The sequence below is a fragment of the Micromonospora cynarisoli genome (assembly GCF_030518815.1).
Lineage (GTDB): Bacteria > Actinomycetota > Actinomycetes > Mycobacteriales > Micromonosporaceae > Micromonospora > Micromonospora wenchangensis.
In genome coordinates this window covers 6462857-6578199 of record NZ_CP130426.1, presented here as the reverse complement: position 1 = coordinate 6578199, position 115343 = coordinate 6462857, and the positions used below count along the sequence as shown (strand labels likewise).

Below are 115343 nucleotides of genomic sequence, written 5' to 3'. Positions count from 1 at the left end.
TCAAGAACTCATGATCAAACCCCCCGAACGGAGAGAGTTGACAACGTCACCCAGTGGTGATCCGAGTCCAGACACGGCGTCACAAAAACCCCCAAGGATTCCCGGCGGTGGGGCCGGGCCCGGTCGGGTCAGCGGGCACCCAGTGCGCGGGCGCAACCCGCCAGGGCGGCGTTGTCGGGGGCCGGTGCGCCGTCCGGCAGGTACAGGGTGTCCTCCAGGCCGATCCGGGTGTCCAGCCCCCGGCGGACCGCCTCGAAGAGCACCGGCCAGGTGGCCCGCCCCTCGCCGTGCAGCAACACCGGAGGATCACCGGGAGTGAGGAGGGCGAGCATGTCGGCGGCGTCGGCCAGCGCCCGGTCCGGCTCGTCGGCCAGGCACTCGACCAGGACCCGACCGGCAGGCACCCGCCACCCCCGCCAGGCGCGGACCGCGTCCACCGTCCACAGGCCGGCCTCGACCAGCACGCCCCGCTCGTGCAGGGCCGCCGCGACCGCCTCGGCGCCGTCCTCGTGGGCGTTGACCGAGGCGAAATCAGGCAGCACCGACCAGGCGCGGACGGCGGCCACCCGGTCGGCCGGGTCGGGTGCGATCCACGCGCCGGTGCTCACCCCCACCGACAGCCCCGGCCGGGCGGCGCGGATCGCGGTCACCGCCTCGGCGATCACCGCCGGGGACAGCGACTCGGCACCGTCGGCGTCCCGGGGATGGACGTGCACCGCCGCCACCCCCAGCGTGGCACAGCGCACCGCGTCGGCGGCCAACTCGGCCGGGGTCAGCGGCACGGCGGGGTGCTCGTCACGCCGCCGGGCACCGTTGAGGCACGCCTTCCACACGGTCAGCCCCGCTCGCCCTCGGCGTCGGCCAGCGCGTCGGCGTCGATCTGCTCGGCGAACTCGGCCGCCTCGGCGCTCTGCGCGGCCAGGGCGTCCTTCACCGCCCGGATCGCCACCCCGGGCGGGTAACCCTTGCGGGCGAGCATGCCGACCAGCCGGCGGAACACCGCGTCGGGCTCGCCCCGGGCGGTCCGCAGCTTCCGGTCGACCAGGGCGCGGGCGGTCTGCGCCTCGGTCTCCTCGTCCAACTCGCCGAGCGCCTCGCTGGCCACCTCGCCGTCCACACCCCGTTGGCGCAGCTCGTTGGCCAGCGCCCGGCGGGCCAGCCCGCGACCGTTGTGCCGGCTGGAGACCCAGGCGCGGGCGAAGGCCGCGTCGTCGATGATGCCGACCTCGTCGTAACGGTCGAGCACCTGGGCGGACACCTCGTCGGAGACGCCCTTCTTCGCCAGTGCCCCGGCCAGCTCGGCCCGGGTACGCGGGCGCACCGCGAGCTGCCGCAGGCAGATCTCCCGGGCCAGCTCGCCCTCGTCCCGGGGCGGCGGCTCGACCGGCCCCGACCCGTCCTCGGCGGACCGCCCCCGGCGACCCCGACGGGGGCGGTCGCCACCGGTCCGGGTCGGGTCGTCGGCACGGGAGGGGTCGTCGGCACCCGCGCGGGGTGGGGAGGCGTCCCACCCCCGCCCCGTGCGGGCGCGTCGTCCTGCCATCGGGACGCGACCCGTCAGAAGTCGACAGGCGGCAGCTCAGGACCACCGGCGGCGTCACCCGCGCCGACCCCGACCCCGAGCTTCTCCAGGATCTTCTTCTCGATCTCGGCGGCCACGTCCGGGTTCTCCTTCATGAACTCCCGGGCCTTCTCCTTGCCCTGGCCGAGCTGGTCACCGTCGTAGGTGTACCAGGCGCCGGACTTGCGGATGATCGCCTGCTCCACGCCGACGTCGATCAGCGAGCCCTCGCGGGAGATGCCCTTGCCGTACATGATGTCGAACTCGGCCTGCTTGAACGGCGCGGCGACCTTGTTCTTGACGACCTTGACCCGGGTGCGGTTACCGACCACGTCGGTGCCGTCCTTGAGGCTCTCGATGCGGCGCACGTCGAGCCGGACCGAGGCGTAGAACTTCAGCGCCCGACCACCGGTGGTCGTCTCGGGCGAGCCGAACATGACGCCGATCTTCTCGCGGAGCTGGTTGATGAAGATCGCCGTGGTGCCCGTGTTGTTGAGCACGCCGGTGATCTTCCGCAGCGCCTGGCTCATCAGCCGGGCCTGGAGACCGACGTGGCTGTCGCCCATCTCGCCCTCGATCTCGGCGCGCGGCACCAGGGCCGCCACCGAGTCGATCACGATGATGTCGATCGCGCCGGAGCGGACCAGCATGTCGGTGATCTCCAGCGCCTGCTCGCCGGTGTCCGGCTGGGAGACCAGCAGGGCGTCGGTGTCGACACCGAGCGCCTTGGCGTAGTCGGGGTCGAGCGCGTGCTCGGCGTCGACGAAGGCGGCGATGCCGCCGGCCCGCTGGGCGTTGGCCACCGCGTGCAGGGCGACCGTGGTCTTACCGCTGGACTCGGGGCCGTAGATCTCGACGACCCGGCCCCGGGGCAGGCCACCCACGCCGAGCGCCACGTCGAGCGCGATGGAACCGGTCGGGATGACCGAGGTCTGGACGACCGGGCGCTCGCCCAGCCGCATCACCGACCCCTTGCCGAACTGCTTGTCGATCTGAGCGAGAGCAAGGTCGAGTGCCTTCTCCCGGTCGGGCCCTGCGGCCATGTTTGCCACTCCTGCCTTCGCCGGCGTCTTTCCTGAGCTTCGCGTCACGCGGACACGCTAGGCGCTGGGTCCGACAGAAAACCAGCCGACGGGCCGCGAGCTGTGGACGAGCACCCCGCTGTGGACAATAGCCGAACAGGTGTACGAGCCGGCAAGCGACACGCGGACGGGGTCCGACGGCAGCTCAGCGTAGTCGCGCGGGCACCCGGTCGGGGTACGCGGCGACCACCGCCCGCCACACCACGTGGGTCTGCTCGCCGGCCGCGAGGGCCTGCTCGATGGTCCGCCCGTCGAGTTGGGAGAGCACCTGGTCGCTGGCGATGCTGGCCGCGTAGCCCGACCCGAACGCCTCGTCCAACCGGGTCCAGAAGTCGGTCAGCCGCACGTGATCACTCCTCCTCGTCGGGTGCCGTCGGTGGCACCCGCCGCAACGCTAGCGCCACCAGCGGCACCACCGCGATCGCCGCCAGCAGGGTCAGGGTCGGATAACCCGCCACCCGCATGACAAACCCGCTGGCCGCCGCCGCGCCCGCCCCGGCCAGCCCCATCGTCAGGTCGGAGAGCCCCTGCACGCTGGGGCGCACCCGGGACGGCACCGCCTCGGACAGCAGCGTCGAGCCGGCCACCATGGTCGCCGACCAGCCCAGCCCGAGCAGGGCCAGGCCGACCGAGAGTCGCGGCGTGTGATGCCCGGCGGTGCCGGCGACCGCGCACGCCGCAAGCAGGGTGCCCACGCCGACGAGGATCACCGCGCGCCGGCCCCACCGGTCGGTGAGCCAACCCACCACCGGCGAGAACGCGTACATGCCGGCGATGTGCACGCTCAGCACGATGCCGACGACCCGCAGCACGGCCGCGTCGGAGTGCGACTCGCCGAGGCGTACCGGGGTCATCGCCATCACCGCGACCATCACCAGGTGGCCGACCGCGACGGCGGCGATGCCCAGCCGGGCCGCCGGTCGGCCGCGCACCACCCGCCAGGCCGCCCGCATGCCGGCCCGCCGCGCGCCCGACGCGGTCGCCGCCTGGGTGTCGGCCCCGGGCAGCGTCCCCGCCCCGGCCGCCGCGAGCCGCCGCGCGGTGAGCAGCGGGTCGGGCCGCAGCAACAGCAGCAGTACGACCGCGGCCAGGCCGAACGCGACGGCGCTGAACGCGAACGGGCCGGCCAGTGACGGCAGCCCCCGGGACCGGGTGACCCGGTCGGCGAGCGCGGCGAAGTTGGGGGCCGCCACCGAGCCGATGGTGGTGGCCCAGACGACCAGGGAGAGCTGCCGGCCCCGGCGGGCCGGTTCGGCGAGGTCCACCGCCGTGTAGCGGGCCTGGAGGTTGGCTGCCGTGCCGCCGCCGAACAGCAGCATCCCGAGGAAGAGCAGCGGAACCCCGCCGGTGACCGTGGCGAGCACCACCAGCAGCGCCCCGACCGCCCCGGTCAGGTAGGCCACCACCAGTCCCGGCCGCCGCCCGTGCCCGTTCATGATCCGGGTGACCGGTACGGCGAGCAGCGCCGCGCCGACCACCCCGCAGCTCTGCGCCAGCCCGGCCACGGCGGTGCCGGCGACCCGGGCCGCCAGCAGCGCCCCGACGGAGATCCCGATCGCCACCCCGACCCCACCGACGATCTGGGTGGCGAAGAGCAGCCGCAACGTACGCCGCTGGATCGGGGCGACGTCGGGCCGGGCGGGCACGCGCAGGTCGACGGTCATCGCAGCTCCTGGTCCGGGGAGGCCATCCTCGCGCAGCCGGGCCGCCGCCGGCACCGGGGTTCCCGGACGCGTGGCCCGGCGGTCAGCCGGCCAGGGCGCGGGCGGCCACCGTGAGGTCGTCCACCAGCCCCCGGTAGGCGACGTCCTGGTTGTCGGCGCGCAGCACCGCCGACGGGTGGACGGTGGCGAGCACCCGGGCGGCGGGCGCGTCGGCAACCCGGCCGGCGCGGTCCACCGGGACCTGGGTGAAGTCCTCCGGGTGCTCGGCGGCGGCCGGCCAGGGCAGCAGTTCGCCACGCTGCCGGGTGACCCGGAACGTCGGGCCGAGCAGGGCCTTCGCCGCCGTCGCGCCGAGCACCACCACCAGGTCGGGGCGGAGCCGGGCGAACTCGGCGACCAGCCACGGCCGACAGGCGACGATGTGCACCCGGTCCGGGGTCTGGTGGATGCGCCGCCGACCGCGCAGTTCGTGCCGGAAGTGCTTCACCGCGTTGGTGATGTAGAGGTGGGCCGGGTCGAGGCCGGCGTCGTCGACCGCCCGACGCAGCAGCCGGCCGGCCGGACCGACGAAGGGCAGCCCGTGCTGGTCCTCCAGGTCACCTGGCTGCTCGCCGACGAAGACCACCCGGGCGCTCTCGTCGCCCCGGCCGAAGACGGTCTGGGTGGCGTCCCGGTACAGCTCGCAGCCCCGGCAACCGGCGGCTGCGGCCCGCAGCTCGGCAAGTGTGCCGGCCTGCGGCGGGATGAACTGCTGGGCACCGGGTGCGTCGGTCTGCTCGGCCATGGCGACTGTTCTACCCGGTCGCGTCGGGAGTCCACGAGGGACCCGCCGGACGTCCCGTCGACCCGGGTTCCCTACGCTTCCTCGTCGCTGTCGAGCAGGTGTGGGACGCTTCTCGGCGATCCACGCCTCCACGTCGGACGTGAGCCAGATCCGACCCACCTTGACGGCTGGCGGAAAGCGGGAACCGCAACGCCTGCTCCCGGTGCCGGGCAGCCGGGCGGGAGCAGGACGACGGCGTGGGTCAGGCGGTGAACCCGACCGGGCCGGCGGGGCGGACCGCCGCCGCCACCGCGTCGGCCAGCGGTACGAAGTCGGCGTCGTCGAGCGCGCTGACCGTGATCCGGACGGCGGGCGGACTGCCGAGCCGGGAGAGGCCGCCGGGCGCGACCGACCAGCCGGCGTCGCGCAGCGCGGTGACCGTGGCGGTCTCGTCGGGCACCGGCAGCCAGACGTTGATGCCGCTGCGGCCGTGCCCCGCCATGCCCCGGTCGGCGAGCGCGGCGAGCAGCCCGCGGCGACGGCGTTCGTAGGCGTCGGCGGCCCGGTCGACCAGGGCGGTGGTGGCCGGATCGCGCCAGAGCGACAGGACTAGTCGTTGCAGGACGGTGGAGACCCAGCCGGCCCCCACCCGGGCCCGACCGGCCACCCGGGACACCGTCACCTCGTCGCCGGCCAGCACCGCCAGCCGCAGGTCGGGCCCGTAGGGCTTGCTCACCGAGCGGACGAACGCCCAGGCCGGGGTGGCACCGGCCAGCGGGTGCACCGGCAACCGGGACAGCTCGGCGGCATGGTCGTCCTCGATCAGCAGCAGGTCGGGGCGGCCGGCGAGCAGGGCCCGCAACTCCCCGGCCCGGCCGGCGGAGACGGCGGCCCCTGTCGGATTCTGCGCCCGACTGGTCACCACCAGCGCCCGCACCCCGAGGGCGACGGCGTCGCGCACCCCGGCCACGACGGGCCCCTCGTCGTCGACCGGGAAGCCGACCGGCCGCAACCCGAGCGCGGCGACCAGGTCGAGCAGATTGGCCCAGCCCGGGTCCTCCAGGCCCACCGCGTCACCGGGGCGCAGGTGGGTGGCGAGCAGCCGTTCGATGCCGTCGAGCGCGCCACCGGTCACGGTCAACTCGTCGGCGGGCACCCCGTCGGCGGCCAGCCGGGAGCGGGCGGCCTCGGCCAGGGCGGGGTGCACGCCGGTCGTGGCGTACCCGACGGGTGGGCCGACCGTGACGGCGAGCGCGGCCAGGTGTGGGCCGAGCGGCGGCAGGAGCCGGGGGTCGGGTTGCCCGTGGGAAACATCCCTGGTGTTGGGGGCGGGGGCCGGGGGTCGCACGGCACGGCGGGGGGCGACCGGCGGACGGGGCCGCACCCGGGTGCCGTGCCGGCCGGCGGTGACCACCAGACCCCGCTGGCGCAGCTCCTGGTAGGCGCGGGCGACGGTGGCCGGGCTGACCGCCAGCGCGGTGGCGAGGGCGCGGACGGGCGGCAACGCGTCACCGGCGGCGAGCGCGCCGCTGCGGATGCCGGTTTCCACGCTCGCCGAAATCGCGGCGGACGTGGACCCGAGGATCTGATAATGTGCTGCCACAGTTCCAGGATCGTACTAGAACAAAGGAGGGATGTCACATGTACGCGCCGACCGCACGCACCACCGCCAGCCGCAGCCGGGACCGGATGAGCTACGACCGGGCCGCCGCCCACGCGGTGCTCGACGAGGCCTACCACTGCGTGCTGGGGTTCGTGGTCGACGGTGAGCCGCGACTGCTGCCCACCCTGCACGTCCGCGTCGGTGACACCCTCTACCTGCACGGCTCCACCGGCAGCCGGCCGCTGCTCGCCGCCCGGGGCGACGCCGGGCTGCCGGTCTGTGTCACGGTGACCCTGCTCGACGGGCTGGTCTACGGCCGTTCCCAGTTCCACCACAGCGCCAACTACCGCTCGGTCGTCGCCCACGGCACCGCCCACCTGGTGACCAGCGAGGACGACAAGCGCACGGTGCTGACCGCCCTGGTGGAGAAGGCCGCCGCCGGGCGGGCCGCGGACAGCCGCCCACCGAGCCGCCGGGAGCTTGCCGAGACGGCCGTCCTGGCCCTGCCGCTGCGCGAGGTGTCGGTCCGGGCCCGCACCGGCGGGGTGCGCGACGACCCCGCCGACCTCGTCCTGCCGTACTGGGCCGGGGTGGTGCCGCTGCGGCAGGTCGCCGGCCCGCCGGAGCCCGATGCCGGGGTGACCGCCCCGCTGCCGGCCTACCTGTCCGGCACCGGCGCTCCCGTGCGGGAGCAGGACGGACCGGCCCGCCCCGGCCCGGCGCACGTCACCGGCCCGCCCGACACCGCCGGGCTGGCCAGGTCGGGAGCGCAGACCATCGAGCCGGGAACACAGGCCCCCGCGTCGCCTGCGCCGGATGCCGCCGCGTCGCCGTGGTACGAGCCGGTGCCGCTGCGCGGCGCGCACGTGCTGCTGGAACCGCTCACCACGGCGCACGCCGACGACCTCTTCACCGCCACCGCCGAGCCGGAGGTCTGGGCCCACCTGAGCCACCCGACGCCCACCGACCCGGCCGCGATGCGGGCCGTCGTCACCACCGCGCTGGACGCCAGGCGACGCGGCGAACGGGTGCCGTGGGTGCAGCGCTGCGCCCGCACCGGCACGGTCATCGGGTCGACCTCCTACTACGACCTCGACCCGGCGCGGCGCTGCGTCGCCATCGGGTACACCTGGCTCGGCCGGCCCTGGTGGGGCAGCGCCGTCAACACCGAGGCCAAGCTGTTGCTGCTCGGTCGGGCGTTCGACGAACTGGGGGCGGTGCGGGTGGTCTGGCAGACCGACATCCGCAACACCCGCTCGCAGGCCGCGATCGCCAGGCTCGGCGCGACCCGGGAGGGCGTGCTGCGGATGCACCGGCAGCGCCCGGACGGCTCCTGGCGGGACACCGTGCAGTACGCCATGACCGTCGACGAGTGGCCGAACGCACAGGCCAGGCTGCGGGAATGGCTTCGCCGTACGGCACCGGCGGAGCGAGGATGACGGGCGTGCTGGGCATCACCGACATCTGGACGTACGTGTTGGGCACCGTGGCGATCATTCTGCTGCCGGGGCCGAACTCCCTCTTCGTGCTCTCCACCGCCGCCAAGCGCGGCGTGGCGACCGGCTACCGGGCGGCGGGCGGGGTCTTCCTCGGCGACTCGGTGCTGATGATCCTCTCCGCCGCCGGGGTGGCGTCGCTGCTCAAGGCGTACCCGCCGCTCTTCCTCGTGATCAAGTACGCCGGCGCGGCCTATCTGGGCTACGTCGGGCTGACCATGCTGCGGGGGGCCTGGCGGCGGTGGCGTGACCGCAACGACCCCGCGACACCCCGGCTGATCGACGCCGCCGAGCCGGAGGCGCTGCGCAGCCCGTTCCGCAAGGCGCTGGTGATCAGCCTGCTCAACCCGAAGGCGATCCTCTTCTTCATCTCGTTCTTCATCCAGTTCGTCGACCCCGGCTACGCCTGGCCGGCGCTGTCGTTCCTGCTGCTCGGGCTGATCGCCCAGGTGACCAGCGCGCTCTACCTGACCGCGCTGATCTTCGCGGGCACCTTCCTGGCCGCCCAGTTCCGGCAGCGTCGCCGGTTGGCCGCCGGGGCCACCACCGGCGTCGGCATGCTCTTCCTGGGCTTCGGCATCAAGCTCGCCACCGCCTCGGTCTGACCCGCCCCGTCCCTGACGGGCACCCGGCACCTGGCCCACCGACGCCCGCCGGGTCAGGTGCCGTCGCCACCCCCGCCGCCGATTCCCCCACCACCGGCGGTGCCACCCAACCCGAAGCCCGGTCGCACCGGTTCGTCAGGCGGGCGGCTGACGTGGGCCGACTCGGTGATCCGGGCCGACCAGTGCGCGTCCGAGGCCGCCGCCGCGTGCCGGTCGACCGCCGTGCGCAACCAGCCGTCCACCACCGTGACCCAGTCCTGCTGGTCGGCACCGGTGTGCCAGATCCGGAACCGGCTGATGCTCTGGTGACTGATCCCGGTCAACGACAGCCGCCGGTCCAGCCAGAGCAGCACCTCCAGACCGGCGGAGTTGGTCACGAAGATCAGCTCCAGTTCGGTGATCGGACCGGCGTAGAGCGGGGCGACCCAGTAACCGAGCCGCTGGTGCACCGGCAGGGTCTGCGCGACCCCCGGCAACCGGCTCGACACCAGACCCGCCTGCCGCAGGACGAAACCCAGCGTGTCCAGCGCGGCGAGAACGTGCTGCTGGGTGGGCAGCGGATGGACGAAGATCGGCACCATCGCGCCCTGCTCCAGCTCGGGGTCCACCGACACCTCGGTACGCAGCCCGGTGCGCAGGCTCATCAACGGCACCCCGCCGAAGATCGTCACCGGGGTCTCCCACGGCAGCGGTACGGCGAAGTCGATGGCCCGTCGCCGCCCCGCCGGTACGACGAACCGTCCCCCCACCGGCACCTGGTGGTACTGCACGAGGCGACGGGGCGAACGCGGGTCCTCCGGTTCGGCGGTCGCCACCAGCCCCAGCCGTACGTGCCGGATCGGCACGTCCTGCGACCCGGCGCTGAGGGTCACCCGCCCCGGCAGCCGCAGCCCGGGACGGGTGCTCGGATTGGTGAGCGTGGTGCTCACCGACAACCCGGTCACACCGGACTCCGGGGACACACCTGTCAACCGCATGACCGTGCGGGTTCCCGCTCACCGGCCTGGCACTCCTGCACCCGAACACCGGAAGGGTGGGGCGCGCAGCCCCGTTGATCGACGCGATGGGGGCGATGTAGCGGTGTCAACCCACTGCGACACCACTACCTCGCCCCCGTTGCATCGATCCGGCAGAACGCCGGGCGCGACCGTCAGCGCATGCGGCGACCCCGCGGGATCGGGTCGGTTTCGTCGTCGAACTCGCCGATGACCTCTTCGAGGAGGTCCTCCAGCGCCACGAAACCGATCGGCCGGGTCGGGCCGCCACCGTTGCGGACCAGCGCCAACTGGGCCTGGTCGGCGCGCATCGCGGCGACCGCCTCGGTGACCGAGGAGGTGGCCGGCAGGGTGAACGACCGGGTCATCAGCTCGGCGGCGGTGGCCGCCCGGCTGGTGGTGACGGCCCGGACGGCCTCCCGTACGTGCACCAGCCCGCACACCTCGCCGCCGTCGTCGAGGACGGCGAGCCGGGACCGGCCGCTGTCCCGGCTGACCTGCTCGATCCGCTCGGCGGTGTCGTTGCGGTGGACCGTGACGATCTGGTCGAAGGGTTCCATCACCTGGGCGACGGTGGTGCCCTGCAACTCCAGCATGCTGGTCAGCATCTGGTGCTGTTCGGCGCCGAGCAGCCCGTGCTCGCGGGACTGTTCGAGCAGGATGCGCAGCTCGTCCGGGCCGTGGACCTGGGCCAACTGGTCCTGCTGCTGCACCCCGACCAGCCGCAGCATCGCGTTGGCCAGGGCGTTGAGCACGGACAGCACCGGGCGGGCGACCCGGGCGAAGGCCCGGAACGGCAGCGCCAGCAGCGTCGCCGAGCGCTCGGCGTCGGTGATCGCCCACGACTTCGGGGCCATCTCGCCGACCACCAGGTGCAGGAACGTCACCAGCCCCAACGCGAAGATCAACGCGACGACGTGGCTGGCCGCCTCCGGCAGGCCGACGGTGTGCAGCAGCGGGCTGATCAGGTGTTCGATCGCCGGTTCGGCCAGCGCACCCAGCCCCAGGGTGCACAGGGTGATGCCGAGCTGCGCGCCGGCCAGCATCAGGGAGAGTTCCCGTACCCCGTCCAGGGCGGCGCGGGCGGCCCGGCTGCCGGTGGCGGCGGTCTGTTCCAACCGGTAGCGCTTGGCCGCCACCAGGGCGAACTCGGCGGCCACGAAGAAGCCGTTGAGGGCGAGCAGCAGCACCGACACCAGCAGTGCGACGGTGGGGCTCACGACCGCTCCTGCCGACCCTGGGTGACGCGCGCGTCGGCACCGCCGGTGGCACGGGCGTTCGCGCCACCGCGTCGGTCGCCCCCGCCCCCGGTGGCCCGGACGTTCGCGGCGCGGCGTCGGTCACCCCCGCCGCCGGTGGCCCGGGGTTCCCCGTCGGCGTCCTGGTCGCCGGCCAGGGTGAGCCGGACGGAGTCGGCCACGTGCCGGTCCACGGCGAGCACCTCGACCAGGGCCGTCGGCCGTTCCGCCGGCTCGTCGTGGTCGACCGGCAGGCTGATCTCCAGCCGGTCGCCCACCTCGGGCACCCGGCCCAGCTCCCGCATGACCAGCCCGGAGAGGGTGTCGTACTCGGGGGCCTCGGGCAGGGCGATGCCGGTGCTGTCGGCGACCTCGTCGATCCGCCAGCGGGCCGGCACCACCCAGGACCCGTCGTCCTGCCGGATCGGGGCCGGCTCGGGCGGGTCGTCCTCGTCGCGGATCGGTCCGACGAGTTCCTCGGCGATGTCCTCCAGCGTGATCACACCGGCGAAGCCGCCGTACTCGTCGACCACGCAGGCGAGCTGCCGGTGCCCGGACCGCAGCCGGTCCAGCACCGTGGGCAGCGGCAACGTCTCCGGCACCAGCAGCGGCGGTACGGCCACCGCGCTGATCGGGGTGGTGGCGCGCTCGGCCGGCGGCACCCCCAGCACGTCGGCGATGCCGACCACGCCGACGAGGTCGTCGACGCCGTCGGCACCGCGTACGGGAAACCGGGAGTGACCGGTGTCGAGCAGCTCGACCACCCGGCTGACCGGTTCGTGCGACCGGATGGTGTGCACGTCGACCCGGGGCACCATGGCCTCCCCGGCGGTCAGCTCCCGGAAGTCGAGACCCCGGTCGAGCAGGTCGGACATCTCGGCGTCGAGGTGCCCCTCCTCCCGGGACTCGGCGATGATCTGCTCCAGGTCGGCCGGGGTGGCGCCGCTGGGCAGTTCCTCGATCGGCTCGATGCCGACCCGGCGCAGCAGCCGGACGGCGGCCCGGTCGAAGAGCGTGATCAGCGGCCCGGCGATCTTCAGGTAGATCAGGGTGGACCGGCTCAGCGCCCGCGCCAACGCCTCGGGGCGGGCGATGGCCAGGTTCTTGGGGGCGAGTTCACCGAGGACCATCTGCACGACGGTGGCGATGACCAGCGCCAACGCCACCGACAGCGGCAGGCTGACACTGGTGGAGACGCCCACGCCACCGAGCAGTTCGGCCAGCCCGGCACCGAGGTACGGCTCGGCGGCGTAACCGACCAGCAGGGCGGTCACGGTGATGCCGAGCTGCGCCCCGGAGAGCATGAACGACAGCCGTCCGGTGACCTCCAGGGCGCGGGCGGCCTTGGCGTCGCCGTCGTCGGCGAGCTGCTTGAGCTTGCCCCGGTCCACGGCGACGTAGCCGAACTCCTGGGCTACGAAGTAGCCGGTGGCGGCGGTGAGAACGATGATGAGCACGAGGCCGACGACGATCAACACGGGTCGCTCAGGGCTCCCGTGGACGTCGGGGCGGGGGATTGCCGGGCACGACCCGGCTGGCTACTGCTGCCCTCCTGGGCAGAGGAGTCGATCATGCCGTAATTCTATCGGCGGTTGCTGGACGCCCGCTGAGGGTGGGGGCAAAGTTCCTGCTCGTCCCGCTATTCACCGGTCCGGGGCGGGTCCCCGGCCAGTTCGTCGACGTCGAGCAGGCTGCGGTCGACCCGGCCGGACCGGTAGGCGGCCCGGCCGATCATCTGGGCGGCCACCGGGGCGGTGGCCAGCTGGAAGACCCCGACCAGCATGATCATGCCCAGGTCGGCGGCGGTACGCAGCCGCAGCGCCAGCCCCAGCAGCAACAGCAGCACCCCGAGCACCTGGGGTTTGGTGGCGGCGTGCATCCGGTCCAGCACGTCCGGGAAGCGCAGCACGCCGATCCCGGCGGCGAGGCTGAGCAGCGCCCCGCAGACCAGGGCGACGGCGGCCAGCCAGTCGATCACCGTACCCACGCTCACGGCCGACCTCCCCCGGCCGGAACCGACGCGACCCGGCCGTGGCCCCCGGGCCGGGGGTGACCCGGGACGGGCCGGGTCACGATTCCTCCCGGGCGGCGAAGCGGACCAGGGCGACCGAGCCGACGAAGCCGAGTAGGGAGAGCACTACCAGCACCGGCAGCGTGGTGGCGTGCCGGTTCACCGCCGCCTCCGCGCCGACCGCGCCGAGCATGGTGGCGAGCAGCAGGTCGGCGGCGATGACCCGGTCCAGCAGCGACGGGCCTCGGTAGATCCGGGCCAGCGCCAGCAGGGCGGTGGTCGACAGCAGCACGGTCAGGACGACGGCGAGGACGACGGTCACGGTGCCTCCGTGGGTTCGGTGGTGAGCGTGTGCAGCTCGGCGGCGGAGCCGACGGCCCGCACGATCCGTTCCTCGACGGCGAGGATGCGGTCCCGGCTGCCGGTCAGGTCGGCCGGGGACCGCACGTCGAGCACGTGCACGTAGAGGACGCCGGCGTCCCGGTCGACCTCGACGATCAGGGTGCCCGGCACGAGGGAGAGCAGCTCGGCGGTGAGCGCCAGGTTCAGGTCGGTGCGGACCCGCAGCCGCACCCCGATGATCGCGCCACGCGGACGGAAGCCGGGGCGTACGGCGATGGCGGCGACGTGGATGCTGGCGCTGACCAGTTCGACGACGAAGACCCCGGCGAGCCGGAGCAGTGCCCGGGGCCGCAGGTGACCGCCGAAGGAGACCGGCGGGAGCGGGAAGAACAGCAGCACCGCCCCGCCGACCAGCAGGCCGGTGAGCAGGTTGGCCGGGGAGAGACGCCCCCAGAGCAGGTTCCAGACCGCGACCAGCCAGCCGAGGGCGATGAGCTGGTCCCGGCGGCGTCCGGTGCGCGGCGGCGACGTCCTGGTGGGCCGGGGGGAGCCGGTCACGACGGGCCGCCGGGCAGGACGGCCCGCACGTACGGGGTACGCAGCCGCAGGTCGGCGGCGGCGTCGGCGGTGACCTGGAACAGCGGGCCGGCGGCGACGGTGAGCACCAGCCCCAGCACCACCAGGGCGGCGGTGGCCCCGACCATCAGCGCGGGCAGCCGGGGCACCGGGTCGGCGGTGACGAGCCGCGGGGACCGCCAGAACGCGATGTTCCACACCCGGGAGGCGGCGTAGAGGGTGAGCAGGCTGGTCAGCGTGCCGGCGACGACCAGCACCCAGGGCAGCGCGCCGCCGTGCGCCACCCCGGCCTGGAGCAGGCCGACCTTGCCGAGGAAGCCGGAGAAGGGGGGGATGCCGGCCAGGTTCATCGCCGGAACGAAGTAGAGCACCGCCAGCAGCGGGGCGACCCGGGCCAGCCCGCCGATCCGGCGCAGGTCGGTGCTGCCGGCCCGCTCCTCGACCAGGCCGGCGACCAGGAACAGGGTGGTCTGGATGGTGATGTGGTGCACCACGTAGAAGATCGCGCCGGAGAGCGCGGCGGTGGTGCCCAACGCCACCCCGAAGATCATGTAGCCGATGTGGCTGACCAGGGTGAACGAGAAGAGCCGCTTCATGTCCGACTGGGCGACCGCACCGAGCACGCCGACCACCATGGTCAGTCCGGCCCCGACCATCAGCAGGGTGGACGCCGCGCCGTCGGGGAAGAGCAGCGTCTCGGTCCGGATGATCGCGTAGACGCCGACCTTGGTGAGCAGGCCGGCGAAGACGGCGGTGACCGGTGCCGGGGCGGTCGGGTAGCTGTCCGGCAGCCAGGCGGACAGCGGGAAGAGCGCCGCCTTGATGCCGAAGGCGAGCAGCAGCATCAACTGCAACGCCAGCCGTACGCCGCCGGGCAGGGCGTCGAGCCGGCCGGCGAGCTGCGCCAGGTTGAGGGTGCCGGTGGCCGCGTACACCAGGCCCACGGCAGCCAGGAAGATCATCGAGGAGAGGATGCTGACCACCACGTACGTCGAGCCGGTGCGGATACGGGTCTCGGTGCCGCCCAGGGTGATCAGCACGAAGCTCGCCGCGAGCAGGATCTCGAACCCGACGAAGAGGTTGAACAGGTCACCGGCGAGGAACGCGTTGGTGATCCCGGCGGTGAGCACCAGGTAGGTGGGGTGGTAGATGCTCACCGGCGCGGACTCGCTGGTCTCGGCCCGGCCCTGGCCGATGGAGTAGAACAGCACGCAGAGCGTGACCGCCGACGAGACCACCAGCATCAACGCGGCGAGCTGGTCGGCGACCAGCACGATGCCGACCGGCGCGGGCCAGCCGCCCACCTCGGTCACCACCGGCCCGTCCCGGTGGGCCCGCACCAGCAGCAGCACCGCGACCACCAGGTTGGTGGCGAGGGCGACCACGCTGACGGTGCGTTGCAACCGGGGCCGGCTGACCAGGATCAGGGTGAGGGCGGCCCCGAGCAGCGGCACCACCACCGGCAGCGGCACGAGGCGGTTCACCGCGTGCCGCCCGGTCGGCGGGGCGGTTCCGGGTCCACCTGTTCGGGGTCGTCGCCGGGCCCCTCACCGCCGAGGTCGGTGTTGGCCACCTCGTTGCGGGCGGCGAGCGCGACGATCTGCTGGTCCTCCACGTCGTCCTGGACCTCGTCGTCGCCGCCGAGATACCAGCTCCGGTACGCCACGGCGGCGAGGAAGGCGGTCAGCCCGAAGGTGATCACGATGGCGGTGAGCACCATCGCCTGCGGCAGCGCGTCGCTCATCTCGTCGTCCGGGCCGGTGCCCACCACCGGCGCCTCGCCGGAGCCGCCACCGAGCAGGATGAGCAGGTTCACCCCGTTGCCGAGCAGGATGACGCCGAGCAGGATGCGGGTGAGGCTGCGTTCCAGCAGCAGGGTCACCCCGGTGGCGGCGAGCACGCCCACGGCGATCACCAGCACCAGCGTCGGGCCCGCCCCGCCGTCCCTCACCGCCGGTCCCCCTCGTGGTCGACGACGAGCCCCCGGTCGGACTTGCCGGCCGCCTCGATGTGCCTGTCGATCTCGGCGCCGAGACTGCGCAGGATGTCAAGCATCAGCCCCACCACGATCAGGTAGACGCCGACGTCGAAGAAGAGCGAGGTGACCAGGTACGGCCCGCCGAGGCCGGGCAGCGGCAGGTCGACCCGGGTGCTCGCCAGCACGGTGCCGGTGGTCAGCAGGGAGACCACACCCCCGCCGACGGAGATCGCCAGGCCGGCGCCGAGCACCGTGCCCGCCCCGACGGGGGCCGCCTCGGCCAGTTCGTACCGGCCACCGGCGAGGTAGCGCACGGCCAGCGCCAGGCTCGCCACCAGGCCACCGGAGAAGCCGCCGCCTGGCGCGTTGTGACCGGAGAAGAGCAGGAACAGCGAGAAGAGCACGATCGTGTGGAACAGCAGCCGGGTCACCACCTCGAAGACGATGGACCGGCGGCGCTCGTGCAGGGTGGCTCCGCCGCGTAGCCAGACCGGCCGGTCATCGTGGCCGGCGGCGGGTTCCACCCGACGTGGTCGCGGCCCGGTACGGGACCGCTCGAAGATCAGGCTGGCCACGCCGGTGGCGGCCACCACCAGCACCGAGATCTCGCCCATGGTGTCCCAGGCCCGGATGTCCACCAGGGTCACGTTGACCACGTTGCGGCCGTGCCCCTCGGCGACGGCGAGCGCCGGGAAGGCGGTGGAGATGGACACGGCGGTCCGGGCTCCGGAGGCGATCAGCGCCAGCCCGGCCAGCACCACGCCCACGGCGACGCCGAGCACCCGGCGGGCCCACCGGCTGCGGCGCAGCGGACGGGCCGAGAACCGTTCCGGCAACCGGCGCAGCACCAGCACGAACACGGCGATGGTGGCGGTCTCCACCAGGAACTGGGTCAGCGCCAGGTCGGGTGCCCCGTAGAGCACGAACAGCATCGCGGTGCCGTAGCCGGTCACCCCGACCAGCAGCATCGCGGTCAGCCGCCGTCGGGCGTTGACCGCGAAGAGCGCCGCGACCCCGATCACCAGCCCCACCACCAGTTGCAGCGGGCTGTCCCACAACGCGATCCGGGTCCGCCACGGGCCGGTGCCGAGCAGGGCCGCACCCGGGACCAGCACCAGGGCCAGCAGGACGGTGCCCAGGTAGAGCGGCAGCGAGCCACGCTGGGTGGCCCCGGTGACCTCGATGGCGAGCCGGTCGAACCGGTGGGTGACCCACTCGTACCCCTGGTTGCCGGTGAACGGCAGCTTCCACCGGGCCAGCGTCGGGGCGAGCGGGCCGCGTACCTGGTGCAGCGCGACCCCGCCGGCCAGCGCCAGCGCGGACAGGCCGAGGGCGGGGGTCAGGCCGTGCCAGAGGGCGAGCGTGTCGTGCGGTGGGCCGAAGAGTTCCGCGTACGGGCCGAGGAGGCCGTCGAGCGCGGCGGCGGCCGGGCCGGCGACCAGCCCGGCGACCGCGAGCAGGGCGGGCGGGGCGAGCATCGGCAGCGGCACCGGTTCCGGTTCGGTCTCGGCGGTGCCGGGGCGGGTGGCGAAGGCGCCCCAGAGGAAACGGATGCTGTAGGCGACCGTGAGCACGGTGCCCAGGACCACCCCGGCGAGCACCACCGGGCGGGTGGCCAGGGCGGCGAAGACCGCCTCCTTGGCGACGAAGCCGAGCAGCGGCGGCACGCCCGCCATCGAGGCGGCGGCGAGCGTGGCGACCACCGCGAGCGCCGGGGCCCGGCGGCCGAGGCCGGAGAGTTCCCGCAGGTCGCGGGTGCCGACGTCGTGGTCGATGATGCCGACCACGAGGAACAGGGCCGCCTTGAACAGGCCGTGGGCGAGCAGCATCGCCACCCCGGCGAGCGCGGCGTCCGCGCTGCCGGTGCCGATCGTCACGGTCAGCAGGCCGAGCTGGCTGACCGTGCCGTAGGCCAGCAGCAGTTTCAGGTCGCACTGGCGCAGCGCCGCCCAGCCGCCGACGAGCATGGTGACCAGGCCGAGGGTGAGCAGCACCGGCCGCCACGGGCCGGTGCCGGCGAGCACCGGGGCGAGCAGGCCGATCAGGTAGACGCCGGCCTTGACCATCGCCGCCGCGTGCAGGTAGGCGCTGACCGGGGTGGGTGCGGCCATCGCCACCGGCAGCCAGCCGTTGAACGGCACGATCGCCGATTTGGCCAGCGCGCCGGTCAGGATCAGCAGCACCGCCGCGACCAGCGTCCCGCCGCCGGGCAGCGGCGCGGCGGCGATCTCCGACCAGCGGTAGCTGCCGGCGTGCCCGCCGAGGATCAGGAAACCGAGCAGCATGGCCAGCCCGCCGAGGGTGGTGACGGTGAGCGCCTGGGCCGCCGCCCAGCGGCTGGAGCGGCGCTCGGTGTTGTGCCCGATGAGCAGGTAGGAGAAGACGGTGGTGAGTTCCCAGAAGACGTAGAGCAGCAGCAGGTCGTCGGAGAGGACCAGGCCGAGCATGGCCCCGGCGAAGGCGACGAGCACCGCGACGAACCGGGGCAGGCCCGCCGCGCCGGGGGCGAAGTAGCTGCCGCAGTAGACCAGGACGAGCGCGCCGACCCCGCCGACCAGGAGGGTCATCAGCCAGGACAGCGTCGTCATCCGCAACGCCACATCGAGGTCCAGTTGGCCGATCCAGTGGTACGTCTCGACGACCGCGCCGCCGTCGCGGACCTTCGGGGTGCGGGTCAGGGCCCAGCCGAGGGCGGCGGCGGGCACCAGCGCGAGGGGGTAACAGGCGCGCGGACCCCACCAGCGGACCAGCAGCGGCGCGAGGAGCGCCGCCGCCAGATGGAGGAGCAGCAGTACGAGCACGCGTCCTCCCCGTCGAACTGGCGGCGCGCGCCGGGCGAGTTGTCCGGCCAGCACCGATCACACGCCAGTTCCACCCGCTATGGGGCTTTTTCGGGGAAATCGTGCGGTCAGCCGGGCGGGGTGTCACCACCGGGGAGCGCGGACGTCAGGGCGCGTCGGGGCTCGACGAGCAGGTCGGGGCGGCCGAGCTGGAGGGCGACCTTGTCGACCACCCGTTGGGCGACGGCCAGCGACCGCACCGGCAACAGCGCGCCGCGGCTCTCCCGCCGGAGCACGAAATAGTGCACGGCGACCCGCACCTGCCCCCGGTCGGCCGCGCTGGACTGGGCGGTGGAGACGACCAGTTCCCGCAGGCTGTCGGCGAGACGCTCGGCGAGCGCCAGCTCGGGGCCGCGCAGACTGGTCCGCAGGGCGGTGAGGTGACCTTCGACCTTGCGGATGAGCACGTCGGTGCCGGGCGTCGGGCCACGCTCCTCGACGAACATCCGATTCCTTTCACCTGGTGCGGCGTTCCGGGAGAAGTTACTTTATGTTGTGGGTCACAAGCAAGCAGTTAAGTAAGACTTAAAACGCAAAACGTACAATCGGCGTGCAATTTTCTCTTAGCCGGGCAGAACGTCAGCGGTTCCGGCGCAATGTCACACCACCGGGGCAGGATGGGGGCGTGACGGGGCGGCGGGGCGCGACGGGACCGGAGGGCGGGGCGGCGCCGGAGGGCGGGGCGGAGGTCCCGGCCGGGTTCGGTCCGGCCACCCGGGAGTGGTTCACCGCCGCCTTCGCCGCTCCCACCGCCGCCCAGACCGGCGCCTGGCAGTCGATCGCCGCCGGCCGCAACGCCCTGGTGGTCGCGCCCACCGGCTCGGGCAAGACCCTCGCGGCGTTCCTCTGGTCGCTCGACCGGCTGGCCGACGCGCCACCCCCGACCGACGCCCGGCACCGCTGCCGGGTGCTCTACGTCAGCCCGCTCAAGGCGCTGGCGGTCGACGTCGAACGCAACCTCCGCGCCCCGCTCGCCGGCATCCGGCAGGCGGCCACCCGGCTCGGCGTGACCCCGCCGGACATCACCGTCGGCATGCGTACCGGCGACACCCCCGCCGACGAGCGGCGGGCCTTCGCCCGCACCCCGCCGGACATCCTCATCACCACCCCCGAGTCGTTGTTCCTGCTGCTCACCTCCGCCGCCCGGGAATCGCTGCGCGGCGTCGAGACGGTCATCGTCGACGAGGTGCACGCCGTCGCCGGCACCAAGCGCGGCGCCCACCTGGCGCTCTCCCTGGAACGCCTCGACGGGCTGCTGGCCCGGCCCGCCCAGCGGATCGGCCTGTCGGCCACCGTCCGGCCGATCGACGCCTGCGCCCGCTTCCTCGGCGGCGCCCGCCCGGTCGACGTGGTCCAGCCGGCCACCCCCAAGACGATCGAGGTGAGCGTCCAGGTCCCGGTGGAGGACATGACCCGGCTCGACGAGACCGAGCAGCCGCCGCAGGACGCTCTCGGCGGCCCCGGCCCCCGCCGGGCGTCCATCTGGCCGGCCGTCGAGGAACGGGTCTTCGCGCTGATCCGGGCGCACCGCTCGACGATCGTGTTCACCAACTCGCGGCGCAGCGCCGAGCGGCTCTGCGCCCGGCTCAACGAGCTGGCCACCGAGGAACGGGAAGCCGCCGCCGGCCCGCCGGCCGACCCGGACGGCGACCCGGGTGGGACGCAGCGGTGGGGCGGCCCGGTGGGACCGCCGCGCACGCCCCGCCCCCCGGCCGAGGCGATGGCCCAGTCGGGCACGGCGGCCGGCGCGGAGGCGGTGATCGCCCGCGCCCACCACGGCAGCGTCTCCCGGGAGGAACGCAAGCAGATCGAGGAGGCGCTCAAGTCCGGCCGGCTGCCCGCCGTGGTGGCCACCTCCAGCCTGGAGCTGGGCATCGACATGGGCGCGGTCGACCTGGTGGTGCAGATCGAGGCCCCGCCGAGCGTCGCGGCCGGCCTGCAACGGGTCGGCCGGGCCGGGCACCAGGTGGGCGCGGTGTCCCGGGGCGTCGTCTTCCCCAAGCACCGGGGCGACCTGCTCTCCTGCACCGTGGTCGCCGAACGGATGGCGGCCGGCGCGATCGAGGAGCTGCACTACCCGCGTAACCCCCTCGACGTGCTCGCCCAGCAGATCGTCGCCATGGTCGCCCTCGAACCCTGGTCGCTCGGCGACCTGGCGGTGCTGGTCCGCCGGGCCGCGCCCTTCGCCGAGCTGCCCGACTCGGCGTTGCACGCGGTGCTCGACATGCTCTCCGGCCGCTACCCGTCGACCGCCTTCGCCGAGCTGCGCCCCCGGCTGGTCTGGGACCGCGCCACCGACCTGCTCACCGGCCGGCCGGGGGCCCAGCGCCTCGCCGTCACCAGCGGCGGCACCATCCCCGACCGGGGCCTGTTCGGGGTCTTCCTGGCCGGGGCGGAACGCGCCGCCCGGGTCGGCGAGCTGGACGAGGAGATGGTCTACGAGTCCCGGGTCGGCGACGTCTTCCTGCTCGGCTCGTCGTCCTGGCGGATCGAGGAGATCACCCCCGACCGGGTGCTGGTCTCCCCCGCCCCCGGCCAGGCCGCCCGGATGCCGTTCTGGAAGGGCGACCAGTTGGGCCGCCCGGTCGAGCTGGGCCGGGCCATCGGCAGCCGGGTCCGGGCGTTGCTGCGCCAGGACGACGCCACCGCCCGCACCGCGTTGCGCGCCGGTGGCCTGGACGACTGGGCGGCCGACAACCTGATGGCCTACCTGCGGGAGCAGCAGGCCGCCACCCACGCGCTGCCCGACGACCGCACGGTGCTGGTGGAGCGGTTCCGCGACGAGCTGGGCGACTGGCGGCTCGCCGTGCACAGCGTCCTCGGGGCCCGGGTCAACGGCCCGTGGGCGTTGGCGATCGGCCGTCGGCTGGCCGAACGCTACGGGGTGGACGCCCAGGTCATGCCGTCCGACGACGGAATCGTGGTGCGGCTGCCGGACACCGCCGACGAGCCGCCCGGCGCCGACGTGGTGGTCTTCGCCCCCGACGAGATCGCCCAGCTGGTCGAGGATGCGGTGGGCACCTCAGCGCTCTTCGCCGCCCGGTTCCGCGAGTGCGCCGCCCGGTCGCTGCTGCTGCCCCGGCGTGACCCGCGCCGCCGGCAACCGCTGTGGCAGCAACGCCAACGCGCCGCCCAACTCCTCGACGTGGCCCGCGAGTACGCCGACTTCCCGGTCACCCTGGAGGCCGCCCGGGAGTGCCTGCAGGACGTCTTCGACCAGCCCGCCCTGGCCGAGCTGATGCGCGACCTGGCCAGCCGGAAGGTCCGCCTGGTCGAGGTGGAGAGCGAGCGCCCCTCGCCGTTCGCCCGGTCGCTGCTCTTCGGCTACGTCGGCGCGTTCCTCTACGAGGGGGACGCCCCGCTGGCCGAGCGCCGGGCCGCCGCGCTGGCGCTGGACTCGGCGCTGCTCGGGGAGTTGCTCGGCCGGGTCGACCTGCGCGAGCTGCTCGATCCGGCGGTGCTCGCCGAGACCGGGCGGCAGTTGCGCTGGCGCACCGAGCAACGTCGCCCCCGCGACGCCGAGGACGTGGTCGAGCTGCTCCGGGTCGTCGGCGACCTGACCGGGGCGGAGCTGGCCGAGCGGGGCGTACCGCAGGGGTGGCTGACCGACCTCGCGGCGGCCCGCCGGGTGCTGCGGGTCCGGATCGCCGGCGAGGACCGTTGGGTGGGCATCGAGGACGCGGCCCGGCTGCGCGACGCGCTCGGGGTGGCGCTGCCGGTGGGGGTGGCCGAGGCGTACCTGACGCCGGTGGCCGACCCGCTCGGCGACCTGGTCGCCCGGTACGCCCGTACCCACGCGCCGTTCTCCGCCGCGACCTGCGCCGCCCGGTTCGGGCTCGGGGTGTTCGTGGTGGAGCAGGCGTTGCGGCGGCTCGCCGCGACCGGGCGGGTGGTCTCCGGCGAGTTCGTCCCGGACAGCGTCGGCACCCAGTGGTGCGACGCCGAGGTGCTGCGGCTGCTGCGCCGCCGGTCGCTCGCCGCGCTGCGCCGGGAGATCGAGCCGGTGCCGCCCCGGGTGCTGGCCGGTTTCCTGCCCCGCTGGCAGCAGATCGGCTCGTCCGCGCGCGGGGTGGAGGCGGTGGCCGCCGCCGTGGAGCAGTTGCAGGGCACGGCGGTGCCGGCGTCGGCGTGGGAGCGGCTGGTGCTGCCCGCCCGGGTCGCCGACTACTCCCCCGCCCAGCTCGACGAGCTGTGCGCCGGTGGGGAGGTGGTCTGGGCCGGCTCGGGGGCGATCTCCGGCGGCGACGGTTGGCTCACCCTGGCGTACGCGGACGTCGCGCCGCTGCTGCTCCCCCCGCCTGACGACGGCTTCGCCGGCACCCCGCTGCACGACGCCGTGCTGGACGCGCTCGCCGACGGTCAGGCGCTGTTCTTCCGTGCGCTGGCCGACCGGGTGGGCTCCACCGACGACGCCGCCCTGACCGCGGTGATCTGGGATCTGGTCTGGGCGGGGCGGCTCACCAACGACACCCTGGCCCCGCTGCGGGCAGCGCTCGGCGCGGGCGGGGCGCACCGGTCCCGCCCGGCGGCCCCCCGGACCCGCTACCGCCGCCCCGGTCGGATGGCGCTGCCCAGCCGGGGCGGCCCGCCCACAGTGGCCGGGCGCTGGTCGCGGCTGCCGGAGCGGGACACCGACCCGACCCGGCGGGCCGCCGCCCTGGCCGACCTGCTGCTCGACCGGCACGGGGTGGTGACCCGGGGTGCGGTGGTGGCCGAGCAGGTGGTCGGGGGGTTCGCCGCCGTCTACCCGGTGCTCGCCGCGCTGGAGGAACGGGGCGCGGCCCGGCGCGGCTACTTCGTGGAGGGGCTGGGGGCGGCACAGTTCGCGGTGCCCGGGGCGGTGGACCGGTTGCGGGCGTTGGCCGAGCCGGCCGACCGGGGGCGGGGCGACGGGCCGGCCACGGTGCTCGCCGCCACCGACCCGGCCAACCCGTACGGCGCGGCGCTGCCCTGGCCGGAGCGGGCCGTCGACTCCGGTGACGGCACCGCCCCGGGCAGCGGGCACCGGGCCGGGCGCAAGGCCGGGGCGGTGGTGGTGCTGGTCGGCGGTGAACTGGCCCTCTACGTCGAGCGGGGTGGCCGGACGATCCTCTCCTTCACCGACGACGCCGACGCGTTGGCCGCCGCCGGCAAGGCGCTCGCCGACGCGGTGCACTCCGGGGCGTTGGGGGCGATGTCGGTGGAGCGCGCCGACGGTGAGGCGGTGCACTCCTCGCCGCTGCGCGACGCGCTCACCGCCGCCGGGTTCCGGGCCACCCCCCGGGGCCTGCGGCTGCGCGGCTGACGGGGGCGGATCACCGCGCCCGCGCCGCCGGACCGGGTCACCCCCGCCGCCGGTCCGGCAGGCGGACCCGACCGGCGGCGGCCGGAAGCCGGGCGGGTCAGCCGAGCTTCGCCAGGACGTCGTTGTAGCGCTTCTGCTCGGCGGCGCTGGTCCGGGTGCCCAGATAGTTGAGCACCACCGCACCGGCCCGGTACGCCTTGGCGCCCCACACGTCGGTCTGGTTGGTGGCGCTCGCCTCGTCGGGGAAGACGTACACGGCGACGGCGTCGGTGACGAGCAGTTGGGCGCAGCCGACACCCGTACCGTTGGGGCCGCAGTCCCTGGAGCGGTCACGCGGGTCCGTCACCTTGAGGCCGGCGGCCTTGAACGCGTCGACCACCTTGCGGGCGGCGGGGGCGCTGGTCTCCTTGGTCGGCCGCACGAACGGCGGGGTGGAGGGGCTCTCCCGGGGGGTGCTGCCCGGCTTCGCGGCCTTCGGCGCACCCTCCGCCGGGGGCGCCTCGCTGGTGGCCGGGGGCTTCGACCGGCCGTCGGCCCACGCCCCGCCGTCCCGCTCGTCGCCGGGGTCGTCGCCGCACCCGGCGAGGGCCAGCGCGAGCAGGACGATGGTGGTCACGGGCAGGAGGCGGAGGCGTTTCGTCACCCCGGCAGTCTGCCGAACCGGGTGCGCGCCCGGCACCGGCCGGTCGGTCGATCGGGGTGTCCGGTCAGTGGTAGGGCGGTCACCGCACTAGCCTGCCGGCATGACCCCGACCCCCTGGATCTCGCTGACCACCGACTACGGGCTCACCGACGGGTTCGTCGCCGTCTGCCACGGCGTGATCGGCCGGATCGCCCCGGCCGCGCGGGTGATCGACGTGACCCACCTGGTGCCGGCGGGCGACGTCCGGCGCGGGGCGGCGGTGCTCGCCCAGGCGGTGCCGTACCTGCCGTACGGGGTGCACGTGGCGGTAGTGGACCCGGGGGTGGGCACCGCCCGGCGCGGGGTGGCGCTGGTGACACCGGGCGGGCTGCTGGTCGGGCCGGACAACGGGCTGCTGCCGGCGGCGGCGCAGGCGTTGGGCGGGGTCACCGCGGCTGTCGAGTTGACCTCGCCGGGCTGGGTGGCGGCGGAGGTGTCGGGCACCTTCCACGGCCGGGACGTGTTCGCCCCGGTGGCGGCCCGGCTGGCGCTCGGCGACCCGCCGGCCGACGCGGGCCCGCCCGTCGATCCGGCCGACCTGGTGACCCTGCCCGCGCCGGTGCTGCGCCGGGAGGCCGACGGGTTCACCGCCGAGGTGCTCACCGTCGACCACTTCGGCACCGTGCAGCTCGCCGCCGGGGCCGACCTGCTGGCGGCGTTGCCCGGCACGGTAGGGGTCGACGGCCACCCGGCGGTGCGGGGCGGGACGTTCGGGGACGTGCCGCCCGGTGACCTGGTCGTGCTCGTCGACTCGGCCGGCCTGGTGGCGGTGGCCCGCAACGGCGGCCGGGCGGTGGACCTGCTCGGGGTCGCCCCGGGTGCCACGGTGACGGTGCGGGGACGGCCCGGAGGGTGAGCTGCGCTCCCTGTCGGGCGTCCGGTGTGGAATGCTGCTGCGGTGGGTGAAGTGTGGGTTCCGGTGGGCTGTCCCTGTTGTGCGTCCCGGACGGGTGGGGGCACCTGTCCGGTCTGTTTCTGGACCGATGACGGCCAGGGCGACGCCGATGCCGACGTGGTGCGGGGCGGCCCCAACGGTGACCTGAGCCTCACCCATGCCCGGCTGAACTTCGCCGTCTACGGTGCCAGCCACCCCCGCTACCAGGACATGGTCCGCCCGCCCCGCCCGGACGAGCGGCCCTGAGCCGGCCCGTCCCCCGGCCCGGCGGGGTCGGGGGACGGATCGGTCAGCAGTGGGACACGGTGCCGCCGTACACCGTGGACACGTACGCGTGGCTGACGTACTGGCCACCGGCCAGCCGGTTCCACCGGTTGGTGGTCCGGTACGTCCCGGTGACCGTCTGCCCGGTGACGTAGCACTGGACGGGCACGTCGGCGTGCGTGGCGGCGAGCCCCCGCACCGGGTACGAGGTGCCGGGGCCGGTACGGATGTTGAGCGGCCCGGAGCCGATCACGCCGCGCGGGCCGCTGCCGGTCCACAGGTACGCCACGTCGACCCAGGCGTTGTCGGTGAGCAGCAGGCCGTCCCAGAAGGTGCCGTCGGCGAGGTCGATGCCGGCGGGGTTCAGCACCGTACGCCCGAACTGGTCCTTGCCGCCGTTGTAGCCGTACTGGTAGGCGGCCTGTGCCTCGGGTCGCCCCTGCGGCAGGTCCTTCCAGTTCTCCCGGACGGCGGCGGGGTTCCAGTAGTCGTCGCGGGTGTTCCACGGGCCGACGTCCCAGACGGGGGCGTACTCGCAGCGGCTGCCGCTGGTGGTGCAGACCCGCACGGTGTAGTCCCCGGTGTCGATCGGGGACAGTCCGCGTCGGGACGGCAGGGCGACGAAGTGGTCCCGGGGTTGGATGGTGCGCCCGTTGGCGGTGACCCCGCCGACCTCGCCCTCCCGGGTGGCGAACACCCGGTAGCTGCGCACGGCGGTGGGGGCCGGGGTGGCGGCGGCGGTGGTGGTGGTGGTGGTGTCGGCGGTGAGCCGCACCGCGCGTACCGATGCGGCGGCGCGTGCGTCGCGGGTGGCGAGCAGGACCCGGGCCTGGACCCGGGTGACCGGGCGGTCGAAGACGGCCGGCCCGACGCCGGCCTCCCGCCACTCGGTCCAGCCGGTGGCCCGCCAGCCGCGCACCTGGACGCCGACGGTGGCGCCGGTGGCCGCCTCGGCGGTGAGGTCGACGCGGACCCGGTTGGCCGGGCCGGCGAGGCTGCGCGCGGGGGCGAGCAGCACCCCCTCGGCGATCGGCGTACCCAGGGCGGCGGGCCGGGTGCGCCGGGTCGGGTGCGGGTCGGCGAGGCGCAGCCGGCCGGTGCCGAAGCGGACGTTGACGTCGTCGCCGCCGGCTACGGTGAGGTCGACGGTCCAGTGCTCCCCGGCGGGGGCGGGGGTGCCGCGCGACGCGACCGGGGCGGGGCCGGGGGTGGTGTGGGGTGCGGCGGTGGCGGCGGTCGGGACGAGACCACCGGCCAGGGTCAGGGTCAGCAGACCGACCAACAGGGACGACGGGGTACGACAAGGGCCAAAGGCCATAATATTCTCCTCAAGACCTCCCTATAATGCATTTTTTCCTAGATCGATAGGAAGCACGCTACAAATAGCGATACATGCGAATACTGCTCGGACGAGGGAGAATACCGGGGTGCCCGAGGGAGACACCGTCTGGAACACCGCCCGCGTCCTGCACCGCGCGCTCGCCAGCGCCCGGCTCACTGGCAGCGACTTCCGGGTGCCCGCGCTGGCCACCACCGACCTGACCGGCTGGACGGTGGTCGAGGCGGCCAGCCGGGGCAAGCACCTCCTGCTGCGGCTGACCGCACCGGCCCCGGTGACCTCGACCACCGCCTGGACGCTCCACTCCCACCTGCGGATGGACGGCGTCTGGCGGGCGTACGCCCCGGGGGAACGCTGGGCCGCCCGGCCGGCCCACCTGATCCGGGCGGTGCTGCGCAGCGCGGAGGCGGTGGCGGTCGGCTACCACCTGCACGAGCTGGCCCTGCTGCCCACCGCCGAGGAGGATCGCCTGCTCGGGCATCTCGGCCCCGACCTGCTCGGCGCGGACTGGGACCCGGCCGAGGCGGTCCGCCGGCTGGCCGCCGCACCCGGGGTGACCATCGGCGAGGCGCTGCTCGACCAGCGCAACCTGGCCGGGGTGGGCAACCTCTACAAGTGCGAGCTGCTGTTCCTGCGTGGAATCTCGCCGTGGACGCCGGTCGGCGCGGTGCCCGACCTGCCCGGCACGGTGGCCCTGGCCCAGCGGCTGCTGGCCGCCAACCGGGGCCGGTGGACCCAGAGCACCACCGGTTCGCTGCACCGGGGCCAGACCAGCTACGTCTACGGCCGGCGGGCCCAGCCGTGCCGCCGCTGCGGCACCGCCATCGCCAAGGAGGACCTGGGCGACCGGGTCACCTACTGGTGCCCCACCTGTCAGCCGGCACCACCGCCGGCCGACCCGGCGACACCTCCCGCCTGACGGGGCAACCCGCAGATACGGACGAATGGGTAATTCCTATCCGGCCGCCGACGTCGCATGCTGCGGTGGAGTGCTCACCGTTCGTGACCATCGGACGCGACCGCCACCACGCCGGGGTGGGGGCGGCGGGTCCCCGTGCCCGGGGAGAGCCATGGCCCTGTTCCGCAGACTGCGACCACACTGGACGACCCGGGTCGTCCGCCTCCACCGGCCCGACCGGCCCACCGTGCCGGCCGCCCGCACCGGCGAACCCGACCCCACCCCGGCGACCCTCGACCCGGCCGCCGTGCCGCGCTGCTTCGGCCCGGTGCCCAACTTCGCCGGCAGCCCGCTGCCCGTACGCGACGCCCAGGGCCGGGTGGTCACCGGCACCGGCCTGCGCAAGTTCGTCGACGCGCTGCCGCTGCCCGGCCCGGCCGGTCGCACCGAGTTGGGCGGGTACCTGCCGGTCGCCACCCCGGACACGGTGAGCTGGCCGGGCTGCGACTACTACGAGATCGGGTTGGCCGAGTACACCCAGCGGCTGCACCGGGACCTGCCAACCACCCGGCTGCGCGGCTACCGCCAGCTCAACCTGGGCACCGACCCGGACGGCCACAACACCGTCGTCCCACCCGGGCGGCCCTACCACCTCGGGCCGCTGATCATGGCACGGCGGGACCGGCCGGTCCGGATCAAGTTCATCAACCAGCTCCCCACCGGCCCGGCCGGGGACCTCTTCCTACCGGTCGACGCCAGCCTTGCGGGGGCCGGGGCGGGGCCGCTGGAGGGGCCGGCGCCCTACCCGCAGAACCGGGCCGTGCCGCACCTGTCCGGCGCGCACACCGGATGGACCAGCGCCGGCAACCCGTGGCAGTGGGTGACCCCGGCCGGGGAGATCACCCCGTACCCGACCGGGCCGGGCCTGACCCACGTGCCGGACATGCCGCCGCCCGGAGCGGGAGCGACCACGCTCTACTACCCGAACGCGCAGAGCGGCCGGCTGATGTGCCTGCACGACAACACCCTCGGCCTGTCCCGGCTGACCGTCCTGTCCGGTCAGTTCGCCCTCTACCTGCTCACCGACCCGGTCGAGGAGCAGTTGACGGCCGACGGGGTGCTCCCCGCCGACCAGGTACCCCTGGTGATCCAGGACCGGACCTTCGTCCCCGACGACGCCCAACTCGCCGCCGAGGACCCCACCTGGGACCGGGACCGCTGGGGTGCCCGGGGCAACCTGTGGCATCCGCACGTCTACCAGCCCCGGCAGGACCCGTACCGGGACGGCGGGCGCAACCCCACCGGCCGCTGGGACTACGGCCCGTGGCTGCCAGGCGTGGACGGTGGGGACGGGCCCCGGGTCGGCCCGGTGGACAACCCGCACCACGATCCGGTGGCCGCCCCGCAGGAGCCGCCGCAGGCCCCCGGGGTGCCGCACCCCAGCGCCGTGCCCGAGGCGTACGGGGACACCATGCTGGTCAACGGGGTCGCCTACCCGTACCTGCGGGTGCGGCCGACGGCGTACCGGTTCCGGATCGTCAACGGCTGCGCCGACCGGTCCCTCAATCTCCAGCTCTACCGGGCCCGCTCCGACGGGCCCATGTGGCAGGCCGACGGGAGCCTCGCCGACGCCGACGCCGGTGAGGTGCCGATGGTGGACGCGGTCCGCGCTCCCGGCCGGCCGGCCGACTGGCCCACCGACGGACGCGACGGCGGGGTGCCCGACCCGGCCGCCGCCGGCCCACCCATGATCCAGATCGGCAACGAGTGCGGGCTGCTCCCCGCTCCGGTGGTGCTGCCCAACCGGCCGGTCGGCTACCGCTACGACCGCCGCGACCCGACGGTGCTCAACGTGGACTCGGCCGCGCTGCTGCTCGCCCCCGGCGAACGGGCCGACGTGATCGTCGACTTCTCCACCCTGCCGCCCGGCGCGACGGTGCTGCTCTACAACGACTGTCCGGCCCCGCTGCCCGGCTTCGACCCCCGCTACGACCGGCACACCGCCGCCGGGGACCACCGCGCCGAGGGCGGCGGCCCCGGCACCCTGCCCGGGTACGGCCCCAACACCCGTACCGTGCTCCAGTTCCGGGTGGCCGGCACCCCCGGTTGCCGGTACGACGTGGACCGGCTGGCCGAGCGGCTGCCCGCCGCGTACGCCGCCGCCCAGCGACCGCCGGTGGTGCCGCACCCCGTGTACGACCGGGCGTTCGGCACCACCACCGGGCGGGCGACGGTCGCCTCCGCCCAGGCCACCTCGCTCACCTTCACCCCGCCGGGCGGCACCATGCCGGTCACCCTGCCGATCCAGGTCAAGACCGTGGGGACCGTCTTCGAGCCGGAGTACGGGCGGCGGGTTGGCCGGCTCGGCGTACCCCACCCGGGCGCCGGCCCGCTGGGGCCGGTGACCCTGCCGCTCGGCCCGACCGACCCGGCGACCGAGATCCTCGTCGCCGCCGACCCGACGGTGGGGCCGGCCGACCCGGCCGACGGCATCCAGGTGTGGCGGATCGGCGGGACCGGCCGGCAGACCCACCCGGTCCGCTTCGACGGCTGCGACGTGCAGGTGGTCAACCGGATCGGCGGGGACGGCACGGTCCGCGCCCCCGACGGCGGTGAGCGGGGCTGGAAGCAGACCGTCCGGGTCAACCCGGCCGAGGACGTGGTGGTGGCGCTGCGGCCCGAGGTGCCGCCGCTGCCGTTCAAGGTCGCCGACAGCCTGCGGCTGCTCGACCCGACCCGACCCGCCGGGGTACGCCTCGACGCCACCCCGGTCAGCCCCTGCGACGGCCGACCGACGATCGTGGTCAACCAACAGGTCAACCTGGGCTGGGAGTTCCGCTGGTCCAGCGGCGCGGCGGGGCTGCGGGACCTGGGCATGAGCCGGCCGCTGGTGCTACGGGTCTCGCCCCGCGCGCCGACCGGGCTGACCGCGACCCCGGTGCCCGGCTCGGCGACCGCGCTCCCGGCGATCGCGCTGGCCTGGACGGGCAACGGCAGCCGGCCGGCGGCCACCGGGCACCTGCTCCAACGGGCCACCGACGCCGGCTTCACCGCCGGCCTGACCACCATCACCGTGGCGGCGACCGCGACCCGGTACACCGACGCCAGCATCACCCCAGGCGTGACCTACCACTACCGCATCCGGGCCGAGAACGCGGCCGGCTGCTCGGCCTGGTCGAACAGCAGCCCGGCGTCGGTGCGCCTGCCCGCGCCGGGCGGGCTGGCCGCGACGGTGCCACCGGCGGCCCCGCTGCGGGTGGCCCTGCGCTGGGTCAACCGCTCCTTCGCCACCGGACTCGACGTGCAGCGGGCCACCAACCCGACCTTCACCAGCGGTCCAGGTACCACCGCCGTGCCGGTGGCCGACCACCACCTCGATCCGGCGGTCGCCGCGGACACCACGTACTACTACCGGGTCCGGAGCACCTACCTCGGTGCGGCGTCACCGTGGTCGACGGTGGCGACGGTGACCACCCCGCCGGTGCCGGAGCTGCCGACCAGGGTCGTCGCGACGGTGGGCGTCCCCGCGCCGGACACGGCGACGGTGTCGTTGAGCTGGGCGACGAGCGTCCCGACCGGTCCGGGGGCCGGGTTCGTGGTGCAGCGTTCGGTGGACCCGGCGTTCGACCGGGAGGTGGTCAGCTTCACCGTCACCGGCCGCAGCTTCACCAACACCGGCCTGGCCCGGGGGGTCACCTACCACTACCGGGTCCGCGCGTTCAACGTGGTCGGCACCTCACCGTGGACCGGCCCGCTGCCGGTCCGCACACCCGACTGAGGTCTCCCGGCGGGTCGGTCGGGACCGGTGGCCGCTCCGGCGCGGCAGGCCCGGGCCGGCCTGCCGCGCGGGGCCTCAACGGGTGGGCGTGCGCTGGGGCTCGCCGACGGCACGCAGCTCGGCCAGCGCGGAGGCGACGCCGTGCAGCAGGTCCGTGGCCTCCATCAGCCGGGCGGCGGACGGGTCCGCGACGACCTCCGGGTGGGCGTCCTCGGCGACGTAGCCGGCCGCGGCGGCGACCAGCCCCTCGTAGGCCGTCGCCCCGGCGGCCAACTGGTCGAGCAGCGCCCGGTGGGCCTCTTCGAGCCGGGGCCGGGCCTCGGGTGGGGCGAGCCGCAGGGCACGCTCCACCCCGGCAGTGCGGTCGGCCAGGTCACGCAGCGAACGGTCGGCGGCGGCGGCCTCCAGCACGGCCGGCTCGGCGAGGCCGGTCAGCCGGGGCGCGATGCCGGCGAGGGTGAGCGCGGCGCGGTCCAGCCGGGCCCACGACTCGGCGGCGGAGGTGCCGCGCAGCGCGAACCGGGAGCGGAACCGGCGGGCCTCGGCCAGCACACCGGGGCCGACCGGGAGGCGTTCGACGGCGGCGACCAGCCGGGCCCGGGAACGGGCGGCGGCCTCGGCCGGGTCGAGGGCGGGGGGCACCGGACGGGCCGCGAACGCCCGCAGGTCGATCCAGCGCCAGGCGGCCAGCGCGACGGCGCTGCCCGCGGCGCCGGCCCAGGCCGCGTCGGGCAGCCCCAGCCCGGCGTACGGGGTCAACACCGCCGCCGCGCCGGTGAGCCCACCGGCCAGGACGCTCCACCGGCGGGCGGAGCGCCGCAGTCGGCCCAGTCGACGGAAGTGTCGCGTTCGCTCGTCGGCCACCCGTACCTCCTCGTGCCGGCGGTCAGCCGGCGGTGGTGTCCCCCACGCCGCGGTCGCGGCTCATGCTGGCCCGGATCTCGTCCAGCCGGGCGGCGGCGGCCGGGTCGGCCGTCGGGGCGGCCGGCTGGGCCTGCTGCTGCACCGAGGGCTGCTCCTGCCGGCTGCCGAGCTGTTCGCCGGCCATGCTGGCCCGGATCTGCTCCAGCCGGGACGACCCGGCGCTGTCCAGCGTCGACTTCTGGATCTCCAGCATCCGCCCCTCGACCGAGTTGCCGGCCAGCTCGGCGCGGCCCATCGCGTTGGCGTAGCGGCGCTCGATGCGGTCCCGCACCTCGTCCAGCGAGGGGGTGTTGGCCGGCGCGGTCATCGACGACATCGACTCCAGCGACCGGGCCACGCTCTCCTGCATCTTGGCCTGTTCGAGCTGGCTGAGCAGCTTGGTGCGCTCGGCAAGCTTCTGCTGGAGGATCATGGAGTTGTTCTCGACCGCGCGGCGGGCCTGCGCGGCGGCCCCGATCGCCTGGTCGTGCAGGGTCTTGAGGTCCTCGGTGGCCTGCTCGGCGGAGACGAGCTGGGTGGCGAGCACCTGGGCGGACTGTTCGTAGCGGCCGGCCTCGGCCTCGTCGCCCTTGGCGCGGGCCTGGTCGGCGAGGACCAGCGCCTGCCGGGCGTTGCCCTGGAGCCGCTCGACCTCGGTCATCTGCCGGGAGAGCTTCATCTCCAGCTGCCGCTGGTTGCCGATCACCGCCGCCGCCTGTTGCACCAGCGCCTGGTGCTGACGCTGCGCGTCCTCGATGGCCTGCTGGATCTGCACCTTCGGATCGGCGTGCTCGTCGATCTTGGCACCGAACAGCGCCATCAGGTACTTCCAACCCTTGACGAACGGGTTCGCCATCTCCGCGGTATCCCCTCAGTAGCGTCGCTGCGCCCCGGCCACACCCGGGGCCGGACGGGCCGCACGGCGCTCCCCCATCGTCGCAGGCGGACGCCAGCAGGGCCGTTCGTACCGCGGGGAGTGCTCCGGCGGCCTGCGATCAAGACTACGCGGCGTCGGCCAGCCCGGCCACGGGACGGACTGCGGGTCAGGCGGCGCAGACCACGTCGCGGTCGCTCGGGCGGACCCGGGCGCTGCGCAGGGTGGCCTTGAGCGGGGAGTCCTGGCGGACCGAGACGGCGACCGCACCGTCGGTGGTCACCTGGCGCACGCCCCGACCGGTGGCCTTGCGCACCCCGGCGGGACCGGCGGCGGCCGGCTCGTCCTGCACCGGCATGAGCACGCCCGGCAACTGTTCGGCAAGTGCCACGGTGTCGCTCACCTCACGCAGCAACTCGGACAGGCGGGCACCGAGCGCGTCGCAGATGGCGGCGAGCAGCTCGCTGGAGGGTTCCTTGTGGCCGCGTTCGATCTCGGACAGGTAACCGAGGCTCACGTTGGCGGCGGTGGAGACCTCGCGCAGGGTGCGGTGCTGACCCTGGCGGCGCGCCCGAAGTGCGTCACCGATCACCCGGCGTAGTAGGACCATCGCACCTCCCCCTGACGGGATTTCACGCTCCGGGCGGATGATCGCCCGCGCCGGACGCGGTGGACCGCGCCGCCGCCGACGCCGTACGCCGGAGCCTTCCCGCAACCGTACCCGTTGGTCGGCCCGGCGACATCCCACCCCGCCTGTCGGATCTGGACAACGCCGGTCACCGCCGGCCCGCGCCGGCCGGGGGCACCCCCGCCGCCGGCCCGCGGCGCGGGCCCGGCCCCGGCTCCGGAAAGGCCCTGTGGATACGCGTCGCGAGCAGGCGTAACGCCTCGATCACCGCCGCCGCGCGGATGTGGTCGCGGCCCCCGTCGAGGTCGAGCCGGCGGACCACCGGGCCGCCCGGTCCGGCCACCGCGACATAGACCAGACCGACCGGGTTGCCGTCCTGCGGCTCGGGACCGGCCACCCCGGTGGTGGCCAGGCCCCAGTCGGCGGCGCAGCGCCGCCGGCCCCCCTCGGCCAGGGCGATGGCCACGTCCGGATCGACCGGCCCGCGTTCGGCCAGCAGATCCTCGGGTACGTCGGCCAGCCGCGCCTTGAGTTCCGTGGCGTAGGTCACCAATCCGCCCCGGTAGACGGCGCTCACCCCGGCGATCTCCACGATCGCGGCGGCCAGCAGCCCGCCGGTCAGGGACTCGACGGTGGCCAGGGTCTGCTGCCGCTCGTGCAGGCTGTGCACCACGCCCGCCGCCGGGCTGCCTGCGGGTCGCTCGTGCTGCGCATCGGTCCCCATGCCGTCCTCCTTCCCCGAGGTCATCCTGCTACTCATCCCGGCCCGGCCGATCGTCGTGTCCGCTCCCGCCGCCGGTGGGGCGGGCGTCCCGGGCGGGCATCGCCGGGTCCGCCCCCGTTGCCCTGCCCGGCTCCGGGCCCGTGCCGAGACCCGGCCGCCCCGTCGGGCCGGGGCGGGGTCAGCCGGTGAGTCCGGCGTCCCGGGCGAGCAGGGCGGCCTGGACCCGGTCGGCGACACCGAGCTTGGCGAAGACCGCCGACAGCTGGTTGCGGACCGTCTTCTCGCTGAGCCCGAAGTGACGGGCGATCCGGGCGTTGGTGTCGCCGCCGGCCAGCCGGCGCAGGATGTCCCGCTCGCGTGGGGTGAGCCGGTCGAACGGGGGCGGCAGCTCGACCGGCTGGCGGCGCAGGCTGGTCAGCACCTGCGGGCCGACCCGGGGGCCGAGGACGAGCCCGCCGCCGGCCACCGTCCGCAGCGCGTCGACGATCACGTCCGGGTCGGTGTCCTTGAGCACGTAGCCCCGGGCGCCGGCCCGCAGCGCGCGGCCGACCACGTCCTCGTCGTCGGTCATGGTCACCATCAGCACCCGGATCTCCGGCCGGCCCTGCACGATCCGCCGGGTCGCGGTCACGCCGTCGCCGTCCGGCAGCGCCACGTCCATCGCGACCACCCCGACGGGCTCGGTCGAGGCGATGGCGACCGCCTCGGCGCAGGTGGCGGCCTCCAGCACGCCGTCGACCCAGGGCTCGCCCTCCAGCATGGTCCGCAGGCCCCGGCGGACCACCGGGTGGTCGTCCACGATCAGCACCCGGACCGCCCCGCCACGGGTCCCCGCTGCCGTCACTGCCCTCCCCCTCCCACAGCGCCTTCCGCCACCCGCCCCCCACCCGCCCCGCCCGCCGCCGGGTCCCGGGAACCCCCGGTGATCAAGAGGTTCGGGTCATCCTCCGGACGGATTCTGACGCAATCCTCTTGATCACCGGAAGCAGGCGAGGTGGGGGCGGAGGCGGACGGCGCGGGAGCGGGGGCGGACGGGGCGGGGGGTAGGGGCAGGCGGACCCGGATCAGGGTGCCGTGCGGGTCCCGGTCGACGATGTCGCTGCCGCCGCCCAACTCGGCGGCCCGCTCCCGGATCGAGTCCAGGCCGACACCGCCGGGCCGGCGGGCGACGATGCCGGTGCCGTCGTCGGACACCTCCACGACCAGCGCCCGGCCCCGGCGCACCACCACGTCGCAGCAGGTCGCCCCGGCGTGCCGGGCCGTGTTGGCCAGCGCCTCGCCGACGATCCGGTACGCTGCCACCTCCACCGCCGCCGGCAGCCCGTGCAGCGGGTCCGTCACGCTCAGCCGCACGGTCAGGGTCGGGCCGTCGAAGCGCTGGCACTCGGCCCGCAGCGCCGACTCCAACCCCCGGTCGAGGGCCGCAGGGCGGAGCTGGTCGACCAGTTGGCGCACCTCGCCGGTGCAGGTGAGCAGGTCGTCGGCGAGCCCGTCGAGGATGCGGGCCAGCCGGGCCTGGTCGACGGCGGCGAGCTTGCGGGCCGCGCGTACCTGCATCGACATGCCGGCCAGGGTCGGGCCGAGCCCGTCGTGCAGGTCCCGGCGCAGCCGGCGGCGTTCCTCCTCCCGGGCGGTGACCAGGCGCTCCCGGGAGTCGCGCAGGTCGCGGATCAGCCTGGCGGTCGCGGCGGCCACCGAGGCGTGCAGCGCGACGTCGCTGAGCAGCCGCCGTTCGACCGGGGTGAACCGGGTGCCCGGTGCCCGCCGGGCCACCACCAGCCGCCCCACCCACTCCCCGTGGGTCACCATGTCGAAGCGTTCCAGCGCGGTGGTGGCCCGGCCGTGCGCGGCGTGCACCCGGGCGGGCCGCCCGTCGTCGGCGCGGTCCCCGCCGAGTTCCACCGCCACGTACGGCACCTGGAGCGATCGGGCGATGGTGCCGGTCAGCAGCGGCAGCACCGCCTCCGGCTGGACCGTCCGCTCCAGCAGGTCGCCGAGGCGGGCCAGCACCGCGTACGGCTCGTCGCGGTCGCCGTAGAGCAGCCGGTTGACCCCGCGCTGCACCCGCCGTCGCAGCGGTTCGAAGGTCACCGCGATCAGCCCGGTGGCCACCAGTGACGCGTTCGAGGTGTCCCCGCGCAGCACGAGGTCCCGCAGCAGGGCGACCACCCCCACGAACGCGGCGATCACCAGAAGGCTCATCACCAGCCAGACCAGCGTCCGGTTGATCACCTGTTCCAGGCCGTAGAGCCGGTAGCGGAGCACCGCCAGCGTCATCGCGCCCGGGATCGCGATCACCATCAGCACCCACGCGCCGGACAGGTTGAGCCAGTCCAGCAGGAAGCCGAGCAGGAACAGCACCCCGGCGGCCAGCAGGCAGGCGAGCTGCTGGCGGGCCTCGCCGACGGCCCGCCGAAAGCGTCGGGCGAGCGCCACCAGCACGGCGACCACCAGCAGCAGTTCCACCCCCACGGTCAGCAGGGCGACCCGGACCAGCAGCCGCGCGGTCGGGTCGGCGGCCGTCGTCGCGGACAGCAGCAGGCCCCGGGGATCGCTGGTCGCGGCCACCGCCAGCGCCACGGCCACCACCGCCGTGGTGACCACCAGCCCGACCGCGACCGGCCGGAAGCCCCGGCCCGGCAGCCGGCCGTCCGGGAAGACCAGCAGGGCCAGGAAGATCAGCCCGTACGGCGGCCACCAGAGCCACTGGCCCAGCCAGGCCAGCGGGGTGACCGCGGGCCAGCTCAACGCCAGCACCGCCGTCCCGGCGACGAGACCGGCGGCCAGCATCAGCCGGCCGACCGGGTGACCGGGCAGCCCGGCGAGCACCAGCGCGCCGAGCGCGGTGAACGCGACCGCGATCGTGCCGGTCAGCGCCGCCGGGCCGAGGGCGGCCGGCTGCGGGAACCACCACTGCCCGGCCAGGACGAGCCCGGCGACGACCAGGCCCGCCCCGGCCAGGACCCGGCGGGACGGGGACAGCGCGGCTATCGGCGACGGCACGGCAGGCCCTCCGGGGGTGTCGGTCGGTGGTGGGATCGGGTGGGTCAGTCGGCCCAGCCGGCGGCGTGCATCGCGTTGTGCAGCCAGTTGCCGGTGTCGTGTTCGAGGTGGTCGGGCAGGGTGCCGATCTCGTGCGGCAGGTCCGGGCCGTCCAGCCGGGGCAGTTGGGCCAGCGCCTGCTCCAGCGTGATCCGGGAGCGGGTGAGCACGTCCGGATGGCTGCGGACGTACTGCGCCACGTGGGCGAGCACCGCGGTCAACCGCTGCCGGACGGCCTCGGGTTGCGCCGGGGCGGTGCCGGCGTCGAGGGCCTCCAGCCGCCAGTCGGCGGAGAAGACCGGGTGCAGCCGTCGGCCGGTGACGTCGAAGAACTCGACGGCCCCGGCGAGCTTCTCGCCGTGGTCGGCGGTCGACAGCAGGTCGGACAGGTCCTGGTAGACGTGGCAGAACGTGTCGTCGGCCGCGATCAGCACGATCCGTCGGTCGTCGCCAGCGGTCAGGGTCATGATCACTCCTCGGGTGCCGTACGCGGACGGCGGGGCCGGTCCCCCGGCACCCGTCCGCCGCAGCGTAGGTGGTCGACCGTCCACAGTGGCACCGCCGGGCGGGCCGGCGGGGTGGACGGTCGAGCCATCGTCACCCGCCGGCTGTCCCGCCGACCCGGGTCGGATGTCCCGGCCCGGCGGGACCGATCGGAGGGTGGCCCCGGCGCCCGGAGAGCGCGGGAAGGGTCCCGGCCCGCGACGGGGGAAGGGCCCCGGCCGGCCCGGCGGGCGGGGGAAGGGTCCCACCCGCTCGGGCCGACGGGGCCCTTCCCGGTCGGCGCGTCCGGCGGCGGTCAGCCCGCCGGGTGCACGCTCACCGTGGTCGCCCGGGTCATGTCGGTGGCCGCGGTGACCTCCGGCAGCCCTTCGGTGTGCCCGCCGGAACGCACCCGGGACGACCAGTGGTCGTACCGCTGGCCGAGCTGCCCGACCCGGACGAACGCCGCACTGGCCAGGCAGGCGCTCAGCGGGTCACGCGGCTTGTCCGGCACGCTGGCCTGGACGCAGCCGGCGCCGTACTGACCCTGGTCACGCAGCGGGTCGAAGCCCGACCGGTCACCGTCGCACGGGTTCCAGTCGAACGTCTGGACGCAGTCGGCGTAGTTGTCCACCGCCTGCGCCATCGCGTTGCGCAGGTGCTGGTGGGCCGACTGGTCGCCGTCGCTGCGCGGGCGGGTGTAGTCGGCGGGCAACCCCTGGCCGCCGAAGAGCAGGCCGGCGAGGCTGTCGTCGAGTTCCAGCGCGGTGCCCCACCCCAGTTCGGTGTACGCCTGCAACAGCCGCAGCGCGTCCGCGACCGCCTTGCCCTTCTGCCAGAGCACCCGGGACACCTCCCAGGTGTCGCTGCTCGGCGGGTTCGGCCCGGTGCCGGCCCGCATCACCCGGTAGAAGTACTTCTGCCGGCCGGACAGCATCGCGGCGGCCCTGGTGCGGGCGGACGCCGCCTGGGTGGCGACGACCGGGATCGCCGCCGACTCGAACGCCGGCTTGTACGTCCCCGGCCACCGCTCGGTGAGGTACTTGTTCTCGTCGTAGCAGTAGCCCTGCGGGATCGGGGAACGGACGTCCCACGAGCAGAACGTGCCGATGGGGAACACGCGGGTGGCGGTCTGCACCTCCTGCCAGTCCCCGCCGGCCCACTTCACCCGCGACCGCAGGGTGATCTGGAGGTCGCCGGTGGTGGTCTGGAACCGGGGCCCGTCGTTCTGCTCCACGTTGACGAAGTTCGCGTCGTAGCAGGTGGAGAACGTCGGGGCGTGCCCCGGCGGCATGGCGTGGTGGGCCAGGTGGAACGCGTTGGGCAGGTTGCTGCGGCGTACCGTCGACGGGATCGGCCGGCTGACCCGGCTCGCGCCGCACCCGCCGATCGACTCGGTCTCGGGAATCCGGTTCGCCGCCGGGAGTTCCTGGTCCGGGCTGCCCCACATGTCGTGCACCGGCAGGGTGTCGCTGCCGTTCCAGACCACCGCCTTGCGGACGTTCTCCACCTGGGCGTTCCAGCCGGCGACCGCGGTGCGGTAGTCGGCCATCAGCGCGGTGAACAACGGGTTGGTGCCGCCGTCGGCGGTCGGCTGGCTGAACTGCCGGACCCGCTCGTTGATGGTCCGTCCGGCCTCGGCGACGGCGTCGCCCCGCCCGGCGGCCACCTGCGCGGCGAACTGCGGGTTCTCCAGTTGCAGGATGTTGTAGACCCGGGCGGCGGTGGACCAGGCGGCGGCGTTGGCGACCGGGCCGACGGTCCAGGTGCCGCCGACCCGGTTACGCGCCCACTGGCCGAGGTAGTTGATCGAGCCGGCGGGCAGGTGGGTGTCGAGCACGCTGACCGGGTCGGCGAGGCTGGTGCCGGCCGGCGCGGTGAAGGTGCCCTCGTCGGCGGCGTTGACGGTGGCGAAGGTGAAGGTCGGCGACTCGGCCTTCGGGAAATAGGTGCCCAGGTAGTCCGGGATCGGCTGCCCGGTGATCTCCCTGTGGTGCACGTACGTGGTGATCACCTGGTTGAGCTGGCTCTTGGCGATGTTCTCCAGGGCCACGTGGGTGGCGAGCGCCATCGAGTCCACCTTGCGTTCGATGGTCTGCAACTGGGTGGCGATCCGGCCCAGGTTGGCGCGTACCTCGTCGAGGCCCTTGGTGAGCGCGTCGAGCTGGGCGACCAGCCCGGCGTACATCTCCTTGAGCGCCGACTCGATCCGGTCGAACCGCTTGTCGATCCCCTTGGCCAGCCGGTCGATCTGCTGGCGCAGCTTGCCGATCTCCGCCTGGATCGCGGCGTTCGGGTCACCGCCACCGGCGAACAGGCCGATCAGGCTCACCGCCGCGCCGAGCAGGTTGCCGGTCAGCACCGCCGTGCCCATCGCCGTCGCGGCCATGGTCAGCCCCTGCCCGAGCACCGTCGTCACGTACGTGTTGATCGCGGTCACCGAGGTCACCACGGCCTTGCCGATGGTCTCCAGCTGCTTGCCGAACTTCTTGTCGACGAAACCGACCAGGGTGGACAGCACCGTGACGGTGGACCCGAGGCCCTCGAAGATCTTGCGGTTCGACTCGGTCTTCGCCTTCTCCGCGTCGATGACCGCCTGGCTCGGCTTCGGGTCCTGGTTCAGCGGGTACGTGTTGGCGTAGCCGACCACCTCGGTGATCCGGTTGTTGCCGTCGGTGTCGAGCACCTTCAGCGTCGCGTACGCCCGCTCCTGCACCAGCGCCTTGAAGGCGGTCGCGTCACCGCGGACGTCGCGGATGGCGGACAGCGGCACGTAGTAGCCGAGGGTGCCGGTGTTGCCGTCGGCGCGCGGCTCGTGGATGCGGGCGGCCAGCAACCCGTCGACCGGGGTACGCACCCCGGTGCCGGTGCGCCCGGCGAACGCGCTGTCCCAGCCGGTGGCCAGCGCGTCGTCCGTGGCGGCCCGGCGGTGCAGCTCCCGCCAGGTGTCCTGGACCAGGTCCCGGGAACGGGCGTTCCACGCCGCGTCCTGGTAACCGCCCCGGACCAGGTTCAACGCGTCCGGCACCACGTTCGCGCCCTCCGCGCCGACCGTGCTGGCCAGGAAGGCCCGCACCGCCGGGCCGGTGGTCACCGCGCCGCTGGACTCGCCGAGCCGGGCCAGCACCGCCATCGCCACGGCGAACCGGGACCGGTCCTCGGCCCGCGCGTCGCCGACCGCCGCGTCGGCGACCGCCCGGGTGGTCGCCACGTGCCCCGCCACCTGCGTCGCGTCGGCACCCGGCTGGCCGGTACGCCAGTCCAGCAGCTCGGCCGTGAGCAGGGCGTCCTTCAGCCCGGCCGCCCCGGCGTCGCGCAGCTGCACCACCGCCCCGAACAGCGCCCCGTGCACCGCCTGCTCGTCGAACGGCACCGGGTCGGCGGCACGGGCCGGAGTCTGGTGCATGGTGACCGCCAGCACCGCCGTCAGGCCGGCCGCCCACAGCCGGCGGCTGCGCCACCCGCCGCCCGGGGACCGCCCCCGGGCATGTCTCGTCGCTGTCCCCACCGCTGCTCCTCCCGCCTGCGGGCGCAACCCCGCCCGCCGTCACCAGGACGTCGACCCGGCCGGACCGACGCCGCACCGGGCCGCAGGGCCGGTGTGGTGACGACTCTGCGGGGCGGGGCGTCCCGACCGGCAGGGACGGCAGTCCCGCCGCACCGGGATTCCGGTACGGCGGCTCAGCGGGGATGGTGCGGGCCGGTCAGGGCCGGGGACGGCGCAGGCGCAGGGCCTGGGCGACGTAGTCGAAGCCGGTGACCACGGTGACCAGCACGGCGGCGGCCATGATCCAGGGCCCGACGGCCGCGAGGGCCGCCGGCATCGGCCACAGGTACCAGGCGATGGCCAGGATCTGCAACGCCGTCTTGAGCTTGCCGCCCCGACTGGCGGCGATCACGCCGTGCCGGATCACCCAGAACCGCAGCCCGGTGATGCCCAGCTCGCGGACGAGGATCAGCACCGTCACCCACCAGGGCAGCAGGTCGTAGACGGAGAGCAGCACCAGGGCGGCACCGGTGAGCGCCTTGTCGGCGATCGGGTCGGCCACCTTGCCGACCGAGGTGACCAGGCCGAAGCGGCGGGCGATCCAGCCGTCGACCAGGTCGGTCATCGAGGCGAACGCGAAGATCAGACAGGCGGCGATCCGCCACCCGGTGTGGGTCATGCCGGAGGCGACCACCGACGCGGCGAAGACCGGCACCAGCACCAGCCGCAGCAGGGTCAGGCCGTTGGCCGCGTTGAGCACCGGCACCCGGGCCACCGGCGGCGCGGACTCCGCCGCCCCGGTCACCGCCGCGCCCCGCTCCGGCCCACCTGGCACCGCCCCACCTGGCTCCCCCGCTCCGTCCGGGCCCACCGTCACCGTTCCGCGCCGGGCGCCGCCGAGATCATCTCATCCGGCACGGCCACCAGGTCGACGCCCTCGGTCGCGGTGACCGTGGCCCGGACGAGGTCGCCGGGGCGCAACGCGGCCAGGTCGACCCCGCCGCCGACCGGGGCGACCAGGGTGGTCGAGCCGTCGACCTCGGGGGCCTGGTGCGCCGCCCGGCCCTCCACCACGCCGTCGTCGACCGTGTCGACAAGCACCTCGACGGTGCTGCCGAGTCGTTCCTCGGCCCGCTGCGAGCACAACTCGTCGGCGAGCGCGGCGAGCCGGTCGTAGCGGCGCTTGACGGTGGCGGCGGAGAGCTTGCCGGGCAGCCCGGCGGCCTCGGTGCCGTCCTCGTCGCTGTAGTCGAACACGCCGATCGCATCGAGCCGCGCCTCGGTCAGGAAGCGGGTCAGCTCGGCCACGTCCTGCCGGGTCTCGCCGGGGAAACCGACGATGAAGTTGCTCCGCGCGCCCGCCTCCGGGGCGAGGGCGCGGGCGCTCGCCAACAGCTCCAGGAACCGGTCGGTGGAGCCGAACCGGCGCATCCGACGCAGCACCGGCTCGCTGGAGTGCTGGAACGACAGGTCGAAGTAGGGGGCCACGCCGGGGGTGGTGGCGATCGCCTCGACCAGGCCGGGCCGGGTCTCGGCAGGCTGGAGGTAGCTGGCCCGCACCCGGACGATCCCGTCGATCGCGGCGAGCTGCGGCAGCAGCTTCTCCAGCGCCCGCGGGTCGCCCAGGTCCTTGCCGTACGAGGTCGAGTTCTCGCTGACCAGCACCAGCTCGCGGACGCCGGTCTTGGCCAGCCACTCCGCCTCGGCGAGCAGCTCGTCGGGGGTACGCGAGACGAACGCGCCCCGGAACGCGGGGATCGCGCAGAACGCGCACCGCCTGTCGCAGCCGCTGGCCAGCTTCAGCGAGGCCACCGGGCCGGTGTCGAGCCGACGGCGCAGCACCTGCCGCAGGTGCGCCGGGGTGTGCTCGTCGGCCTCCGGCGCGACCCGGGTCGGGGTGCCGTGGCCGGGCAGCGACACCGCCGACTCCCGCCGGTTGACCGGGGTCAGCGGCAGCAGCTCGCGGCGGTCCCGAGGGGTGTGCGCGCCGATCGCCTCGCCGGCCAGCACCGAGTCGAGCCGGGCGGCGATGTCGGGGTAGTCGTCGAAGCTGAGCACCGCCTGCGCCTCGGGGAGGCTGTCGGCCAGTTCCCGGCCGTACCGCTCGGCCATGCAGCCGGCGGCGACCACCTTCGCCCCGGTGTCGGCGGCCGCGAGCAGGGTCTGGATCGAGTCCTGCTTGGCCTTCTCCACGAACCCGCAGGTGTTGACGACCACCACGTCGGCGCCCTCGCCGTCGGTGGTGACCTGCCAGCCGTCGGCGTGCAGCCGGGCGGCCAACTCCTCCGAGTCGACCTCGTTGCGGGCGCAGCCCAGGGTCAGCAGGGCGACCCGGCGGCCGTCGGCGGGCGACGGCTCCGGTGCGGGCCGCGACGGGCCGGCGTTGTCAGGCGTGGGGGTGGCGGACACCATCCGAGGGTACCGGGCGACGTCGCGGGCCCGACCGACGGCGGCGTGCGGTGTCGGCCGGTTCACCCTCCCCCGCTGACCCGGTCGGCGGTCAGACCGTCGTCGCTCCCACCCGGACCAGCCGGTCCAGCAGGGCGACCTCGGTGCCGGCCAGGCCGGTGGAGCAGAACACCGACACCTGGTCCGCGCCGGTCCGGCCGGGGACCGTCCCGGCCAGCACCGCCCCCAGGTCGCGCAGCCTGCCCGGGTACGGCCCGACGGCGGTCAGCATCGGGGGGTCGTACGCCGCCGCCTGGGCCGGCGAGTCGGTGACCAGCACGTCGGCGGCGTCGAGCAGGTCGGTGCCGAACTCGTGCCGGTGCACCTGCTTGAAGCCGACGGTGTTGACGTGGGTGCCCGGGGCGAGATCGGCGGCGGCCAGCACCGGGGTGACGCTGGTGGTGGCGAGCACCACCACGTCCCGGTCGCGGACCGCCTCGGCGGCCGAGCCGACGGCGCGGGCGGGTGTCCCCAGCTCGGCGCGGACCCGGGCGGCGAACGCCTCGCGGCGGGCCGCCGAGCGGCTGTGCACGGTCACCTCGCGCAGGGACCGGACGGCGGCGGTCGCCCAGACCTGCGTCCACGCCTGCCCGCCCGAGCCGATCACGCCCAGGGTGGCGGCGTCCGGGCGGGCCAGGGCGTCGACCGCCACCGCGCCCAGTCCCCCGGTACGCCGGGAGCCCAGCTCCGCGCCGACGGCGATGGCCCGTACCGCACCCGTCCGGGCGTCGTGCAGCACCACCAGTTGCTCGCCGGCCGGGTGGCCGAGGGTGTCGTAGGAGCGGAAGCCGTACCACTCGTCGGTGAGCTGCCCGGCGGTGAGCACCATCCGCCCGCCGGTCAGCGGTGCGGACGCCCGGGGTGGCGCGACGAGCCGGCCGGCGTGGGCGGCCAGCAGGGCGTCCCGCATCGCCGCGACGGTGGTCGGCGCGTCCAGGGTGGCGGCGACCTGCCGGTCGTCGAAGAGCAGCGTCATGTTCCCATGCTGCAACCTCAAGCTGACTTCAGCTCAAGGTCTGGTGGGGAGGATCACCCCACCAGGCCGGCCGGCGGTGCTAGCGTCGCTCGTGGTGGCCCGCGCGGCCACCCCGGACGAGTCGCGGGCGTACCCGGTCAGGCCAAGACGCCCCGTGCCGAACCGACTCGTCCCCGGCCGACGGCCCGGGACCCGCACCCCCGAGGTGACGCCCGATGGCCTGGATGGTGCTGGTGCTCTCCGGACTCCTGGAGACCGCGTGGGCGGTCTCCCTCGACCGCAGCGCCGGGTTCAGCCGGCCACTACCCTCGGCCGTCTTCGCGGTCACCCTGGTCGCCAGCATGGCCGGCCTGGCGTACGCGCTGCGCGACATCCCCGTCGGCACCGGCTACGCGGTCTGGGTCGGTATCGGGGCGGTCGGCACCGCCGTGGTCGGCATGGTCGCCCTCGGCGAGTCGACGAGCCTGCCCCGGCTGCTCAGCCTGCTGCTGGTGGTGGCCGGCGTGGTCGGCCTCAAGCTCTTCCACTGAGCTGACCCGTGCCCCTGGTCGAGGCCCGGTGCGTAGTTTCCGTCAGGTGTGGGTAGTGATCGATCAGCACAGCACTCAGGCTCCCGACCACGGAGGACGTCATGGCCGACATCCACGCCCCCGCCCGCCCGCGTACCAACGCCGCCCGCATCTGCACCATCCTGGCGTTCGTCTTCGCCGTCGTCGCGCTGCTGATCGCGCCGGTCATCTTCGGCATCATCGGCCTGGCGCTCGGCATCGTCGGCGCGGTGCTCGGCGACAAGCCGCTGGGCTGGTACGCCGCCGCCGCGAACGTGGCCGCCATCGTCCTGAGCCTGGTGCTGATCAGCGCCATGACGAACAGCTGACCCACCTGCGCGAACGGGCCCGCCGGAGATCCGGCGGGCCCGTCGCACGTCCCGGGTCAGTCCACGTCGCCGCGCAGGCCGACCAGCACCTCTTCCAGCTCGTCCGGCTTGACCAGCACGTCGCGGGCCTTGGAACCCTCGGACGGGCCGACCACCCCCCGGGTCTCCATCAGGTCCATCAACCGGCCCGCCTTGGCGAAACCGACCCGCAGCTTGCGCTGGAGCATCGACGTCGACCCGAACTGCGAGGTCACCACCAGCTCCACCGCCTGCACCAGCAGGTCCAGGTCGTCGCCGATGTCCTCGTCGATCTTCTTCTTGCTGTCCTGCGCCGGGGCCAGCACGTCGGAGCGGAACTCCGGCTCGCGCTGGTCCTTGCAGAACTTCACCACGTCGGCGATCTCACGCTCGGTCACCCAGGCGCCCTGGATGCGGACCGGCTTCGACGCGCCCATCGGCAGGAACAGCCCGTCGCCCCGGCCGAGCAGCTTCTCCGCGCCCGGCTGGTCGAGGATGACCCGGGAGTCGGCAAGCGACGAGGTGGCGAACGCCAGCCGGGACGGCACGTTCGCCTTGATCAGGCCGGTCACCACGTCGACGCTCGGCCGCTGGGTGGCCAGCACCAGGTGGATGCCGGCGGCGCGGGCCAGCTGGGTGATCCGGACGACCGAGTCCTCCACGTCGCGCGGGGCGACCATCATCAGGTCGGCCAGCTCGTCCACGATCACCAGCAGGTACGGGTACGGCCGCATCTCCCGCTCGCTGCCCGGCGGGGCCTTGATCTCGCCGTTGCGCACCTTGCGGTTGAAGTCGTCGATGTGCCGGACCCCGTTGGCGGCGAGGTCGTCGTAGCGCATGTCCATCTCGCGGACGACCCACTCCAGCGAGTCGGCCGCCTTCTTGGCGTTGGTCACGATCGGGGTGACCAGGTGCGGGATGCCCTCGTACCCGGTCATCTCGACCCGCTTGGGGTCGATCAGCAGCAGCCGCACCTCGTCCGGCGTGGCCCGGGTCAGGATGGACACCAGCAGGGTGTTGAGGCAGCTCGACTTGCCCGCGCCGGTGGCCCCGGCGATCAGGATGTGCGGCATCTTCGCGAGGTTGGCGACCACGAAGCCGCCCTCGATGTCCTTGCCGAGGGCCACCACCATCGGATGGTGGTCGCTGGTGGCCGCCCGGGACCGCAGCACGTCACCGAGGGCGACGTTCTCCGGGTCGGTGTTGGGGATCTCCACCCCGACCGCGCTCTTGCCCGGGATGGGGCTGAGGATGCGTACGTCGGGCGACTTCACCGCGTACGCGATGTTGCGGGAGAGCTGGGTGATCCGCTCGACCTTGACCCCGTGCCCCAGTTCGACCTCGTAGCGGGTGACGGTCGGGCCCCGGGTGAAACCGGTGACCTCGGCGTCCACCCCGAACTGGTCGAAGACGCCGGTCAGCGCGGCGATCACCTCGTCGTTGGCCTTGCTGCGGGTCTTCGGGGCCGCGCCACCGGTGAGCATGTTGGCCGGCGGCAGCACGTAGTCGCCGGCCAGCCCGGTCAGCGCGAGCTGCTCGGCGCGGGTGGGCGGGGCGGAGTGCTCCGGCGGCTCCACCGGCTTGCGGCGGGCCGGCACCCGGCTCGCCGGCCGGCGGGGCAGCACGATCGTCTCCTGGAGGTCGACCTCGGGGCCGACGTCGTCGAAGTCGTCGGGGTCGGGCGGCGGGGGCGCGGCCTTACGGGCGGGTCGTCTACGGGCCGGCTTCGCGGCGGACTCCGTCGGCTCCGCGTCCTCCTCGGCCGGAGCCTCGGGCGGGGCGACCAGCGTGCCGGCGAGCAGACCGAGCCGCTCCGGGATCTTGTTGATCGGGGTGGCGGTCACCACCAGCAGGCCGAAGACGAGCAGCAGGATCAGCAGCGGCAGCGCCACCCAGGCGGTCACCGCCCGCTCCAGCAGGTCGCCGATGCCGGCGCCGACGAGGCCACCGGCGTAGTCACGCTGCACCGGGTCGACGGGATTCTGTCCGATGTGCAGCATCGCCGCCGTGGCGACCAGCATGGAACCCCAGCCGACCAGGCCACGCCCCCGGTGCTCCGGGTCCACCGGGGTACGCATCAGCCGCCAGGCGCCGATCATCAGCAGCACCGGCACCACCACCGCGATCGCGCCCAGGAACAGGCGCACGGTGTCGGCCAGGCGCGCGCCGAACGGGCCGGCGCCGGAGAACCAGATCGCCACCGCGCTGAGGATGGCCAGCCCGAACAGCAGCAGGCCGGCGCCGTCGCGGCGGTGCTCCGGGTCCAACTCCCGGGCGGAGGCGGCCTGCCGGCCGGCGGCCCGGAAGCCCCACCCGACCCCGTGCGCCAGGCCCATCCACAGTGCCCCGATGGCCCGGCCCACGTAGGCCGCCGGAGCGGGCCTGGGTGCCGGCCGCCGCCGGGCCGCCGCCCGGGTGGTCTTCTTCGCCGGCTGACGGGCACGACTGTTCGTGGTGCCGCGCGGCGACGCGCCGCGTCGCCGGCTCGCCTGAGAGGTACGGCCCGCCATAGAGTCACCGTAACGGCGTTACCCGGAAGATCGCCGCTTTTCCGGGTCGTGTCCGCGCGTCGCAGCACGGACCACGCCCGTAGACGTGTTATTCGCCTCAGAAGGGATGCCCGATGGCGTCGCCTGCTTTCGCGGACCGTCCCGACCCCCTCGCGGGTCACCCGCAGGCCCTGCGTCCGCTGACCACCGACCTGGTCGCCGCCGTGCTGGGCACCCGGGGGTACGTCGTCGTCACCGACGGCGACGGGGACCTCGTGGGCCGCTGGGACGACAGCCTGATCTGGTTCCTGCGTCAGGGCGTCCACGGCGAGCTGCTCCAGGTCCGCACCCTGGCGGCGGCGACCTTCGGCATCGACCACGTGCCGGCGCTCTACGCCTTCTGCAACGCGTGGAACCACGAGCGGTTCTGGCCGAAGGCGTTCGTGCACGTCGACGACGACGGCCGGGCCCAGGTCTGCGGCGAGGTGATCACCGACCTGGAACGCGGGGTCACCCCGCACCAGCTCGACCGGTTGCTCGACTGCGGCATCACCGCCGGCTGCCAGCTCGCCGCCGCCGTCGGCCGGCTACCCGGCCGGACGCCCGGATGACCGGCGGGTTCCGTCCCGGGGCGGACGGGCCGCCCGCGCCGCGCGACCCGGGCCTGGCCGCCGCGTTCGCCGACGCCGGGGACCTGCCCGACGGGGAGGCCCGGCTGGCCGAACTCGACCGCATCGCCGCCCGCGCCGACGCGCTGGGCGACCCGCACTCCGCCCTGGACGCCCGGTTCGCACTGGTGGCGGCGTACCTGCGGCACGGTGGACGGTGGCGGATCATCGAGCCGGTACGCCGCCTGCTGGCCGCCGTTGACCGGTCCCCCGAACTGCTCGACGCCCGCCCCGGCGACGCGGAACTGCTGCGCCGGCACCTGCGCCAGGCGGTGGAGGCCGCGATCGGCACCCCCCGGATCGGGCTGGACCAGGCGTACGCCCTCCTCGACGCGCTGGCCCGCCGGGTCGGCGCGGAGGCCGGCGTGGTCGCCCAGCTGCGGTGCCGGCTCGCCGACCACACAGGTGACGAGCCCACCGCCCGCCGGTGGTACGACAGGTGGAGGGCCGCCGCGCCGGACCCGGAGACCGGCTGCGCCGCCTGCCTGGCGGTACGCCGCGCCGAACTGCTCGCCGGCTGGGGGGACGACCGGGCCGCGTTGGCGGCGCTGCGCCCCGCGCTCGACGCCGGGGTCGACTGCACCGACCAGCCGGAACGGGCCCTCGCGGTGGGGCTGCTGCCGTGGCTGCGTACCGGGGCGGCCGGCCAGGCCGCGACGGCGCACCTGCGGGCGTACCGGCGGCACCGGCGGGAACGCGCGGCGTTGCCGTACCTGGCCGCGCAGTTGCGGTTCTGCGCGCTGGCCGGACACCCGGACCGGGCGCTTGACCTCCTCGCCGAGCAGTTGCCCCGGCTGGACCACCCCTACGACGACCTGTCGGCGATGGAGTTCGCCGCCGCCGGGGCGCTGGTCTGCGCGCTCGCCGCCGATTCCGGCCACGACGGTCGACGGATACGCCGCCCCGGCCACGCCGACCGGCCCACCGCCGAACCGGACGTGGCGACCCTCGGCACCGACCTGCTGGCCGAGGCGACCCGGCTGGCGGGCAGCTTCGACGCGCGCAACGGCACCGGGCACCACGCCGGCCGGATCGCCGCCTGGCTGGCCGAACGGCCGACCGGCGACCCGGTGCCCCTGCCGGAGCCGGAGAGCGTCGACGGCCCGGCCGACGAACCGTTCCTGCCCTCGGCCGAGGAGCCGGCCCCGCTGAGCCTGGCGCAGCTCGCCGCCGTGCTGGACACCCGGGGCGACGTGTACGCCGTCGACGCCGCAGGCGTGGTGGTCGGCCGCTGGGACGAGGCGGTCGTGCAGTTCCGCCTGCTCGGCCGGCACGGGGAGATCCTGCACGCCCGGGTGGTGGCGGCCCGGCGGCTGGCGGCGGGACGGCTGACCGAGGCGTACGAGTTCTGCAACGCGTGGAACCACGACCGGCTGCTGCCGAAGGCGTACGTCCACGAGTTGCCCGGCGGTGAGCTGGTGCTGGCCGGCGACGTCACCACCGACCTGGCGCACGGGGTGGCCCCGGCGCAGCTCGGCATCCTGGTCGACGCGGCGGTGAGCACCGGCGTCGCGTACGCCGACGCGGTCGCCGCCCTGCCCTGACCGCCGCCGCCCCGGACGCGGAAGCGGCCCCCGACCTGCGGGCGGTGGAGGTCGGGGGCCGCGGTACCGGGGTGGTCAGCGGCCGCGTCGCGTCGCCTGCTGGCCGCCGTCCGCGGTGACCAGGGTCAGGTTGTTGCGCTGGAGGATCTCGTTGACCGGCTGGAAGAACGTGACGCCGCCGACCGTGCAGTCGCCGGAGCCGCCGGAGGTGACCCCCTGCGCCTGGTCGCCGGCGATCCACGAGCCGCCGGAGTCGCCCGGTTCGGCGCAGACGTCGGTCCGGGTCAGGCCGGTCACCGTCCCCTCCGGATAGTTGACGGTGGCGTTGCGGGCCTGGACGACGCCGCACCGGGCCCCGGTGGTGGAGCCGGAACGGCAGATCGACGCGCCGGGCGGCACCTCGGCGGAGCCGTTGACCGGCACCGTGCCGCCGTTGAAGTCACTGACCACCCCCTGCGGGGTCCACTGGCCGTTGGTGCGCACGAACGCCCAGTCGTCGCGCGGGAACGACGACGCCGCGAACACCCCCTGCCGGGCCTGGTTGAACCCGGTGGTGCGGTCGCCGACCCGGCCGCAGTGCCCGGCGGTGACGAACCCGCCCACCACCGCGAAGCCGATCGAGCAGCGGCCGATGTCGTTGATGAAGAACGGGTCACCGCCGACCAGGTCGAACAGCGGTCGCGGCTGCTCCCGGGAGGTGGTCACCCGCACCGCGTCCGCCGGGGCCCCGCTGCCCGCCGCCCACCGGCGGGCCCGCGCCTCGGCACCCGGTTGGGCGAGCACCACCACGGAGTTGGTGGCGACGTCGACGTACCAGCCGGTGATGGCCGGGGACGCCTGCCCGCCCACCGCGTCGAGCCGGGTCTTCGCCGCGTCCAACTCGCCGACGGCCCGGTCGACCGGCTTGGGCACCGCGCCGGCGGCCCGGACCCGGTCGGCCTGGGCGGGGTCGGCGACCGCCACGTTCAGGGTGGACCCGTCGCCGCTGAGCCAGGCTCCGCCGTAGTCGTTGCCGAGCGCGGCGCGCAGCCCGGTCAACCGGGCGGCGGCCTGCTGCTCGGCGGTCAACCGCCGGACCGCCTGGTCCCGGCTGATCCGCAGGTCGCGGCTGAGCGCGTCCACCACCTCGGGGGCCGGCCCGCCGACCGCACGGGCGTCGGTCCCCCCGGCGCGTGGCGTGCCCTGGTCACCGGCGAACGACGGCAGGGTCACCGCCGCCGTCAGTCCCGTCGCCGCCAGCACGACGCCGATCGCTGTCATCCGTCTGCGGTCCATCCGTCATGCTCCTCCCGGCCGACGCGGGGTACGCCCGCCGGACGGAGGTACGCAGCCGGCCACCGTCCGGATGAGCCGATCCGCAGTTATCGACGGAACGTGCCCGCCTGATCACCCGGAGAGACCCCGGTCGGCCGCGGCGTCGCGCCGATGTCGACGCGACGCCGGTCGGCCCCGGTCAGACCTCGACGACGGTCGGGACGATCATCGGGCGGCGGCGGTACGCGTCGTTGACCCAGCGCCCCACGGTGCGCCTGACGATCTGCTGGAGCTGGTGCGGATCGGTGACGCCGTCCGCGGCGGCCCGGTTCAGCGCCTCGGTGACCAGCGGGATCACCGGGTTGAACGCGGCCGGGTCCTCGGAGAAGCCCTTCGCCGACAGGGTCGGGCCGGCGACCACCTTGCCGGTGACCGAGTCGACGACCACGGTGGTGGCGATGAAACCGCCGTCGCCGAGGATCCGCCGCTCGGTGAGCAGCGACTCGCTGACGTCCCCCACGGCCAGGCCGTCGACGTAGACGTAGCGGCTCTTCACGTGCCCGACCACGCTGGCCCGGCCCTCGACCAGGTCGACGACGTCGCCGTCCTCGCAGATCACGACCCGGTCCGGGGCGACGCCGGACTCGACGCCGAGCCGGGCGTGCGCCCGCAGGTGCCGCCACTCGCCGTGCACCGGCATCAGGTTGCTCGGGCGCACCACGTTGAGCAGGTAGAGCAGCTCACCGGCCGGGGCGTGCCCGGAGACGTGCACCTTGGCGACGTCCTTGTGCACCACCACCGCGCCGGCCCGGGCCAGCCGGTTGATCACCCGGTAGACCGAGGTCTCGTTGCCGGGCACCAGCGACGAGGCGAGCACGACCGTGTCGCCGGGGGCGATGGTGATGTGCCTGTGGTCGCCGCTGGCCATCCGACCCAGCGCGCTCATCGGCTCGCCCTGCGAACCGGTGGACATCAGCACGATCTGGTCGGGTGGCAGCGTGGTGGCCTCCTCGATGCCGATCACCAGACCGGCCGGGATGTTGAGCAGGCCGAGGTCCCGGGCGATGCCCATGTTGCGGACCATCGACCTGCCGATCAGCGCCACCTTGCGGCCGTGCTCCAGCGCCGAGTCGAAGACCTGCTGCACCCGGTGCACGTGCGAGGCGAACGAGGCGACGATGATCCGCCCCTTCGCCTTGGCGAAGATCGAGTCGAGCACCGGCCCGATCTCCCGCTCCGGGGTGACGAAACCGGGGATCTCGGCGTTGGTGGAGTCCGACAGCAGCAGGTCGACGCCCTCCGCGCCGAGCCGGGCGAAACCGGCCAGGTCGGTGATCCGGCCGTCCAGCGGGAGCTGGTCCATCTTGAAGTCACCTGTGTGCAGCACCAGGCCGGCCGGGGTACGCACGGCCACCGCGAGGGCGTCCGGGATCGAGTGGTTGACCGCGAAGAACTCGCACTCGAACGGGCCCAGCCGCTCCCGCCCGCCCTCGCGGACGGTGAGCGTGTAGGGCTGGATGCGCCGCTCGGCCAGCTTCGCCTCGACCAGGGCGAGGGTGAACTGGGAGCCGACCAGGGGAATGTCAGGCTTGTGGGCGAGCAGGTACGGCACCGCGCCGATGTGGTCCTCGTGACCGTGGGTCAGCACGATCGCCTGCACGTCGGCCAGCCGGTCCAGGATCGGCCCGAAGTCGGGCAGGATCAGGTCCACGCCGGGCTGCTCCACGTCGGGGAAGAGCACCCCGCAGTCGATGATCAGCAGCTTGCCGTCGTACTCGAAGACTGTCATGTTCCGGCCGATGGCACCGAGTCCGCCGAGCGGGATGATCCGCAGCCCGCCCTCGGGCAGCGGCGGGGGCAGTTCACCCTCGAATTGCGCCTCGGTCACGCGTCCACCTCATTCTGCGACGCCGTAACCCGGCGTCCGTCGTGTCGTTCGATCATTCGGGCAGGTCCAGGCCCGCCGCCGCGCAGTCCGCGCGCAGCAGGGCCAGTTCATCGTCGGTGGCGTCCACCAGCGGCGGACGCACCGGGCCGGCGGGCAGGCCCAGCACGTTCAGGCCCGCCTTCACCAGGATGGTGCCCGGGCTGCGGAAGATCCCGGTGAACAGCGGCAGCAGCCGCCGGTGCAGGGCCAGCGCCGTGCCGGTGTCACCCGCGTCGTACGCCTCGATCATCTGCTTGGCGAGCGCGCCGGTGAAGTGGGTCGACGTGCCGACCAGCCCGACCCCGCCGACCGCCAGGGTGGGCAGGGTGAGCGAGTCCTCGCCGCTGTAGAAGGCGAGGTCGGTGCGGCTGGTCACCCAGCCGGTGGCGGTCAGGTCGCCCTTGGCGTCCTTGACCGCGACGATCCGCTCGTGCGCGGCGAGCCGCACCAGCGTCTCGGTCTCGATCGGCACCCCGGCGCGGTGCGGGATGTCGTACATCATGATCGGCAGGCCGGTGCCGTCGGCGACGGCGGTGAAGTGCGCCACCAGCCCCCGCTGCGGCGGCCTGCTGTAGTACGGGGTCACCACCAGCAGGCCGTGCGCGCCGGCCTTCTCGGCCGCGGCGGCCAGCTCGATGGTGTGCCGGGTGTCGTTGGTGCCGACACCGGCCACGATCTGCGCCCGGTCACCGATCGCCTCGACCACCGCGCGGATCAGCGTCTCCTTCTCCGCGTCCGAGGTGGTCGGCGACTCGCCGGTGGTGCCGTTGAGCACCAGCGCGTCGTTGCCCTGCTCGTCGACGAGGTAGGTCGCCAGCCGGACGGCCCCGTCGAGATCGAGGGAGCCGTCGGCGGTGAACGGGGTCGCCATCGCGGTGAGCAGCCGCCCGAACGGGCGCGACACGCCCCGGTCGGGGGCGGCAGGGTGGTCGTGCGTCATGCTCACAACCTAGCGGACGAGCACCGGACAGCCGGTGGGGAAGGGCTCAGGACAGCTGTGCGTGCGGGCTGGTCGCCACCTCGGTGCCGTCGGGCAGGGTCGAGACGACGAAGTCGGCGAAGACGTTCGGGGCGACCCGCTGGAGCTGCCGCAGGCACTCCACGGCCAGCTCACGGATCTCGACGTCGGCGTGCTCGGTGGCCCGCATCCCGATGAAGTGCCGCCAGGCGCGGTAGTTGCCGGTGACCACGATCCGGGTCTCGGTGGCGTTGGGCAGCACCGCCCGCGCCGCCTGGCGGGCCTGCTTGCGGCGCAGCGTCGGGTTGGGCTCGTCGGCGAACCGCTGCTCCAGCCCCTCCAGCAGTTCGGTGTACGCCCGCACGCTCGCCTCGGCGGCCTCGACGAACCGCTTGTGCAGCTCCGGGTCGTCGGCGATCACCGCCGGCTCGACCATCGCCGCGTCCCGCTCCGGCACGTAGCGCTGGGAGAGCTGGGAGTAGGAGAAGTGCCGGTGCCGGATCAGCTCGTGGGTGAACGAGCGGGACACCCCGGTGAAGTAGAACGTCACACTGCCGTGCTCCAGCACCGACAGGTGCCCGACCTCCAGGATGTGCGCCAGGTAGCCGGCGTTGGTGGCGGTCGCCGGGTTCGGCTTCTTCCAGCTCTGGTAGCAGGCCCGGCCGGCGAACTCGGCGAGCGCCTGGCCGCCCTCGGCGTCGGTCGACCACGGCACGCCGTCGGGGGCCTGGAACTGGGTCCACGCGATCAACTGCACCTGGGGCTGCACCATCTCCGGCATTCCTGCGACTGTAGTGGCCAGGTGGGCTGCGGGGAAACTCGGGCCACCGCGCTGACCAGCGAGATCACGGACCGTTCCGGCCGGGGGCGGCGGCGGGTGGCCAACGTCTCCCACCCGGCCCGCCGCCCGGCTCAGGCCGGTCAGACGTACAGGGCGGTGAACGGCGCCCAGGGCAGGTTGCGCAGCACCGAGAAGGCCATCCAGACGGCCAGGAACCCGCCGATCACCGGGGAGCTGAGCCGCAGCTCGGGCAGCCGCCACCCGAACGCCTGCCGACCGGCCCAGGCGACGAAGAGGTACGCCAGGAAGGGCACCGCGAAGACGAACACGGCGTGGTGGCGGGCGGCGGCCGGCAGGTCGGCGTGCAGGAGGTACCACAGCGCGCGGGTGCCCCCGCAGCCCGGACAGTCCAGCCCGGTGGTCAGCTTGAGCAGGCAGCTCGGCGCGGCGTCGGGGTCGCTGGTGGTCGGCTCGCTGACCAGCGCGTATCCCATCCCGGCGGTGACGCAGCCGAGCGCGGCCAGCGGGGCCGCCCAGCGCGGCGAACGGGCGTGCAACCGGAGCACGAAGCGGGTGAGCCGGTCCGGCTCCGGTGGCTGCCACACCACCGGCGGCCCCGCCGACCAGGACCCGGGCGGCAGCCCGTCGACGCCCGTGCCCGCCGCCGGGTGGGGGTGCGGCCCGGCCGGCGTGCCGACGGGGGGCGGGTCGCTCAGCGGATGGGTGACGCCGGCCGGTGCGGCACCGGTCGACGTCGGATCGGTGCCCTGCCCCGACCGGGTCGGCCCGGTCGGCCCGTCAACGCTCGTCACGGCCTCACGGTACACCGGTGAGGCTGCGCAACGCGGCGGTCAGCGGGGCGGCCAGGTCACCGGCCGCCGGTGGGGCGACCGCGTCCAGGCCGAGCCAGCCGGCGAGCCGGTGCAGCTCGGCGGCGAGCGCGACGGCGGTCTCCCCCGGGTCGACGCCGGGCTCCTGCCAGGCCGCCGGCACCAGCAGCACCCCGGCCCTGCGGTCGGCCTTGAGGTCGACCCGGGCCGTGAACCGCTCCCCCTGTAGGAACGGCAGCACGTAGTAGCCGTGCACCCGCTGCGCGGCCGGCACGTAGATCTCGATCCGGTAGCCGAAGCCGAACAGCCGCTCCGTGCGGGCCCGCTCCCAGACCAGCGGGTCGAACGGGCTGACCAGGGTGTTGCCCCGGACCCAGCGGGGCAGCCGGGCGTCGACGTGCCGCCAGGCCGGCTGCCGCCACCCCTGCACCGTCACCGGCACCAGCACGCCGGCCTCGACCAGGTCGGCGACCGCCTGCCGGGCACCGGCCAGCGGGAGCCGGAAGTAGTCCCGCAGCTCCGGCTCGGCGGCCACCCCCAGCGACCGGGCGGCCACCGCGACCAGGGTGCGGTACGCCTGCGCGTCGGTCGGCGTGTGGGCGTCGAGCACGGCCGCCGGCAGCACCCGTTCGGGCAGGTCGTAGCGGCGGGCGAAGGAGGGTGTCCGGTCGGCGGCGGTGACCTCGCCGGCCCAGAACAGGAACTCCAGCGCCCGCTTCACCGCCGACCAGTTCCAGCCCCAGTGGCCGGTCTCCCGGGGCGCGTCGTGTTCGATCTCGGCGGCGGTCAGCGGGCCCCGGGCGGCCACCTCGTCGCGCACCCAGGCGACCAGTTCGGGCTGCTCGGCGGCGATCCGGCGCATCCCGCCCCAGGCGTCGTCGCGGGCCTTGGCCATCCGCCAGCGCAGCGCGGCGTGCAGCCCCACCGGCACCAGGGACGCCTCGTGCCCCCAGTATTCGAACAGCTCGCGGGGGCGGCGGTAGGCGGCGGTGTCGAGCAGGCTGGTCGGGTAGGGCCCGAGCCGGCTGTAGAGCGGCAGGTAGTGCGCCCGTTGCAGCACGTTGACCGAATCCATCTGGATCAGCCCGACCCGGTCGAGCACCCGGCGCAGGTGCCGGCGGGTGGGCACCCCGGCGGGCGCAGGGTCGGCGAAACCCTGGGCGGCGAGCGTCATCCGCCGGGCCTGGGCGAGCGAGAGCGATTCCGGTGCGACCATCGCCGACGACCCTAGACCAGCGGTACGACACCGGAGCGGACGCTGGACCGACCGCCCGTCGGGGCATAGAACGGACGCATGCTCACCATCCGCCGCGAGGAGCCCGACGACGCCGAGGCGATCGCCCGGGTGCACATCCACGGCTGGCAGGCCGGGTACGCCGGCATCATGCCCGCCGAGGTGCTGGCCCGACTCAACCCGGTGGCCTGGGCGCAACGCCGGCGGGACGTGGGCACGGCCGACCCGGAGCACCCGTTCACCACCCTGCTCGCCGAGGTCGACGGGCTGCCGGCCGGGTTCGCCACCTTCGGGCCGTACCGCAACAACCAGGACCGGGGCGACCTGGACCCGGCGTACGGCGAGGTGCTGGCGATGTACGTGGAGCCGGCGCACTGGGGCGACGGCACCGCGCGGCACCTGTTCGCCGCCGCCCGCGACGCTCTGGCGGCACGCGGCTGGCGGGAGTACCGGGTGTGGGTGCTCGCCGACAACGCCCGCGCCCGCCGGTTCTACGAGCGGGCCGGCCTGTCAGTCGACGGCGAGCGGTCCCGTTACCCGGTGCCGCTGGCCGGTGGCGGTCCCCCGGTGTACCTCGACGAACTGCGCTACACCGGCCGGTTGCCCGACTGAGCCGGCCGGAGGCCGCCCGACGCCGGGGTCGACAGGTCCCGCCGGGTCGCCGGGTCGGCCGCCGACCGGAGCCGCCCAGCCACGGATCGGCAGCAGCACCAGCAACGCGAGGCTGATCCAGACGTAGGTGTTGCTGCCCAGGAAGCCGCCGATCCCGGTGAAGTCCTTCTCCCAGGCCCAGACGATCCGGCTGCACAGCAGCGCGTAGCCGACCACCGCGCCGGCCAGCAGCGCGCGTCGCCGCAGGCTGCCGGCGGGCGCGGCGACCGCGTTGTCGACAAGCAGGATCAGCGCCGGGATCAACCAGACCAGGTGGTGCACCCAGGTGACCGGGCTGACCAGGCACATCAGCGCGCCGGTCAGGGCCAGCCCGGTGGCCTCGTCGCCGACCGCCACGGCGGCCCGGCAGCGCCACGCCCAGACGGCCAGGGTGACCAGCACCAGCGCCAGCCAGGCCAGGGTGCTCGGGTGCTCCGGGTCGAGCCGGGCCACCACGCCGCGCAGCGACTGGTTGGACACGAACGCCAACTCGCCCACCCGGTCGGTGTTCCACAGCGCCGACGTCCAGAACTCCCGGGCGGCGTCGGGGAAGACGGCGGCGGCGAGCAGGGTCGCGGCGGCAGCGGCGGCGACGGCGGTGCCGGCGGCCCGGAACCGCCTGGTGATCAGCAGGTAGACGATGAAGACGCCCGGGGTCAGCTTGATCGCGGTGGCCAGCCCGATGCCGACCCCGGCCCACCGGTTGCCGGCCGGCAGCAGCCGCAGCAGGTCCACCGCCACCAGGAACAGCAGCAGCATGTTGACCTGGCCGAAGTTGACGGTCTCCCGCATCGGTTCGAACGCGGCGGCCAGGCAGAGCGCCACCGCCAGGACGAACCACCGGGTCCAGCCGGCCCGCCCGGCGACCGGGGCGAGCAGCCACCAGACCAGCACCGCGCTGACCAGCACCGTGGCCGCCACGCTGACGGTGATCGCGGCCGGCCACGGCAGGTACGCCATCGGCAGCATCACCAGGGCGGCGAACGGCGGGTAGGTGAAGCCGTACTGGGTGCCGGGCTTGAGGTAGTCGTAGATCTCGCCGTGGTCGTGCACCCAGAAGTGCAGCGCGCCGTAGTAGACCTTCAGGTCGAAGAAGCCGTGCCGGACGGCCGCCACGGAGAGGAACGCGGCCACCGCGGCGGCGAGCACCACCACCGCGACGACCTGCCCGGCCGTCCGCCTGGCCCCCTGCGCCACCGTCGTCTCCCTCGCTGTGGCCTAGGCTTTCGTGCCATGGCTCTGGGGTACGTCCGCCCGGCGCGTCCCGAGGACGCCGCCGAGATCGCCCGTGTGCAGCTCGCGACCTGGCGGGTCGCGTACCGTCGGCTGCTGCCCCGGCACGTGCTCGACAACCTGGACGAGGCGTGGCTCGCCCGGCGGTGGAGCGCGGCGGTGCAGGAGCCGCCCTCGGCTGCGCACCGGGTGCTCGTCGCCGTGGAACAGGCCGAGCAATCCTATCTGGTGGGTTTCGCGGCTTCCGGGCCGGCGGACGCGGAAGCGCTCGCCCCGGGCGAGCCGGAGACGGCGCTGGGTGCCGGGGTGGTCGCGGTGACCGACCTGCTGGTCGAGCCGCGCTGGGGCCGGCGCGGGCACGGCAGCCGGCTGCTCGCCGCCGCCGTGGACGCCTGGCGTGCCGACGGGTTCACCCACGCGGTCGCCTGGACGTTCGACGGCGACGAGGCGATCCGTAGGTTCCTCACCAGCACCGGCTGGGAGCCGGACGGCGCGGCCCGCGCGCTGGACGTCGACGACATGCTCGTCCCCCAGGTACGGCTGCACGTCGCGGTCCCCGCCGAGCCGGACGACACGCCCTGACGACCCGCCCCGATTCTGTCGGCCCACCCTGGTAGACCGGAGGCGGGAGTGCGCCACCGACGGTGAGGGAGACGGGCATGTTCCGGGAGACGAAGGCGTTCAGCGGGTTCTCGGCCGACGACACGGACCGGGCCCGGGAGTTCTACGCCGGCACCCTCGACCTGCGGGTGTCGCAGCTGGGCGGCCCGGGCGGGCTGCTGATGCTGCACCTGGCCGGCGACCGGGACGTGGTGGTCTATCCCAAGGCCGACCACGTGCCGGCGACGTTCACCGTGCTCAACTTCCCGGTGGCCGACGTCGACCGGGCGGTCGACGAGCTGACCGACCGGGGGGTGCGGTTCACGCACTACCCGGGGTTGCCGCAGGACGACCGGGGGATCATGCGCGACAACGGGCCGACGATCGCCTGGTTCACCGACCCGGCCGGCAACATCCTGTCCGTCATCGAGCAGGAGTGACACCGCGCCGGGGTCAGCGGCGCAGCTCGACGACCAGTTCGTCGTCCTCCGTCGCCCCGGTCGGGGCGAAGCCCAGCGAGGCGTAGAGCCGGGCGGCGGCCGTGTTGTCCGGGTGGTACGACAACCGGACGGGACGCCCGCCGTCCGGCCCGCCCAGCCAGGCGGCGAGGGTGCGTACGGCGGCCCGGCCCACCCCCCGGCCCTGCTCGGCGGCGTCGATCAGCATCCCGCCGATCCACCGGGACCCGTCGTCGTCGACGCCCCACATGACGTGGCCGGCCACGGTCTCGTCGGCGTACACCGCCAGCGACGTCCAGACCTCGGAACGCGAGGTCAGCACCAGGTAACGCGCCGCCAGCGCGGGCACCCACCGCCGCTGGTCGTCGCGGGGGGCCAGGTCGGCCACCGCCCGCCAGTTGTCGTCGTCCACCGGACGCAGGGTGACCCGCCGCCCGGCCCGATCGGTGTGTCCGGAATCCAGCACCGGGGCAGCCTAGGGGCGCACGACGGTCCACCACCAAACGAATTCGCCCCCACCGCCCGCACCGGCTCCGGCGTGACACGGACGCCGGCCCGGCCGGGTCTAGTCGAGCAGGGGGTCCAGGCCGACGGTCAGGCCCGGCCGCCGCCGGACCGTCCGCACCGCCAGCAGCACCCCGGGCATGAACGACACCCGGTCGTACGAGTCGTGCCGGATGGTCAACGTCTCGCCGAGGGTGCCGAACAGCACCTCCTGGTGGGCGAGCAGGCCGGTGGCGCGGACCGCGTGCACGCGTACCCCGTCGATGTCGGCGCCCCGCGCGCCGGGCACCTCGTCCTTGGTGGCGTCGGGGGCCGGGTCGAGGCCGGCCTCGGCGCGGGCCTGCGCGATCAGCCGGGCGGTGTGGGTGGCGGTGCCGCTCGGCGCGTCGAGCTTGCGCGGATGGTGCTGCTCGATGATCTCCACGGACTCGAAGTGCCGGGCCGCGCGGGCGGCGAACTGCATCATCAGCACCGCGCCGATGCCGAAGTTGGGGGCGATCACCACCCCGACGTCGGGCCGGTCGGCGAGCCAGCCGCGCACCTGCTCCAGCCGCTGCCCGGTGAAGCCGGTGGTGCCGACCACCGCGTGCACGCCCTGGTCGATGCACCAGCGCAGGTTGTCCATGACCACGTCCGGGGTGGTGAAGTCGACGACCACCTCGGCGGCGGAGGCGGCGGACAACTCGTCGCCCTGGTCGACGGCGGCCACCAGCGCCAGGTCGTCGGCCCCGTCGACCGCCCGGCACACCTCGGCGCCCATCCGGCCCCGGGCACCCAGCACGCCGACCCGGACCGCCCCTGCCGGGCCCTTCTCCTGCTCGTCAGTCACGCGGCACAACCTATCCCAATCGGGACGCGGGCCACCGCCGGACCACCACCGTCCCACCGGCCGGTCCCGGTACGCACTCCGGACCCGACCGCGAGTCGCCGCCCACCCCGGACACCGGCGGGTCGGACCGCCGCCGGGACGACCCGGCGGCGGGTGGCGGGTGGCGGACTCAGCCGGCGAAGTCGTGCTCGCCGAACGGGCCGACCACCGCCAGCGACATCGGCCGGCCCAGCAGCTCGGCGGCGAGGGTGTTCACGTCGGCCACGGTCACCGCGTCCACCCGGGCCAGCAGCTCGTCCACCGGCATCAGGTCGCCGTAGAGCAGCTCACCCTTGGCCAGCCGGCTCATCCGGGAGCCGGTGTCCTCCAGGCCCAGCACGAACGAGCCCTTGCTCATCCCCTTGCCCCGGGCCACCTCCGCCTCGGTCAGCCCGTCGGCGGCCACCCTGGCCAACTCGGCGCGGGTCAACTGGAGCACCTCGTCGACCTTGCCCGGCGCGCAGCCGGCGTAGACGGCGAACAGGCCGCTGTCGGCGTACTGGCTGGCGTAGGAGTAGACCGAGTAGGCCAGGCCACGCCGCTCGCGGATCTCCTGGAACAGCCGGCTGGACATGCCGCCGCCGAGGACGTTGTTGAGCACCCCGAGGGCGAACCGCCGCTCGTCGACCCGGTCGATGCCGGGGCAGCCGAGGATGACGTGCGCCTGCTCGGTCTCCTTCGGCTCGACCAGGACGGTGGCCGGACTGGTGCGTACCGCCGGGGTGTTCGGCCGGGGCGTGCCCGGCGCGGCCGGGTCGGTGTCCAGCGGGGTGCCGCGCAGCGCCTGGCGGACCAGCCGGACCACGGTGGTGTGGTCGAGGTTGCCGGCGGCGGCGATCACGATCTGCGGCGCGGTGTACCTGCGGCGGTAGAAGCTCTGGATCTGCCTGCGGGTCATCGGGGTGACCGTCTCCTCGGTGCCGGAGATCAACCGGCCGAGGGGGTGGTCGCCGTAGACGGCGCGGGCGAACAGGTCGTGCACCTCGTCGCCCGGCTCGTCGTCGTGCATGGCGATCTCTTCGAGGATGACCCCGCGTTCGGTCTCCACGTCGGCCGGTTCCAGCAGCGAGTCGGCGACCGCGTCGCACATCACGTCGATGGCCAGCGGCAGGTCCTCGTCGAGCACCCGCGCGTAGTAGCAGGTGTACTCCTTGGTGGTGAAGGCGTTGGTCTCACCACCTACCGCCTCGATCTCGGCGGAGATCTCCAGCGCGGTGCGCTTCTGGGTGCCCTTGAACAGCAGGTGTTCCAGGAAGTGCGCGGCACCGGCCTGCGGGCCCGTCTCGTCCCGCGAGCCGACCGTGACCCAGATGCCGAACGAGACGCTGCGCATCGTCGGGATCGCCTCGGTGAGCACCCGCAACCCGCTCGGCAGCACGGTCCGCCGTACGGTGCCGCCCAGCGGGTCGTCACTGATCGTGCGGGTGACCGCCCGGGACGGAGCCCCGGCGCGGCTGGGCTGCCCTGCGACGGCGTGCCGGACGGGCGACGCCGCCGGCCACCGGCCCGGGGGGAACGACGAACGCTGGGCGCGGCTCACGCAGACCTGCTTCCCGTGCGACGAGGGGTGGAGGGAACACACCGGCCGGGTGACGACCTCGTCGTCACCCGGCCGGTCACTGCTCAGCTGTGCCGGGTACGCCGACGCGGACGCTCGCCGCCGTCGCCACCCTCGCCGCCACCCGGGCCACGCTCGCCGCGCTCCGGCGCCCGGCCACCCCGGTCGCCGCCCCGGTCACCGCGGTCACGCGGACCCCGGTCACCGCCCCGGCCGGCCGGCCGGTCGCCACCGGCAGCCTCACCGGCGGCCGGTGCCTCGGCACCCTCCGGCCGGACCTTGTCCAGGTAGATCTTGCCGCGGGCGTCGATGTCCGCGATCTCCACCTCGACCTTGTCGCCGACGTTGAGGAAGTCCTCGACCCGCTCGACCCGCTTGCCGTCGCCCACCTTGGAGATGTGCAGCAGGCCGTCGCGGCCGGGCAGCAGCGAGATGAACGCGCCGAACGCGGCGGTCTTGACCACCGTGCCGAGGAACCGCTCGCCGGCCTTGGGCAGGGTCGGGTTGGCGATCCCGTTGATCCGGTCCACGGCGGCCTGCGCCGCCGGGCCGTTGGTCGCGCCGACGTAGATCGTGCCGTCGTCCTCGATGGAGATCTCGGCGCCGGTCTCGTCCTGGATGGCGTTGATGGTCTGCCCCTTCGGGCCGATCACCATGCCGATCTTGTCCACCGGGATCTTGACGGTGGTGACCCGGGGCGCGTAGTCCGACATCTCGGCCGGGGCCTCGATCGCCGCCTGCATCACCCCGAGGATGGTCTGCCGGGCCTCGTTCGCCTGCTGGAGCGCGGCGGCGAGCACGTCCGACGGGATGCCGTTGAGCTTGGTGTCGAGCTGGAGCGCGGTGACGAACTCCGGCGTGCCGGCGACCTTGAAGTCCATGTCACCGAACGCGTCCTCGGCACCGAGGATGTCGGTCAGCGTCACGTACTGGGTCTTGCCGTCGACCTCGTCGGAGATCAGGCCCATCGCGATGCCGGCCACCGGCGCCTTGAGCGGCACACCGGCCGACAGCAGCGCCAGCGTCGAGGCGCAGACCGACCCCATCGAGGTCGAGCCGTTGGAGCCGAGCGCCTCGGAGACCTGCCGGATGGCGTACGGGAACTCCTCGCGCGACGGCAGCACCGGCAGCAGCGCCCGCTCGGCCAGCGCGCCGTGGCCGATCTCCCGCCGCTTCGGCGAGCCGACCCGGCCGGTCTCCCCGGTCGAGTACGGCGGGAAGTTGTAGTTGTGCATGTAGCGCTTGCGGTTCTCCGGGGAGAGGGTGTCCACCATCTGCTCCATGCGCAGCATGTTCAGCGTGGTGACGCCGAGGATCTGGGTCTCGCCCCGCTCGAACAGCGCGGAACCGTGCACCCGGGGCAGCACGCCGACCTCGGCGGTGAGCGGCCGGATGTCGCGCGGGCCCCGGCCGTCGATGCGGACCTGCTCGCGCAGCACCCGGTTGCGGACCTCGGACTTGGTCAGCGAACGGAAGGCGGCGGAGAGTTCCTTCTCCCGGCCCTCGAACCGACCGGTCAGCTCCTCGGCGACCTTGGCCTTGACCCGGTCCAGGGCCTCCTCGCGGTCGGCCTTGCCGGCGATCTGGAGCGCCTCGGCCACCTCGGCGCGGACCAGCTCGGCCACCGCCTGGTAGACGTCGTCCTGGTAATCGAGGAAGACCGGGAACTCGGTGACCGGCTTCGCGGCCACCTCGGCCAGCTCGCTCTGCGCGCGGCACAGCTCGCGGATCGCCGGCTTGGCGGCCTCCAGGCCGCTGGCGACGATCTCCTCGGTCGGGGCGGTCGCGCCGCCGGCGATCAGGGTCACCGCGTGCGGGGTCGCCTCGGCCTCGACCATCATGATCGCGACGTCGCCGTCGTCGAGGGCGCGGCCGGCCACCACCATGTCGAAGGTGGCCCGGGACAGCTCCTCCAGGGTCGGGAACGCCACCCACTGACCCTCGACGTGGGCCACCCGGGTCGCCCCGATCGGGCCGGAGAACGGCAGGCCGGACAGCTTCGTCGACATCGAGGCCGCGTTGATGGCGACCACGTCGTACGGGTGCTGCGGGTCGAGCGCGAGGACGGTCTCGACGACCTGGACCTCGTTGCGCAGGCCCTTGACGAACGACGGGCGCAGCGGCCTGTCGATCAGCCGGCAGGTGAGGATCGCGTCCTCGCTGGGCCGGCCCTCGCGGCGGAAGAACGAGCCGGGGATGCGGCCCGCGGCGTACATCCGCTCCTCGACGTCGACGGTCAGCGGGAAGAAGTCGAACTGCTCCTTCGGGTGCTTACCGGCGGTGGTAGCGGAGAGGACGACCGTCTCGCCGAGCTGGGCGATGACGGAGCCGGCGGCCTGGCGGGCCAGCCGGCCGGTGGAGAAGGTGATCTCACGGGTGCCGAACGACCCGTTGTCGATCACGGCGGTGCGGGATTCGGTGCCGAGGTTGGTCTCGGTCATGTGCGGCGGTACTCCTTCGCGTCGTGGGCCCACGACACCGGAGCTGCTCAGACGGCCGGTCTTCGATCGAAGCGCCCGGGTGGCCGGCATGGTGCCGGGATGCCCGGGGGCCACTACCGGAGACCGGTACGCTGACCGGCTCCCTCTCGGGTGGTCGCGCGGCCCTCTTCTTCTGGTGGTGCGCGGAACGGGGGAGCGGCCCGGTGGCCACTCCCCCGTCACGTCATCGGCGCAGGCCGAGTCGCTCGATCAGCGACCGGTAGCGGTTGATGTCCTTCTTCTGGACGTAGTTGAGCAGCCGACGGCGCCGACCGACCAGCAGCAGCAGCCCACGGCGGCTGTGGTGGTCGTGCTTGTGCACCTTCAGGTGCTCGGTCAGCTCCGCGATCCGCTTGGTGAGGACCGCGACCTGCACCTCCGGCGAACCGGTGTCGCCCTCGGCGGTCGCGTACTCCGAGCGGATCTTGGCCTTGGCTTCCTGGTCGAGCGCCATGTTCTCCCTGTTTCGGTGGGTTGACAACTGGTGTCCGTGGTTCGGGTCCGCGTGGACCGGAGACGGACGAACCTCGCACCCGCGGCGTCGTGCAGGCACGCGAGGCCCCGCGTCGGTCATCCGACGTCACCGCCACACTACCAGCCCGTCGCGGAACCGCCCGGTCAAGGCCCACGCGGCGGGCGTCGGCGGCCCGCCGCCCCCACCCGCCGGGCCGGTCAGGCGACCGCCAGTCGGGTCTTCGCGACGTCCTCGGCCATCTGCGCCAGCAGCGGCTCGATCGCGTCGTACCGGATCTGGCCGCGCAGGTGGGTGGCGAAGTCGAGGGCGACGTGCTCGCCGTACAGGTCGCCTGCGAAGTCCAGCACGTGCGCCTCGACCCGGCGCTCCCGGCCGGCGAACGTCGGGTTGGTGCCGATCGAGATGGCCGCCGGCAGCCGCTCGATGCCCCCACGCACCAGCCAGCCGGCGTACACCCCGTCGGCGGGCACCGCCGTGTGCGGCGGGCAGCGCAGGTTGGCGGTGGGAAAACCCAGCTCCCGGCCGCGCTGGTCGCCCAACACCACCACCCCTTCGAGCCGGTGCGGCCGGCCGAGCACGGCGGCCGCCACCGCCACGTCGCCCGCCTCGATCCGGGCCCGGATGTACGTCGAGGAGAAGACCGTGCCGTCGGCAACGACCAGCGGGGCGTTCTCCACCCCGAAGCCGTGGGTGCGGCCGAGCTGTTCGAGCAGCGCCACGTTCCCCGCTGCCCGGTGCCCGAACCGGAAGTTGTCCCCCACCACGACCAGCGCGGCGTGCAGGTGTTCGACCAGGATGTCGTGCACGAACGCCTCGGCCGGCAGCCGGGACAGCTCGGCGGTGAACGGCACCACGCACAGCACGTCGACCCCGAGCGCCCCGATCAGCTCCGCCTTGCGGGCGGGCTCGGTGAGCACGGCCGGGTGCGCGCCGGGGCGGACCACCTCGGCCGGGTGCGGGTCGAAGGTCACCACCACCGACCGTACGCCCAGCTCACGGGCGCGCGCCACGGCGTGCCCGATGGTCGCCTGGTGCCCCCGGTGCACGCCGTCGAAGACGCCGATGGTGACGACCGACCGCCCCCAGTCACCGGGTGCCGCCTCGTACCCCCGCCACCGCTGCATGCCGCTCCTTCCCTGCTCCGCCGCTGCCGGCTCACACCCGTACCACCGCCGCCGGTCGTCCCGGCCGTCGTCCCCGCGCCCGTCGTCCCCGCCGCGCCGTCCGGCCGTCCGGCCGGCGGCCCGGTCAGGCCGGGGCGAGCACGATCTCCGCGCGGGCCCGGCCGTCCCGCTCGCTGACGATAGCGATCAGGCCACCGTCCGGTCCGAAGACGGCGTACGGTCCGGCGATGCCCACCGGGTCCAGCGGGCCACCGTGGGAGAGCAACCTCGCCTCGTCGGCGCTGGCCTGACGACGGGAGAAGTACCTGTCGGCGGCGGTGTCGAGGGGCAGGGTGACCACCTCCGGCGCACGCTGCTCAAGCGTCGCGAGGGTCGCCGACTCGGCCAGGGTGAAACTGCCCACAGCGGTACGCCGCAGCGCCGTGAGGTGCCCGCCGACGCCGAGCGCCAGGCCCGCGTCCCGGGCCAGCGCCCGGACGTACGTCCCGGACGAGCAGTCGACGTCGATGTCCACGTCGACCACGTCGGGGGTGTCCCGGCGGATCGCCGACACGTCGAGCCGGGCGACGGTGACCCGCCGGGCGGGCAGCTCGACCTGCTCGCCGTCCCGGACCCGCTTGTACGCCCGCTCTCCGTTGATCTTGATGGCACTCACCGCACTGGGCACCTGGTCGATCTCACCGGTCAACGGCACGAACGCGGCCCGGATCGCGGCGTCGGTCAGCGCACCGGCCGGCGTGGCGGCGACCACGTCACCCTCGGCGTCGTCGGTGACCGTGGACTGCCCGAGCCGGACCGTCGCGGTGTAGCTCTTGCCCGCCCCGATCACGTACGTCAGCAGCCGGGTGGCCCGGCCGACCCCGATCACCAGCACCCCGGTCGCCATCGGGTCGAGGGTGCCGCCGTGCCCGACCCGGCGGGTACGGGCCAACCGGCGGATGCGCGCCACCACGTCGTGCGACGTCATGCCGCCAGGCTTGTCGACCACGATCAGACCGTCACCGTTCACGACCGCCAAGCCTGCCAGACGGGTCCACCCCGCCCGCCACCGCACGGCACAATGCCGTCGCAGCACGAAACCCCCCGTCACCCGTCAGGAGCAGCATGACCACGCCACCCCCGCCCGAGCACCGTGCCCGGGTCGAACTCCCCGAGTGGATGCGTCACCCGGAGCCGCCCCGTCGTACCCCCGGCCGGCGGTTGTCCGAGCTGGTCGAGGCCGTGCCGACGCTCCGCCGGGCACGCCTGTCGCTCTGGCGGTGGCGCGACCGCAGCCGGTTCAGCGAACGTCACCCGGTGGTCGCCGGGATCGTCTCGTTCGTGTTGGTGGCGACGCTGGCCAGCCTGCTGGTCGGCGGCGCGCTCTACCTGTTCGCCCGGATGCGCGCCGGCACCCTCTGAGCCCGTGGCCCCCCGCCCCGGACCGGTCCTCGTCCGTGACCCCGGCCGGGACAGCGCCGGGACGGCCCGGGTGCGAGGATCATGCGCCCCTCCCATCCGACCCGGGGAACGCCGCGTTACCCACGGCCCGACACCGGCTGATCCACCCCCCGCCGACGACACACCGCCGCCGGCAGGCCCACCCGTAGCTCCACCACCGGTCACCGACGTACCGGCAGCTGCCGATCCGGTGTCGCCCGCCGCTGCCCGGTCATCCCCCGACGAAGCGGCGGTCGCCGCTGCGGACGAGCCGGTCCGGATTCCGTCCTGGATGCGGGAACCCGAGGTGGAGCACGAGTTGACCCGCTCGGAACGGCTCCGGCTGCGCTGGGGTCGGTACGGCGGCACGCTGCTCGGCGCGGTGGGCGTCCTGCTGGTGCTGGTGCTGGTTGGTGGGCTCGCCCTGGGTGGGTTCCGTTTCGTCCAACGGGCGCACGACGGTGCGCCGCTGCTCCCCCGTCGGGGCGGCACGTCGCCGCCCGCCCCCCCGGCCGACCGACCGACGCCAGCGGCAACAGTCTCGGCCCGTTCGTCGCCACCCCGGCCGAGGCGTACGCCGAGGGCGCGGCGGCCATCGTGCCGCCCGCCGCCCACCGGACCGGGCCGTTCACCGCCGAGCAGGTCACCGACGGGCTGGCGAGGGTTCGTCGGGCACTGGTCGAGGGGCGGGTGGAACCCCGGATGCTGGACGGCGATCCGGACGGGTTCATCGCCGTGCTCGCCCCGCAGAACCGCGACTCCGTCCGTCGGGACCTTGCCTCCGACCTCAGCCTCGGCTTCGCCAGCCGGATCGCCGACCGCGCCGACCCGGGGCTGGACCGCGACGAGAAGGTGCGTGGCCGGGGCACCATGACGTACCGGTCCACCACCGCTGCCAACGGGGTACGGGTGTTGGAGGTCACCACCCGGTTCGTCTGGGCCTACCCGTTCGACCTGTGGCGTCCCCAGGCGTACCGGCCGGGCGCGGAGCTGGTCACCCTGCGCGACGAGGTGGTGTGGCTGGTGCCGTACCCGGACGACGTCAGCCCGGCCGGGCGTGGCCTCTGGCTCGACTCGGCCCGGGTCACCCTGCAGAACGCCAGCTGCCCGGCGATGCGGCGGGGCTTCCTGGCGCTGGCCGAGGCCGAACCGCTGCGTCGTCGGACCGCGCCGGCCCCGACGGGCGACGTCTACGACGAGAGCTGGCGGGCCGGCGACGGCGAGGAGTGCTGACCGACGATCACCGCGCTCGCGGCCCAAGAACGTCGCAGCACACCCGTCAGCGCACCGCGCCGACCACCGCCCACCTGCCGGACCGCAGCCGCAGCAGCACGCCCACGAGCCGGATCACCACGAGCAGGGTGAGGCCCGCCCAGATGCCACCCAGACCCAGATCGAACGCGTGGGAGAGCCAGATCGCCGGCAGGAAGCCGCCGACCGCCGCGACCACGGTCAGGTTGCGCAGGTAGCGGATGTCGCCGGCACCGATGAGCACACCGTCGAGGGCGAACACCACCCCGGCGAACGGTTGCATCGCCACGAACCAGGGCCACGCCACCATCGCCTGTTCGCGTACCTCGGGATCGGAGCTGAACAGGGACGGTACGACGCCGGCCCCGGCGGCGATGAGCACCGCGAAGGCCACCCCGCACACCCCGCCGAGCAGCGCGAACCGGCGGGCCAGGGCGCGCGCCCCGACGGCGTCGCCCGCGCCCAGTGTCGCGCCGATCAACGCCTGCGCGGCGATCGCCAACGCGTCGAGCAGCAGCGCGGTGAAGAACCACAGTTGCAGCGCGATCTGGTGGGCCCCCACGGCGGCGGCACCGAACCGGGCGGCGACGGCGGTGGCGGACAGGAAGCTGGCCTGGAAGGCGAGCCCCCGGATGAGCAGGTCCCGGCTGAGCACCAACTGCTGGCGGATCAGGGCCGGCCGGGGCCGCAGGCCCACCCGTTCCCGCAGCAACGCCCCCACGAAGAGGGCACCCGAGACGGTCTGGGCGATCGCGTTGGCCACCGCCGAGCCGGTCACCCCGAGCCCGACGGGGTAGACCAGCAGGGGGCAGAGCAGCGCGGAGAGCAGGTTCGGCCCGAGCACGAACAGCAGTGGGCGGCGGGTGTCCTGGATTCCGCGCAGCCAGCCGTTGCCGGCGGCGGCCAGCAGCAGGCCGGGCGCGCCGAGGGCCGCGATCCGCAGCCACTGCCCGGCGGTGTCGGCCACCTCGCCACCACCGCCGGCGAGGGTACGCGCCAGCGCGTCACCGCCGAACTGCATGCCGAACGCCACCAGTACGCCCACCCCGAACGCCAGCCAGGACGCCTGGACGCCCTCGGCCAGCGCCGCAGCCCGGTCACCGGCACCGAACCGGCGGGCCGCCCGCCCCGTGATGCCGTACGCCAGCACGGTGCCGAGCCAGGCGGTGAGCGTCAGCACCGTGCCGCCGACGGCGAGCGCGGCCAGCGGAACGCGGCCCAGGTGCCCGACGACGGCGGTGTCGACCAGCACGTAGAGCGGTTCGGCCGCGAGCACCACCAGGGCGGGCAGGGCGAGCGCGGCGATCCGGCGCGGCGAGGCGAGCGCGGTGGCGGCGGTGGCGGTGGCGGTGGCGGTGGCGGTGGGCTGGATCATCGCCGCCGATCCTGGCATGCCTGCCGTAAGGAACGCAAGCCTTGGCATCACTTACCGGACGATGATCGACGGAACCGGCCGGACGACGCACGCGTTCGTAGGGGCCGGGTCGCGGTGGCGGAGTTGGGTGAGGCGGGTGCTTCGGCCTGGCCGGCCGGGCGGGTTCAGCGGGGCGGGTTTGCAGAGCCCGGCCCGGTTTGCAGAGCCCGGCCCGGCCCGAACGGGCGGGTTCCGCCCGGCGCGGTCGAGGCAGGCCGGCCAGTCAGGCAGACTCGGGCCGAGCCAGCCTTACTGAGGCCGGCCGGGCTGACTGAGGCGGGCCACGCCGGGCTGAGGCGGGCCGGGCTGAGGCGGGCCGGGCTGAGGCGGGCCGGGCTGAGGCGGGCCGGGGTGGCCTGCTTTCGCTCTGCCTACGGCTGGGTTCGCTGCGCCGGACCGGGCAAACGGCCTGTTCCCGTACGACATGGCGGGGCGGCTCTGGGGCGCGGCTTGGCGGGGTGACACCCGGGCGCGGCCCGCCGGGCCGGCTCTGGACACGGCCTGAGCGGGCCCGGCTCGTGGGTATCGTCCCGGCCGCCGCAGGTTGGACACGACGTGGCCGAGCGACCTCGGGACACCACCCTGACCAGGCCGGTCGGACACGGCTGAAGCCGGGCTGTCTCTGGACACGGCACGGCGGAGCCGGTTGAACCCGGCTCGAAGCGGGCGCCCCTGGACACCGCCCGGCCGGATGAACACGGCAGGGCCCCGGCCGCGCTGATCGCGGCCGGAGCCGGGGCCTGGCCAGGGTAGACGGGCAGGGGAAAGCTGAGCGCAGCCTGTGCCGGACCGGGCCGAACCCGGCCGACGCCGGGACGATCCGGAGCAGCCACTACGGCCGAGGCGGGCTGCACCTGGGCCAGGACCGACCCGGTCCAGCGCCGGAACCCCGGCCCGGGGGCCGAGCCGTACAGGCGAGCGACAACGAGCCGGGGGAAGCGAGCACGACCGCCGGAGCCGGGCCGGGTCGGAACTCAGCCGGGCGCCGGGGTCACCGCCGGCGCGGCAGGCTCACTGGCGGGTGTCCATCGAGGTCTGCAACGCGCGGCGCATCTGCTCACGGGCCTCGTCGCTGGTCTCGGTCTTCGGCTTGGTCGCCATGGCGGTGTCCTTCCAGGGTGCGGACCACCGAACAGGTGGCCCGGACGGGCGGTCCTGCTGAGCGCCGGGAAGGCAGTCCGGGATCACCGGAGCGGCTCGCCTGGCAGCGTGAGCCCGGGTCGGTCAGACCCTGGAGGGAGGCGGCACCGGGTGTGGCACCACCGCCCGCGACCTGCGTCGCGTCACGACGTCGGCCCCTCCCAAGTTAACGTTTACTTTCCACATGCTGCCCACTCTTCCCGTCATCTGGACGGGCCTGGCAAGCACGCCGAGAACACCCCGAACCGACCTGCACGGCACGAACGCCCACACCGCAACCACCCGGGCCCCGCCGGAGTGCCGGTGACACGTCCGATCGAGCGGGCCACACGCCGGCCACGAGACGGCACCGCCGAACCGGCCGGCCCTGGCACAGAACCGGGTCGGAGCGGCCGAACCAGCACGAGGTGCGGAGACCGCAGCGGCCCGGACCCGGCACGAAGGATCTGGGCAGACGGCACCCGCACGGGGTGGGAGGAATCGGCCCGGACCAGCTACCGAGCACCGGGCCGAACGTGCCGGACCAGACCGCCCAGCAGAACAGGCCGGACCATGCGCGGGCCACCCGCCGGGCGAGCAGGACCAGGCACGGAACACCAGGCCGGGCGGGCTGAGCCGGGACGCGCCAGACGGGCAGCGCCAGGCACGGGCCCGCGCGGGCCAGGTATCGGTGCGGGGGCGGGCAGGGTCGGGTGGCTCACCGAAGTGGCACAACTGGACAGGTCAGCGTCGCGCTCCCGACCGGCCCGCCGGTGCAGACGATCAGCGGGCCAGGAAGTGCCAGCCCAGCCACCACCAGAACCCGAACACGCCGATCCGGCCGACCGGCACCGGACCGACCTCGTACCGCATGACGTAGGCGCAGACGTCGCCCAGTGACGGAATCCGGGAACCTTCCCGGCGGGCGGCCCACTCCACTGCCGCGAAGAGCACCAGCGATGCGAGGAAGCCGCTGATGGCGAGGGTGCGCATCATCGCCGTACCAGCCCCCAGAACGCGGCCAGCCAGGCGAACCAGGCGGCCGAGCGGACCAGTTCGTCCTCCAGCAGCGGATCGGCCAGGCGGGAGAAGGTGGGGAACTCGTCACCGACCGCCATGACGAAGGTGGCCCCTTCGAGCACCCCGAACAGCGCCGCCGGGAGCAGCCACCACACGGCACCCCGACCCAGCCGGCGCGGTGCCGACCGACGTTGCACCCGGTTGCCGAGGCCGAGCCAGATCAGCGCGCCGCCGGTGCCCAGCGTCCAGATGTTGGCCTGCGCCGAGAACGACGGGAACTGCCCGCCGACCAGGGAGAGACAGGCCAGAACCGGCACGGTGACCACCGGCCTGTCCCAGGCGCGGGAGACGTCCATGGCGATCTCGTGCGGCTGCTCCATCGTCCGATTCTCCCCGGGGTCAGCGTGTGCGGGAAGGCCGACACCCGCCGACATCGACGGGGCCGCCGGTCAACGCACCGGCCAACTCCGCCCTGATCAGGGCGATGACCTGCGCGGCGTCGCCCGATCCGGTGAAGCCTGCGGCGAAGCGGTGACCTCCGCCACCCAACGCCACCGCCACCGCGCTGACGTCGACGGCACCCTTGCTGCGCATCGACACCGCCCACTCGACCGGCCCCACCTGCTTGAGTACGCACGCGACGTCCGCCTCGGCGGTGCAGCGGACCGAATCGATCAGCGACTCCAGCACGTACGGCTGCTGGTCGTGCCGGGCCAGGTCGTCGAGGGTGGCGTCGGTCCAGACCAGGCCGTGACCGGCGGCGGCCTCCGGTTCGAGCCGGGCCCGGCCCAGCACCTCACCGAAGAGCCGGACCGCGCCGAACGGCCGGGTGTCGAAGACCTGGCGGGAGATGTCGCCGGGGTGCAGGCCGGTGGCGAGCAGCCGGGCGGCGAGCCGGTGCACCTCGGGGGTGGTCGCCGCGAACCGGAACGAGCCGGTGTCGGTGGTCAGCGCGACGTAGAGGCCCGTCGCGATCTCGGCGTCCAGCGGCACGTCGAGCCGGGAGAGCAACTGCTCGGCGACGACCGAGGTCGCTGCCGCCGCCGGGTCGACCAGGCGTACCGCGCCGAAGCCGGTGTTCGAGGCGTGGTGGTCGAGGACGACCGAGGTGCCGGCGGTGTCGAGCCGGTCGGCGAGGTCACCGAGCCGCGACTCGCTCGCGGCGTCGAAGCAGACCACCAGATCCGGGTCCGGGTACGCCTCGCTCGCCGGTACCAGCAGGTCGAGCCCCGGCAGCCAGCGGAACGGCTCCGGCACCTCGGGGGGCCCCGGGAAGGTGGCCTGCAACAGGTGGATGCCGAGCCGGCGCAGTCCCAGCCCGAAGCCGAGCATGCTGCCCAGCGCGTCGCCGTCCGGGTTGACGTGACAGATCAGCAGCACCCGGGCGTCGGCCGGCAGGCCACGTACCGCCGCGACGGCCGCAGCCCAGTCGTCCTCGCCGGGCCCGGCGGACGGCGACCCGGTACGGAGTTCGTCGGCCGTGCCCGGGGCGGCCGTCACCGCCGGTCCGTCGCTGACGTGTCGGTGGTGGTGTCGTCGTCCGCCTCGTCGTCCTCGTCGTCGACCCGGTACGGCTGGGCGTCGCCCGCGTACTTGGCCTGGGCGGCCAGCCGCTGCACCTCGGCGTCGGCGTGCCGGGCCTGGGCGAGCAGGTCGTCGATCTGCTTGACCTGGTCCTGCACGTCGTCGAGGACGAAGGTCAGGGAGGGCGAGTGACGCAGCCCGAGGGCCTTGCCGACGGTGCTGCGCAGCATGCCCTTGGCGCTCTCCAGCGCGGCGGCGGTGCTGGCCTGGGCCGTCGCGTCACCGAGGACGGTGTAGAAGACCGTGGCGTCGCGCAGGTCGGCGGTGATCCGGGCGTCGGTGATGGTGATCATCCCGAGCCGGGGGTCCTTGATCTGGCTCCGCACCACCGAGGCGACCAGTTCGCGAATCCGCTCGGCGTGCCGGCGAACCTTGGCCGGATCAGTCATGTCCCCCACCTCCAGGGCGTTCCTTCCGCGGCCGGAGCGGCGACGCGGGCGTCACCGGAACCAACCACCCAACATCTCGAACACTACCCGCGCGCCACCCCCACCCGCCCGCCCCCACCCCGCCCCACCCACCCCTCGCTCCCCGCCTCTCCCACCCCCCCATCCCACTCCCCGCCCCGGCCCGGTGATCAAGAGGTTTGCGTCGAGTGATCAAGAGGTTCGCGTCAACCTGAAGATCGAAGCTGACGCAAACCTCTTGATCACCGAGAACGGGCGGGGCGGGACGGCGGGGCGCGTGGGGGGGGAGGGGGGAGGGGGGTCAGTCTTCGGGGGTGTGGAGGTGGCGGCGGACGGAGAGGAGGTCGACCTCCGGGCGGGCGGCTACCAGGCGTTCGCAGGAGTCGAGCACGTCGCGGACGTGGGACGCCTCGGCGGCCACCACGGCCACCCCGATCTCGGCCCGACCGTGCAGGTCGAGCGCGCCCACCTCGGCGGCCGACACCTCGAACCGGCGCAGCGCCGCCACGATGGGCCGGACGTAGGAGCGCTTCGCCTTGAGCGAACGGGAGTCGCCCGGCAGGAGCAGGTCGAAGAGTGCGGTCCCGGTATACATCGCCACGGACGTTACGGAACCGGTCCGGACATGCTCAAGGGGTTTACGCCGACCGGCGTAAACCCCTTGGGCACTGTCGTCAGCCTCGGATCAGGCGCGCGGCTTCTCCCGCATCTCGAAGGTCTCGATGGTGTCGCCGACCTGGACGTTGTTGAAACCGCCCAGAGTCAGACCACACTCGAAGCCTTCGCGGACCTCCGTCGCGTCGTCCTTGAACCGCTTGAGCGAGCTGATCGTGAGATTGTCCGCCACGACCGCCCCGTCCCGCAGCAGCCGCGCCTTGGCGTTGCGGCGGATGATGCCGGACCGGACGATGCAACCGGAGATGTTGCCGATCTTGGACGAGCGGAAGACGTCGCGGATCTCCGCGGTGCCCAGCTCGACCTCCTCGTACTCCGGCTTGAGCAGCCCCTTGAGCGCGGCGTCGATCTCCTCGATGGCCTGGTAGATGACCGTGTAGTACCGGATCTCCACGCCCTCGCGGTCGGCGATCTCGCGGACCTTGTTGGCGGCCCGCACGTTGAAGCCGATGATCGTGACCGCCTCGGACGAGGCGCTCGCGAGCATGACGTCGCTCTCGGTGATCGCACCCACACCCCGGTGGATGATCCTGAGCTGGACCTCCTCGGGGATGTCGAGGTTGAACAGCGCGTCCTCGAGGGCCTCCACGGAACCGGAGACGTCGCCCTTGAGCACCAGGTTGAGCGAGGTCTTCTCGCCCTCCTTGAGCTGCTCCATGAGCGTTTCGAGGGTGGCCCGGCCACGGGAGTTGGCGAAGGACGCCGCCCGCCGCCGTGCCTGCCGCTGCTCGGCGATCTGCCGCACCGTGCGGTCGTCCTCGGCGGCCAGGAAGGTGTCACCCGCACCCGGCACCGCGGTCAGACCGAGCACCAGGACCGGACGGGCCGGACCGGCCTCGGCGACCTGGTTGCCGTTCTCGTCGAGCATGGCGCGGACCCGGCCGTGGGCCCCACCGGCGACGATCGAGTCGCCCGCCCGCAGGGTGCCCTTCTGCACCAGCACCGTCGCCACCGCACCGCGACCCTTGTCCAGGTGTGCCTCGATGGCCACACCCTGCGCCGGCCCGTCGATCGGAGCGGTCAGCTCCAGCGACGCGTCGGCGGTCAGCAGGACCGCCTCCAGCAGCTCGTCGATACCGATGCCCGGCTTGGCCGCCACGTTGACGAACATGGTGTCGCCGCCGTACTCCTCGGCGACCAGGCCGTACTCGGTCAGCTGCTGGCGGACCTTGTCGGGGTTCGCCTCCGGCTTGTCGACCTTGTTGACCGCGACCACGATCGGCACGTCGGCCGCCTTGGCGTGGTTGAGCGCCTCGATCGTCTGCGGCATGACGCCGTCGTCGGCCGCCACCACAAGCACCACGATGTCGGTGACCTGGGCACCACGGGCACGCATGGCGGTGAACGCCTCGTGGCCCGGGGTGTCGATGAAGGTCACCGCGCGGTCCTCGCCCTCGTGCGGGACGTGGACCTGGTACGCGCCGATGTGCTGGGTGATGCCACCCGCCTCGCCGGCCACCACGTTCGCCTTGCGGATCGCGTCGAGCAGCTTGGTCTTACCGTGGTCGACGTGACCCATGACGGTCACCACCGGCGCACGGCTGACCAGGCGGTCCTCCGCGACCTCGGCGTCGAGGTCGATGTTGAACTGCGCGAGCAGCTCGCGGTCCTCGTCCTCGGGGCTGACGATCTGCACGTCGAAACCGAGGTGCTCACCGAGCAGCAGCAGGGTCTCGTCGGAGCAGGACTGGGTCGCGGTGACCATCTCGCCCAGGTTGAACATCTCCTGGACCAGCGAACCCGGGTTGGCGTTGATCTTGTCGGCGAAGTCCGACAGCGAGGCGCCACGGGAGAGCCGGACGACCTGACCCTGACCCCGGGGCGCGCCCGAGCTCATGGTCGGGGCCGACAGGTTGTCGAACTCCTGTCTGCGCTGCTTCTTGGACTTGCGACCACGGGTCGGCCGGCCGCCCGGACGCCCGAAGGCACCCGCGGCACCGCCGCCACGGCCACGACCGCCGCCACCGGGACGACCACCGCCACCGGCCGGGGCACCCGGACGGAACCCACCGCCGGGAGCGCCACCGCCGCCACCGGGGCCGCCACGGTAGCCACCGCCGCCGGCACCACCGCCGCCACCAGGGCCGCCACGGAAGCCGCCGCCACCGCCGCCACCGGGACGGAAGCCACCGCCACCGCCACCAGGACGACCGGCACCGCCGCCGGGCCCACCACGACCGCCACCGGGGCCGCCGGGGCGACCCGTGGTGGGCCGCTGGCTCGGCATCGAGGCCGGGCTGGGCCGCGGCGGCATCGAGGCCGGGCTGGGCCGCGGCGGCATGCCGGCCGGGCTCGGCCGGGGACCGCCGCCACCGGCCGCCGGGGGCCGCTGCTGCTGGCCACCCTGGATGCCGAACGGGTTGTTACCGGCGCCGCGCGCCGGGGGACGACCACCGGGCCGGGCACCCGGGCCCGCCGGGGGACCACCGGGCCGGCCGGCGGCCGGGGTGCCCGGACGCGGCGGGACCGCGTTCGGGCCGGGACGCGGACCCGGACGCGGGCCACCCTCGGTGGGCGGCTCCCGCCGGACGTTGTCCCGCTGCTGCTGCCGGGCGGCCTGGGCGGCCTTGACCGCCGCCTCCTGCTCGGCCTTCAACGCGGCGGCACGCGCCTCGGCGGCGGCCACCTCGATGTCGTGTGCGCTCGCCGGCTTGGCGACCGGAGTCACCGGCTGCGGCGGGCCGGGGACCGGGCCCTTGGGCTTCGGTCCAGGGGTCGGCGCGGCCGGCCGCCGGGGCGGCATCGGTCGGGCCGAGACCCGGGGGGCACCCGGGGTCGGGGGCGGCGTCGGGGTCGGTGCCGGGCTCGGGGCCGCCGCCGGAGCGGACGGCGCCGACGAACCACCGGCGGACGCGACGAATGCGCCACGCAGCCGTCGGGCGACGGGCGCCTCGACGGTGCTGGACGCGGACTTAACGAACTCGCCCATTTCCTTCAGCTTGGCGAGCACTGTCTTGCTTTCGACCCCGAGCTCCTTAGCAAGCTCGTGTACGCGGGCCTTACCTGCCACTGCACTCCTCACTCCGAGGTCGTGCGGGCAGCACCCGCAGCGACCTCACTCGTGCACTTGAAGCCTGGTCATTTCAGGGACTTCATCGTGTGCTCATGTCGGTCGTCCTACCTTGCTAGCGACCCTCGCCCGATCGGGTTGACCGGACGTAGTGGTTGGCGCATCGACGTGCTCCGCGACGGCACCGTGATCAGGGACCCCGGTGAGTCGCAGCGCCCGCCCGAAGGCGCGGCGCCGCACCGCCAGCGCGAAGCAGGCCGGATCCGGGTGCATGTTCGCTCCCCGACCCGGCAGACTGCGGCTCGGATCAGGCCGGAGACTGTGACCATCCTCGTCACCGACCGCGACGATCCGCAGCAGTTCGCTGGCCGGCGCACGTTTCCGGCAACCCACACAGGTGCGCTCCGGATGCGCGCGTCGTACCACTGGAAGAAGTCTACCCCTAGCCGCCCGAGATCGCTCCGCCCGGCTCCCGGACGGACTCGGCACCGCCCCGGCTGCCGGTGCCCGGCTGCTCCGCGTCGGACCGGATGTCGATCCGCCAACCGGTCAACCGGGCGGCAAGCCGGGCATTCTGCCCCTCCCGTCCGATCGCCAGGGAGAGCTGGAAGTCGGGGACGGTCACCCGGGCCGTACGGGTGGCCAGGTCGACCACCTCGACCCGCAGCGCCTTGGCCGGCGAGAGCGCGTTGCCGACGAAGGTCGCCGGGTCGTCCGACCAGTCGATGATGTCGATCTTCTCGCCGTGCAGCTCGCTCATCACCGCGCGGACCCGCTGGCCCATCGGCCCGATGCAGGCACCCTTGGCGTTCACGCCCTGCACGGTTGACCGTACGGCGATCTTGGTACGGTGACCTGCCTCACGGGCGATCGCCCCGATCTCCACGGTGCCGTCGGCGATCTCCGGCACCTCCAGCGCGAAGAGCTTCTTCACCAGCGCCGGGTGCGAGCGGGACAGGGTGATCTGCGGCCCACGCATCCCCTTGGTCACGTGCACCACCACGCAACGGATCCGTTCGCCGTGGGTGTACCGCTCGCCGGGCACCTGCTCGGACTGCGGCAGCACGCCCTCCAGCTTGCCCAGGTCGACGCTGACGATGCCCTTCTCGCTGCGCGCCTCGTGCGCCTGCACCACGCCGGTGACCAGGTCGCCGTCGCGGCCGACGTACTCGCCGAAGTGCACCTCGTCGGTGGCCTCCCGCAGCCGCTGGAGGATCACCTGCTTGGCGGTCATCGCCGCGATCCGGCCGAAGTCGTGCGGGGTGTCGTCCCACTCCCGCACCACGCTGCCGTCGTCGTCCAGCTCCTGGGCGTAGACCAGGGCGGCCCCGTTCTTGCGGTCGATCTCCACCCGGGCGTGCGACTCGGCGCCGTCGGTGTGCCGGTAGGCGGTCAGCAACGCGGTCTCGATCGCCGCGAGGATCGTGTCGAACGGGATCTCCCGCTCGCGCTCCAGTGCGCGCAGCGCCGCGAGGTCGATGTTCACCTCTCCTCGTCCTCCACATCATCGTCGTCATCTTCGTCGGTGTCGTCGCCGACCTCGTCCGCCTCGTCGATCTCGTCGAGGCGGTGGAACTCGACCTGCACCCGGCCGGGGCCCAGCTCGGCGTAGCGGTGCTCCACCGGACCGGACTCGGTCTCCAGCACCACGCGCTCGTCGTCGGCCGCCGCCACCCGCCCGGTGACCTGCCGGTCCACGGCGGGCGCCCCGGCCCGTACGGTCACCTTCACCAGCCGGCCGGCGTTGCGCCGCCAGTGCCGGGGCAGGGTCAGCGGGCGGTCCACCCCCGGGGAGCTGACCTCCAGCTGGTACTCCCCCGCCACGATGTCCCCGCCGGACTCCTCGGCCGCGTCGAGCGCCGCCGAGACCGACCGGGAGACGACCGCGACCGCGTCCAGGTTGATCCCGCCGTCGGCGTCCACGATCACCCGGACCACGTGCCGACGCCCGGCCCGGGAGACCGAGACGTCCTCCAGGTCGTAGCCCGCCCCGGTGACCACCGGCTCGATCACCGCGCGCAACCTGTCGCGACGGGCGGTCAGGTCACCCCGGGACGCGCCGGCACGGTCGCCGCCCCGGGGGCCGCCGGTCTGACGGGGGCGTCCCGTCGGCGCCGTCGGCCTGGTGGCACGGCCACGCTGCGTCATCTGGGCACCCTTCTCCTGGTCGGCGGCGGTCGTCGGACCGGCACGCCGGGACGCCACCGGGGCGGCAGCGCCGGTGGCTGTGCAGAGCGTAACGCGCCGTCGGGACGGCGGCCCCGGCGGCGCACCGACGGCGGTCGCCCGGCGGACGGCGGGCATGGTGTTGACTTGTCCGGTGGCCACGGGCAGAACAACGACGCACCACGACGGAACGGGGCAGTCCCGGCGTACCGTGCTGCGGGCCGGCGCGCTCCTGGCGGTCGGCGTCGCCGCCGTACCGCTGACCGGGTGCGGTCTCCTCGACCGCGACGACCCCGCCCCGCCGCCCGACCCGCTGGAACCCCTCGCGGCCGAGGCGCGGTCGCTGGCCGACAGGCACCGGGCCGCGATCGCCGCCGACGCGGGCCTGGCCGGCCGGCTCACCCCGATCGCCGAGGCGCACGCCGCGCACGCCGACGAGCTGCGCCGGGTGATCGGCCGCCCCGAACCCTCCGCCGCGGCCTCGCCCGGCCCGTCCGCCGCCGGAGGTGACCGCGCCGCCGTGCTGGCCGCGCTGCGCTCGGCCGAACAGAGCGGCCGGGACAACGCGGCGAAGGCGTGCGCCGACGCGCCGGCCGACCGGGCCGCGCTGCTCGGCGCGATCGCCGCCGCCCGGGCCACCCACCTGGAGGCGCTGAGGTGAGCCGCTCCACCGCCCCCGCCACGCCGGGCGACGCGCTCGCCGACGCGTTGGCCGCCGAGTACGCCGCGATCTACGCCTACGGCCCGATCGGGGTGCACCTCACCGACGCCGACCGGCGGGCCGCCCGCGCCGCCGAGGCGGCCCACCGGTCCCGGCGCGACGCGCTGGTGCTCCAGCTCAGCTCCGCCGGCGGGACGGTCCCGGCCGACCAGGCCGGCTACGCCCTGCCGTTCCCGGTCACCGACCGGGCCGCCGCGCTGCGGCTGGCGGTACAGGTGGAGGAGCGCACCGGGGCGTTCTGGCGGGCGGCGCTGCCGGTCACCACCGGCGCGGACCGCACCCGGGCGCTCAACGCGCTGACCGACTGCGCGGTACGGGCCACCCGCTGGCGGCGCAGCGCCGGCATCATCCCGCTGACCGTCCCGTTCCCCGGCAGCCCCATCTGACCCACCGCCCGTACCCTGCGGTTGCGGTCCACATACGGGGTATGCATACTCCGTCGCATGTCCATCCGTCACGGCCTGCTCGCCCTGCTGGAGCGCGGCCAGATGTACGGCTACCAGCTCCGGGCCGCGTTCGAGGAGTCGACCGGCTCGACCTGGCCGCTGAACATCGGTCAGGTCTACACCACCCTCAACCGGCTGGAACGCGACGGCCTGGTCCGTTCGCTGCCCGAGCACGAGGGTGGGCAGCGGCCGTACGAGATCACCGATGCCGGACGGGCGGACCTGGCGCTGTGGTTCGTCACCCCGATCAGCCGCAACGACCGTCCCCGCGACGAACTGTCCATCAAGCTGGCCCTGGCGTTGACCACCCCCGGGGTGGACGTGCGGGCGGTGGTGCAGACCCAACGTGGCGCGACCATGCGCACGTTGCAGGAGCTGACCCGGCTCAAGTACACCAGTGACCGGCCGGAGGACCTGCCCTGGCGCCTGGTGCTGGACGCGATGATGTTCCAGGCCGAGGCGGAGATCCGCTGGCTCGACCACTGCGAGACCAGCCTGGTCCGGCACCGGCCGGCGGCCCCCACCGCACGCAGCGGGTCACCGCCGGAGGTGGTGGAGCGGGCCGACGAAGAGGCACACCGTTGACCGGCCCCGACGGCGCGGTGCTCGAACTGCGCGACGTGCACCGCACCCACGGGGGCGGGGAGGCCGCCGTGCACGCGCTGCGCGGGGTGAGCCTCGCCGTACGACCGGGCGAACTGGTGGCCGTGATGGGTCCCTCCGGCTCGGGCAAGTCGACCCTGCTCACCCTGGCCGGTGGGCTGGACCGGCCGACCGCCGGGGAGGTGCTGGTCGAGGGGGAGACGCTCGGCACGCTCGACGGGCGGCGGCTGGCCAGGCTGCGCCGTCGCCGGATCGGCTACGTCTTCCAGGATCTGAACCTGCTCGGCAGCCTCACCGCCGCGGAGAACGTGGCCCTCCCGCTGGAACTCGACGGGGTCGGCGTACGGCAGGCCCGGCGGGCGGCCCTGGCGGCGCTGGAGGAGGTGGGCCTGGGCGGGCTCGGCGGCCGCTTCCCCGACCAGATGTCCGGGGGCCAGCAGCAGCGGGTGGCGATCGCGCGGGCGCTGGTCGGCGAGCGGCGGCTGGTGCTGGCCGACGAGCCGACGGGGGCGCTGGACTCGCAGACCGGGGAGGCCGTGCTGCACCTGCTGCGCCGCCGGGTCGACGCGGGCGCGGCGGGGGTGCTGGTGACCCACGAGGCCCGGCACGCCGGCTGGGCCGACCGGGTGGTGTTCCTCCGCGACGGCGTCATGGTCGACTCCACCGCGCCGCTGGCCGGGGTCGAGCACCTGCTCTCCGGAATCGGCCGGTGAGCGCCCCGCCCCCAACGGCGGCGCGGCCCGAGGCGAGGGACCGGGTGGGACTGCCCGGTCGGCTCGCCGGGACGGTCGGGTCCTGGCGGGCGGCGCTGCGGATCGCCCGGCGGGAGGCGCGGCGGGCGCGGGGGCGTACCGCGCTGGTGCTGACGATGATCGCGCTGCCGGTGCTGGTGCTGAGCTTCGTCGCGGTCACCTACGACATGGCCGACCTCACCCGGGCAGAGAGTTTCGCCCAGCGGGCCGGCACCGCCGACGCCGAGCTGCGCTGGGTGGCGGAGAACCCGCTCCACCAGGACTCCTGGGGGGAGGTGAACTGGGCCCGCACGGGTGAGCAGGTGACCCGGGAGCGGCCGGTGGGCCGGGCGGAGATCGAGGCGCTGCTGCCGGCCGGCAGCCGGGCCAGCCGGATCAGCTGGTGGGTGCCGTTCGAGGTGCGGATCGGCGAGCGGACGAGGACCCTCGACGGGCGCGCGCTGGACCTGACGGACCCGGTGGCCCGCTCGACGGTGCGGCTACGGTCCGGGCGGGTCCCCACCGCACCCGACGAGGTCGCGGTCAGCGCGCAGGCCGCCGCCCGGATGGGCGTGCGGGTGGGTGGTTCGGTCGACGCGGCCGACGGCACCGGCCGGTGGCGGGTGGTCGGCGTGGTCGAGTTCCCCGACCAACTCGGGGAGATCGTCGCCCTGACCCCGGCCGGATTGTCCCGGGACGGGCGGAGCTACGACGAGAGCTGGCTGGTCGACCTCCCCGGCCCGTTGGACGCCGCGCTGGTGGAGCGGCTCAACACGCACGGCGTCCTGGTCAGTGCCGGTACCCCGGTGCCGGGTGCCCGGTCCCCCGACGGATCGACGCTCAGCCTGCCCGATCCGGTGCTGGCGAGCAACGCGGTGCTGGTCGGCGGTCTCGGTCTGCTGGAGGTCGTCCTGCTGGTCGGGCCGGCCTTCGCGGTCGGGGTCCGGCGGCGGCGGCGGGACCTGGCGCTGGTCGCGGTGGCCGGCGGCGATCCGGTGCACCTGCGGCGGATCGTGCTCGCCGACGGGGTGGTCCTCGGCGGGCTCGGGGCCGCGTGCGGGCTGCTGCTCGGGGTCACCGCCGCGCTCGCCGGCAGGTCGCTGGTCGAGGAGCATCTGCTGGGGGCGCGCAGCGGGGGCTACCGGGTCTTCCCGGCGGCGCTCGCCGCGATCGCGGCGGTCGCCGTGCTGGCCGGGGTGCTGGCCGCGCTCGCCCCGGCGCTGACCGCCGCCCGGCAGGACGTGGTGGCCGGGTTGGCCGGTCGCCGGGCCGCACCGCCGCACCGCCGCCGCTGGCTGCTCATCGGGGTGGCGCTGACCGTGCTGGGCAGCGGGGCCGCCGCCCTGGGCGCCGGCCGGGGCGACACCCCGGTGATCCTCACCGGGCTGATCCTGGGTGAGCTGGGACTGGTCTTCTGCACGCCCACGCTGATCGGGCAGCTGGCCCGGCTCGGCCGGCTGCTGCCGCCCGCGCCCCGGATCGCGCTGCGCGACGCCAGCCGCAACCGCTCGTCGGCCGTCCCGGCCATCTCCGCGGTGATGGCCGCCGTCGCCGGCAGCGTCGCCCTGGGCGTCTACGTGGCCAGCGACGACGCCCGTAACCGGGACGAGTGGCAGCCGGGGATGCCGCCGGGCCGGGTGCTGCTGCTGCGCGGCGACCGGGACGGCACCGGCCCGCTGCCCCCGCTGCCGCTGATCACCGAGCGCGTCCGGGCCGAGCTGGGCACCGACGCGGTGCTGCCGGTGGCGGTGCCCGGCTGCACCGACCCGCGGCACCCGAGCGGCTACTGCACCGTCGCGCCGGTGCTGCCCGCCGGCCGTGCCTGCCCGTACGACACGGAGTCGCTCCGGACGGCCGAGGCCCGCCGCGCGGCGCTGGCCGACCCGCGCTGCGTCCCGCCGGTCCGTATCGTCAGCGGCTTCTACCTGCCCGCCATGGTCGACGACGGTGCCGCGCTGGGGATGCTCAGCGGTGCGCCGGCGACCGAGGTGGCGGCCGCGACCGCCGTGCTGCGGGCCGGTGGCGTGGTGGTGACCGATCCCCGCTACGTGGTCGACGGCCGGGTGTCGGTCCGGGTCGACCGGTCGGTCGACGGCTTCCGCCCTCCGGTGGCGACCACCGTCACGCTCCCCGGGCACCTGCTGCGCGACGGGCTGCCGGTGGACCGGCTGGTGCTCTCCCCCGCCGCCGCCGCCCGGGTCGGCCTGCGCACGGAGCCTGTCGGTTTCGCCGTCGACACCGGGTCGGCGCCGACGACCGCGCAACTCGACCGGGTGGTCACCGCGCTTCGGCCGTTGCTGCCGGTGTCGGTGGAGATCGAACGGGTTCCGCCCCGCTCGGAGCAGCGGTCGGTGCTGCTCCTGCTGGCGGCCGGCTCCGGGGTGATCACCCTGGGCGCGGCCGGGGTGGCCACCGGGCTCGCCGCGGCGGAGGGCCGCCGGGATCTCTCCACGCTCGCGGCGGTGGGGGCCAGTCCCCGGGTACGCCGGGTGCTCTCGCTCTGCCAGGCGGGGGTGATCGCCGTGGTGGGCTCGGTGCTCGGCATCGCGGCCGGGTTGGGCTCCGCCCTGATCATCCTGACCTCGATGAACCGCCAGTACGCGCAGACCTGGCCGGTCCAGACGCCGTACCCGGTGGTGGTGCCCTGGCAGACCCTCGGTGTGCTGGTGGTGGTGCCGCTGGTGGCGATGCTCGGTGCCGGCCTGTTCACCAGGTCCCGCCTCGCGGTCGAACGCCGGCTGGACTGAGCGGCCCGCCGGGAGGCGGTGGGTGCGGACACCGCGTCGACCGGGCAGACTGACCGGGTGCCCGTACTCGGAACCCTCACCCGCCGGCTCGGTCACCACGAGTGGTTCGGTGCCACCATGCGCCTGCTGGTCCCCGTCGACCGGATGGTGGGGCGGCTCACCCGGGGGCGGGTGGTCGCGCTGGGGCTGGTTCCCTCGCTGATCATCACGACCACCGGACACCGCTCCGGCCTGCCGCGCAGCAACCCCCTGCTGTACGTGCCGGACGGCGACGGGTTCGTGGTGATCGGTTCCAACTGGGGTCAGCGGCACCAGCCCGGCTGGGTGCTGAACCTGCTCGCCCGGCCGCAGGCGGAGGTCGCCGTCAAGGGTCGCCGGCTCGCCGTCCGCGCCGACCTGGCGACCGGGGCCGAGCGGGAACGGCTCTGGCAGTTGCTGGTCACCGAGTGGCCGGCGTACCGGACGTACGTGCAGCGGGCCGGCGGCCGGGAGATCCACATCTTCCGGCTGGCCCCGACCGGTCCCGACCTGCCGTGACCGTACCGGAGCCGGCGGCCGGGGTGGACCTGGACGATCCGCGCTGGCAGGTCGCCGGGCGGACGGCCGACGCGGCGCGGCGACGCTTCCCGGCGGACATCCTGGCGGTGGCCGTGCACGGTCCGCTGGCGCACGGCGACGACGACGGTGGCGGGGACGCCGAGGTCGGTCTGCTGCTGGTCACCTACCGGGCGGGCGGCGGGCCGGCCCCGTCGACCCGGCGGGTGGACGGGGTGCTGGTCGGGCTGACCGTGGCCGACGCCGACGGCTACCTGCGGCGGGCCCGGACGCTGACCCAGGCCTGGCCGCTGACCGCCGACCGGTACGTCACCACCGTCGCGCTGTACGACCCGACCGGCTGGCTGCGCACCCTGCGCGACGAGCACCTGGGCCGGCTGGCCCGGGCCCGGCCGGCCGAATTCAGCGCCGCCGCCCGGGACGCCTGGTACCGGGGCTGGGCGGCGCACGCCCGCGCGGCCCGGCTCGCCGCGTGGTACGAGACCGACCAGGCGCTGGTGATGCTGGGTGAGGCGCGGCTGGCGGCGGCCACGGTCAGCGGCCTGCTCAGCCGCACCTACTTCCGTGACCCGGGCGACGCGGTACGGCGTACCGGGCTGGCCGGCGCGGACATGACCGAGGTGGGACGGGTGCTGACCGGGCAGGCCGAGGAGTTGGCCGCCCGGGGCCGCCCGGTCGACGGCACGGTGGACGACCTGCTCACCGGCTGAGCCGAAGCTCAGCCGGGGCCGACCGCGACGACCGGCCGGGCCGGCCGCGACGGTCTAGCCGAGGCCGCCCTGCACCCCGATGAACATCCCGATCAGGTAGGTCGCGCCGGCCGCCGCCGCGCCGAGCAGCAGCTGACGCAGGCCGCCGGCCCACCACGGGCGGTGGGTGTACCGGGCCACGACCGCCCCGGCCGCGAAGAGCCCCACCCCGCCGACGGCGAGCGCCAGCGCCAGGCTGGTGGAGCCGAGCAGGTAGCTCAGCAGCGGGATCAGCGCGCCGACGGAGAAGCAGAGGAACGACGAGATCGCCGCCGCCCAGGGGCTCGGTTGTTCGTCGGGGTCGACACCCAGTTCCTCCCGGACGTGCACCCGCAGCGCCTCCTCCGGGTTGCGGCGTACCGCCTCGGCGACCTGGTTGGCCAGGTCACGGGGCAGACCCCGGGCCACCCAGGCGTCGGACAGCTCCCGGGCCTCGGCCTCCGGGTGGCGTTCCAGCTCGCGGCGTTCCTTGGCCACCTCGGCGGCGACCTGCTCGTTGGCCGACCGGACGCTGGTGTACTCGCCCAGCCCCATCGAGATGGCGCCGGCGACCAGGCCGGCGGTGCCGGTGAGCACGATGCTGTGCGCCGACACGCCGCCGCCGCCGACCCCGGCGATCAGGGCGATGTTGGTGACCAGGCCGTCCATCGCGCCGAAGACGGCGGGCCGCAGCCAGCCGCCGGACACGTCCGCGTGGTGCGCCTCGCGCAGCGCCGCCGGGGTGTCGGTCACGGCAGGGTGAGGATCTCGAAGCCGTCGTCGGTGACGACGATGGTGTGCTCGAACTGGGCCGTCCACTTGCGGTCCTTGGTGACGACCGTCCAGCCGTCGTCCCACATGTCGTACTGGTAGGTGCCGAGGGTGATCATCGGCTCGACGGTGAAGGTCATGCCCGGTTCCATGATGTCCGTCGGCCGGGGGCTGTCGTAGTGCGGCACGTACAGGCCGCTGTGGAAGGCCTCGCCGATGCCGTGGCCGGTGAAGTCGCGGACCACCCCGTACCCGAACCGTTTGGCGTACGACTCGATGACCCGGCCGATCACGTTGATCTGCCGGCCGGGGCGCACCGCCCGGATGCCGCGCATCATCGCCTCGTGGGTGCGCTCGACCAGCAGCCGGGCCTCCTCGCTCACCTCGCCCACGCAGAAGGTGGCGTCGGTGTCGCCGTGCACCCCGTCGAGGTACGCGGTGACGTCGACGTTGACGATGTCACCGTCGGCGAGCACGGTCGAGTCGGGGATGCCGTGGCAGATGACCTCGTTGATGCTGGTGCAGCAGGACTTGGGGAACCCCCGGTAGCCCAGCGTCGACGGGTAGGCGCCGTGGTCGACGAGGAACTCGTGCACCACCCGGTCGATCTCGTCGGTGGTGACCCCGGGCTTGCAGTGCGCGCCCGCGAGCTGGGTGGCCTGCGCCGCCAACCGGCCGGCGACCCGCATCTTCTCGATGGTCTGCGGGGTCTGCACGTGCGAGCCGCGCCACTGCTGGGGTTGCTTCCTGCCCACGTACTCCGGGCGGGCGATGTGGTCGGGGACCGCTCGCCACGGGGAGAGTGTGCCGGGGGTGAGCGGGGCACGGACGGTCATGACGACAGCCTATCTCCGTGGGGCGGGGGGCCTCCGGCACGGCCCGGCGGTTGTTGCCGTCACCACCTGGCTGTGCAATGGTGGCTGGGTGGATCTAGGGGGCGCACCGCCCGTGTTCTCCGCGCGCGCGGAGGTCACCGGGGAGCACGTCCGCGTCACGGTGACCGGCGAGGTCGACATGGCCACCGCCGACACCATGGTCCAGACCACCCTCCGTGAGCCGGCCCGGCAGGTCACCCTCGATCTGCGCGCGGTCACCTTCTTCGACTCCGCCGCCATCCACGCGGTGGTCCAGCTCGCCAGGCGGTTCCCCGGCGCGCTGACCGTGTTCCCGTCCCGGCAGGTCAGCCGGGTGTTGGAGATCTCCGGCCTCGGCGGCCAGGAGTGGCTGCGCCCGCTCTGACCCGGGCCGCGCCGGCCCGGCTCAGTCGGCCAGCCGGCGGCGCAGCGACACCTCGGTCCCCTCGTCGGTACGGCGTACCGTCAGCTCGCCCAGCGCCTCGATCAGCGCGAGCCCCCGGCCCCGGAACCCGGCCCCGGTCGACTCCCGCCACCGGCCGCTGTCGCGCACCGTCGCCACCACCGTCCGGTCGACGATCGACACCTCGACCCTGATCGTCGGCTCCACCGGCGCGACCGGATGCTCGATGGCGTTGGCGGCGGCCTCGGACACGGCGACGATCAGGTCGAACAGGTCGTTCTCGCCGACGGAGTGCGCGACCAGGAAGTCCTCCAGCCGCTTGCGCAGCACGCTGAGCCGGGTCGGGTCGGCGGGCAACCGCAACGCGAACCGGTTCAGCTCGGCGGCCTCCAACGCCAGCACCGCGACATCGTCGTGCCGGTCGCGCCCGTCGACCCGCTCCACCACGGCGTCCACCAGGTCGGCGACGTGCCCGCCACCGGCCCCCGCGGCGGCGTCCGCCCGGAGTTGGGCCAGCGCCGCGTCGATGCCGGCCTGCCGGTCCTCGATCAGTCCGTCGGTGTAGAGCAGCAGCCGCCCGCCGGGAGCGAGTCCACCCTCGACGGTGCGGTAGTCGGTGCCGGTGATCGCGCCGATGGGCGGCCCGAGGGCCCGCTCGTGCAGGAAGGCCACGTCGTCTCCTCGGATCAGCAGGGGGGACGGATGACCGGCGCTGGCATACCGCAGCCGGCCGGTGCGCGGGGTGAAGGAGAGGCAGAACACGGTCGCGAACGACTGCCGCTCGGTCGAGCCGACCAGCCGGTTGAGCCGGGTCAACGCCTGCCCCGGGTCGTAGCCCTCCAGCAGGTAGGCCCGCAGGCCGTTGCGGAGCTGACCCATCGCGGCGGCGGCCCGGACGCCCTTGCCGACCACGTCGCCGATGACCAGCACCACCTCGTCGTCGCCGGTGCCGATCACGTCGTACCAGTCGCCGCCGACCTCGACGTCGGTGCTGCCGGGCAGGTAGCGGCTGGCCACCACCGCGCCGGGCAGCTGGGGCAGCGAACGCGGCAGCAGGCTGTGCTGCAGCGTGGTGGCGATCCGGTGCTCGGCCTCGTAGAGCTGGGCGTTCTCCAGTCGTACGCCGACCAGGCGGGCCAGTTCGGTGAGGGCGGCGTGCTCGGTGCCGTCGCCCTCCCGACGCCAGACCCGCAGCTCGCCGAGTTGCCCACCGGTGCTGCCGGTCAGCGGCAGCACCTGGGACGGCTGGTCGGTGCTGACGCCGCCGCCGTCGGCCTCGTGCCGCGCGCCGGTGACCGTGGTGACCGACACCCGGGCCGCCTCGGCGAGGTGCAGGGCGTGCCGGGCGGCGACCCGGACCACGTCGGCGGTCGACTTCGCGGTGTTGACCGCCACGGCGGCGTCGGCGAGCGCCCGGAGCCGGCGGATGATCTGCCCACGCAACTGGCCCAGCTCGACGTTGGCCCGGACCCGGGCGATCAGCTCCGCGCCGGAGAACGGCTTGGTGAGGTAGTCGTCGGCCCCCACCGAGAGACCGGCGACCGCCTCGGCGGAACCGGCCCGCGCGGAGAGCAGCACGATCGGCACGTGCCGGGTGGCCGGGTTGGCGCGCAGCGCGGTGACCAGGCCGAAGCCGTCCAGCCGGGGCATCATCACGTCGGTGAGCACCAGGTCGAACGGGCCCGCGGTGGCCTCCCGCAGGGCCACCGCGCCGTCCGGCACGGCCACCACCTCGTACTCGGGGCTGAGCAGCCGGGTGACGTGTTCACGCAGGTCGGCGTTGTCGTCGGCGAGCAGGACCCGGCCGGCCCGGCCGGGGTCGCCGGTGGCCGGGGTGGGCCGCCCGTGGCCGGCCGGATCGGGCCGGTCGGTCCACAGGGCGGTCTCCGCGACGTAGAGGGACGCCTGCGCCGACTCGGCGGTGGGCGGCGGCGCGGTGACGGCGACCCGGTCGGGCGGCAGGTGGGCGGAGCCGAACGGGACGGTCACCGTGACCGTGGTGCCGTGGTCGACCCGGCTGGTGGCGGCGACCGTGCCGCCGTGCATGTCGACAAGTTCGCGGACCAGGGCCAGGCCGATCCCGGTGCCCTCGTGGGTACGCGAGCGGACCCCGGGCACCCGGTGGAACCGCTCGAAGACGTGCGGGACCTCCTCGGCGGCGATGCCGACCCCGGTGTCGGTCACCTCCAGCCGTGCCGCGCCGTCGACCGCGGCCACCCGGACCCGGATCTCGCCGTCGAAGGTGAACTTCAGCGCGTTGGAGAGCAGATTGAAGACGATCTTCTCCCACATGTCGCGGTCCAGGAGGACCGGCGCGGGCAGCGGCTGGCAGTCGACCACGAGCCGCAGCCCGGCCCGCTCGGTGGCGGAGCGGAACGTGCTGGCCAGCCGGGAGGTGTACGCGGCCAGGTCGGTGGGCTGATAGTGGGCGGCCAGCCGGCCGGATTCCAGCCGGGAGAAGTCGAGCACCGTGTTGACCAGCCTGAGCAGGCGCAGCGCGTTGCGGTGCATCACGGTCAGCCGGTCGAGGTGCGCGGCGGGCAGCGTCGGGTCGGCCAGCATGTCCTCCAGCGGACCGAGGACGAGGGTCAGCGGGGTACGGAACTCGTGGCTGACGTTGGCGAAGAAGTTGGTCTTGGCACGGTCCAGCGCGGCCAGCTCGGCGGCGCGGGCCCGCTCCTGCTCGTACACCCGCTGCTGGCCGACCACCCGGGACACCTGCGCGGCGATCAGGCCGAGGAAGTCGTGGTACTCGTCGGTGAACGGCAGCCGGGCGGACCGGCCGACCACCAGCGCCCCGGCGGGCTCGCTGGTGGCGGTGAGCGGCAGCACCAGGGCGCGCGCGGCGACGTCGCCCGGCACCGGGCCGAGCAGCTCGGCCACCTCGATCTCGGCGGCGGCCCCGTCGGCGGCGACCCGGGCCAACTCGGCCGGCGGCTCGGCCGGCACCCGGGCGGGGTCGATGCCGCTGACCCCCGCCGGCACCGGCCGGCCGGTCTCGTCGTTCAGGTAGACCAGGGCGAACGGGACGTCGGCCCGGTGCCCGTCGAGGACGGCCGCCGTGGCCCGTCCCAGCTCGGCCATGCTGCCGGCCGCGCCGAGCCGGGAGCCGAGTTCGGCCAGCGCCCGCAGCCGGCGTTCCCCGACGACCCGGCCGGTGGTCTCGTTGACGAAGCAGAAGACGCCGTTGACGCTGCCGTCGTCGTCCCGGATCGGGTCGTAGGAGATGTCGAAGTAGACCCGCTCGACGAAGCCGTGCCGGTCGAGCAGGAACGGGTGGTTCTCGCCCCGGTAGGACTCGCCGCTGCGGCGTACCCCGTCGAGCAGGGGGCCGAGCACGTCCCAGGTCTCGGCCCAGTGTTCCCGGGCCGGCCGGCCGAGCGCGACCGGGTGCTTGTCGCCGATGGTGGGCCGGTAGGCGTCGTTGTAGAAGGCCAACTGGTCGGGGCCCCAGAACATCACGATCTGGGCCCGCGAGGAGAGCATCATGCCGATCGCGTGGCTCAGCGCCGCCGGCCAGGCGTCGGGGCCGCCGAGCGGACTGGCCGCCCAGTCGTGTTCGCCCAGCCTGCGGCCCATCTCGCCACCGGCCGCGAACGCCCCGGCCAGCCACGGCGGCAGGGCGCGGTCGGCGGACGACAGAGCGGACAGCCCTCGTCCGTCCTCGCCCCCACGGGCCGAGCTCATCCGCGCCCCCTGCTTCGGCCGGTCGTGCCCCCCATAACGCCTCGGCTCACCGCCGGTCGCGTCCGTCTTCTACCCCGACGGATCAGGAACGTAACGCAAAGGTTCGGACGGACGCTGGTAACCCGTGCCTCATCCTGCCGTCATCTGTCCGACAGCGCACGATGAGGGGTCGTCCGGTCAGAAGATCGGCAGGCCGTCGATGCTGGCCGCGTTCTTGGTCGCCCGGTAGGTGACCAGATCCTCGGCGGTGCGCCGGGAGTGTGACGTGAGCAACAGGTCCCGGTCGGCCCGGTAGTCCATCAGGGGCACCGCGTAGCCGCAGGAGTCGCTGACCCGGTCCACGGTCACCCCGATCACCGCCCGCACGGCGTGCACGTCGGGCGGCTCGGGGAAGTCGGCCAGCAGCGCGCCGAAGCCGGGGTCGGTGACCGGGGTGGCGACGCCCCGCCCGTGCAGCCGGACGATCTTCGGCGGGCCGTCGAAGGCGCAGAACATCAGCGTGATCCGGCCGTTGTCGCGCAGGTGGGCGATCGTCTCCGCGCCGCTGCCGTGGTAGTCCAGCCAGGCCACCCGGTGCGGGCCGAGCACGACGAAGGTGCCCCGCATGCCCTTGGGTGAGACGTTGACGTGCCCCTCACTGCCGCTGGGCGCGGTGGCCACGAAGAACATCGGCTGCGCCTCGACGAACTCCCGCAGTCGCCCGTCCAGCGCCGGATACACGGTCCCCATGCGGTCATCCTGCCGCCGCCGACCGCATTTCGAGACAGCCTTCCCAACTGACGGGATGGATCAGCGGTCCCGGGCCGCCCTCACCAGGGCGCTCACCGGACGCGGGTCGTCGTCGTTCTCCGGATGCCACTGCACCCCGAGCAGGAACCGCCGCGCCGGGTCCTCCACCGCCTCCACCACCGAGTCGTCGGCCCAGCCGGTGACCGTGAGCCGCCCCGGATCGGCCACCGCCTGGTGGTGGTACGAGTTGACCCGGTCCACCCCGGCCAGCACCGACGCCGTCCGGGTCCCCGGCGCGAACCGGACCGGATGCGCCCCGTACACCCCCGGGGCGGGGCGGTGCCGGTCGTGGCCCACCACGTCCGGCAGGTGCTGGTGCAGCGACCCGCCGTACGCGACGGCCAGCAACTGCATGCCCCGGCACACCCCCAGCACCGGCAGGTCCACGGCGAGGGCGGCGGCCAGCAGGGCCGACTCCCCGGCATCCCGGTCGGGCCGCGGCTCGGTACGCGGGTCCACCGGCTGCCCGTAGCGCTCCGGGCCGACGTCCGCGCCGCCGGCCAGCAGCAGCCCGTCCAGCACGTCGACCACGTCGGCGTCCAGGTCGTCAGGGGGCAGCACCACGGCCCGGCCCCCGGCGGCGGTCACCGAGCGGACGTACGCCTGCGGGATCAGCGACGCCGGCACGTCCCGCCAGACGGCCCAGCTCGCCGGCTCGACGTACCCGGTGATCCCGATCAGCGGACGCGCCGGACGCCCGGCGGACCGGCTCACAGCGGGGTGACGTACGCGCCGGTGATGCCGCCGTCGACGACGAACTGCGCGGAGGTCATGAACGACGCGTCGTCGCTGGCCAGGAACGCCACCGCGGCGGCGATCTCCTCCGGTGCGCCGAACCGGCCCATCGGCACGTGCACCAGCCGGCGGGCGGCCCGCTCCGGGTCGGCGGCGAACAGCTCCAGCAGCAGCGGGGTGGCGACCGGGCCGGGGCACAGCGCGTTGACCCGGATGCCCTCCCTGGCGAACTGCACGCCCAGCTCCCGGGTCATCGCCAGCACCCCGCCCTTGCTCGCGGTGTACGCGATCTGCGAGGTGGCCGCCCCCATCAACGCCACGAAGGAGGCGGTGTTGATGATCGAACCCTTGCCCTGCCGACGCATGTGCGGGATCGCGTACTTGCAGCACAGGTAGACGCTCGTGGTGTTGACCCGCAGCACCCGCTCCCAGGCGTCCAGCCCGGTGTCGAGGATCGAGTCGTCGTCGGGTGGGGAGATGCCGGCGTTGTTGAACGCCACGTCGACCCGGCCGTGCCGCTGCGCCACCCCGTCGAAGAGGTCCCGCACGGCCGCCTCGTCCGCGACGTCGGTGTGCACGTACTCCCCGTCGACCTCCTCGGCCGCCCGCCCGCCGGCCTCGTCGTCGATGTCGACGCAGACCACCCGGGCCCCCTCGGCGGCGAACCGCCGGACGGTGGCCAACCCGATCCCGCTGCCCGCCCCGGTCACCACGGCGACCCGGTCCTGTAGCCGACCCTGCACGCGCCTCACTCCTCCGTGCCGATGAAGACGTTCTTGACGTCGGTGAACGCGTGCAACGCGTCCGGGCCCAGCTCACGGCCGAGCCCGGAGCGCTTCATCCCACCGAACGGGGTCCAGTAGCGCACCGAGGAGTGCGAGTTGACGCTCAGGTTGCCCGCCTGGACCGCGCGGGCCAGCCGCAGCGCCCGGCCGACGTCCCGGGTCCAGATCGAGCCGGACAGTCCGTACTCGGTGTCGTTGGCGAGCCGGACCGCGTCGGCCTCGTCGTCGAAGGGGAGCACCGAGACGACCGGCCCGAAGATCTCCTCCCGCCAGTGCCGGTCGGCCGGGGAGTCGGCGAGCAGCACGGTCGGGGCGTGCCAGAAGCCGGGGCCGTCGGGGCGGGTGCCGGCGAACGCGACAGTCGCGCCGTCGAGGTAGCCGGCGACCCGGTCCCGGTGGGCTGCGGAGATCAGCGGGCCCATCTCGGCGGTCTCGGCGGCCGGGTCCTCCACCCGCACCGCCCGGACCGCCGGTTCGAGCAGTTCCAGGAACCTGTCGTAGACCGGGCGCTGGACCAGGATGCGGGAGCGGGCGCAGCAGTCCTGGCCGGCGTTGTCGAACACGGCGTACGGCGCGGTGGCCGCCGCCTTCTCGAGGTCGGCGTCGGCGAAGACCAGGTTGGCGCTCTTGCCGCCCAACTCCAGGGTGACCCGCTTCACCTGGGCCGCGCAGCCGGCCATGATCCGGGTGCCCACCTCGGTCGAGCCGGTGAAGCAGACCTTGCGCACGGCCGGATGGGTGACGAACCGTTCGCCGACCACGTCGCCCCGGCCGGGCAGCACGGTGAACACCCCCTCCGGCAGGCCGGCGTCGCGCCCCAACTCGGCCAGGCGCAGCGCGGTCAGCGGGGTCAGCTCGGCGGGTTTGAGCACGACCGTGTTGCCGGCGGCCAACGCCGGGGCGAAACCCCAGGCGGCGATCGGCATCGGGAAGTTCCACGGCACGATCACCCCGACCACGCCGAGCGGTTCGTGGAAGGTGACGTCCCAGCCGCCGGGCACCGGGATCTGCTGCCCGGTCAGCCGCTCCGGCGCCCCCGCGTAGTAGTCGAGGACGTCGCGGACGTTGCCGGCCTCCCAGCGCGCGTTGCCGATGGTGTGCCCGGCATTGCGCACCTCCAGCCGCGCCAACTCCTCCAGGTGGCTGTCGACCAGCCCGGCGAACCGCCGCAGGATCCGCCCCCGCTCCCCCGGCGCAACCCCCCGCCACGACGCAAAGGCAACCTCCGCCCGCCTGATCGCCGCATCCACCTCCCCCAGCCCGACCCCCACCACCTCCGCGACCACATCCCCACTGGCCGGATCAACCACCCGCGTCACGCCCCACCCCTTTCCCCGTCGATCATGAAGTTGTGGTGCCCCGCACAAACCACATACCGCCACACATCGTCCACCACAACTCCAAGATCGACGCGGAAAGGGGGGTGGGGGTGGGGGTTAGAGGCGTTCGAAGCCACGGGTTAGTTCCCAGTCGGTGACGGCGGCGTCGAAGGCGGCCAGCTCGACCTTTGCCAGGTTGGCGTAGTGGGCGTGTACCTCTTCGCCGAAGGCCGACCTGGCGGTCTCGGAGTGCTGCCAGAGGGTCAGGGCGTCGCGGAGGGTGGGCGGGACGCGTTCGGCGGCCGGGTCGTCGTAGGCGTTGCCGGTGCACTCGTCGGCCAGCTCCAACTCCTGTTCGATGCCGTGCACCGCCCCAGCGACCAGGGCGGCGATCGCCAGGTACGGGTTGACGTCCGCGCCGGGCACCCGGTTCTCCACCCGCATCCCCTGCCCGTGGCCGACCAGCCGCAGCGCGCAGGTGCGGTTGTCGGTGCCCCAGCGCAGCGCGGTCGGCGCGAACGAGCCGGGCTGGTAGCGCTTGTAGGAGTTGATGTTCGGGGCGAACAGGACGCTCATCTCCCGCATGGTGGCGAGCAGCCCGGCCAGCACCCGCTGCCCGGTGACGCTGAGCTGCGCCGGCCCGTCGCCGAGCAGCGCCGAGCGGCCGTCGACGTCGCGCAGCGAGAAGTGGATGTGGCAGGAGTTGCCCTCCCGCGCGTTCGGCTTGGCCATGAACGTGATCGACACGCCCTCCTGGGCGGCGATCTCCTTCGCCCCGTTCTTGTAGATCACGTGGTGGTCGGCGCAGGCCACCGCCTCGTCGTAGCGGAAGGCGATCTCGTGCTGGCCGAGGTTGCACTCGCCCTTGGCGCTCTCCGGGGTCAGCCCGGCACCTGCCATCTCGGTGCGGATGCGGCGCAGCAGCGGCTCCACCCGGGCGGTGCCGAGCAGCGAGTAGTCCACGTTGTACTGGTTGGCCGGGGTGAGGTCGCGGTAGCCGCGCCGCCACGCCTCCTCGTACGAGTCGCGGTAGAGGACGAACTCCAGCTCGGTGCCGGCGTACGCGGTCAGCCCGTGGTCGGCCAGCCGGTCGAGCTGCCGGCGCAGGATCTGCCGGGGCGAGGCGACCACCGGGCCGGAGCCGTCCAGCCACTCCAGGTCGGCCAGGAGCAGGACGCTGCCCGGCTGCCACGGCATCCGGCGCAGGGTGGACAGGTCGGGGCGCATGGCGAAGTCGCCGTAGCCGCGTTCCCAGCTCGACATGGCGTACCCGTCGACGGTGTTCATGTCGACGTCCACGGCGAGCAGGTAGTTGCAGCCCTCGCTGCCGTTGGCGACCACCTGGTCGAGGAAGAACGGGGCGTGGAACCGTTTGCCCTGGAGGCGGCCCTGCATGTCGGTCAGGGCGAGCACCACCGTGTCGATCTCGCCCTCGGCGACGGCGACCCGGAGCTGTTCCAGCGTGAGCGGGGCTTTCCTCATCCGTGCGCCTCCATCACCAAGGTCTACCGGGCCGAGCGGATCACCGTCAATGCCCCGTCCGGGCGGGCCGGCAAACCCCCGGGCCGGGGTGGTCCGGTCGGTCCCGGTCCGGACCCGGCGACCCGGCCCGCGAGCGCCCGCCCGTGGCCCGGCAGGCCCGCGACCGACGCGACCCTGCCGCGCGGAACGAGCGGAAACTGTCGTACGCACAACGACGGAAATGCTTTTCCCAAAGGCGGGAAAGAAGCGCCACGACACGCCACTCATCCGTTCGGACACATAGCCGACAACACCGATCGGTAATCGCGCGGCGACCTTGCGTGGAAGTTGGAACCCTTGCCAGAATTTGAACCGGCCGGTGCGACACACGGCATTCTGTCGGCCGATCCGCACGACCACTTTCCCCGACCGGCTGCGCATTCGCGCGCAATGCGTCGACCGGATCACCGGAGAGCGGATGTCCGGCCCCCTCGGTCGCACCGGGCCGGCCCAGAAATACCCGAACTGCTCCATCACGACGCACCGAAGGACGCGTAATGACGAGAGTACGTCCCAGTGGGAAGCCCCGGGCCCTCGCCGCCCTGGTGGCGATCGCCGTTTCCGCCGCGCTGCTCGCGGTGTCCAGCCCGACCCAGGCAGCCCCCCGCGCCGCCGGGGCCGACGCCGCGCAGCCGGCGGCCGGATCGTCCGCCACCGGCGGCGCGGGGGCCGGTCGCCTCGCGCCGCTCTCCACCGGGGCCACCGGCAGGTCGGCGGGTTCCGCCGGCACCCTCGCCTCGACCTCGGTGACCGGGACGGTCGGTTCCATCACCGTCACCTGCACGCTGACCCCGAGCACCCCGTTCGTCTACTACGGCGGCCCGTACGGCGGCGGCGAGGAGGGCCTGGCCACGGTCCGGTGCACCTACCCCGTCTACGCGGCCCAGGTCGAGGTGGCCCTGTTCCGCTACGGCACCCAGGTCACCTACAACACCTACACGAACTACGGCACCACCACCACGACCGCCGACACCGAGTACCCCCGGTCCAGCGGCGAGTACAAGACGGGCGCGGACGCCTTCATCACCTGGACCTACGGCGGCCCGACCACCTTCATCCCGCTCACCTTCAGCAACAGCATCACCCTCTGACGCCCCCCGGGCCGCCCCCGGCCGGAACCCGTCAGGGCTCCGGCCGGGGGCTGTCGTGGTCACCCCGGAAGGCTCGCGGTCAGGCCGGCCCGTCGGCCGGTGCGGCGTCCGCCGCCGGTGCCGCCGGTACGTCGACCGTCCGGCGCGGGCCGGTGAACCACCTACGGGCCGAGGCGTACCACCAGATGCCCACCCCGAGCAGCACCCCACCGACGGCCAGCGGCGCGTAGTTCACCGCCGACCAGCTGAACTCCGGGTTTCCGGGCACCCCGGCCGGCACGATCGGCAGCACGAAGTAGACCGCGATGACGGCGATCTCGACCACCGCGATCCAGCCGAGCAGCCGGTACTTCCGGCCGAGCGTCCACGGGCCGGGCTCGAACCGGTCGCCGAGGCGCAGCCGCAGCGCGATCGGGATGACGAAGGAGAGGTAGAGGCCGATCACCGCCACCGACACCACCGCGTAGAAGGCGACCGGGATGCCGGACGGGCTCTCGTAGAGCGCCGGCAGGGTGAGCACCAGACCGGCGAGCGTCGCCCCGATGATCGCGTTGGCCGGGGTGCCGTTGCGGTCGACCTTCGACCACAGCCGCCAGCCCGGCACCGCCCGGTCCCGGCTGAACGCGTACGTCATCCGGCTCATCGAGGTCACGCAGCTCATCCCGCAGAAGAACTGCCCGATGGTGGAGATGATGATGACCGTCTTGAAGAAGAACGGGGTCAGCGCGGATTCGAAGATGGCGCCGGAGAATCCGCCGGCCGCGTTGATCGCGTCCACGTCGGTGGCGGCGAACAGGAACGCCAGCAGCAGTATCCAACCGCCCACCGCCGAATAGAAGATCGACCGCCACAATCCCTTGGCGGCGGCCTGCGACGCGCCCCGGGTCTCCTCGGACACGTGCGCGCAGGCGTCGAATCCGGTGATCGTGTACTGGGTGAGCAGGAATCCCAGCGGCAGCACGTAGAACCAGAACGTCAACCCGCCGGTGTCGCCGTCGCCGAATCCGGAGTTGTTGAACCGCTCGGTGAACACGAACTGGAAGCTCTGGTGCCGGTCGGGCACCAGCAGCAGGATGGCCACCACGACGGCGGCGCCGGCCACGTGCCACCAGACCGAGACGTTCTGGAGTACGTCGATGATCCGGTGCCCGAAGATGTTGATCAGCCCGTGCAGGGCCAGGATGATCACGAACAGGACGAACGCCTGCCGCAGCGTCCCCTCCCACCCGTCGAAGAGCGCCGACAGGGTGAGGTTGAGGAAGGTGGCGCAGCCGTAGTCCACCGACGCGGTGACCGCTACCAGGCCGATCAGGTTGAGCCAGCCGGTGAACCAGCCGTGCACCGGCCTGCCCATCTTCGCCGCCCACCAGTAGATCCCCCCGGCCGTCGGGTACGCCGAGACCAGTTCGGCCAGGCAGAACCCGATGATCAGGATGAACAGCGAGATCAGCGGCCAGCCCCAGGAGATGGCGACCGGCCCACCGTTGTTCCACGCCTGACCGAAGGTGGTGAAACAGCCGGCCAGGATCGAGATGATCGAGAACGAGATGGCGAAGTTCGAGAAGCCGCTCCACGTGCGGCGCAACTCCTGCTGGTAGCCGAGTTCGGCGAGTCGTCGGGCGTCGTCGTCCGGCGCGTGCGGTTGCCCGGCGGTCGGCGGTTGCTCTTTCCCGGCGGTCGGCGGTTGCCCGGTGGTCGGCGGGGGCGTTGTGGCCACAGCACACCTCCCTGAGGTGGTACCCGGAACTGCCCGGGTGATCCCCGGGTGCGCCCGAGTCTCGTCCCGCCGATCACGACGGTCAATCCGTCACCGGTGCCGAACCCGTTGAATCACGTCGCCCCGGCCGGACGGTAATCAGGTTGCCCCGGGCCCCGCACCGACGCATGCTTGAGCCCGTGACCAGGCCCGATCGCGACGGGCCGACGCCGGGCACTCGGCAGGAGCCCGGCACCACGGCGGCGCGGGACGCCCACCTCTCTCTCACGTACGGCGTCGTGCCGTACCCGACCGGGCGTCCCGCTCCGCCTCCCGTCTTGATCCACTCGCCTGGGCCATTGTTGCGGTGTCCCGGCGACCGGATACCGCAACATCGACCCAACCGAGTCGATCAAGACGGCCGCTTTCGTGGGTGGTCAGGTGAAGAGGAGGCCGGCCACCCAGAGGGCGGCGATCACCAGGCCGGCCAGGAACTCCACGAGCATCGACAGGCCGGCCGCCTTCAACGCCTGCACCGTCGCCGGCCAGGCGAGCTGGTTGCTGCCCAGCCGCAGCCGTTCGGCCCCCCACACCCCGCCCACGAACCCGATCACCAGGCCGATCACCGGGATGACGAAGAACCCGACCAGCCCGAGCAGGCCCCCCACGAGCAGCGACGACGTGGGCACCCCGGTGCGCTTGAGGTTGCGCCCCGGCCAGGCGTACTTGATCACCACACCGCCGGCGGCGACCACCGTGGCCGCGGCGAGCACCGCCCAGCGTCCCGGCCCGGCACCGCCGAAGACCGCCCAGAGCAGCACCCCGCCCCAGCACAGCGGCAGCGCCGGCAGACCGGGCACCACCACCCCGGCCAGCCCGGCGACGATCGCGATCGCCGCGATCACCGAGACCGCCGTCCCACCGTCGGTCAGGCTCACCCCGCCACCTCTCCCCCGCCCGGTCCCCCGGTCACGTCGTCACCATGCCAGAGCACCGGTCTCCCCGCCGGCCGCCCGCACCCGACAGCCGCCCCACCCCGAACCGGCCGGGGAGCAGTTCACTCAGTCGTCTCCCCGCGCAGCCGGGCGGTGATCTGGTCCGCCGGGGCGGGCGGGCCGAACCAGCGGCCCTGCCCGGTGTCGCAGCGCAACGCCCGCAGCCGTTCGGCCTGCTCCCCCGTCTCCACCGCCTCGGCGGTCACCGACAGCTCCAACGCGTGCGCCAACCGGACCAGGGCGTCGACGATCCGTTCGTCCCGGTGGTCGGGTGAGGAGTCGGCGCCGTCACCCCGGATGCCCTCGACGAACGGGCCGGCCAGCTTCAGGCAGTGGATCGGCAACCGCCGCAGGTACGCCAGGTTCGAGTAGCCGGTGCCGAAGTCGTCGATGGCCAGCCGTACGCCCAGATCCGCCAACCGGTACAACGACCGTAACGGCTCCCCGGCGGTGCCCATCACGGCGCTCTCGGTCAGCTCCAGCTGCAACAGTTCCGCCGGCAGGCCGGTGCGACCCAGCGCGCTGGCGACCGTGTCCACGATGGCCGGATCGTCGGCCTGCCGGGCGGCCAGGTTGACGCTGACCACCAGTCTGGCCTCCGGGAACTCCCGGTGCCAGGCACGGGCGTCGCGGCACGCCTGCCGCAGCACCCACTCGCCCAGTCTGACGATCAGCCCGGTCTCCTCGGCCAGCCCGATGAACCGGTCCGGGCCGACCAGGCCCCGCTCCGGGTGCGCCCAGCGGACCAGCGCCTCCACCGCGAGCATCGAGCCGTCCAGCAGGGAGACGATCGGCTGGTAGTGGACCACGAACTCGCCCCGGTCCAGTGCCGCCGGCAGGCCGGCGGCCAGCGCGGACCGGGCGATGTCGGCGGCGCTGCGCTCCGGGTCGTACACCGCCCAGCGGCCCCGGCCCTCCGCCTTGGCCCAGTACAGCGTGGTGTCGGCGGCCTTCATCAGCTCGGAGACGCTGGTCTCGCTGGCCGGGCACTCGACCACCCCGACGCTCGCCGAGACGGCGAGCTGGTGGTCGCCGACGAGCACCGGCGCGGCCACCGCGGCGAGCGCCAACTCGGCGACACCGACCGCGTCGTCGATGCCCTCGCCGCCGTTGACCAGGATGACGAACTCGTCGCCACCCATCCGGGCCACCAGGTGCCCCTGGCCGATGACGCAGTCGGACAACCGGCGGGCGATGGTGACCAGCAGCCGGTCGCCGAGGTCGTGGCCGAGACTGTCGTTGACCGCCTTGAAGCCGTCCAGGTCGAGAAAGCAGACGCCGATCCGCTGCTCGGGCCCGGCGTCGGCGAAGACCTGGCCGAGTTTCTCGAAGAACAGCGTCCGGTTGGGCAGGCCGGTGAGCGGGTCGTGCAGGGCCTGGAACCGCAGCCGCTGCTGGAGTTCGTACCGCTGGGTGATGTCCTCGATCATCGCCACCGTGAACCGGGGGCGGCCGTCGTCGTGCCGGATCAGCGAGACGGCCAGGTCGGTCAGGACGACGCTGCCGTCCTTGCGGTAGTAGCGCTTCTCCACCCGGACGCTGTCGTGCTTGCCCTCGATCAGCTCCTGGTACAGCTCCCACATCCCGGCCGCGTCGTCGGGGTGGAACAGCGACGCGACGTTGGTCTGCCGCAGTTCCTCAGGGGTGTAGCCGAGCATGTCGGCGAAGGACTGGTTGACCTCGATGATCTGACCGTCGATGCCGGCGAGCCCGATGCCGATGACCGCCCCGGTGAAGACCGCCCGGAACCGCGCCTCGCTGTCGCGCAACGCCCGCTCCACCGAGTCCCGCGCCTGCCAGGCCGACCGCGCGATCCGCTCCTGCTGGCTGAAGGTACGGTCGCGCAGCGCCCGGCCGAAACCGGCGGCCAGCCCGCCCTGCAACGCGGCCACCCGGACGGCCAGGTCGGGCGGCGGGTCGTCCGGGGGCAGCACCCGCTGCGGCAACTGTTCGCCGAGTGCCCGTACCGACCAGTCCAGGATGCGCGGTTCGGTCAGGTGCGCCTCCACCAGCGCCCGGCCCACCTCCTCCGCCGGGGCAGCGGAGAACTCCTCGGCGAGCAGGGCCTGCACCAGTCGTACGGTGTGCGCCAGCAGCAGCCGCTCGGTCTCGTCCGTGCTCATCGGCACGAACCCGAGCCGGCGGACCGCCCGTGCCCAGTCGGCGGCGTAGCCCTGGGCGCCCGGACGGGACGCGTCGGTGCCGCCGGGGTCCGGAACGGCGGACATGGTCGGCTCAGCCGGCGGGACGGTCGTACCGGGCGACGCCGCCGAACGCCCCGAACCGCTCGGGGTGGTCGTCCACGTCGGACGGGGAGTCGGGCCGCCACAGCGGCATGTGCACCACACCCGGCGCGAGCAGCGTCCAGTCGCCGAAGAAACCGGTGATCTCGGCGCGGGACCGCAGGGTGATCTCGGTGTCGGTGCGCGCCGAGAGCCGCTGCGCGTCGAGCATCTCCTGGGGCTGGTCCTCGAAGGTGGAGTGGGAGATGACCAGGAAGCTGCCGGGTGCGGCGGCGGCCCGTAGGGTGGCGAGGATGTCGGCCGGGCGGTCGGCGTCGGGAACGAAGTGCACCACCCCGGCGAGCAGGATGCCCAGCGGACGGTCGAAGTCGATCAGGCCGCTGGACCGGGCCTCGTCCAGGATCACCTTCGGCTCGCGCAGGTCGGCGTGCACGGCGACGGCCCGGTCGTTGCCGGTGAGCAGTTCGCGGCTGTGCGCCACGGCGACCGGGTCGATGTCGACGTAGACGATCCGGGCCTGCGGGTCGGCGGCCTGGGCGACCTCGTGGACGTTGCCGACTGTGGGGATGCCCGAGCCGATGTCGAGGAACTGGTCGATGCCGGCGTCGAGCAGCACCCGGACGGCGCGGCGCAGGAACTCCCGGCCGGAGCGCATGGTGGCCGCGAGGTTCGGGGTCATGCTGGCGATCTGCTCGGCGAGCCGCCTGTCGATCTCGAAGTTGTGCGCGCCGCCGAGGAAGTAGTCGTAGACCCGGGCGGCGCTGGGCCGGCTCAGGTCGATCTCGGCGGGAAGTCCGTCCGGCGTCTGCATCTCTGCCTGGCCCCCAGTTCGTCGCCGCGGTGCGGGAGGGCACCGGTGTCGACGGCGTGCGCGGGCACGCGGAGCCGCACCGGCCGACCCGCGGATCGTGTGGTGCTGACCACTCTAGGCCCGTCCGCCCAGGTACGGGAGATCAGCCGAGCCCGATCTGTGCCCGGACCGGCAGGTCGGACGCGCCGGGTGGGCCGTGGTCACGCTGCGTCCACCCGCGCACCACAGGCCACCACGGCGCGTCCGGCCGGATCAGTCGACGGATTCCAGCACCAGCGAGATGCCCTGACCCACCCCGACGCACATGGTCGCCAGGGCCCGCCGACCGCCCCGGCGGCGCAGTTCCAGGGCGGCGGTCAACGCCAGCCGGGCCCCGCTGGCCCCGAGCGGATGCCCCAGGGCGATCGCCCCGCCGTTCGGGTTGACGTGCTCGGCGTCCTCCGGCAGGCCCAGTTCGCGCAGCACCGCGACCCCCTGCGCGGCGAACGCCTCGTTCAGCTCGACGACGTCCACGTCGGCGAGGGCGACACCGAGCCGGTCGAGCAGCCGGCGGGTGGCCGGCACCGGCCCGATCCCCATGATCCGGGGCGGTACGCCTGCCGCCGCCGCGCCGCTGACCCGGGCGAGCGGGCTCAGGCCGTACCGGGCCACCGCCGCCTCGGACGCGACCAGCAGGGCCACCGCGCCGTCGTTGACCCCGGAGGAGTTGCCCGCGGTGACGGTGCCGCCGGCCCGGAACGGGGTGGGCAGCGCGGCCAGCTTCGCCAGCGTGGTCTCCCGGGGATGCTCGTCGACCTCGACCAGTGTCGTGTCCCGGCGACCGGCCGGCACGGTCACCGGCACGATCTCCTCGGCGAACCGGCCGTCGGCCTGCGCCTTGGCGGCCCGCAGCTGGGAACGCAGCGCGAACTCGTCCTGCGAGCGCCGGTCGACGCCGAACTCGGCGGCGACGTTCTCGGCCGTCTCCGGCATCGAGTCGATCCCCCACCCCGCCTCCATCAGCGGGTTGACCAGCCGCCAGCCGAGGGTGGTGTCGTACACCTCGGCGGCCCTCGAATACGGCGTGGCGGCCTTCGGCATGACGAACGGGGCCCGGCTCATGCTCTCGACGCCACCGGCGAGCACCAGGTCGGCCTCCCCGGCCACCACGGCCCGGGCGGCGGTGGCCAGCGCGTCCAGGCCGGAGCCGCAGAGCCGGTTGACGGTGCTGCCCGGCACCTCCTGCGGCAGGCCGGCCAGCAGCGCCGCCATCCGGGCCACGTTGCGGTTGTCCTCACCGGCCTGGTTGGCGCAGCCCAGCACCACGTCGTCGACCCGGGCCCAGTCCACCGTCGGGTGTCGGGCGACCAGTTCCCGCAGCACGTGGGCGGCCAGGTCGTCGGGGCGCACCCCGGCGAGGGCGCCGGCGTAGCGGCCGATCGGGGTACGGACTCCGGACACGAGGTAGGCCACACTCATCGACGCACGTCCTTCGGGGGTGGGAAGGGGCTGGCGGTCCCGGTGTCACCCGGGTCACGTGGGGACACCCGCCGTCAGGATATCCACGCCCGCGCCGGACGCCGCCCCGGCCGGGTCGCACACCAGGTCGGGCGGGCCTCCGCCGGATAGGTTGGCGGTATGACCCGGGCCCAGTTCAGCGCAGAGACCTCCGGCGGTGGGGCGTTCGTCCGCCAGCCCAACCGGTTCACCGGCCGGGTCACCCCGCACTCCACCTCGCCCGAGGGCGGCGGACCGGACGAGCAGGGACGCTGGCCGCTGGAGGCCGGCCGGTACCGGCTGATCTGGTGCCGGGCCTGCCCGTGGGCGCACCGGGCCATGATCGTGCGGGGCCTGCTCGGCCTGGACGGGGTGATCTCGCTGGGCACGGTCGACCCGATCCGCGACGAACGCGGCTGGCGGTTCACCCTCGACCCGGACGGCTTCGACCCGGCGCTGGGCATCGGTTTCCTGTCCGAGGCGTACCTGGCGACCGACGCGGACTACACCGGCCGGGTGACCGTGCCCGCGCTGGTGGACACGCTCACCGGCCGGGTGGTCACCAACGACTATCCGCAGCTCACCCTCGACCTCTCCACCGAGTGGCGACGCCTGCACGCCCCGGACGCCCCCGACCTCTACCCGGTCGCGCTGCGTCCGGAGTTGGACGCGCTGATGGCCGAGATCCACACCGACGTCAACAACGGCGTGTACCGGTGCGGCTTCGCCACCTCCCAGCAGGCGTACGACGAGGCGTACGCGGCGCTGTTCGCCCGGCTGGACGTGTTGTCGCAGCGGCTGGCCGGGCAGCGGTACCTGATGGGTGACGCGATCACCGAGGCGGACGTCCGGCTGTTCACCACCCTGGTCCGCTTCGACGTGGCGTACCACGGGCACTTCAAGTGCAACCGGCAGAAGCTGACCGAGATGCCGGTGCTGTGGGCGTACGCCCGGGACCTGTTCCAGACCCCGGGCTTCGGCGGGACGGTGGACTTCGACCACATCAAGCGGCACTACTACGCCACCCACCGCGAGATCAATCCCACCGGGGTGGTGCCGGCGGGCCCGGACACCTCCGGCTGGCTCACCCCGCACGGCCGTGCCTGACGCCGCCCGCGCCGTCGCCGGCCGGGTCGCCGCCTGCTGCGTGCTGCTCGGCGCGGTCGCGGTGACCGTCGCCGTCGGGGCCGGTCCGGGTGGCCCGTGGCGCGGGTACGTCAGCGAGGCCGGCGTGCGCGACAGTGCCTTCGCCCCGACGTACCGGATGGGGGTTTTCGCCCTGGCGGCGGCGCTGCTGTCGCTGGCCGCGGCGCTGCCGGTGACGCTGCGGCTCGCGGCCGGCCTGCTGCTGACCGGCGCGGCCGGCACCGTGCTCTCCGGCGCGGTGACGTGCAGCGCCGGGTGCCCGCTGCCGCCGTTCGAGGCGGCGACGCCGGCCGACCTGGTGCACGCCGGGGCGAGCATCGTGGCGGCCGGGGTGACCGTGCTCGCCATGCTGGTGGTCGGGTTCCTCCGGCCGGCGACGCCGGGGCTGCGCCGGGTGGGCCGGGTCGCCGGGGTGGTGGCGTTGCCGGTGGCCGGGGCGGTCGCGCTGGGCCTGCTGACGGTGGGCCGCGGTGGCCTGGTGGCCGGGCTGGAGCGGGTGCTGCTGGTGGTCTGTGCCGGCTGGGGCCTGTGCACCGCGCTGCTGCTGGCCCGGCACCGGCCGGCCGGTGCCGGACCGGGCGGCCGGGCCGTGCCGCGCACGCGTGAGCACGTCGAACGTGACGAACGGGTCACCGGGTCGACAACCTTCGTGTAAGGAGCCTCACGCCGAGCGGTCATTCCAGCTCGCGATCGGCCGGGAGTACCGTCGACAGGCGATGACCAATGTCTGGCACCTCACCGTGCGCCTGTACGTCGATCTCCGACGGCAGGCCAGTGGGGTCTGTCCGGCGCAGCCACGCTCCTGACGCTGCCCGCCGACCGCCCCCTACCGGCATTGGACCCGCCCTGATGGCTTCCACCCTGCGCAAGTTCCCCTTCTCCGCCCAGATCCTGCTCGGCCTCGTGCTCGGCGCGGCGCTGGGCTTCCTCGCCCGAGCCAACGACCTGAGCTGGCTGGCCAGCACCCTCGACACCGTCGGCGGGCTCTTCGTCCAACTACTCAAGCTGGCCGTGCCGCCGCTGGTCTTCACCGCGATCGTGGTCAGCGTGGTCAGCCTGCGCGGGGTGGCCAACGCCGCCCGGCTGGCGCTGAAGACGCTGCTCTGGTTCGGCGTCACCGCGCTGATCGCGGTGAGCATCGGCATCGGCATCGGCCTGCTCACCGACCCCGGCCGGGGGGTGAACCTGGACGTCGGCGGCGCGACCGCCCCGAAGACCACCGGCTCGTGGACGGACTTCCTCACCGGCATCGTGCCGACCAACCCGGTCGGCGCGTTCGTCGAGGGCAACGTGCTCCAGATCGTCTTCCTCGCCCTGGTCGTCGGTGCCGCCGCGCTGCTGGTCGGCGCGGCCGCCGAGCCGTTCGTCGAGCTCAACCGCGCGGTGCTGGCCATCGTGCAGAAGGCGCTGTGGTGGGTGATCCGGCTCGCCCCGATCGGCACCCTCGGGCTGATCGGCCACGCCGTCGCCGCGTACGGCTGGGACCTGCTGGCCCCGCTGGCGAGGTTCACCACCGCCGTCTACGTCGGCTGCGCCGTCGTCCTGTTCGTGGTCTACCCGCTGCTGCTGGTCACCGCCGGCCGGCTCAACCCGCTGCGGTTCTTCGCCGGTGCCTGGCCGGCGATCGAACTGGCCTTCGTGTCCCGGTCCTCGGTGGGCACCATGCCGGTGACCCAGCGTGCCGTCGAGCGGCTCGGCGTCCCCCGCGAGTACGCCTCCTTCGCGGTGCCGTTCGGCGCCACCACCAAGATGGACGGCTGCGCCGCGATCTACCCGGCGCTCGCCGCGATCTTCGTGGCCCAGGTCTTCGGGGTGGACCTCGGCGTCGGCGACTACCTGCTGATCGCCTTCGTCTCGGTGGTCGGTTCGGCCGCCACCGCCGGCCTGACCGGCGCCATCGTCATGCTGACCCTGACCCTGAGCACGCTGGGCCTGCCGCTGGCCGGGGCCGGCCTGCTGCTGGCGATCGACCCGATCCTGGACATGGTCCGCACCGCCACCAACGTGGCCGGGCAGGCCGTCGTGCCGACCATCGTGGCCGCCCGCGAGGGCATCCTGGACCGCGACGCCTACGCCGACGCCGGCAGGCGGGACCTGACCGACGCCGACGAGACCCCCGACCGGCCGGCCCGCCGCGACGAGCTGACGCCGGCACCCGCCTGAGCACGCCGGCCGGGCCGTCTCCCGGACACTGCGCCCCGCCCCGCACCGCCACCCGTCCGTACCGGAGGATCACCCGCATGAGTGCCCTGTTCACCCCGCTCGCCCTGCGCGGCGTCACCCTGCCCAACCGGATCGCCCTCGCGCCGATGTGCCAGTACAGCGCCGGCCCGGACGGGCTGCCCACCGACTGGCACCGGGTGCACCTCGGGGCCCGGGCCGTCGGCGGTGCCGGCCTGATCGTCACCGAGGCCACCGCGGTCGTCCCCGAGGGACGGATCAGCCCCCAGGACACCGGCATCTGGTCCGACGCGCACGTCGACGCGTGGCGACCGGTCACCGCGTTCGTCGCCGCCCAGGGAGCGGTGCCCGCCGTGCAGCTCGCCCACGCGGGCTTCAAGGCCAGCACCTACCGGCCGTGGGCGTCCGAGCGTGGCGGGGTGCCGGACGCCGAGGGCGGCTGGACGCCTGTCGGCCCCGGAGCCGAACCGTTCCTGCCCGACTACCGGCAGCCGACGGCGCTGGACGAGACCGGGATCGCCGGGGTGGTGTCCGCGTTCGCCACCGCCGCCGGCCGGGCCGTCGACGCCGGCTTCGCCGCCGTGGAGATCCACGCCGCACACGGCTACCTGCTGCACGAGTTCCTGTCCCCGCTGACCAACCACCGCACCGACGGCTACGGCGGCGACCGGGCCGCCCGGATGCGGCTCACCCTGGAGGTGGCCCGCGCGGTCCGCGCCGCCGTCGGCGAGCAGGTGCCGGTGCTCACCCGAATCTCCGCGACCGACTGGGTCGACGGCGGCTGGACGGTCGACGACAGCGTCGCCCTCGCCGCCGAGCTGGCCGCGGCCGGCGTCGACCTGGTGGACGCCTCCTCCGGCGGGGCGTCGACCGGGGCAGCCATCCCGGTCGGGCCCGGCTACCAGGTGCCACTGGCCGCGCGGGTCCGCCGCGAGGCCGGCGTACCGACGGGCGCGGTCGGCCTGATCGTCGAGCCGGAGCAGGCCGAGCAGATCGTCGCTGCCGGTGAGGCCGACCTGGTGCTGCTCGGTCGGGAACTGCTGCGCGATCCGTACTGGCCGCGCCGGGCCGCCGCGAAGCTCGGTGCCACCCCCGACTGGCCCGACCAGTACGCCCGCGCCTTCTGACCGTCCGCCGCCCTGCGGTGACTCCTGCGGGAGGGGCACCGTCGTTGAAGCGACGGCACCCCCCGCTCCCGCCCGACCCGGCGCCCCCACGACCCGGGACGGGCGCGGGCGGGCGTGGGTCGCCCGGTCAGCCGGCCAGGTGACCCCAGTCGTCCTCCAGTTCCCGCCACGGCCCCTGGGCGGCGACCGTGCCGTCGACCAGCACCACCACGTGGTCGGCACGGACCAACGCCGCCCGTTTCGAGGTGGAGCCGACCACGGTCACCCCGTGCCCCCGCAGCGCCGCCCAGAGCGCCAGCTCGGTGGTGACGTCCAGCGCGGAGGACACGTCGTCGGCGACCAGCAGTTCGGTACGCGGGGCGAGCGCCCGGGCCAGCGCCAGCCGCTGCAACTGCCCGCCGGACAGCCGGGTGCCCTTGTGCCCGATCAGCAGCCCGAGCCCGCCGCCGCCCGCCAGGTCGTGCTCCAGTTGGGCGGTGGTCACCGCCCCGGCGGCGTCCACGTCGTGCCCGAGGGCGATGTTGTCGGCGACCGTACCGGAGAGCACCCGGGGCAGCTGACCGACGTAGCCGACCTGCCGGGGGCGCAGGAACAGCTCCGGCTCGGTCACCGGATCGCCGTTCCAGCGCAGCTCGCCGACGTGGTGCACGATCCCCGCCAACGCCCGCAGCAGCGAGGACTTGCCGGAGCCGACCGGCCCGACCACCAGCACCAGTTGCCCCCGGTCGACGGTCAGGTCGACGTCCCGCACGGCGAGGGTGCCGTCGGAGTGCAGCGCCCCGAAGCCCGTCAGTTCGAGGCGGCGCAGCGGCCGGCGCGGCGGCGGCTCCGGCGCGGGGGCGGTGCCGGCGGCGAGGTCCACCCCCGGCACCTCCGCCGAGTACGCCCCGATCCCGGCCATCGCCACCGTCCGCCGGGTCCACACCCGCGCCGACGGGTACTGCGAGACCAGGGACGCGGTGGTCCAGGCGAACCAGCGGGCCGCACCGAGGGTGGAGACGGCGACCAGGGTGGCACCGGCCGAGAGCCCGCCGGCCAGGTAGAGCGCCCACGCCGCGATCGGCAGCAGACCGCTGGCCACCGAGGGGGTGGAGCGGGCCCACACCTGCGCGGCGATCTCCCGCCGCTGCCTGTCGCTGCGCACCAGGTCCAGCGCGGAGAGGTGGTCGAGCACCGGCCGGGTCGCCCCGGCTAGCTTGACCGTCCGGGCCGCCGACAGCGAGGAGACCAGCGCGGTGGCGAAGGCGGCGCGGGCGGCCACCGTGTCCCGGGCGGAGCGTTCCAGCCGGGGGCCGAACAGGGTCGCGGCGAGCCCGGACACGGCCATCGTGCCCAGGAAGAACAGCGCCGGCACGAGGCTGCCCGTGATCAGCGTCATGGTCACCATCGTCACCAGGGCGATGAGCTGGTCCATCAGGTTGTCGGCGAGCTGCACGACCCGCTCGGTGTCCCCGCTCTGTGCCACCACCTCGGCCGGGGTGTGCCGGCTGGTGCGGCGTGGGCCGGTCTGACCGTGCACCAGCCGCAGGCTCATCCGCAGCATCTGCCGTACCCACCACTGGGGGAACCGCAGGTTCGTCCAGTAGGGCAGCGGCAGCACCACCACCAGCGCGGCGGCGATGCCGAGCGCCGGCAGCCACGGGTCGCCGCCGTCGACGACGTCCGCCCACAGCCAGGGCAGCACCGTGCCGTCGAGGCCGAGCACGGTGATCACTATGAACAGCCCGACCGACAGCAGGCCGAGTCGCGGGTCGTTCAGGCCCAGGCGCAGGATCTCCCGCATGGTCCGCGCGGGCGGCAGCGGTGGCAGCGGCGGCGGGTCCCCCTTCGGTACGGCCACCGCCGCCCGCCCGGCCGTCCCGGTCCCCGCCACGGCGGCGGCCCGACCCGGCTTGTCGATGCCCGGTCCGTCGACGCCCGCCCCGGCCGGGGGTGTCGCGTCGGCGTCCGGCCAGGTGGTGCCCGGCCCGTCGAGCAGGTCCACGCCGCCCCGGCTGCCGGACCGGCCCGCACCGACCGGGGTGTACGCGGCGGCGTGGCTGGTGGCGAGCAGCTCGGCGAAACGGGCCGAGGAGCGCAGCGGGCCGGCCTCCAAGACCGCCCCGTCGGCCATCACCACCACCTCGTCGCAGCGCCGCACCGACGACAGCCGGTGCGCGATGATGATGCCGATCCGGTCGGTGAGCAGACGTTCGGTCGCCTCGCGTACCCGGGTCTCGGTGACCGGGTCCAACCGCGCGGTGGCCTCGTCGAGGATCACCACGTGCGGGTCGCGCACCAGGATGCGGGCGAACGCCACCAGTTGTTCCTGGCCGGCGGAGAGCACGTGGCCACCCTCGCCCAGCCGGGTCCGGATGCCGTCGGGCAGCTCCGCGACCCACCCGGTGAGCCCCAGCTCGGCCAGCGCCCGGGGCGCGTCGTCGAGCAGGTCGGGGTCGAACAGGGCGACGTTCTCGGCGAGGGTGCCGGCGAGGATCTCGGTACGCTGCGGCACCACCGCGATCCACCGGCGCAGCTCCTCGACGTCCAGGTCACACAGGTCGGTGTCGCCGAGCAGCACCGTCCCGCGCGGCACCTCGACCGCCCGGGTGAGCACCTTGGCCAGCGTCGACTTGCCCGAACCGGTCCGCCCCACCAGCGCGTACGACCGGCCCCGGACGAAGCTGAGCCGGACGTCGCGCAGCGCGGGCGCCCGTTCGTCCTCCCCGGTGGCCGGGTAGCGGAAGGTGAGCCCGCGCAGGGTCAGGTCGCCGTCGGTGGGGGTGAGGCCGCCGGAGGGTTCCTGCCGGGCGTCGGAGAGCAGCAGCACCCGGGCCCAGGCACCGAGCGCGTACTGCAGGTGCGGCACCCAGCGGGCGAGGTGTTCGACGGTCGCGCCGAAGCTCAACGCGAGCAGCCAGATCGCGGTCAACCGGGCCCCGTCGACCCGGCCGGTGGTCAACGCCCAGGCCCCGGCGAGCACCACCCCGGCGATCCCGACCCGGATGGTGCCGGCGGCGAAGGCGGTGACCCGCGCCGACATCAGGAAGACCCGACGGCAGCGGGCCAGCACCTCGGCGGCCCGCCGGGCGTACAACCGCAGCACGTACGGCTGGGCGAGGCTGGTGCGGACATCGTCCTGGCCGTG

98 protein-coding genes, 1 pseudogene and 1 riboswitch (1 of these 100 cut by a window edge) are annotated in these 115343 nt (G+C 74.2%); of the genes and pseudogenes, 29 read left to right on the top strand and 70 right to left on the bottom strand.

What is annotated here, in order from left to right; translation table 11 throughout:
• Positions 1–128: 128 nt before the first annotated feature.
• The 7 genes from Q2K16_RS28990 to Q2K16_RS28960 form a co-directional block, all read right to left on the bottom strand.
• A complete protein-coding gene (locus Q2K16_RS28990; RefSeq protein ID WP_302741461.1) occupies positions 129–833 on the bottom strand; it encodes a 3-keto-5-aminohexanoate cleavage protein in 705 nt (234 codons plus the stop codon).
• 2 nt (positions 834–835) lie between these two features.
• The gene (locus Q2K16_RS28985) at positions 836–1543 is read right to left on the bottom strand and encodes a regulatory protein RecX (protein ID WP_302741459.1); all 708 of its coding nucleotides are present in this window, start codon (positions 1541–1543) and stop codon (positions 836–838) included.
• 14 nt (positions 1544–1557) lie between these two features.
• Entirely contained in the window at positions 1558–2604 is a 1047-nt protein-coding gene (gene recA / locus Q2K16_RS28980; protein WP_088647146.1) for a recombinase RecA, read from the bottom strand.
• A gap of 184 nt (positions 2605–2788) precedes the next feature.
• Positions 2789–2989 carry a DUF3046 domain-containing protein gene (locus tag Q2K16_RS28975; RefSeq protein WP_088647147.1) on the bottom strand — a complete coding sequence of 67 codons (201 nt, stop codon included), beginning with the start codon at positions 2987–2989 and terminating at the stop codon, positions 2789–2791.
• A gap of 4 nt (positions 2990–2993) precedes the next feature.
• Positions 2994–4307 (bottom strand): MFS transporter, encoded by a 1314-nt coding sequence (locus tag Q2K16_RS28970; protein ID WP_302741457.1) that lies wholly within the window; start codon positions 4305–4307, stop codon positions 2994–2996.
• Positions 4308–4389: 82 nt separating this feature from the next.
• On the bottom strand, positions 4390–5091 hold the full coding sequence (locus Q2K16_RS28965) for a UdgX family uracil-DNA binding protein (RefSeq protein ID WP_302741455.1): 702 nt from the start codon (positions 5089–5091) through the stop codon (positions 4390–4392).
• A 241-nt stretch (positions 5092–5332) separates the two neighbouring features.
• Entirely contained in the window at positions 5333–6673 is a 1341-nt protein-coding gene (locus tag Q2K16_RS28960; RefSeq protein ID WP_302741454.1) for an aminotransferase class I/II-fold pyridoxal phosphate-dependent enzyme, read from the bottom strand.
• Positions 6674–6711: 38 nt separating this feature from the next.
• Between Q2K16_RS28960 and Q2K16_RS28955 the strand changes: the two genes are divergently transcribed.
• Positions 6712–8112 carry a bifunctional pyridoxamine 5'-phosphate oxidase family protein/GNAT family N-acetyltransferase gene (locus Q2K16_RS28955; RefSeq protein WP_302741452.1) on the top strand — a complete coding sequence of 467 codons (1401 nt, stop codon included), beginning with the start codon at positions 6712–6714 and terminating at the stop codon, positions 8110–8112.
• The gene (gene leuE / locus Q2K16_RS28950) at positions 8109–8774 is read left to right on the top strand and encodes a leucine efflux protein LeuE (RefSeq protein WP_302741451.1); all 666 of its coding nucleotides are present in this window, start codon (positions 8109–8111) and stop codon (positions 8772–8774) included. Before Q2K16_RS28955 ends, leuE begins: the two co-directional genes overlap by 4 nt.
• 53 nt (positions 8775–8827) lie before the next feature.
• Here leuE and Q2K16_RS28945 read toward each other — a convergent pair whose 3' ends face one another.
• The 10 genes and pseudogenes from Q2K16_RS28945 to Q2K16_RS28900 form a co-directional block, all read right to left on the bottom strand.
• Positions 8828–9751, bottom strand: coding sequence for a sporulation protein (locus tag Q2K16_RS28945; protein WP_302741449.1), 924 nt, complete (start codon positions 9749–9751; stop codon positions 8828–8830).
• A gap of 173 nt (positions 9752–9924) precedes the next feature.
• Positions 9925–10989: a hemolysin family protein gene (locus tag Q2K16_RS28940; protein ID WP_204923927.1), complete on the bottom strand. Its 1065-nt coding sequence runs from the start codon at positions 10987–10989 to the stop codon at positions 9925–9927.
• Between the two features lie 143 nt (positions 10990–11132).
• Positions 11133–12485: pseudogene (locus tag Q2K16_RS28935) on the bottom strand (hemolysin family protein); the annotation flags it as partial.
• Between the two features lie 161 nt (positions 12486–12646).
• The gene (gene mnhG / locus Q2K16_RS28930; RefSeq protein WP_302746648.1) at positions 12647–12994 is read right to left on the bottom strand and encodes a monovalent cation/H(+) antiporter subunit G; all 348 of its coding nucleotides are present in this window, start codon (positions 12992–12994) and stop codon (positions 12647–12649) included.
• A gap of 82 nt (positions 12995–13076) precedes the next feature.
• Positions 13077–13340, bottom strand: a complete 264-nt coding sequence (locus tag Q2K16_RS28925) for an MrpF/PhaF family protein (RefSeq protein ID WP_145918463.1) — start codon at positions 13338–13340, stop codon at positions 13077–13079.
• On the bottom strand, positions 13337–13918 hold the full coding sequence (locus Q2K16_RS28920; protein ID WP_302741444.1) for a Na+/H+ antiporter subunit E: 582 nt from the start codon (positions 13916–13918) through the stop codon (positions 13337–13339). The genes Q2K16_RS28925 and Q2K16_RS28920 overlap by 4 nt, the downstream gene beginning before the upstream one ends.
• Positions 13915–15420, bottom strand: coding sequence for a Na+/H+ antiporter subunit D (locus Q2K16_RS28915; RefSeq protein ID WP_302741442.1), 1506 nt, complete (start codon positions 15418–15420; stop codon positions 13915–13917). The genes Q2K16_RS28920 and Q2K16_RS28915 overlap by 4 nt, the downstream gene beginning before the upstream one ends.
• Positions 15417–15887 carry a Na(+)/H(+) antiporter subunit C gene (locus tag Q2K16_RS28910; RefSeq protein WP_302741441.1) on the bottom strand — a complete coding sequence of 157 codons (471 nt, stop codon included), beginning with the start codon at positions 15885–15887 and terminating at the stop codon, positions 15417–15419. The genes Q2K16_RS28915 and Q2K16_RS28910 overlap by 4 nt, the downstream gene beginning before the upstream one ends.
• On the bottom strand, positions 15884–18715 hold the full coding sequence (locus Q2K16_RS28905) for a Na+/H+ antiporter subunit A (protein ID WP_302741440.1): 2832 nt from the start codon (positions 18713–18715) through the stop codon (positions 15884–15886). Before Q2K16_RS28905 ends, Q2K16_RS28910 begins: the two co-directional genes overlap by 4 nt.
• 107 nt (positions 18716–18822) lie before the next feature.
• Positions 18823–19200, bottom strand: a complete 378-nt coding sequence (locus Q2K16_RS28900) for a hypothetical protein (RefSeq protein WP_302741439.1) — start codon at positions 19198–19200, stop codon at positions 18823–18825.
• A gap of 179 nt (positions 19201–19379) precedes the next feature.
• Here Q2K16_RS28900 and Q2K16_RS28895 point away from each other — a divergent pair, with 179 nt between their 5' ends.
• Positions 19380–24038 carry an ATP-dependent helicase gene (locus Q2K16_RS28895; protein ID WP_302741438.1) on the top strand — a complete coding sequence of 1553 codons (4659 nt, stop codon included), beginning with the start codon at positions 19380–19382 and terminating at the stop codon, positions 24036–24038.
• A 97-nt stretch (positions 24039–24135) separates the two neighbouring features.
• Here the strand turns inward: Q2K16_RS28895 and Q2K16_RS28890 are convergent, their stop codons facing one another.
• A complete protein-coding gene (locus Q2K16_RS28890) occupies positions 24136–24681 on the bottom strand; it encodes a hypothetical protein (protein ID WP_302741437.1) in 546 nt (181 codons plus the stop codon).
• A gap of 100 nt (positions 24682–24781) precedes the next feature.
• Between Q2K16_RS28890 and Q2K16_RS28885 the strand changes: the two genes are divergently transcribed.
• Complete coding sequence (locus tag Q2K16_RS28885; RefSeq protein ID WP_302741436.1) at positions 24782–25576, top strand: SAM hydrolase/SAM-dependent halogenase family protein; 795 nt, start codon at positions 24782–24784, stop codon at positions 25574–25576.
• 24 nt (positions 25577–25600) lie between these two features.
• Positions 25601–25861 (top strand): CPCC family cysteine-rich protein, encoded by a 261-nt coding sequence (locus tag Q2K16_RS28880; RefSeq protein WP_307820989.1) that lies wholly within the window; start codon positions 25601–25603, stop codon positions 25859–25861.
• A 43-nt stretch (positions 25862–25904) separates the two neighbouring features.
• On the opposite strand, the gene Q2K16_RS28875 is transcribed toward Q2K16_RS28880, so the two are convergent.
• Complete coding sequence (locus tag Q2K16_RS28875; RefSeq protein ID WP_302741435.1) at positions 25905–27197, bottom strand: DUF8814 domain-containing protein; 1293 nt, start codon at positions 27195–27197, stop codon at positions 25905–25907.
• 109 nt (positions 27198–27306) lie between these two features.
• Here Q2K16_RS28875 and Q2K16_RS28870 point away from each other — a divergent pair, with 109 nt between their 5' ends.
• Together Q2K16_RS28870 and Q2K16_RS28865 are read left to right on the top strand one after the other, a co-directional pair.
• Complete coding sequence (locus Q2K16_RS28870; RefSeq protein ID WP_302741434.1) at positions 27307–28137, top strand: zinc finger domain-containing protein; 831 nt, start codon at positions 27307–27309, stop codon at positions 28135–28137.
• Between the two features lie 151 nt (positions 28138–28288).
• A complete protein-coding gene (locus tag Q2K16_RS28865) occupies positions 28289–31894 on the top strand; it encodes a fibronectin type III domain-containing protein (protein ID WP_302741433.1) in 3606 nt (1201 codons plus the stop codon).
• A 75-nt stretch (positions 31895–31969) separates the two neighbouring features.
• Here Q2K16_RS28865 and pspM read toward each other — a convergent pair whose 3' ends face one another.
• From pspM to Q2K16_RS28810, 11 genes are all read right to left on the bottom strand, one after another.
• A complete protein-coding gene (pspM, locus tag Q2K16_RS28860; RefSeq protein WP_302741432.1) occupies positions 31970–32758 on the bottom strand; it encodes a phage shock envelope stress response protein PspM in 789 nt (262 codons plus the stop codon).
• A 22-nt stretch (positions 32759–32780) separates the two neighbouring features.
• A complete protein-coding gene (locus Q2K16_RS28855; protein ID WP_302741431.1) occupies positions 32781–33653 on the bottom strand; it encodes a PspA/IM30 family protein in 873 nt (290 codons plus the stop codon).
• Positions 33654–33840: 187 nt separating this feature from the next.
• Positions 33841–34281, bottom strand: coding sequence for a helix-turn-helix domain-containing protein (locus Q2K16_RS28850; protein ID WP_302741430.1), 441 nt, complete (start codon positions 34279–34281; stop codon positions 33841–33843).
• A gap of 166 nt (positions 34282–34447) precedes the next feature.
• The gene (locus Q2K16_RS28845) at positions 34448–35023 is read right to left on the bottom strand and encodes a CinA family protein (RefSeq protein ID WP_302741429.1); all 576 of its coding nucleotides are present in this window, start codon (positions 35021–35023) and stop codon (positions 34448–34450) included.
• A gap of 178 nt (positions 35024–35201) precedes the next feature.
• Entirely contained in the window at positions 35202–35867 is a 666-nt protein-coding gene (locus Q2K16_RS28840; protein ID WP_302741428.1) for a response regulator, read from the bottom strand.
• The gene (locus Q2K16_RS28835) at positions 35864–38026 is read right to left on the bottom strand and encodes a GAF domain-containing sensor histidine kinase (protein ID WP_302741427.1); all 2163 of its coding nucleotides are present in this window, start codon (positions 38024–38026) and stop codon (positions 35864–35866) included. Before Q2K16_RS28835 ends, Q2K16_RS28840 begins: the two co-directional genes overlap by 4 nt.
• Before the next feature lie 44 nt (positions 38027–38070).
• The gene (locus Q2K16_RS28830) at positions 38071–38532 is read right to left on the bottom strand and encodes a hypothetical protein (RefSeq protein WP_145918446.1); all 462 of its coding nucleotides are present in this window, start codon (positions 38530–38532) and stop codon (positions 38071–38073) included.
• Between the two features lie 332 nt (positions 38533–38864).
• Entirely contained in the window at positions 38865–42056 is a 3192-nt protein-coding gene (locus Q2K16_RS28825) for a hypothetical protein (RefSeq protein ID WP_302741426.1), read from the bottom strand.
• A gap of 196 nt (positions 42057–42252) precedes the next feature.
• Complete coding sequence (pgsA, locus tag Q2K16_RS28820; protein WP_302746647.1) at positions 42253–42840, bottom strand: CDP-diacylglycerol--glycerol-3-phosphate 3-phosphatidyltransferase; 588 nt, start codon at positions 42838–42840, stop codon at positions 42253–42255.
• Between the two features lie 68 nt (positions 42841–42908).
• Positions 42909–44447 (bottom strand): 30S ribosomal protein S12 methylthiotransferase RimO, encoded by a 1539-nt coding sequence (gene rimO, locus Q2K16_RS28815; protein WP_489671823.1) that lies wholly within the window; start codon positions 44445–44447, stop codon positions 42909–42911.
• An 88-nt stretch (positions 44448–44535) separates the two neighbouring features.
• Entirely contained in the window at positions 44536–45459 is a 924-nt protein-coding gene (locus Q2K16_RS28810) for an ornithine cyclodeaminase family protein (protein WP_302741424.1), read from the bottom strand.
• A gap of 91 nt (positions 45460–45550) precedes the next feature.
• Positions 45551–45615: riboswitch (guanidine-III (ykkC-III) riboswitch) on the top strand.
• Between the two features lie 59 nt (positions 45616–45674).
• Here Q2K16_RS28810 and Q2K16_RS28805 point away from each other — a divergent pair.
• Together Q2K16_RS28805 and Q2K16_RS28800 are read left to right on the top strand one after the other, a co-directional pair.
• Positions 45675–45989, top strand: coding sequence for a DMT family transporter (locus Q2K16_RS28805; protein ID WP_302741423.1), 315 nt, complete (start codon positions 45675–45677; stop codon positions 45987–45989).
• 101 nt (positions 45990–46090) lie between these two features.
• Positions 46091–46336 carry a hypothetical protein gene (locus Q2K16_RS28800; protein WP_302741422.1) on the top strand — a complete coding sequence of 82 codons (246 nt, stop codon included), beginning with the start codon at positions 46091–46093 and terminating at the stop codon, positions 46334–46336.
• 56 nt (positions 46337–46392) lie between these two features.
• Here Q2K16_RS28800 and Q2K16_RS28795 read toward each other — a convergent pair whose 3' ends face one another.
• Entirely contained in the window at positions 46393–48864 is a 2472-nt protein-coding gene (locus Q2K16_RS28795; RefSeq protein WP_302741421.1) for an FtsK/SpoIIIE family DNA translocase, read from the bottom strand.
• Between the two features lie 113 nt (positions 48865–48977).
• Between Q2K16_RS28795 and Q2K16_RS28790 the strand changes: the two genes are divergently transcribed.
• Together Q2K16_RS28790 and Q2K16_RS28785 are read left to right on the top strand one after the other, a co-directional pair.
• Positions 48978–49454: a type III secretion system chaperone family protein gene (locus tag Q2K16_RS28790; protein WP_302741420.1), complete on the top strand. Its 477-nt coding sequence runs from the start codon at positions 48978–48980 to the stop codon at positions 49452–49454.
• Positions 49451–51055 carry a YbjN domain-containing protein gene (locus Q2K16_RS28785; protein WP_302741419.1) on the top strand — a complete coding sequence of 535 codons (1605 nt, stop codon included), beginning with the start codon at positions 49451–49453 and terminating at the stop codon, positions 51053–51055. The genes Q2K16_RS28790 and Q2K16_RS28785 overlap by 4 nt, the downstream gene beginning before the upstream one ends.
• 75 nt (positions 51056–51130) lie before the next feature.
• Here the strand turns inward: Q2K16_RS28785 and Q2K16_RS28780 are convergent, their stop codons facing one another.
• The 6 genes from Q2K16_RS28780 to Q2K16_RS28755 all read right to left on the bottom strand — a co-directional run bounded on the left by Q2K16_RS28780 (position 51131) and on the right by Q2K16_RS28755 (position 58021).
• A complete protein-coding gene (locus Q2K16_RS28780) occupies positions 51131–52330 on the bottom strand; it encodes a S1 family peptidase (RefSeq protein ID WP_302741418.1) in 1200 nt (399 codons plus the stop codon).
• A 178-nt stretch (positions 52331–52508) separates the two neighbouring features.
• Positions 52509–54197: a ribonuclease J gene (locus tag Q2K16_RS28775; RefSeq protein ID WP_302741417.1), complete on the bottom strand. Its 1689-nt coding sequence runs from the start codon at positions 54195–54197 to the stop codon at positions 52509–52511.
• Positions 54198–54249: 52 nt separating this feature from the next.
• Entirely contained in the window at positions 54250–55176 is a 927-nt protein-coding gene (dapA, locus tag Q2K16_RS28770; RefSeq protein ID WP_302741415.1) for a 4-hydroxy-tetrahydrodipicolinate synthase, read from the bottom strand.
• A gap of 46 nt (positions 55177–55222) precedes the next feature.
• The gene (thyX, locus tag Q2K16_RS28765) at positions 55223–55966 is read right to left on the bottom strand and encodes an FAD-dependent thymidylate synthase (protein WP_088645583.1); all 744 of its coding nucleotides are present in this window, start codon (positions 55964–55966) and stop codon (positions 55223–55225) included.
• A 149-nt stretch (positions 55967–56115) separates the two neighbouring features.
• Positions 56116–56787 carry a DUF2752 domain-containing protein gene (locus tag Q2K16_RS28760; RefSeq protein ID WP_489671822.1) on the bottom strand — a complete coding sequence of 224 codons (672 nt, stop codon included), beginning with the start codon at positions 56785–56787 and terminating at the stop codon, positions 56116–56118.
• 4 nt (positions 56788–56791) lie between these two features.
• Positions 56792–58021 (bottom strand): winged helix-turn-helix domain-containing protein, encoded by a 1230-nt coding sequence (locus tag Q2K16_RS28755; RefSeq protein WP_302741414.1) that lies wholly within the window; start codon positions 58019–58021, stop codon positions 56792–56794.
• Between the two features lie 78 nt (positions 58022–58099).
• Here Q2K16_RS28755 and Q2K16_RS28750 point away from each other — a divergent pair, with 78 nt between their 5' ends.
• Positions 58100–58651: a GNAT family N-acetyltransferase gene (locus Q2K16_RS28750; protein WP_302741413.1), complete on the top strand. Its 552-nt coding sequence runs from the start codon at positions 58100–58102 to the stop codon at positions 58649–58651.
• Here Q2K16_RS28750 and Q2K16_RS28745 read toward each other — a convergent pair.
• Entirely contained in the window at positions 58550–59887 is a 1338-nt protein-coding gene (locus Q2K16_RS28745; protein WP_302741412.1) for a glycosyltransferase 87 family protein, read from the bottom strand. The two genes, Q2K16_RS28750 and Q2K16_RS28745, sit on opposite strands and share 102 nt — an antisense overlap.
• Positions 59888–59923: 36 nt before the next feature.
• Here Q2K16_RS28745 and Q2K16_RS28740 point away from each other — a divergent pair, with 36 nt between their 5' ends.
• On the top strand, positions 59924–60505 hold the full coding sequence (locus Q2K16_RS28740; RefSeq protein ID WP_302741411.1) for a GNAT family N-acetyltransferase: 582 nt from the start codon (positions 59924–59926) through the stop codon (positions 60503–60505).
• A gap of 77 nt (positions 60506–60582) precedes the next feature.
• The gene (locus tag Q2K16_RS28735) at positions 60583–60963 is read left to right on the top strand and encodes a VOC family protein (protein ID WP_302741410.1); all 381 of its coding nucleotides are present in this window, start codon (positions 60583–60585) and stop codon (positions 60961–60963) included.
• 13 nt (positions 60964–60976) lie between these two features.
• Here Q2K16_RS28735 and Q2K16_RS28730 read toward each other — a convergent pair whose 3' ends face one another.
• From Q2K16_RS28730 to truB, 7 genes are all read right to left on the bottom strand, one after another.
• Positions 60977–61447, bottom strand: a complete 471-nt coding sequence (locus Q2K16_RS28730) for a GNAT family N-acetyltransferase (protein WP_302741409.1) — start codon at positions 61445–61447, stop codon at positions 60977–60979.
• 99 nt (positions 61448–61546) lie between these two features.
• The gene (gene dapB / locus Q2K16_RS28725) at positions 61547–62314 is read right to left on the bottom strand and encodes a 4-hydroxy-tetrahydrodipicolinate reductase (RefSeq protein ID WP_302741408.1); all 768 of its coding nucleotides are present in this window, start codon (positions 62312–62314) and stop codon (positions 61547–61549) included.
• Positions 62315–62483: 169 nt separating this feature from the next.
• Positions 62484–63770: a M16 family metallopeptidase gene (locus Q2K16_RS28720; protein WP_302746645.1), complete on the bottom strand. Its 1287-nt coding sequence runs from the start codon at positions 63768–63770 to the stop codon at positions 62484–62486.
• A gap of 206 nt (positions 63771–63976) precedes the next feature.
• A complete protein-coding gene (locus Q2K16_RS28715) occupies positions 63977–66352 on the bottom strand; it encodes a polyribonucleotide nucleotidyltransferase (RefSeq protein WP_302741407.1) in 2376 nt (791 codons plus the stop codon).
• 223 nt (positions 66353–66575) lie between these two features.
• Positions 66576–66845 (bottom strand): 30S ribosomal protein S15, encoded by a 270-nt coding sequence (gene rpsO, locus Q2K16_RS28710; protein WP_067302624.1) that lies wholly within the window; start codon positions 66843–66845, stop codon positions 66576–66578.
• Between the two features lie 218 nt (positions 66846–67063).
• Positions 67064–67990, bottom strand: a complete 927-nt coding sequence (locus Q2K16_RS28705; RefSeq protein WP_302741402.1) for a bifunctional riboflavin kinase/FAD synthetase — start codon at positions 67988–67990, stop codon at positions 67064–67066.
• Between the two features lie 124 nt (positions 67991–68114).
• Positions 68115–68999 carry a tRNA pseudouridine(55) synthase TruB gene (truB, locus tag Q2K16_RS28700; RefSeq protein ID WP_302741401.1) on the bottom strand — a complete coding sequence of 295 codons (885 nt, stop codon included), beginning with the start codon at positions 68997–68999 and terminating at the stop codon, positions 68115–68117.
• A gap of 95 nt (positions 69000–69094) precedes the next feature.
• On the opposite strand from truB, the gene Q2K16_RS28695 reads away from it, so the two are divergent.
• Positions 69095–69391 carry a hypothetical protein gene (locus Q2K16_RS28695; RefSeq protein WP_302741399.1) on the top strand — a complete coding sequence of 99 codons (297 nt, stop codon included), beginning with the start codon at positions 69095–69097 and terminating at the stop codon, positions 69389–69391.
• Positions 69392–69641: 250 nt separating this feature from the next.
• On the opposite strand, the gene Q2K16_RS28690 is transcribed toward Q2K16_RS28695, so the two are convergent.
• Positions 69642–69857 (bottom strand): hypothetical protein, encoded by a 216-nt coding sequence (locus Q2K16_RS28690; RefSeq protein ID WP_302741397.1) that lies wholly within the window; start codon positions 69855–69857, stop codon positions 69642–69644.
• A 149-nt stretch (positions 69858–70006) separates the two neighbouring features.
• On the opposite strand from Q2K16_RS28690, the gene Q2K16_RS28685 reads away from it, so the two are divergent.
• Positions 70007–70642, top strand: a complete 636-nt coding sequence (locus Q2K16_RS28685; RefSeq protein WP_302741396.1) for a hypothetical protein — start codon at positions 70007–70009, stop codon at positions 70640–70642.
• 46 nt (positions 70643–70688) lie between these two features.
• Here Q2K16_RS28685 and Q2K16_RS28680 read toward each other — a convergent pair whose 3' ends face one another.
• The 10 genes from Q2K16_RS28680 to rimP form a co-directional block, all read right to left on the bottom strand.
• Positions 70689–72035, bottom strand: a complete 1347-nt coding sequence (locus Q2K16_RS28680) for an MATE family efflux transporter (protein ID WP_302741395.1) — start codon at positions 72033–72035, stop codon at positions 70689–70691.
• 1941 nt (positions 72036–73976) lie between these two features.
• Positions 73977–74186, bottom strand: coding sequence for a DUF6186 family protein (locus Q2K16_RS28675; RefSeq protein WP_194822111.1), 210 nt, complete (start codon positions 74184–74186; stop codon positions 73977–73979).
• A complete protein-coding gene (locus Q2K16_RS28670; protein WP_302741394.1) occupies positions 74186–74593 on the bottom strand; it encodes a hypothetical protein in 408 nt (135 codons plus the stop codon). Before Q2K16_RS28670 ends, Q2K16_RS28675 begins: the two co-directional genes overlap by 1 nt.
• 19 nt (positions 74594–74612) lie before the next feature.
• Complete coding sequence (locus Q2K16_RS28665; protein WP_302741392.1) at positions 74613–75713, bottom strand: DHH family phosphoesterase; 1101 nt, start codon at positions 75711–75713, stop codon at positions 74613–74615.
• Positions 75710–76186, bottom strand: a complete 477-nt coding sequence (rbfA, locus tag Q2K16_RS28660) for a 30S ribosome-binding factor RbfA (RefSeq protein WP_302741391.1) — start codon at positions 76184–76186, stop codon at positions 75710–75712. The genes Q2K16_RS28665 and rbfA overlap by 4 nt, the downstream gene beginning before the upstream one ends.
• A gap of 319 nt (positions 76187–76505) precedes the next feature.
• Positions 76506–76799 carry a DUF503 domain-containing protein gene (locus tag Q2K16_RS28655; RefSeq protein WP_302741390.1) on the bottom strand — a complete coding sequence of 98 codons (294 nt, stop codon included), beginning with the start codon at positions 76797–76799 and terminating at the stop codon, positions 76506–76508.
• Between the two features lie 90 nt (positions 76800–76889).
• Positions 76890–79889 carry a translation initiation factor IF-2 gene (gene infB, locus Q2K16_RS28650; protein WP_302741389.1) on the bottom strand — a complete coding sequence of 1000 codons (3000 nt, stop codon included), beginning with the start codon at positions 79887–79889 and terminating at the stop codon, positions 76890–76892.
• A gap of 93 nt (positions 79890–79982) precedes the next feature.
• Positions 79983–80315, bottom strand: a complete 333-nt coding sequence (locus Q2K16_RS28645) for a YlxR family protein (protein ID WP_088647723.1) — start codon at positions 80313–80315, stop codon at positions 79983–79985.
• Between the two features lie 16 nt (positions 80316–80331).
• A complete protein-coding gene (gene nusA, locus Q2K16_RS28640; protein WP_302741387.1) occupies positions 80332–81375 on the bottom strand; it encodes a transcription termination factor NusA in 1044 nt (347 codons plus the stop codon).
• Positions 81372–82037: a ribosome maturation factor RimP gene (rimP, locus tag Q2K16_RS28635; RefSeq protein WP_302741386.1), complete on the bottom strand. Its 666-nt coding sequence runs from the start codon at positions 82035–82037 to the stop codon at positions 81372–81374. Before rimP ends, nusA begins: the two co-directional genes overlap by 4 nt.
• A gap of 172 nt (positions 82038–82209) precedes the next feature.
• Here rimP and Q2K16_RS28630 point away from each other — a divergent pair, with 172 nt between their 5' ends.
• Genes Q2K16_RS28630 through Q2K16_RS28600 form a run of 7 tightly spaced genes read left to right on the top strand, consistent with a single transcriptional unit; the run spans position 82210 to position 88568 of the window.
• Complete coding sequence (locus Q2K16_RS28630; protein WP_302741385.1) at positions 82210–82716, top strand: hypothetical protein; 507 nt, start codon at positions 82210–82212, stop codon at positions 82714–82716.
• Positions 82713–83162, top strand: a complete 450-nt coding sequence (locus Q2K16_RS28625; RefSeq protein ID WP_302741384.1) for a ferritin-like domain-containing protein — start codon at positions 82713–82715, stop codon at positions 83160–83162. The genes Q2K16_RS28630 and Q2K16_RS28625 overlap by 4 nt, the downstream gene beginning before the upstream one ends.
• A 57-nt stretch (positions 83163–83219) precedes the next feature.
• Positions 83220–83807, top strand: a complete 588-nt coding sequence (locus Q2K16_RS28620) for a PadR family transcriptional regulator (RefSeq protein WP_088645558.1) — start codon at positions 83220–83222, stop codon at positions 83805–83807.
• Positions 83804–84538 (top strand): ABC transporter ATP-binding protein, encoded by a 735-nt coding sequence (locus tag Q2K16_RS28615; protein ID WP_302741383.1) that lies wholly within the window; start codon positions 83804–83806, stop codon positions 84536–84538. Before Q2K16_RS28620 ends, Q2K16_RS28615 begins: the two co-directional genes overlap by 4 nt.
• 44 nt (positions 84539–84582) lie before the next feature.
• On the top strand, positions 84583–87303 hold the full coding sequence (locus Q2K16_RS28610) for an FtsX-like permease family protein (RefSeq protein WP_302741381.1): 2721 nt from the start codon (positions 84583–84585) through the stop codon (positions 87301–87303).
• A 57-nt stretch (positions 87304–87360) separates the two neighbouring features.
• Positions 87361–87840 (top strand): nitroreductase family deazaflavin-dependent oxidoreductase, encoded by a 480-nt coding sequence (locus tag Q2K16_RS28605; protein ID WP_302741380.1) that lies wholly within the window; start codon positions 87361–87363, stop codon positions 87838–87840.
• Complete coding sequence (locus Q2K16_RS28600) at positions 87837–88568, top strand: nucleotidyltransferase domain-containing protein (protein WP_302741378.1); 732 nt, start codon at positions 87837–87839, stop codon at positions 88566–88568. The genes Q2K16_RS28605 and Q2K16_RS28600 overlap by 4 nt, the downstream gene beginning before the upstream one ends.
• Before the next feature lie 54 nt (positions 88569–88622).
• Here the strand turns inward: Q2K16_RS28600 and Q2K16_RS28595 are convergent, their stop codons facing one another.
• Both Q2K16_RS28595 and map read right to left on the bottom strand, forming a co-directional pair.
• Positions 88623–89339 carry a VIT1/CCC1 transporter family protein gene (locus tag Q2K16_RS28595; protein ID WP_302741377.1) on the bottom strand — a complete coding sequence of 239 codons (717 nt, stop codon included), beginning with the start codon at positions 89337–89339 and terminating at the stop codon, positions 88623–88625.
• Positions 89336–90193: a type I methionyl aminopeptidase gene (gene map / locus Q2K16_RS28590; RefSeq protein WP_088645554.1), complete on the bottom strand. Its 858-nt coding sequence runs from the start codon at positions 90191–90193 to the stop codon at positions 89336–89338. The genes Q2K16_RS28595 and map overlap by 4 nt, the downstream gene beginning before the upstream one ends.
• A gap of 88 nt (positions 90194–90281) precedes the next feature.
• Between map and Q2K16_RS28585 the strand changes: the two genes are divergently transcribed.
• Positions 90282–90596, top strand: a complete 315-nt coding sequence (locus Q2K16_RS28585) for an STAS domain-containing protein (protein ID WP_302741374.1) — start codon at positions 90282–90284, stop codon at positions 90594–90596.
• Positions 90597–90617: 21 nt separating this feature from the next.
• Here Q2K16_RS28585 and Q2K16_RS28580 read toward each other — a convergent pair whose 3' ends face one another.
• From Q2K16_RS28580 to Q2K16_RS28555, 6 genes are all read right to left on the bottom strand, one after another.
• A complete protein-coding gene (locus Q2K16_RS28580) occupies positions 90618–94301 on the bottom strand; it encodes a SpoIIE family protein phosphatase (RefSeq protein WP_302741373.1) in 3684 nt (1227 codons plus the stop codon).
• Between the two features lie 177 nt (positions 94302–94478).
• Entirely contained in the window at positions 94479–95030 is a 552-nt protein-coding gene (locus tag Q2K16_RS28575; protein ID WP_302741371.1) for a pyridoxamine 5'-phosphate oxidase family protein, read from the bottom strand.
• Positions 95031–95090: 60 nt separating this feature from the next.
• On the bottom strand, positions 95091–95804 hold the full coding sequence (locus tag Q2K16_RS28570; protein WP_302741369.1) for a gamma-glutamyl-gamma-aminobutyrate hydrolase family protein: 714 nt from the start codon (positions 95802–95804) through the stop codon (positions 95091–95093).
• On the bottom strand, positions 95801–96568 hold the full coding sequence (locus Q2K16_RS28565) for a 3-oxoacyl-ACP reductase (RefSeq protein WP_302741368.1): 768 nt from the start codon (positions 96566–96568) through the stop codon (positions 95801–95803). The genes Q2K16_RS28570 and Q2K16_RS28565 overlap by 4 nt, the downstream gene beginning before the upstream one ends.
• A 5-nt stretch (positions 96569–96573) precedes the next feature.
• Positions 96574–97920: an aldehyde dehydrogenase family protein gene (locus tag Q2K16_RS28560; protein ID WP_489671940.1), complete on the bottom strand. Its 1347-nt coding sequence runs from the start codon at positions 97918–97920 to the stop codon at positions 96574–96576.
• A 126-nt stretch (positions 97921–98046) separates the two neighbouring features.
• Positions 98047–99411, bottom strand: coding sequence for a glutamine synthetase family protein (locus Q2K16_RS28555; RefSeq protein ID WP_302741366.1), 1365 nt, complete (start codon positions 99409–99411; stop codon positions 98047–98049).
• Between the two features lie 536 nt (positions 99412–99947).
• Here Q2K16_RS28555 and Q2K16_RS28550 point away from each other — a divergent pair.
• Positions 99948–100541, top strand: a complete 594-nt coding sequence (locus tag Q2K16_RS28550; RefSeq protein WP_302741364.1) for a hypothetical protein — start codon at positions 99948–99950, stop codon at positions 100539–100541.
• 79 nt (positions 100542–100620) lie between these two features.
• On the opposite strand, the gene Q2K16_RS28545 is transcribed toward Q2K16_RS28550, so the two are convergent.
• From Q2K16_RS28545 to pcaF, 5 genes are all read right to left on the bottom strand, one after another.
• Entirely contained in the window at positions 100621–102258 is a 1638-nt protein-coding gene (locus Q2K16_RS28545) for an amino acid permease (RefSeq protein WP_302741362.1), read from the bottom strand.
• 416 nt (positions 102259–102674) lie between these two features.
• Positions 102675–103175: a DUF456 domain-containing protein gene (locus tag Q2K16_RS28540; RefSeq protein ID WP_302741361.1), complete on the bottom strand. Its 501-nt coding sequence runs from the start codon at positions 103173–103175 to the stop codon at positions 102675–102677.
• Between the two features lie 119 nt (positions 103176–103294).
• Complete coding sequence (locus tag Q2K16_RS28535) at positions 103295–105460, bottom strand: putative bifunctional diguanylate cyclase/phosphodiesterase (RefSeq protein ID WP_302741360.1); 2166 nt, start codon at positions 105458–105460, stop codon at positions 103295–103297.
• 7 nt (positions 105461–105467) lie between these two features.
• On the bottom strand, positions 105468–106286 hold the full coding sequence (locus Q2K16_RS28530; protein ID WP_302741359.1) for an SAM-dependent methyltransferase: 819 nt from the start codon (positions 106284–106286) through the stop codon (positions 105468–105470).
• Between the two features lie 252 nt (positions 106287–106538).
• The gene (gene pcaF, locus Q2K16_RS28525; protein WP_302741357.1) at positions 106539–107744 is read right to left on the bottom strand and encodes a 3-oxoadipyl-CoA thiolase; all 1206 of its coding nucleotides are present in this window, start codon (positions 107742–107744) and stop codon (positions 106539–106541) included.
• A gap of 159 nt (positions 107745–107903) precedes the next feature.
• On the opposite strand from pcaF, the gene Q2K16_RS28520 reads away from it, so the two are divergent.
• From Q2K16_RS28520 to Q2K16_RS28505, 4 genes are all read left to right on the top strand, one after another.
• The gene (locus tag Q2K16_RS28520) at positions 107904–108869 is read left to right on the top strand and encodes a glutathione S-transferase family protein (protein ID WP_302741354.1); all 966 of its coding nucleotides are present in this window, start codon (positions 107904–107906) and stop codon (positions 108867–108869) included.
• On the top strand, positions 108862–109563 hold the full coding sequence (locus Q2K16_RS28515; RefSeq protein WP_302741353.1) for a DUF998 domain-containing protein: 702 nt from the start codon (positions 108862–108864) through the stop codon (positions 109561–109563). The genes Q2K16_RS28520 and Q2K16_RS28515 overlap by 8 nt, the downstream gene beginning before the upstream one ends.
• A gap of 206 nt (positions 109564–109769) precedes the next feature.
• Complete coding sequence (locus Q2K16_RS28510; RefSeq protein ID WP_302746644.1) at positions 109770–111071, top strand: dicarboxylate/amino acid:cation symporter; 1302 nt, start codon at positions 109770–109772, stop codon at positions 111069–111071.
• 77 nt (positions 111072–111148) lie between these two features.
• Positions 111149–112216 (top strand): NADH:flavin oxidoreductase/NADH oxidase, encoded by a 1068-nt coding sequence (locus tag Q2K16_RS28505; protein ID WP_302741352.1) that lies wholly within the window; start codon positions 111149–111151, stop codon positions 112214–112216.
• A gap of 127 nt (positions 112217–112343) precedes the next feature.
• Here Q2K16_RS28505 and Q2K16_RS28500 read toward each other — a convergent pair whose 3' ends face one another.
• Positions 112344–115343: the 3' portion of an ATP-binding cassette domain-containing protein gene (locus tag Q2K16_RS28500; RefSeq protein ID WP_302741351.1), read on the bottom strand. Its footprint extends 573 nt past the window's final position; the window shows 3000 of its 3573 coding nt (coding positions 574–3573); the start codon falls outside the window, past its right edge; the stop codon is at positions 112344–112346.

Bases quoted from the DNA above. Each gene is read 5' to 3' on its own strand.
- Q2K16_RS28740 (WP_302741411.1), top strand. From the start codon at position 59,924: ATGGCTCTGGGGTACGTCCGCCCGGCGCGTCCCGAGGACGCCGCCGAG.
- Q2K16_RS28955 (WP_302741452.1), top strand. From the start codon at position 6,712: ATGTACGCGCCGACCGCACGCACCACCGCCAGCCGCAGCCGGGACCGG.
- dapA (WP_302741415.1), bottom strand. From the start codon at position 55,176: ATGACGCACGACCACCCTGCCGCCCCCGACCGGGGCGTGTCGCGCCCG.
- Q2K16_RS28550 (WP_302741364.1), top strand. From the start codon at position 99,948: ATGACGAGAGTACGTCCCAGTGGGAAGCCCCGGGCCCTCGCCGCCCTG.
- Q2K16_RS28535 (WP_302741360.1), bottom strand. From the start codon at position 105,460: ATGTCCGCCGTTCCGGACCCCGGCGGCACCGACGCGTCCCGTCCGGGC.
- Q2K16_RS28850 (WP_302741430.1), bottom strand. From the start codon at position 34,281: ATGGTCCTACTACGCCGGGTGATCGGTGACGCACTTCGGGCGCGCCGC.
- Q2K16_RS28970 (WP_302741457.1), bottom strand. From the start codon at position 4,307: ATGACCGTCGACCTGCGCGTGCCCGCCCGGCCCGACGTCGCCCCGATC.
- rimP (WP_302741386.1), bottom strand. From the start codon at position 82,037: ATGACGCAGCGTGGCCGTGCCACCAGGCCGACGGCGCCGACGGGACGC.
- Q2K16_RS28655 (WP_302741390.1), bottom strand. From the start codon at position 76,799: ATGTATACCGGGACCGCACTCTTCGACCTGCTCCTGCCGGGCGACTCC.
- pcaF (WP_302741357.1), bottom strand. From the start codon at position 107,744: ATGAGTGTGGCCTACCTCGTGTCCGGAGTCCGTACCCCGATCGGCCGC.
- rbfA (WP_302741391.1), bottom strand. From the start codon at position 76,186: ATGACTGATCCGGCCAAGGTTCGCCGGCACGCCGAGCGGATTCGCGAA.
- Q2K16_RS28830 (WP_145918446.1), bottom strand. From the start codon at position 38,532: ATGACCCTGACCGCTGGCGACGACCGACGGATCGTGCTGATCGCGGCC.
- Q2K16_RS28750 (WP_302741413.1), top strand. From the start codon at position 58,100: ATGCTCACCATCCGCCGCGAGGAGCCCGACGACGCCGAGGCGATCGCC.
- Q2K16_RS28705 (WP_302741402.1), bottom strand. From the start codon at position 67,990: ATGCAGCGGTGGCGGGGGTACGAGGCGGCACCCGGTGACTGGGGGCGG.
- thyX (WP_088645583.1), bottom strand. From the start codon at position 55,966: ATGGTGCAGCCCCAGGTGCAGTTGATCGCGTGGACCCAGTTCCAGGCC.
- Q2K16_RS28885 (WP_302741436.1), top strand. From the start codon at position 24,782: ATGACCCCGACCCCCTGGATCTCGCTGACCACCGACTACGGGCTCACC.
- Q2K16_RS28670 (WP_302741394.1), bottom strand. From the start codon at position 74,593: ATGGAGCAGCCGCACGAGATCGCCATGGACGTCTCCCGCGCCTGGGAC.
- rimO (WP_489671823.1), bottom strand. From the start codon at position 44,447: ATGGTGTCCGCCACCCCCACGCCTGACAACGCCGGCCCGTCGCGGCCC.
- Q2K16_RS28965 (WP_302741455.1), bottom strand. From the start codon at position 5,091: ATGGCCGAGCAGACCGACGCACCCGGTGCCCAGCAGTTCATCCCGCCG.
- rpsO (WP_067302624.1), bottom strand. From the start codon at position 66,845: ATGGCGCTCGACCAGGAAGCCAAGGCCAAGATCCGCTCGGAGTACGCG.
- Q2K16_RS28555 (WP_302741366.1), bottom strand. From the start codon at position 99,411: ATGAGGAAAGCCCCGCTCACGCTGGAACAGCTCCGGGTCGCCGTCGCC.
- Q2K16_RS28790 (WP_302741420.1), top strand. From the start codon at position 48,978: ATGGCGTCGCCTGCTTTCGCGGACCGTCCCGACCCCCTCGCGGGTCAC.
- Q2K16_RS28945 (WP_302741449.1), bottom strand. From the start codon at position 9,751: ATGCGGTTGACAGGTGTGTCCCCGGAGTCCGGTGTGACCGGGTTGTCG.
- Q2K16_RS28675 (WP_194822111.1), bottom strand. From the start codon at position 74,186: ATGCGCACCCTCGCCATCAGCGGCTTCCTCGCATCGCTGGTGCTCTTC.
- Q2K16_RS28900 (WP_302741439.1), bottom strand. From the start codon at position 19,200: ATGTTCGTCGAGGAGCGTGGCCCGACGCCCGGCACCGACGTGCTCATC.
- Q2K16_RS28785 (WP_302741419.1), top strand. From the start codon at position 49,451: ATGACCGGCGGGTTCCGTCCCGGGGCGGACGGGCCGCCCGCGCCGCGC.
- Q2K16_RS28845 (WP_302741429.1), bottom strand. From the start codon at position 35,023: ATGGGGACCGATGCGCAGCACGAGCGACCCGCAGGCAGCCCGGCGGCG.
- Q2K16_RS28865 (WP_302741433.1), top strand. From the start codon at position 28,289: ATGGCCCTGTTCCGCAGACTGCGACCACACTGGACGACCCGGGTCGTC.
- Q2K16_RS28695 (WP_302741399.1), top strand. From the start codon at position 69,095: ATGACCACGCCACCCCCGCCCGAGCACCGTGCCCGGGTCGAACTCCCC.
- map (WP_088645554.1), bottom strand. From the start codon at position 90,193: ATGACCGTCCGTGCCCCGCTCACCCCCGGCACACTCTCCCCGTGGCGA.
- recA (WP_088647146.1), bottom strand. From the start codon at position 2,604: ATGGCCGCAGGGCCCGACCGGGAGAAGGCACTCGACCTTGCTCTCGCT.
- Q2K16_RS28800 (WP_302741422.1), top strand. From the start codon at position 46,091: ATGGCCGACATCCACGCCCCCGCCCGCCCGCGTACCAACGCCGCCCGC.
- Q2K16_RS28735 (WP_302741410.1), top strand. From the start codon at position 60,583: ATGTTCCGGGAGACGAAGGCGTTCAGCGGGTTCTCGGCCGACGACACG.
- Q2K16_RS28805 (WP_302741423.1), top strand. From the start codon at position 45,675: ATGGCCTGGATGGTGCTGGTGCTCTCCGGACTCCTGGAGACCGCGTGG.
- Q2K16_RS28580 (WP_302741373.1), bottom strand. From the start codon at position 94,301: ATGAGCTCGGCCCGTGGGGGCGAGGACGGACGAGGGCTGTCCGCTCTG.
- Q2K16_RS28810 (WP_302741424.1), bottom strand. From the start codon at position 45,459: ATGACGCTGCTCTTCGACGACCGGCAGGTCGCCGCCACCCTGGACGCG.
- Q2K16_RS28505 (WP_302741352.1), top strand. From the start codon at position 111,149: ATGAGTGCCCTGTTCACCCCGCTCGCCCTGCGCGGCGTCACCCTGCCC.
- Q2K16_RS28575 (WP_302741371.1), bottom strand. From the start codon at position 95,030: ATGGGGACCGTGTATCCGGCGCTGGACGGGCGACTGCGGGAGTTCGTC.
- Q2K16_RS28530 (WP_302741359.1), bottom strand. From the start codon at position 106,286: ATGCAGACGCCGGACGGACTTCCCGCCGAGATCGACCTGAGCCGGCCC.
- Q2K16_RS28875 (WP_302741435.1), bottom strand. From the start codon at position 27,197: ATGGCCTTTGGCCCTTGTCGTACCCCGTCGTCCCTGTTGGTCGGTCTG.
- Q2K16_RS28520 (WP_302741354.1), top strand. From the start codon at position 107,904: ATGACCCGGGCCCAGTTCAGCGCAGAGACCTCCGGCGGTGGGGCGTTC.
- Q2K16_RS28715 (WP_302741407.1), bottom strand. From the start codon at position 66,352: ATGACCGAGACCAACCTCGGCACCGAATCCCGCACCGCCGTGATCGAC.
- Q2K16_RS28855 (WP_302741431.1), bottom strand. From the start codon at position 33,653: ATGGCGAACCCGTTCGTCAAGGGTTGGAAGTACCTGATGGCGCTGTTC.
- leuE (WP_302741451.1), top strand. From the start codon at position 8,109: ATGACGGGCGTGCTGGGCATCACCGACATCTGGACGTACGTGTTGGGC.
- Q2K16_RS28795 (WP_302741421.1), bottom strand. From the start codon at position 48,864: ATGGCGGGCCGTACCTCTCAGGCGAGCCGGCGACGCGGCGCGTCGCCG.
- Q2K16_RS28755 (WP_302741414.1), bottom strand. From the start codon at position 58,021: ATGGTCGCACCGGAATCGCTCTCGCTCGCCCAGGCCCGGCGGATGACG.
- Q2K16_RS28620 (WP_088645558.1), top strand. From the start codon at position 83,220: ATGTCCATCCGTCACGGCCTGCTCGCCCTGCTGGAGCGCGGCCAGATG.
- Q2K16_RS28780 (WP_302741418.1), bottom strand. From the start codon at position 52,330: ATGGACCGCAGACGGATGACAGCGATCGGCGTCGTGCTGGCGGCGACG.
- Q2K16_RS28985 (WP_302741459.1), bottom strand. From the start codon at position 1,543: ATGGCAGGACGACGCGCCCGCACGGGGCGGGGGTGGGACGCCTCCCCA.
- Q2K16_RS28680 (WP_302741395.1), bottom strand. From the start codon at position 72,035: ATGATCCAGCCCACCGCCACCGCCACCGCCACCGCCACCGCCGCCACC.